At 71.5% G+C, this 115,343-nt stretch carries 94 protein-coding genes, 1 tRNA gene and 3 pseudogenes (2 of these 98 only partly in view); 49 read left to right on the top strand and 49 right to left on the bottom strand.

The annotated features are described in order from the left end of the window. Positions 1-1,944, bottom strand: the 5' portion of a protein-coding gene (locus U5640_RS22380; RefSeq protein ID WP_340377547.1) for a PhoX family protein. It extends 120 nt beyond the left edge of the window; 1,944 of the gene's 2,064 nt are visible here — the first part of the coding sequence; it begins with the start codon at positions 1,942-1,944; its stop codon lies off the left edge, out of view. Positions 1,945-2,247: 303 nt separating this feature from the next. Here U5640_RS22380 and U5640_RS22385 point away from each other — a divergent pair, with 303 nt between their 5' ends. The 4 genes from U5640_RS22385 (at position 2,248) to U5640_RS22400 (ending at position 10,780) form a co-directional block, all read left to right on the top strand. Further along, complete coding sequence (locus U5640_RS22385) at positions 2,248-4,422, top strand: VWA domain-containing protein (RefSeq protein ID WP_340377548.1); 2,175 nt, start codon at positions 2,248-2,250, stop codon at positions 4,420-4,422. A gap of 148 nt (positions 4,423-4,570) precedes the next feature. Continuing rightward, a complete protein-coding gene (gene metG / locus U5640_RS22390) occupies positions 4,571-6,289 on the top strand; it encodes a methionine--tRNA ligase (protein WP_340377549.1) in 1,719 nt (572 codons plus the stop codon). A 307-nt stretch (positions 6,290-6,596) separates the two neighbouring features. Next, positions 6,597-9,644 carry a VCBS repeat-containing protein gene (locus tag U5640_RS22395; protein WP_340377550.1) on the top strand — a complete coding sequence of 1,016 codons (3,048 nt, stop codon included), beginning with the start codon at positions 6,597-6,599 and terminating at the stop codon, positions 9,642-9,644. A gap of 71 nt (positions 9,645-9,715) precedes the next feature. Next, positions 9,716-10,780, top strand: a complete 1,065-nt coding sequence (locus U5640_RS22400) for an AI-2E family transporter (RefSeq protein ID WP_340377551.1) — start codon at positions 9,716-9,718, stop codon at positions 10,778-10,780. On the opposite strand, the gene U5640_RS22405 is transcribed toward U5640_RS22400, so the two are convergent. After that, entirely contained in the window at positions 10,732-12,879 is a 2,148-nt protein-coding gene (locus U5640_RS22405) for a SpoIIE family protein phosphatase (RefSeq protein WP_340377552.1), read from the bottom strand. The two genes, U5640_RS22400 and U5640_RS22405, sit on opposite strands and share 49 nt — an antisense overlap. Before the next feature lie 180 nt (positions 12,880-13,059). On the opposite strand from U5640_RS22405, the gene aspS reads away from it, so the two are divergent. The 4 genes from aspS to U5640_RS22425 all read left to right on the top strand — a co-directional run bounded on the left by aspS (position 13,060) and on the right by U5640_RS22425 (position 17,125). Further along, positions 13,060-14,823 (top strand): aspartate--tRNA ligase, encoded by a 1,764-nt coding sequence (gene aspS, locus U5640_RS22410; RefSeq protein ID WP_340377553.1) that lies wholly within the window; start codon positions 13,060-13,062, stop codon positions 14,821-14,823. Between the two features lie 232 nt (positions 14,824-15,055). Continuing rightward, positions 15,056-15,937: an intradiol ring-cleavage dioxygenase gene (locus U5640_RS22415; RefSeq protein WP_340385259.1), complete on the top strand. Its 882-nt coding sequence runs from the start codon at positions 15,056-15,058 to the stop codon at positions 15,935-15,937. Positions 15,938-16,376: 439 nt separating this feature from the next. Continuing rightward, positions 16,377-16,601: a hypothetical protein gene (locus tag U5640_RS22420; RefSeq protein ID WP_340377554.1), complete on the top strand. Its 225-nt coding sequence runs from the start codon at positions 16,377-16,379 to the stop codon at positions 16,599-16,601. A gap of 140 nt (positions 16,602-16,741) precedes the next feature. Beyond that, complete coding sequence (locus U5640_RS22425; protein WP_340377555.1) at positions 16,742-17,125, top strand: hypothetical protein; 384 nt, start codon at positions 16,742-16,744, stop codon at positions 17,123-17,125. Between the two features lie 36 nt (positions 17,126-17,161). Here U5640_RS22425 and U5640_RS22430 read toward each other — a convergent pair whose 3' ends face one another. The 3 genes from U5640_RS22430 to U5640_RS22440 all read right to left on the bottom strand — a co-directional run bounded on the left by U5640_RS22430 (position 17,162) and on the right by U5640_RS22440 (position 19,881). Then, on the bottom strand, positions 17,162-18,298 hold the full coding sequence (locus U5640_RS22430; protein WP_340377556.1) for a hypothetical protein: 1,137 nt from the start codon (positions 18,296-18,298) through the stop codon (positions 17,162-17,164). A 96-nt stretch (positions 18,299-18,394) separates the two neighbouring features. Continuing rightward, positions 18,395-19,306, bottom strand: a complete 912-nt coding sequence (locus tag U5640_RS22435; RefSeq protein ID WP_340377557.1) for an ADP-ribosylglycohydrolase family protein — start codon at positions 19,304-19,306, stop codon at positions 18,395-18,397. Between the two features lie 110 nt (positions 19,307-19,416). Further along, a complete protein-coding gene (locus tag U5640_RS22440) occupies positions 19,417-19,881 on the bottom strand; it encodes a MarR family transcriptional regulator (protein ID WP_340377558.1) in 465 nt (154 codons plus the stop codon). A gap of 113 nt (positions 19,882-19,994) precedes the next feature. Here U5640_RS22440 and U5640_RS22445 point away from each other — a divergent pair, with 113 nt between their 5' ends. After that, entirely contained in the window at positions 19,995-21,092 is a 1,098-nt protein-coding gene (locus U5640_RS22445) for an epoxide hydrolase family protein (RefSeq protein ID WP_340377559.1), read from the top strand. A gap of 73 nt (positions 21,093-21,165) precedes the next feature. On the opposite strand, the gene U5640_RS22450 is transcribed toward U5640_RS22445, so the two are convergent. From U5640_RS22450 to U5640_RS22460, 3 genes are all read right to left on the bottom strand, one after another. Next, positions 21,166-22,146, bottom strand: a complete 981-nt coding sequence (locus U5640_RS22450; RefSeq protein ID WP_340377560.1) for a pirin family protein — start codon at positions 22,144-22,146, stop codon at positions 21,166-21,168. 122 nt (positions 22,147-22,268) lie between these two features. Next, positions 22,269-24,227 (bottom strand): Ig-like domain repeat protein, encoded by a 1,959-nt coding sequence (locus U5640_RS22455; RefSeq protein ID WP_340377561.1) that lies wholly within the window; start codon positions 24,225-24,227, stop codon positions 22,269-22,271. 244 nt (positions 24,228-24,471) lie between these two features. After that, on the bottom strand, positions 24,472-24,936 hold the full coding sequence (locus tag U5640_RS22460; RefSeq protein ID WP_055638059.1) for an SseB family protein: 465 nt from the start codon (positions 24,934-24,936) through the stop codon (positions 24,472-24,474). 120 nt (positions 24,937-25,056) lie between these two features. Here U5640_RS22460 and U5640_RS22465 point away from each other — a divergent pair, with 120 nt between their 5' ends. The 6 genes from U5640_RS22465 to U5640_RS22490 all read left to right on the top strand — a co-directional run bounded on the left by U5640_RS22465 (position 25,057) and on the right by U5640_RS22490 (position 31,339). Beyond that, positions 25,057-25,875 (top strand): intradiol ring-cleavage dioxygenase, encoded by an 819-nt coding sequence (locus tag U5640_RS22465; RefSeq protein ID WP_340377562.1) that lies wholly within the window; start codon positions 25,057-25,059, stop codon positions 25,873-25,875. 141 nt (positions 25,876-26,016) lie between these two features. Next, a complete protein-coding gene (locus U5640_RS22470; RefSeq protein WP_340377563.1) occupies positions 26,017-27,858 on the top strand; it encodes an acyl-CoA dehydrogenase in 1,842 nt (613 codons plus the stop codon). A gap of 180 nt (positions 27,859-28,038) precedes the next feature. After that, the gene (locus tag U5640_RS22475) at positions 28,039-29,337 is read left to right on the top strand and encodes a M18 family aminopeptidase (RefSeq protein WP_340377564.1); all 1,299 of its coding nucleotides are present in this window, start codon (positions 28,039-28,041) and stop codon (positions 29,335-29,337) included. A 70-nt stretch (positions 29,338-29,407) separates the two neighbouring features. Beyond that, on the top strand, positions 29,408-29,635 hold the full coding sequence (locus U5640_RS22480; protein WP_067255294.1) for a DUF6458 family protein: 228 nt from the start codon (positions 29,408-29,410) through the stop codon (positions 29,633-29,635). A gap of 178 nt (positions 29,636-29,813) precedes the next feature. Beyond that, the gene (locus U5640_RS22485) at positions 29,814-30,311 is read left to right on the top strand and encodes an LURP-one-related family protein (protein WP_340377565.1); all 498 of its coding nucleotides are present in this window, start codon (positions 29,814-29,816) and stop codon (positions 30,309-30,311) included. Between the two features lie 239 nt (positions 30,312-30,550). Next, a complete protein-coding gene (locus tag U5640_RS22490) occupies positions 30,551-31,339 on the top strand; it encodes a hypothetical protein (RefSeq protein ID WP_340377566.1) in 789 nt (262 codons plus the stop codon). A 106-nt stretch (positions 31,340-31,445) separates the two neighbouring features. On the opposite strand, the gene U5640_RS22495 is transcribed toward U5640_RS22490, so the two are convergent. Further along, entirely contained in the window at positions 31,446-32,231 is a 786-nt protein-coding gene (locus U5640_RS22495) for a carbon-nitrogen family hydrolase (RefSeq protein WP_340377567.1), read from the bottom strand. A gap of 202 nt (positions 32,232-32,433) precedes the next feature. On the opposite strand from U5640_RS22495, the gene U5640_RS22500 reads away from it, so the two are divergent. Continuing rightward, positions 32,434-33,258: a maleylpyruvate isomerase family mycothiol-dependent enzyme gene (locus U5640_RS22500; protein WP_340377568.1), complete on the top strand. Its 825-nt coding sequence runs from the start codon at positions 32,434-32,436 to the stop codon at positions 33,256-33,258. A 74-nt stretch (positions 33,259-33,332) separates the two neighbouring features. After that, positions 33,333-33,740: a DUF3224 domain-containing protein gene (locus U5640_RS22505; protein ID WP_340377569.1), complete on the top strand. Its 408-nt coding sequence runs from the start codon at positions 33,333-33,335 to the stop codon at positions 33,738-33,740. A 60-nt stretch (positions 33,741-33,800) separates the two neighbouring features. Here U5640_RS22505 and U5640_RS22510 read toward each other — a convergent pair whose 3' ends face one another. After that, positions 33,801-34,700, bottom strand: a complete 900-nt coding sequence (locus tag U5640_RS22510) for a D-alanyl-D-alanine carboxypeptidase (protein WP_340377570.1) — start codon at positions 34,698-34,700, stop codon at positions 33,801-33,803. A gap of 224 nt (positions 34,701-34,924) precedes the next feature. Here U5640_RS22510 and U5640_RS22515 point away from each other — a divergent pair, with 224 nt between their 5' ends. From U5640_RS22515 to U5640_RS22530, 4 genes are all read left to right on the top strand, one after another. Next, the gene (locus U5640_RS22515) at positions 34,925-35,620 is read left to right on the top strand and encodes a GntR family transcriptional regulator (protein ID WP_340377571.1); all 696 of its coding nucleotides are present in this window, start codon (positions 34,925-34,927) and stop codon (positions 35,618-35,620) included. Then, entirely contained in the window at positions 35,617-36,942 is a 1,326-nt protein-coding gene (locus tag U5640_RS22520; protein ID WP_340377572.1) for an MFS transporter, read from the top strand. Before U5640_RS22515 ends, U5640_RS22520 begins: the two co-directional genes overlap by 4 nt. A gap of 56 nt (positions 36,943-36,998) precedes the next feature. After that, positions 36,999-37,070: transfer RNA gene (locus tag U5640_RS22525), tRNA-Ser, on the top strand. A 3-nt stretch (positions 37,071-37,073) separates the two neighbouring features. Continuing rightward, positions 37,074-39,404 (top strand): hypothetical protein, encoded by a 2,331-nt coding sequence (locus U5640_RS22530; RefSeq protein WP_340377573.1) that lies wholly within the window; start codon positions 37,074-37,076, stop codon positions 39,402-39,404. 66 nt (positions 39,405-39,470) lie between these two features. On the opposite strand, the gene U5640_RS22535 is transcribed toward U5640_RS22530, so the two are convergent. The 4 genes from U5640_RS22535 to U5640_RS22550 all read right to left on the bottom strand — a co-directional run bounded on the left by U5640_RS22535 (position 39,471) and on the right by U5640_RS22550 (position 45,103). Beyond that, on the bottom strand, positions 39,471-40,943 hold the full coding sequence (locus tag U5640_RS22535; RefSeq protein ID WP_340377574.1) for a dihydrolipoamide acetyltransferase family protein: 1,473 nt from the start codon (positions 40,941-40,943) through the stop codon (positions 39,471-39,473). Between the two features lie 10 nt (positions 40,944-40,953). Then, positions 40,954-41,946: an alpha-ketoacid dehydrogenase subunit beta gene (locus U5640_RS22540; RefSeq protein WP_340377575.1), complete on the bottom strand. Its 993-nt coding sequence runs from the start codon at positions 41,944-41,946 to the stop codon at positions 40,954-40,956. Position 41,947: 1 nt separating this feature from the next. Next, on the bottom strand, positions 41,948-43,126 hold the full coding sequence (gene pdhA, locus U5640_RS22545; protein ID WP_340377576.1) for a pyruvate dehydrogenase (acetyl-transferring) E1 component subunit alpha: 1,179 nt from the start codon (positions 43,124-43,126) through the stop codon (positions 41,948-41,950). Between the two features lie 378 nt (positions 43,127-43,504). Further along, positions 43,505-45,103, bottom strand: a complete 1,599-nt coding sequence (locus U5640_RS22550; RefSeq protein WP_340377577.1) for a protein kinase — start codon at positions 45,101-45,103, stop codon at positions 43,505-43,507. Positions 45,104-45,478: 375 nt separating this feature from the next. On the opposite strand from U5640_RS22550, the gene U5640_RS22555 reads away from it, so the two are divergent. Next, positions 45,479-47,113, top strand: coding sequence for a protein kinase (locus U5640_RS22555; protein ID WP_340377578.1), 1,635 nt, complete (start codon positions 45,479-45,481; stop codon positions 47,111-47,113). Positions 47,114-47,191: 78 nt separating this feature from the next. Here U5640_RS22555 and U5640_RS22560 read toward each other — a convergent pair whose 3' ends face one another. Further along, positions 47,192-47,740, bottom strand: coding sequence for a bacterial proteasome activator family protein (locus U5640_RS22560; protein WP_340377579.1), 549 nt, complete (start codon positions 47,738-47,740; stop codon positions 47,192-47,194). Positions 47,741-47,916: 176 nt separating this feature from the next. Between U5640_RS22560 and U5640_RS22565 the strand changes: the two genes are divergently transcribed. Further along, positions 47,917-48,666 carry a hypothetical protein gene (locus tag U5640_RS22565; RefSeq protein ID WP_340377580.1) on the top strand — a complete coding sequence of 250 codons (750 nt, stop codon included), beginning with the start codon at positions 47,917-47,919 and terminating at the stop codon, positions 48,664-48,666. A 16-nt stretch (positions 48,667-48,682) separates the two neighbouring features. On the opposite strand, the gene U5640_RS22570 is transcribed toward U5640_RS22565, so the two are convergent. Then, positions 48,683-49,663, bottom strand: a complete 981-nt coding sequence (locus tag U5640_RS22570; RefSeq protein ID WP_340377581.1) for an NAD(P)H-quinone oxidoreductase — start codon at positions 49,661-49,663, stop codon at positions 48,683-48,685. 32 nt (positions 49,664-49,695) lie between these two features. Further along, positions 49,696-50,328 (bottom strand): annotated as a pseudogene (locus U5640_RS22575) (NAD(P)-binding protein); the annotation flags it as partial. A 118-nt stretch (positions 50,329-50,446) separates the two neighbouring features. Between U5640_RS22575 and U5640_RS22580 the strand changes: the two are divergent. After that, a complete protein-coding gene (locus U5640_RS22580) occupies positions 50,447-51,565 on the top strand; it encodes a potassium channel family protein (RefSeq protein ID WP_340377582.1) in 1,119 nt (372 codons plus the stop codon). Positions 51,566-51,634: 69 nt separating this feature from the next. On the opposite strand, the gene U5640_RS22585 is transcribed toward U5640_RS22580, so the two are convergent. The 5 genes from U5640_RS22585 to pdhA (U5640_RS22605) form a co-directional block, all read right to left on the bottom strand. After that, complete coding sequence (locus U5640_RS22585) at positions 51,635-53,164, bottom strand: molybdopterin molybdotransferase MoeA (RefSeq protein ID WP_340377583.1); 1,530 nt, start codon at positions 53,162-53,164, stop codon at positions 51,635-51,637. Beyond that, the gene (locus U5640_RS22590; RefSeq protein WP_340385261.1) at positions 53,161-54,054 is read right to left on the bottom strand and encodes an NTP transferase domain-containing protein; all 894 of its coding nucleotides are present in this window, start codon (positions 54,052-54,054) and stop codon (positions 53,161-53,163) included. Before U5640_RS22590 ends, U5640_RS22585 begins: the two co-directional genes overlap by 4 nt. Before the next feature lie 174 nt (positions 54,055-54,228). Then, complete coding sequence (locus U5640_RS22595; protein ID WP_340377584.1) at positions 54,229-55,584, bottom strand: dihydrolipoamide acetyltransferase family protein; 1,356 nt, start codon at positions 55,582-55,584, stop codon at positions 54,229-54,231. Beyond that, positions 55,584-56,588, bottom strand: a complete 1,005-nt coding sequence (locus U5640_RS22600; RefSeq protein WP_340377585.1) for an alpha-ketoacid dehydrogenase subunit beta — start codon at positions 56,586-56,588, stop codon at positions 55,584-55,586. Before U5640_RS22600 ends, U5640_RS22595 begins: the two co-directional genes overlap by 1 nt. Beyond that, positions 56,585-57,721, bottom strand: coding sequence for a pyruvate dehydrogenase (acetyl-transferring) E1 component subunit alpha (gene pdhA / locus U5640_RS22605; RefSeq protein ID WP_340377586.1), 1,137 nt, complete (start codon positions 57,719-57,721; stop codon positions 56,585-56,587). The genes U5640_RS22600 and pdhA (U5640_RS22605) overlap by 4 nt, the downstream gene beginning before the upstream one ends. A gap of 176 nt (positions 57,722-57,897) precedes the next feature. Between pdhA (U5640_RS22605) and U5640_RS22610 the strand changes: the two genes are divergently transcribed. Further along, positions 57,898-58,407, top strand: coding sequence for an Lrp/AsnC family transcriptional regulator (locus U5640_RS22610; RefSeq protein ID WP_340377587.1), 510 nt, complete (start codon positions 57,898-57,900; stop codon positions 58,405-58,407). Positions 58,408-58,411: 4 nt separating this feature from the next. On the opposite strand, the gene U5640_RS22615 is transcribed toward U5640_RS22610, so the two are convergent. Next, on the bottom strand, positions 58,412-59,002 hold the full coding sequence (locus tag U5640_RS22615; protein ID WP_340377588.1) for a TetR/AcrR family transcriptional regulator: 591 nt from the start codon (positions 59,000-59,002) through the stop codon (positions 58,412-58,414). Then, positions 58,999-60,525, bottom strand: a complete 1,527-nt coding sequence (locus U5640_RS22620) for a 3-hydroxyacyl-CoA dehydrogenase (protein WP_340377589.1) — start codon at positions 60,523-60,525, stop codon at positions 58,999-59,001. The genes U5640_RS22615 and U5640_RS22620 overlap by 4 nt, the downstream gene beginning before the upstream one ends. Before the next feature lie 159 nt (positions 60,526-60,684). On the opposite strand from U5640_RS22620, the gene paaN reads away from it, so the two are divergent. Further along, positions 60,685-62,394 carry a phenylacetic acid degradation protein PaaN gene (gene paaN, locus U5640_RS22625; RefSeq protein ID WP_340377590.1) on the top strand — a complete coding sequence of 570 codons (1,710 nt, stop codon included), beginning with the start codon at positions 60,685-60,687 and terminating at the stop codon, positions 62,392-62,394. A gap of 19 nt (positions 62,395-62,413) precedes the next feature. Here the strand turns inward: paaN and U5640_RS22630 are convergent, their stop codons facing one another. Genes U5640_RS22630 through U5640_RS22640 form a run of 3 tightly spaced genes read right to left on the bottom strand, consistent with a single transcriptional unit; the run spans position 62,414 to position 65,165 of the window. After that, positions 62,414-63,163, bottom strand: a complete 750-nt coding sequence (locus U5640_RS22630) for a TrmH family RNA methyltransferase (RefSeq protein ID WP_340377591.1) — start codon at positions 63,161-63,163, stop codon at positions 62,414-62,416. After that, the gene (locus tag U5640_RS22635) at positions 63,160-64,371 is read right to left on the bottom strand and encodes an HTTM domain-containing protein (protein ID WP_340377592.1); all 1,212 of its coding nucleotides are present in this window, start codon (positions 64,369-64,371) and stop codon (positions 63,160-63,162) included. Before U5640_RS22635 ends, U5640_RS22630 begins: the two co-directional genes overlap by 4 nt. Next, positions 64,368-65,165 (bottom strand): DUF5819 family protein, encoded by a 798-nt coding sequence (locus tag U5640_RS22640; RefSeq protein WP_340377593.1) that lies wholly within the window; start codon positions 65,163-65,165, stop codon positions 64,368-64,370. The genes U5640_RS22635 and U5640_RS22640 overlap by 4 nt, the downstream gene beginning before the upstream one ends. Before the next feature lie 257 nt (positions 65,166-65,422). On the opposite strand from U5640_RS22640, the gene paaA reads away from it, so the two are divergent. From paaA to U5640_RS22670, 6 genes are all read left to right on the top strand, one after another. Then, on the top strand, positions 65,423-66,427 hold the full coding sequence (gene paaA / locus U5640_RS22645) for a 1,2-phenylacetyl-CoA epoxidase subunit PaaA (RefSeq protein ID WP_340377594.1): 1,005 nt from the start codon (positions 65,423-65,425) through the stop codon (positions 66,425-66,427). After that, positions 66,424-66,711: a 1,2-phenylacetyl-CoA epoxidase subunit PaaB gene (gene paaB / locus U5640_RS22650; protein ID WP_055636201.1), complete on the top strand. Its 288-nt coding sequence runs from the start codon at positions 66,424-66,426 to the stop codon at positions 66,709-66,711. The genes paaA and paaB overlap by 4 nt, the downstream gene beginning before the upstream one ends. Continuing rightward, positions 66,708-67,427 carry a 1,2-phenylacetyl-CoA epoxidase subunit PaaC gene (gene paaC / locus U5640_RS22655; RefSeq protein WP_340377595.1) on the top strand — a complete coding sequence of 240 codons (720 nt, stop codon included), beginning with the start codon at positions 66,708-66,710 and terminating at the stop codon, positions 67,425-67,427. Before paaB ends, paaC begins: the two co-directional genes overlap by 4 nt. Next, entirely contained in the window at positions 67,421-67,942 is a 522-nt protein-coding gene (gene paaD, locus U5640_RS22660) for a 1,2-phenylacetyl-CoA epoxidase subunit PaaD (protein ID WP_340377596.1), read from the top strand. Before paaC ends, paaD begins: the two co-directional genes overlap by 7 nt. After that, a complete protein-coding gene (locus U5640_RS22665; protein ID WP_340377597.1) occupies positions 67,942-69,018 on the top strand; it encodes a 2Fe-2S iron-sulfur cluster-binding protein in 1,077 nt (358 codons plus the stop codon). Before paaD ends, U5640_RS22665 begins: the two co-directional genes overlap by 1 nt. Before the next feature lie 147 nt (positions 69,019-69,165). Further along, a complete protein-coding gene (locus U5640_RS22670) occupies positions 69,166-70,350 on the top strand; it encodes an acyl-CoA dehydrogenase family protein (protein WP_340377598.1) in 1,185 nt (394 codons plus the stop codon). 21 nt (positions 70,351-70,371) lie between these two features. Here the strand turns inward: U5640_RS22670 and U5640_RS22675 are convergent, their stop codons facing one another. From U5640_RS22675 to nhaA, 11 genes are all read right to left on the bottom strand, one after another. Beyond that, positions 70,372-70,701, bottom strand: a complete 330-nt coding sequence (locus tag U5640_RS22675) for a rhodanese-like domain-containing protein (RefSeq protein WP_340385263.1) — start codon at positions 70,699-70,701, stop codon at positions 70,372-70,374. 50 nt (positions 70,702-70,751) lie between these two features. After that, on the bottom strand, positions 70,752-71,549 hold the full coding sequence (locus tag U5640_RS22680; protein ID WP_340377599.1) for a J domain-containing protein: 798 nt from the start codon (positions 71,547-71,549) through the stop codon (positions 70,752-70,754). Between the two features lie 392 nt (positions 71,550-71,941). Further along, on the bottom strand, positions 71,942-73,411 hold the full coding sequence (locus U5640_RS22685) for a DUF2252 domain-containing protein (RefSeq protein WP_340377600.1): 1,470 nt from the start codon (positions 73,409-73,411) through the stop codon (positions 71,942-71,944). 1,183 nt (positions 73,412-74,594) lie between these two features. Next, positions 74,595-74,990 carry a hypothetical protein gene (locus tag U5640_RS22690; protein WP_340377601.1) on the bottom strand — a complete coding sequence of 132 codons (396 nt, stop codon included), beginning with the start codon at positions 74,988-74,990 and terminating at the stop codon, positions 74,595-74,597. Continuing rightward, entirely contained in the window at positions 74,987-75,343 is a 357-nt protein-coding gene (locus U5640_RS22695; protein ID WP_340377602.1) for a hypothetical protein, read from the bottom strand. The genes U5640_RS22690 and U5640_RS22695 overlap by 4 nt, the downstream gene beginning before the upstream one ends. Positions 75,344-75,356: 13 nt before the next feature. After that, the gene (locus U5640_RS22700; RefSeq protein WP_340377603.1) at positions 75,357-76,241 is read right to left on the bottom strand and encodes a DNA-processing protein DprA; all 885 of its coding nucleotides are present in this window, start codon (positions 76,239-76,241) and stop codon (positions 75,357-75,359) included. 583 nt (positions 76,242-76,824) lie between these two features. After that, positions 76,825-77,205: a hypothetical protein gene (locus U5640_RS22705; RefSeq protein ID WP_340377604.1), complete on the bottom strand. Its 381-nt coding sequence runs from the start codon at positions 77,203-77,205 to the stop codon at positions 76,825-76,827. A gap of 197 nt (positions 77,206-77,402) precedes the next feature. Beyond that, positions 77,403-77,630: a hypothetical protein gene (locus U5640_RS22710; protein WP_340377605.1), complete on the bottom strand. Its 228-nt coding sequence runs from the start codon at positions 77,628-77,630 to the stop codon at positions 77,403-77,405. Between the two features lie 335 nt (positions 77,631-77,965). Then, positions 77,966-78,133: a hypothetical protein gene (locus U5640_RS22715; RefSeq protein ID WP_340377606.1), complete on the bottom strand. Its 168-nt coding sequence runs from the start codon at positions 78,131-78,133 to the stop codon at positions 77,966-77,968. Then, the gene (locus U5640_RS22720) at positions 78,126-78,431 is read right to left on the bottom strand and encodes a hypothetical protein (protein WP_340377607.1); all 306 of its coding nucleotides are present in this window, start codon (positions 78,429-78,431) and stop codon (positions 78,126-78,128) included. The genes U5640_RS22715 and U5640_RS22720 overlap by 8 nt, the downstream gene beginning before the upstream one ends. 132 nt (positions 78,432-78,563) lie before the next feature. Next, complete coding sequence (gene nhaA / locus U5640_RS22725) at positions 78,564-79,874, bottom strand: Na+/H+ antiporter NhaA (RefSeq protein WP_340377608.1); 1,311 nt, start codon at positions 79,872-79,874, stop codon at positions 78,564-78,566. A 523-nt stretch (positions 79,875-80,397) separates the two neighbouring features. Between nhaA and U5640_RS22730 the strand changes: the two genes are divergently transcribed. From U5640_RS22730 to U5640_RS22755, 6 genes are all read left to right on the top strand, one after another. Beyond that, positions 80,398-80,913: a hypothetical protein gene (locus U5640_RS22730; protein ID WP_340377609.1), complete on the top strand. Its 516-nt coding sequence runs from the start codon at positions 80,398-80,400 to the stop codon at positions 80,911-80,913. A gap of 110 nt (positions 80,914-81,023) precedes the next feature. Next, entirely contained in the window at positions 81,024-82,457 is a 1,434-nt protein-coding gene (locus U5640_RS22735; RefSeq protein ID WP_340377610.1) for an SPFH domain-containing protein, read from the top strand. A gap of 71 nt (positions 82,458-82,528) precedes the next feature. Beyond that, positions 82,529-82,882, top strand: a complete 354-nt coding sequence (locus U5640_RS22740) for a hypothetical protein (protein WP_340377611.1) — start codon at positions 82,529-82,531, stop codon at positions 82,880-82,882. 895 nt (positions 82,883-83,777) lie between these two features. Next, entirely contained in the window at positions 83,778-84,254 is a 477-nt protein-coding gene (locus tag U5640_RS22745) for a CBS domain-containing protein (protein WP_340377612.1), read from the top strand. An 80-nt stretch (positions 84,255-84,334) separates the two neighbouring features. Next, positions 84,335-84,982, top strand: a complete 648-nt coding sequence (locus tag U5640_RS22750; protein ID WP_340377613.1) for a hypothetical protein — start codon at positions 84,335-84,337, stop codon at positions 84,980-84,982. Positions 84,983-85,728: 746 nt separating this feature from the next. Further along, on the top strand, positions 85,729-86,298 hold the full coding sequence (locus U5640_RS22755) for a hypothetical protein (RefSeq protein ID WP_340377614.1): 570 nt from the start codon (positions 85,729-85,731) through the stop codon (positions 86,296-86,298). A gap of 318 nt (positions 86,299-86,616) precedes the next feature. Here the strand turns inward: U5640_RS22755 and U5640_RS22760 are convergent, their stop codons facing one another. The 3 genes from U5640_RS22760 to U5640_RS22770 all read right to left on the bottom strand — a co-directional run bounded on the left by U5640_RS22760 (position 86,617) and on the right by U5640_RS22770 (position 94,222). Beyond that, positions 86,617-91,539: a DNA repair ATPase gene (locus U5640_RS22760; RefSeq protein WP_340377615.1), complete on the bottom strand. Its 4,923-nt coding sequence runs from the start codon at positions 91,537-91,539 to the stop codon at positions 86,617-86,619. Between the two features lie 82 nt (positions 91,540-91,621). Continuing rightward, positions 91,622-93,667, bottom strand: coding sequence for a flotillin family protein (locus tag U5640_RS22765; RefSeq protein WP_340377616.1), 2,046 nt, complete (start codon positions 93,665-93,667; stop codon positions 91,622-91,624). Positions 93,668-93,787: 120 nt separating this feature from the next. Continuing rightward, positions 93,788-94,222 (bottom strand): hypothetical protein, encoded by a 435-nt coding sequence (locus tag U5640_RS22770; RefSeq protein WP_340377617.1) that lies wholly within the window; start codon positions 94,220-94,222, stop codon positions 93,788-93,790. Between the two features lie 348 nt (positions 94,223-94,570). On the opposite strand from U5640_RS22770, the gene U5640_RS22775 reads away from it, so the two are divergent. Both U5640_RS22775 and U5640_RS22780 read left to right on the top strand, forming a co-directional pair. Then, entirely contained in the window at positions 94,571-95,752 is a 1,182-nt protein-coding gene (locus tag U5640_RS22775) for a hypothetical protein (protein WP_340377618.1), read from the top strand. Continuing rightward, complete coding sequence (locus U5640_RS22780) at positions 95,695-96,273, top strand: hypothetical protein (RefSeq protein WP_340377619.1); 579 nt, start codon at positions 95,695-95,697, stop codon at positions 96,271-96,273. Before U5640_RS22775 ends, U5640_RS22780 begins: the two co-directional genes overlap by 58 nt. Before the next feature lie 28 nt (positions 96,274-96,301). Here U5640_RS22780 and U5640_RS22785 read toward each other — a convergent pair. After that, positions 96,302-96,834 (bottom strand): annotated as a pseudogene (locus tag U5640_RS22785) (cation:proton antiporter); the annotation flags it as partial. 114 nt (positions 96,835-96,948) lie between these two features. Here U5640_RS22785 and U5640_RS22790 point away from each other — a divergent pair. Beyond that, complete coding sequence (locus U5640_RS22790; protein WP_340377620.1) at positions 96,949-98,010, top strand: helix-turn-helix domain-containing protein; 1,062 nt, start codon at positions 96,949-96,951, stop codon at positions 98,008-98,010. A 102-nt stretch (positions 98,011-98,112) separates the two neighbouring features. Further along, a complete protein-coding gene (locus U5640_RS22795) occupies positions 98,113-99,381 on the top strand; it encodes a protein kinase (RefSeq protein ID WP_340377621.1) in 1,269 nt (422 codons plus the stop codon). A gap of 252 nt (positions 99,382-99,633) precedes the next feature. Here the strand turns inward: U5640_RS22795 and U5640_RS22800 are convergent, their stop codons facing one another. From U5640_RS22800 to U5640_RS22810, 3 genes are read right to left on the bottom strand one after another with little or no spacing between them, the layout of a single operon-like run. Then, positions 99,634-100,932: an ArsB/NhaD family transporter gene (locus U5640_RS22800; RefSeq protein WP_340377622.1), complete on the bottom strand. Its 1,299-nt coding sequence runs from the start codon at positions 100,930-100,932 to the stop codon at positions 99,634-99,636. Then, entirely contained in the window at positions 100,929-101,390 is a 462-nt protein-coding gene (locus U5640_RS22805) for a hypothetical protein (RefSeq protein WP_340377623.1), read from the bottom strand. The genes U5640_RS22800 and U5640_RS22805 overlap by 4 nt, the downstream gene beginning before the upstream one ends. Further along, positions 101,374-102,615 (bottom strand): cation:proton antiporter, encoded by a 1,242-nt coding sequence (locus U5640_RS22810; RefSeq protein ID WP_340377624.1) that lies wholly within the window; start codon positions 102,613-102,615, stop codon positions 101,374-101,376. Before U5640_RS22810 ends, U5640_RS22805 begins: the two co-directional genes overlap by 17 nt. A gap of 207 nt (positions 102,616-102,822) precedes the next feature. Between U5640_RS22810 and U5640_RS22815 the strand changes: the two genes are divergently transcribed. Next, a complete protein-coding gene (locus U5640_RS22815) occupies positions 102,823-104,652 on the top strand; it encodes a hypothetical protein (protein WP_340377625.1) in 1,830 nt (609 codons plus the stop codon). Between the two features lie 218 nt (positions 104,653-104,870). After that, the gene (locus U5640_RS22820; RefSeq protein WP_340377626.1) at positions 104,871-105,179 is read left to right on the top strand and encodes a hypothetical protein; all 309 of its coding nucleotides are present in this window, start codon (positions 104,871-104,873) and stop codon (positions 105,177-105,179) included. 35 nt (positions 105,180-105,214) lie between these two features. On the opposite strand, the gene U5640_RS22825 is transcribed toward U5640_RS22820, so the two are convergent. Continuing rightward, entirely contained in the window at positions 105,215-105,340 is a 126-nt protein-coding gene (locus U5640_RS22825; RefSeq protein ID WP_340377627.1) for a hypothetical protein, read from the bottom strand. A 345-nt stretch (positions 105,341-105,685) separates the two neighbouring features. Between U5640_RS22825 and U5640_RS22830 the strand changes: the two genes are divergently transcribed. Then, on the top strand, positions 105,686-106,585 hold the full coding sequence (locus tag U5640_RS22830; RefSeq protein ID WP_340377628.1) for a hypothetical protein: 900 nt from the start codon (positions 105,686-105,688) through the stop codon (positions 106,583-106,585). A 77-nt stretch (positions 106,586-106,662) separates the two neighbouring features. Here the strand turns inward: U5640_RS22830 and U5640_RS22835 are convergent, their stop codons facing one another. Further along, positions 106,663-106,992, bottom strand: a complete 330-nt coding sequence (locus U5640_RS22835) for a hypothetical protein (RefSeq protein ID WP_340377629.1) — start codon at positions 106,990-106,992, stop codon at positions 106,663-106,665. 123 nt (positions 106,993-107,115) lie between these two features. Between U5640_RS22835 and U5640_RS22840 the strand changes: the two genes are divergently transcribed. Continuing rightward, positions 107,116-107,523: a hypothetical protein gene (locus U5640_RS22840; protein WP_340377630.1), complete on the top strand. Its 408-nt coding sequence runs from the start codon at positions 107,116-107,118 to the stop codon at positions 107,521-107,523. A gap of 41 nt (positions 107,524-107,564) precedes the next feature. On the opposite strand, the gene U5640_RS22845 is transcribed toward U5640_RS22840, so the two are convergent. Next, positions 107,565-108,791 carry a peptidoglycan recognition protein gene (locus U5640_RS22845; protein WP_340377631.1) on the bottom strand — a complete coding sequence of 409 codons (1,227 nt, stop codon included), beginning with the start codon at positions 108,789-108,791 and terminating at the stop codon, positions 107,565-107,567. A 151-nt stretch (positions 108,792-108,942) separates the two neighbouring features. Beyond that, positions 108,943-109,347: pseudogene (locus tag U5640_RS22850) on the bottom strand (FtsW/RodA/SpoVE family cell cycle protein); the annotation flags it as partial. A gap of 452 nt (positions 109,348-109,799) precedes the next feature. Between U5640_RS22850 and U5640_RS22855 the strand changes: the two are divergent. The 3 genes from U5640_RS22855 to U5640_RS22865 form a co-directional block, all read left to right on the top strand. Further along, positions 109,800-110,756 (top strand): sensor histidine kinase, encoded by a 957-nt coding sequence (locus U5640_RS22855; RefSeq protein ID WP_340377632.1) that lies wholly within the window; start codon positions 109,800-109,802, stop codon positions 110,754-110,756. After that, positions 110,753-111,406 (top strand): response regulator transcription factor, encoded by a 654-nt coding sequence (locus U5640_RS22860; protein ID WP_340377633.1) that lies wholly within the window; start codon positions 110,753-110,755, stop codon positions 111,404-111,406. The genes U5640_RS22855 and U5640_RS22860 overlap by 4 nt, the downstream gene beginning before the upstream one ends. 233 nt (positions 111,407-111,639) lie before the next feature. After that, positions 111,640-115,343, top strand: the 5' portion of a protein-coding gene (locus U5640_RS22865) for a DNRLRE domain-containing protein (RefSeq protein ID WP_340377634.1). It continues 2,428 nt past the right edge of the window; only the first 3,704 of its 6,132 coding nucleotides appear in the window; the start codon lies at positions 111,640-111,642; its stop codon lies beyond the right edge, outside the window.

A 115,343-nucleotide genomic window follows, 5' to 3' on the forward strand; every position in this document is an offset into this window, starting at 1 on the left:
CCCCGGATGCTGTACGGCGACCAGGACGCGCCGGTCCTGGATGACGGGACCGCAGGTCTCCGCACCGGTCGGCACCGTCAGGAACTGCTTCAGCTCACCGCGCCGCGCGCCGCGCGTGGCCACGCCGAAGAGGCCGTCGTGGGAGCCGAGCTGGTTGCCGTCGGTGGAGATCCACAGGTTGCCGTGCGGGTCGAAGGCCACGTTGTCCGGGCAGGAGATCGGGCTGACGTCGTCCTTGGGGAACCCGGCGAAGTAGGTCGCGGGGTCGTCCGGGTCACCGGCGACGAGGAAGAGCGACCAGGCGAAGGCGGTGCTCTCGGGCCGGTTCCGGCGCTCGGTCAGCTCCAGGATGTGCCCGTGCTTGTTGGCGTTGCGCGGGTTGGCCTCGTCGGCCTTGGCGTTCGCGCCGACACCGCGGTTGGAGTTGTTGGTGAGCGCGACGTACACCTTGCCGGAGACCGGCGAGGGCTGGATGTCCTCGGGCCGGTCCATCTTGGTCGCGCCGACCTTGTCGCCCGCGAGCCGCGTGAAGACGAAGACCTCCTCGGCGCTCATCCCCTCGACGTGCGAGACGGCGCCCTTCGCGGTGGCGGTGGCCAGCGGGATCCACTCACCGCTGCCGTCGAACTCGCCGTCGGCCGGCAGCTTGCCCGTGCCGTCGATCTCCAGGGCCGGGGAGTCGCCGGTGAGCCGGGCGACGTACAGCGTGCCCTCGTCGAGCAGCGACAGGTTGTGCTCGCGCACGGCCCGGCTCGCCCCCTTCTTCATCCGCTTGCTGCCGACGAACTTGTAGAAGTAGTCGAAGCGCTCGTCGTCACCGGAGTAGACGACCGGCCGGCCGTCCTCGGTGAGCCGCACGGTCGCGGCCTCGTGCTTGAACCGGCCGAGCGCGGTGTGCTTGCGAGGCGTGGAGGTCGGGTCGTACGGATCGAACTCGACGACGTACCCGAACCGGTGCACCTCGTTCGGCTCCTGGGCGACGTCGAACCGCTTGTCGAACCGTTCCCACTTGCGCTCGGTGGCGCCGGTGCCGATGCCGTAGCGCTTGTCGGTGGGGCGGGAGGAGTGGGCGAAGTACTGGTTGAAGTTCTCCTCGCCGTGCAGGGTCGTGCCCCACGGGGTGGTGCCGCCGGAGCAGTTGTTGAGGGTGCCGAGGACCTTGGTGCCGGTGGGGTCGACGGACGTCTTCAGCAGGTCCGACCCGGCGGCGGGCCCGGTGAGCCGGAACTCGGTCGTGGCGGTCACCCGCCGGTTGAGGGGATGCCGGGGTACGGCGGTCAGCGCGCCGGTCCTGCGGTCCTCCTCCACGACGACGGCGGCGAGGCCGTGCGCGGCCCAGGCGACCTCCACCTGCTGCCGGGTGGGGTTGGCGGCGTCGTAGCCGCGGAACATGAGCACTTCGTCGGTGTACTCGTGGTTGGCGACGAGGAGCTGCCGGCGGTGCTCGCCCGGGAGGGGCAGCAGCGCCAGGAAGTCGTTGTTGTAGCCGAACTGCCCGGCCTGCGCGGCCGCCGTCTGGTTCTCCGGGTCGAAGGCGGGCGCACCGCGCAGGATGGGCTCGCCCCATCGGACGACGACGTTCTGCCGGTAGCCGTCCGGGACGGTGACGGTGTCCGCGGTGTTCGGCGGCACGGGGGTGAAGCGCAGGCCGCGGGCGCCGGTGGCCGGCTTCCTCCGCCCGGTGGCGGGCGCGGGCGCGGCGGCGGCGGCGGGCAGCGCACCGGCCGCTCCCGCGGTGGCGGCGACGGTCACGACGGCGGCGGCGCGCATCATGCCGCGGCGGCTCAGGGCCCGGGTGATGACGTCACCGACGTACTCGTTGCCGCTGGTGTTGGGCACCTCGTGGAAACAGGCGTCACCGCAGCGGAAACGGCAGGTCATGGCGGAGCGTCCGCCGGGGTGGGACTGGGACGGCGTTCCGATCAACGGCAGCAGCTTGCGCACCTTTACTCTCCCCTTGCGTTCCCTTGGTGTGAGCGTGACGGTAGGGGGGCGTCCGTGCGCAGGCGCGGCGACCGGGTGAACGGAGAGTGAATCCCCGGTAGCGACAGGGAAGTTGGGGCGGGGAGCGGGTTCGAGGGCGGGACGGGGGAGGGGACGGGGTGCGGGATGGCCGGGAGGCGGTGTTGACACGCCTCGCTTCCCCTCACTCACCCCTGCCCAAGATCGCCGCTATGGGCCGCTAACCTTACGTGTCCGTCCTGGCCAGGGATTGACGGGCTTCAACTCACGCGAAGGGTTGCGCGCATGGGCATTCTCACTCGCCTTCGGAACGCATTCGGCCGCTCACGCAAGGAGCGCACCGCCGAGGCGGAGGGTGCGGAACAGGTTCCCTCGCAGGAACCGGCTTCTTCGCGAGAGGAGCGGCAGAACGGCGAACCGGCGCCCACGACGGCCCCGACCGCCGTGATCCCCGAGCCCCGCCCGGCAACGGACCCGGAACACGACCTGGTCGCGGCGGCCTTCGACAACGTCTCGGTCCCGAAGCCGACCCGCTCCACGGAGACGGACAGCGACCAGCGGGACGAAACGCCGACCCGTGAGCCGGCGGCTGCGGCGGAGCCGGTGGGGCCGGTGGGGCCGGTGGGTGAGGCTGAAGCTGAGCCGGCGGCTGCGGCTGAGGCCGAGCCTGCGGCGGAGCCGGTGGCTGAGGCTGCCGACGAGGCTGCGGCGGAGCCGGTGACCGAGGCTGAGGTGGAAACCGAAGCCGAGCCGGTCGCCGAGACCGAGGCGGAGCCGCAGACCGAGGCGGAGCCGGTCGCCGAGACCGAGGCGGAGCCGGTTACCGAAGCCGAGCCGGTCGGTGAGGCTGCGGCTGAGCCGGTTACCGAAGCCGAGCCGGTCGGTGAGGCTGCGGCTGAGCCGGTTACCGAAGCGGAGCCGGTCGCAGAGACCGAGGCGGAGCCGGTTACCGAAGCGGAGCCGGTCGCAGAGACCACGGCGGAGCCGCAGACCGAGGCCGAACCGACCGGTGCGGCTGCGGCGGAACCGGAAGCTGAGGCTGAGCCGGTCGCAGAGACCGAGGCGGAGCCGGTGGCTGAGGCTGCCGACGAGGCTGCGGCGGAGCCGGTGACCGAGGCTGAGGTGGAAACCGAGGCTGAGGTGGAAACCGAAGCCGAGCCGGTCGCCGAGACCGCGGCGGAGCCGACCGTTGAGGCTGCGGTTGCGGCTGAGGCCCCGGAGGCGTCCGCCGAAGCGGTGGAGAAGCCGGCGGCCGAGCAGACTGCCGCGGAGGAGCCGCACGCCGAGGACGAGTCCGAGGCTGCTGAAGCGGCAGAGGTGGACCAGGAGCCGGTGGCCGAAACGGCCGTGGAGTCGGCGTCCACCGAGACCCCTGCGGCGACCGAGGAGGCCCCGGAGACGGAGTCGACGACCGAGGCCCCCACGGCTACCGCGGAGGAGCCCCAGGCCGAGGCCGACGTCGACGCCGCGCCCGAGGCGGAGCCGGAAGCCACCGCGGAGGAGCCCCAGGCCGAGGCCGACGCCCCGGCAGCGGAAACCCTCCCCACCGAACCGGACACCCAGGCCGAGGCCGCCGCCGCCCCCGAGGCGGAGCCGGAAGCCACCGCCGAGGAGCCCCAGGCCGAGGTCGCCGCCGACCCCGCGCCCGAGACGGAACCCGCCGTCACCGTGGCGGAGCCGGAAGCGACCGCCGAGGTCCGCCCCGTGCCCGAGGCGACCCCCGTCGCCGCCGCCACCACCGAGACGGAGCCCGAGGCGACCCCCGTCCTCGACGCCGAGCCCGACGGAGACGCCGGCCGCGCCGAGCCCGAGGCCGCTTCCGTCACGTCCGTCGACGCGCCCCTCGCCCACGACGCCGCCGCTCTCGCGCTGGCGAAGGCCGGGCTCACCACCGCACGTGCGCGGGTCTACCTCGTTCTCGACCGTTCCGCCAGCATGCGCCCGTACTACAAGGACGGCTCGGCCCAGGCGCTGGCCGACCAGACGCTCGCGCTCGCCGCCCACCTCACCCCCGAGGCGCCCTCGGTCCACGTCGTGTTCTTCTCCACCGAGGTCGACGGCACCACCGATCTCACCCCCGCCTCCCCCGAGAACGCGATCGACGAGGCGCACGCGGGCCTCGGCCGCATGGGCCGTACCAGCTACCACGCCGCCGTGGCGGCCGTACTCGCCCACTACGACGAGCAGGCCACCCCCGGCAGCCCCGCCCTGGTCGTCTTCCAGACCGACGGCGCCCCGGACGCGAAGACCCCGGCCACCCAGTCCCTCACCGACGCCGCGAAGAGCCACCCCGCCGTGTTCTTCTCCTTCGTCGCCTTCGGTGATCACGACAACAAGGCCTTCGACTACCTCCGCAAGCTGAAGACCGACAACACGGCCTTCTTCCACGCGGGCCCGACCCCCCTGGAGCTCACCGACGCGGAGCTCTACGACGGCGTCCTCATCGACTGGCGCCCGTAAGCACCGCACCGGGACCGCACCGGGACCGCACACCCCGTATGCCGCCCGCTTCTCACCCCGTAAAACGGGAAGCGGGCGGCATACACATGTCGGATACGATTTCAAGGTTCGCATTAGCAGCAACAGACCGACCTGGGAGCAGCCCCCGATGGCTCGACACCTCATCACCAGCGCCCTTCCGTACATCAACGGAATCAAGCACCTGGGCAACATGGTGGGGTCCATGCTCCCGGCGGACGTGTACTCCCGGTACCTCCGCCAGCGCGGCCACGACGTCCTCTACATCTGCGCCACGGACGAGCACGGCACCCCCGCCGAGCTGGCCGCGAAGGAACAGGGCATCCCGGTCGCCGAGTTCTGCGCCACCGCGCACGACGCGCAGAAGGCGGTCTACGACGGCTTCGCACTCGCGTTCGACTATTTCGGCCGCAGCTCCAGCCCGCAGAACGTCGAGATCACCCAGCACTTCGCCCGCCGCCTCAACGAGAACGGCTTCATCGAGGAGCGGGCGATCCGCCAGGTCTACAGCCCGGCCGACGGCCGTTTCCTCCCGGACCGCTATGTCGAGGGCACCTGCCCCCACTGCGGCTACGACAAGGCCCGCGGCGACCAGTGCGAGAACTGCACCCGGGTGCTCGACCCCACCGACCTGATCAACCCGCGCTCCGCGATCTCCGGCTCCACGGACCTCGAGGTCCGCGAGACCAAGCACCTCTTCCTGCTCCAGTCCAAGCTCCAGCACGAGGTCGAGGAGTGGGTCTCCCGCCACGAGGGCGACTGGCCGCAGCTGGCCTCCTCCATCGCCCGCAAGTGGCTGACCGAGGGCCTGCACGACCGCGCCATCACCCGTGACCTGGACTGGGGCGTGCCGGTGCCGGCCGACACCTGGCCGGAGCTGGCCGCCGAGGGCAAGGTCTTCTACGTCTGGTTCGACGCCCCGATCGAGTACATCGGCGCGACGAAGGAGTGGGCGGACCTCGATCCGGAGAACCGGGACTGGAAGTCCTGGTGGTACGAAGCGGACACGAGCGTCCGCTACACCGAGTTCATGGCCAAGGACAACGTCCCCTTCCACACCGTGATGTTCCCGGCGACCGAGCTGGGCGTGCGCGAGCCGTGGAAGAAGGTCGACTACGTCAAGGCCTTCAACTGGCTGACGTACTACGGCGGGAAGTTCTCCACGAGCCAGAAGCGGGGCGTCTTCACCGACCAGGCCCTGGACATCCTCCCGGCCGACTACTGGCGCTACTTCCTGATCGCCAACGCGCCCGAGTCGGACGACTCGTCGTTCACCTGGGAGCACTTCACGGCCACGGTCAACAAGGACCTCGCCGACACCCTCGGCAACTTCGTCAACCGCGTCCTGTCCTTCTCCCGGAAGCGCTTCGGCGAGGAGGTCCCGGCGGGCAGCGCGCCCGGCGCGGCGGAGACCCGGCTGGGCGAGCAGATCGCCGAACTGCTCGCCGAGTACGAGACCCAGCTGGAGGCCCTCCAGTTCCGCAAGGCGGCCGCCGCGCTGCGCGCCCTGTGGTCCGCGGGCAACGCCTACCTGGAGGAGAAGGCGCCCTGGCTGGAGATCAAGACCGACCAGGAGGGCGCGGCCCTGACCCTGCGCACGGCGATGAACCTGATCCACCTCTACGCGGTGGTCTCGGAACCCTTCATCCCGACCACGGCGAGGACCATGCGCGAGGCGTTCTCCCTCCCCCAGGACACGGCCACCTGGGTCACCGCGGACGAGGCGAAGGCCCTCGCCTCCGTCCCCGCCGGAACCCCCTTCACGGTCCCCCCGGTCCTCTTCGCCAAGCTGACGGACGACGACCTGGCGGCGTACAAGGAGCGCTTCGGCGGCGAACCGTCCGCCTGACCGCACCCCACGCACACACAGGGGCCCGGGACCGGCGCATTCCAGAGGTCCTTGCAACACCGTGGTGAGTTGATCAGGCCGCGATCAGTTTGGACAGGCGCTCGGCTGGGGTTTCCCAGCCGAGCGTCTTGCGTGCGCGGCTGTTCAGTTCTGCGGCGGCGTCCAGGTCCTCGCGGGTGTGCCGAACGGGGAACCTGTCGACAAAGTCAGGGAAAAGCCCTGCTAAAGTCCGCTCACTTGGGCGAGGGCAGGGGGCCCTCGTGGGGAGGACCAGCACGTGGGCAAGCACGCCCGGAGAACGGGGGGCGTGACCGCCGCCGTCTCCGCACTCGCGGTCGCGGTCGCGACCGTCGTCACCGCCGTCGGCGGCGGCACCGCCGGAGCGACGGGGTCCGGTGGCACCACCGGAATCACCCTCACCGACCCGGCTTCCGCCGAACCGCGCACCGAGCGGCCCCTGGTCGTCGGGGAGTCGGGCTATCTGCACCGGCAGAGCGGGGTCGCCGGACTGCTGTGGACGGACGTCACCACCGGCGCCACGGTCACCGTGTCGACCGGGGACGGCGTGTACGCGCCCGCCTCGCCCTGCGCCGACATCACCAGCACATGCCGCACGGCCTGGTACGGCTCCGACGGCGACCTCGTCGCCCTGCCGACGGCCCTGTCCTCGAAGTCGGTCACCCTGTGGGACCCAGCGACGCGGACGACGTCGACCGTGACCTCGTCGTACTCCTACCGGGCACTGGCGGGCGGGACGGTGGTGACGGGCAGGAGCCTGATCGACTTCCCCGGAGGCGAGCGGCGCGAGCGCGTGCTCACCGGCGACGGCACGACCACCCTCGCGGACAACACGGTGGCCGCCGCCGACTCCCGGGGCGTCCTGGTGAAGGGGAGCACCTCGCTCTCCTACGTCGACCTCGCGACGGCCGTCTCCACACCGGTCTTCTCGGATCTTCCCCACGGCGTGCACGCCGTGCTGGGCGAGGACCGGTTCGGCTGGTACGACCCGGACACGGGCGACCTGCACCTGAAGTCCCGCACCGATCCGGCCGGTGCGGAGCAGGTCTACGACCTGCCGGTCCCCGGCACCCTCCACGGCGCTCCCGTCCTCGTCGGGGACCGTCTGCTGCTGCCCCTGGACGCCGCCTCCCTCTCCTGGACCGGGCTGACGGCCGTGTCCCTCGCCGACGGCACCTCGCAGACACTGCTCACCGCCTCCGGCGCCTACGCGCTGCAGGCCCCCGGCGACGAGGCCCTCGTCTCCGGCGGCACCGGCGCGGACGACTGGTGGCTCCAGCGCGTCCAGGCGGGCGAGGACGGTTCGGCCGCGCTGACGAAGGTGGCGCGCGTCCCGGCCCTGGAGAACGTCAAGACGGGGATCGCCCTCAGCCGGGGCAGCCTGCGCGTGGTGGAGAGCGGCGGCACCACGTCCGTGCGCGCCCTCACCACCGACGGCGGTGCGGCCCTGGAGTCCTCCGCCGCCACCGACAGCGCCAAGATCGGCGCGGCCTGCCCGTACACCGGCGTCAGCTGCGCCCCGCTCTGGGGCAACTCGGGCCACGAGCCGAACGACGTCTACCTCACCACGTACACCGACGAGACCGACCGCAAGCTCGACCGGATCAAGGTCGTCGGCTACTCGAACCCGATCGAGTTCGACACCTCCGCCGGCCGGATCGTCGACGTCTCCGACGACTACGTCGTCTACCAGTCCGGCGGCACCTCGCCCACGCAGTACGTGTGGGAGATCGGCCAGGGCCAGAAGCTGAAGCGCACCGGCCGGGCCGCCGCCCTGAACGGCTCCACCCTCTGGAGCGCGGGCACCACCGCCGGCCAGGTCACCTCGTACGGCCTCACCGAGGACAAGACCCTCACCACGGTCACCGTCCCCGGCGCCGGCTGTGTCCCGACCGAGCTCCAGGCGGCGGGCCGCTGGCTGTACTGGGCGTGCGGCACGGCGTCGGCGGGCGTCTACGACACCCAGGCGGGCACGTCGGTCGCGGTCACCCCGGGCGATGTCCTGCTGGGCGACGGCTTCACCGTCCGCCACGACCACGCCACCGACGAACTGGTCCTCACCGAGGCGGCCACCGGCACCGCCCGCACCCTGGCCTCCGGCGTCCCGGACACCGGCCAGGACAGCGACCGCCGCTGGCGCTGGACCGTGGACGAGTACACGGGCCTGGTCGCCTGGTTCGACGGCTACGAGCGCACGCAGGTCGCCACGACCGGGATCACGCCGTCCGCCCCGACCCTGGTCTCGAAGGAGATCGACGGATTCGCGGCCATGGGCTCCACGGGCTACTGGAGTGCGACCTGGCGGCTGTCCCGCCCGATCACCTCCTGGTCCCTGACGTTCACCTCGGTGCAGAGCGGCCCCACCGGCAGGGCCACCCGCACGATCACCGGCGGCGCGGCCACCGCGTACGCCTACGCCGACTGGAACGGGCTGACGTCGGGCGGCGCCCGCTTCCCCAACGGCGTCACCCGGTGGACCCTGCGGACGACCGGCCTCGGCGGATCCTCCCTCACGACGACGGGCAGCGGCAGCCAGTTCATCAACGAGGGCTCCGCGGTCCGCCACGACCACGGCGGCATGGACGGCACCGACGGCATCGGCGACCTGCTCACCCTCAACACCTCGGGCACCCTCACCGTCCACCAGGGCACCGGCGGCGGGAAGTTCTCGGGCAAGCTCAACGGCAGCGGCTGGCCCCAGACGATCACGGCCGTGCCCGTCGGCGATCTCAGCGGCGACCGCTGCAACGACGTCCTGGTCCGGCTGAGCAGCGGCGCCCTGCGCCTCTACAAGCCGGGCTGCAACTCCGCCGTCAAACCCGCCACGAAGTACACCACCCTCGCGACCGGCGGCTGGAACCAGTACGACGTCCTCACCTCGCCCGGTGACGTCACCGGCGACGGCCGCCCCGACCTGGTCGCCCGTGTCTCCTCCACCGGCACGGTGTACCTGTACAAGGGCACGAGCGCAGGCAAGCTGTCCTCGCGGGTGAAGCTGTACGACAACCTGAAGACGTACAAGCGGATCGCGGGCGCCGGGGACCTCGACGGCGACGGCATCGGTGATCTGATCGTCCAGGACAAGGCGAACAACCTCTACCGGTACTCCGGCACCGGGAAGGGCACCTTCTCCGCCCGCGTGAAGCTGTTCGCGAACTGGGGCACCGCCTACAACGCCGTCGTCGGCGTCGGCGACCTCAACGGTGACGGCCGCCCCGACCTCGTCGCCCGCGACACCGCCGGGAAGCTGTACCGCCAGTACGGCGACGGCAAGGGCTCCTTCGGGGCGCGGGTGCTGATCGGCTCGGGCTGGGGCGGGTACCGGGCGCTGTCCTGACGCTGACGGCATGTCACCCGGCCGGGTGGTCCGCGCAGGACAACCCGGCCGGTCCGTGCTCCGCTGGACGTGTGCAGCTGCTCCCCGTGCCCGTCCGCCGGCTCGCCGCCTGGTGTGCGGTGATCCTGCTCGTCGCGGGCGTGGCGTACGTCGGCATCCGGCTGTGCGCGACGTTCCGTACGGCCGTCACGCCGGTGCTGCTGGCCCTGCTCGGGACCGCGCTGCTGCGGCCCCTGTACAAGCGGCTGGTGAAGGCACGGATGCCGCGGTCGATGGCGGCGGCACTGACCTGCGTGGCCGTCGTCGCGGTCGTCGGCGGTGCCGTGTACGTGGTGGTCGCCGCGCTGATCGACACCGGGGACCAGATCGTCGCCTCCTTGAAGCACGCGGCACGGAGCGTCGCCGAGCACTTCGGGGCGGCCGGGACCTCGCTGGACGACCTCGCCTCCAACTCCGGGGACCTGCTGACGAAGTTCGGCGGGACGGCCGCCTCCAATGTGATCAGCGGGGTCAGCGTGGTCGGCGAGACCATCGCCATGGCCGTTCTCGCCCTGCTGCTGGTGTTCTTCTTCCTGCGGGACTCCGACCGCGCCGCCGCCGCCCTGCGCTCGGTGGCGCCGGGCGGCACCGGGGACACCCTGGAGGAGATGAGCCGGCGGGCGTTCGCGGCCGTGGAGGGCTTCATGCGGGGGACCACGCTCATCGCGCTCATCGACGCCCTGTGCATCACCGTCGGTCTGCTCGTCCTCGACGTCCCGGGCGCCCCGGGCCTGGGCGCCCTCGTCTTCGTCGGCGCCTACATCCCCTACCTGGGTGCCTTCCTCTCGGGCGCGGTCGCCGTCCTCGTCGCGCTCGCCGACCGGGGGTTCGTCATCGCGCTGTGGGCGCTGGGCGTCGTCCTCGCCGTGCAGGTCCTGGAGGGCCATGTCCTGCAGCCCGCCATCCAGAGCCGCACCGTCCAGATGCACCCGGCCGCGGTCATGCTGGCCATCACCGCGGGCGCCTCGGTGGCCGGCGTCCTCGGCATGCTCCTCGCGGTGCCGCTGACCGCCGCGGGCTTCGGGGTGCTCAGCGAGCTGCGGACGCGTTACGGAGCTCCGGGGCCGTCGGAACCGCCCGCGCCGTCGGCCTCGTAGAGCTCGAACCAGATCGTCTTGCCCTCGCCGCGCGGGGACACCCCCCAGCTGTCCGCGAGGAGCTCGACGAGGACCAGGCCCCGGCCCGAGGAGGCGAGTTCGCCGGGGCGGCGCCGGTGCGGGAGGTCGTCGCTGGTGTCGGTGACCTCGACCCGGATACGGCGCTCACCGGGGACGCCGGTGACCTCGGCCACCAGGAGCGCGTCGGCGTCCGTGTGGACGAGGACGTTGGTGAGGCTCTCCGACAGCAGGAGCACGGCGGAGTCGACCTGATCGGTGCTCGGCCAGTCGTGGAGCAGCTCCCGCAGCTGCTGGCGGCCCACCGCGACCCGCTCCGGTTCGGCCTGGGCGACGGTCAGCATGGTGCGGCGGACCGGGGTGCGGACGGGGACGGCGGCGGCCGGGCCGCAGCCCGCCGCGCTGTGGCGGCACAGCAGCAGGACGGCGATGTCGTCACCGCGGCGGTCGGCGAGCGGGCCGGGCGTGTGGTGGCTGGACGGGCCGTGCACGGCCTGGACGAGTGCGTCGGCCAGCGCCTCCAGGTCGCCCTCGTGGCCCTCCAGGATCGCGCGGACGCGGCTCCAGCCGGTGTCGAGGTCGTGACCGCCCGTCTCCAGCAGCCCGTCGGTGCACAGCAACAGCGCCTCACCGGGCTCCAGGGTGAGCCGGGTGGTGGGGTAGTCGGCGGTGGGGTCGATACCGAGGGGCAGGCCACCGGCGGTGGACCGGACCATGACCGTGCCGTCGGCCATCCGCACGGCCGGGTCGAGGTGTCCGGCCCGGGCCGTCTCCAGCACCCCGGTCACCGGGTCGACCTCGATGTAGAGGCAGGTCGCGAACCGCAGGTCGGTGTCGTCGCCGGCCTGGTTGATGCCGTGCAGGAAGCCGGAGGCCCGGGAGAGCACGGCGTCGGGGCGGTGGCCCTCGGCGGCGTAGGCGCGCAAGGCGATCCGGAGCTGGCCCATGAGACCGGCGGCGCGCACGTCATGCCCCTGGACGTCTCCGATGACCAGCGCGAACCGGCCCTCCCCGGGCAGCGGGATCATGTCGTACCAGTCGCCGCCGACCTGGAGCCCGCCGCCGGTCGGTATGTAGCGGGCGGCCAGGGTCATGCCGGGTATCTCGGGGCCGAGCGTGGGCAGCATCGAGCGCTGGAGGCCGTCGGTCAGCTCCCGCTGGGTCTCGGCGGCGCCCGCGCGGGTGAGGGCCTGGGCGAGCATGCGGGCGACGGTGGTGAGCACGGACCGTTCGTCCGGGGTGAAGGCCACCGGGTGGGTGAAGGCGGCCATCCAGGCGCCCATCGTCCGCCCGGCCACCGTCAGGGGCAGGAACGCCCAGGACTCCCGGCCGAAGTGCGCGGCCATCGGCCAGGTGAGGGGGTAGCGCTCCTTGTACTGCCCGGGTGAGGAGAGGTAGACGGCCCGCCCGGTGCGGACGACCTCGGCGGCGGGGTAGTCCGTCTCCACGGGCATATGGGTGAAGGGTTCCTCGTCGCCGGGCTGCTGGCCGTGGTGGCCGATGATCGTCAGCCGGTCCCCGTCGACCCCGAAGACGGCGAGTCCGTCCGGCGAGAACCCGGGCATCGCCAGGCCCGCCGCCACCCGCAGCACCTCCTCCGTGGACCGCGCCTCCGCCAGCGCCCGGCCCGCGTCCAGCAGGAACGCCTCCCGTGAGCGCCGCCAGTCACCGGTGACGGCGGTGCGCCCGGCGGGGGTGCCGGGGCGGGGCTCGGTGACCTCCTGGAGGGTGCCGATCAGCTCGTACGCCCGCTTCTCGGGGTCGAAGGACGGTTTGGAGCGGCTGCGGACCACCCGGATGATCCGCCCCTGCTCGTCCATGATCCGGATCCGCACCTCGGCGAGGGTGCCCTCGGCGACGGCGAGCTGGATCACTCCGGTGATCTCGTTCCAGTCGACGGGGTGCAGCCGGGCCCGGGTCTGGGCCTCGCTGAGGACGGTGCCCTCGGCGGGCAGCCCGAGCAGCCGGGCGGCCTCGGCGTCGACCGTGACCTGCCCGGTGGCCGTGCTCCAGTGCCACAGGCCGGTCGCGAGGGAGGCGAGGACCTCTCCCACGGCGGGCAGGGACTCGCCAGCGCGCATTGCCCCACTCTAAGAAGACGGCGTCGAAAGGTGCCACCGATGGGTACGTCCCGCGCTCGGGCGGTCGGAGGACGATCATCAGCGGCGCAATGGAGGGGAGTCGATCCCGGACCGGCCGGTACCCTGGGGTTTGTTTCACGTGAAACGTGCCCCCTATCCACGAAGGCTGGATGAACGACGATGCATCGGTACAGGTCCCACACCTGCGGCGAGCTCCGCTCCTCTGACGTCGGCACCGACGTCCGACTGAGTGGCTGGCTGCACAATCGGCGCGACCTGGGCGGCATCCTCTTCATCGATCTGCGCGACCACTACGGCATCACGCAGCTCGTGGCGCGGCCGGGCACGCCCGCGTACGAGGCCCTGGACAAGGTCAGCAAGGAGTCGACGGTCCGCGTCGACGGCAAGGTCGTCTCGCGCGGCGCCGAGAACGTGAACCCCGACCTGCCCACGGGCGAGATCGAGGTCGAGGTCGGCGAGGTCGAGCTGCTCGGCGCCGCCCAGCCGCTGCCCTTCACGATCAACACCGAGGACGGGGTCAACGAGGAGCGGCGTCTGGAGTACCGCTTCCTGGACCTGCGCCGCGAGCGCATGCACCGCAACATCATGCTGCGTACGGCGGTCATCTCGGCGATCCGGCACAAGATGACGGCGCTGGGCTTCAACGAGATGGCGACCCCGATCCTGTCGGCGACCTCCCCCGAGGGCGCCCGTGACTTCGTGGTCCCCTCGCGGCTGAACCCGGGCAAGTTCTACGCGCTCCCGCAGGCGCCGCAGCAGTTCAAGCAGCTGCTGATGATCTCCGGCTTCGACCGTTACTTCCAGATCGCGCCCTGCTTCCGTGACGAGGACGCGCGTGCGGACCGTTCGCCGGGCGAGTTCTACCAGCTCGACGTCGAGATGAGCTTCGTCGAGCAGGAGGACGTCTTCCGGCCCATCGAGCAGCTCATGACGGAGCTGTTCGAGGAGTTCGGCGGCGGCCGGCACGTCACCTCCCCCTTCCCGCGCATCCCGTTCCGCGAGGCGATGCTCAAGTACGGCTCCGACAAGCCGGACCTGCGGGCCCAGCTGGAGCTGGTGGACATCACCGATGTCTTCGAGGGGTCGGAGTTCAAGGCCTTCGCGGGCAAGCACGTGCGCGCCCTGCCGGTGCCGGACGTCTCCGCGCAGCCCCGGAAGTTCTTCGACCAGCTCGGTGACTTCGCTGTCACGCTGGGGGCGAAGGGTCTGGCGTGGGTGCGGGTGGCCGAGGACGGCACGCTGTCCGGCCCGATCGCCAAGTTCCTCACCGAGGACAACGTCGCCGAGCTGACCAAGCGGCTGTCCCTGGCCCCCGGGCACGCGATCTTCTTCGGCGCGGGCGAGTTCGACGAGGTCTCGAAGATCATGGGCGCGGTGCGCGTCGAGGCCGCCAAGCGGGCCGGCCACTTCGAGGAGGGCGTCTTCCGCTTCTGCTGGATCGTCGACTTCCCGATGTACGAGAAGGACGAGGAGACCGGCGCGATCGACTTCTCGCACAACCCGTTCTCCATGCCGCAGGGCGGCCTGGAGGCGCTGCAGACCCAGGACCCGCTGGACATCCTGGGCTGGCAGTACGACATCGTCTGCAACGGCGTCGAGCTGTCCTCCGGCGCGATCCGGAACCACGAGCCGGAGATCATGCTGAAGGCGTTCGAGATCGCCGGCTACGACCGGGAGACGGTCGAGGAGAAGTTCGCGGGCATGCTGCGCGCGTTCCGCTTCGGCGCCCCGCCGCACGGCGGCATCGCGCCCGGCGTGGACCGCATCGTGATGCTCCTCGCGGACGAGCCGAACATCCGCGAGACGATCGCCTTCCCGCTCAACGGCAACGCCCAGGACCTGATGATGGGCGCGCCGACGGAGCTGGAGGAGGCCCGGCTGAGGGAGCTGCACCTGACGGTGCGCAAGCCGCAGCCGAAGTAGGTCACGGCGTAGGTCACGCCGTAGGGCGCGGGAAAGAGGCGGGAAACCGGGGTCGGTTTCCCGCCTCTTTCGCATGTCGGTGGCCGAGGACTTCAGGTTTCCCAGGAACCCACAGTCGTCACCGAGGGGAGGAACAGCCTTCTTACCTAGCGTCCGGGGCATGACGGAAAACACCGAAGAGAACCTGCCCCGCAACGAGAACAGGCCCGAAGGGCCCGCGCACAAGCGGAACATGACGCGCCGTAGGGTCGTCGTCGCGGGCAGCGCGGCCGTGGTCGGCGTCGGCACGGCCGGGGCGCTCGCGATGACCGCCTCCGCCGACGAGGCCTCGGGCACGACGGGCACCGCCTCCGCGTCCGCGTCGAGCACGACGGAGGTCTGTTACAAGCTGACCTCGGAGACCACCGAGGGGCCGTACTACATCGACGCGGACAAGCTCCGCCAGGACATCACCGAGGACAAGGAGGGCATACCGCTGACCCTCACGCTCAAGGTGATCGACTCCGAGACCTGCAAGCCGGTCGTCGACGCGGCCGTGGACATCTGGCACTGCGACGCGCTCGGCCTCTACTCGGGCTACGAGTCCTTCTCCCAGGGCGGCGGTACGGCCCCCACGGACGCGCCCACCGGCGAGCCCCCGACCGGTGAGCCCACCGGCGAGCCCCCGACCGGCGGCGGTGGCGGCGGTGGCGGCCACGAGGAGCCCACCAGCGACACCCGCTATCTGCGCGGCACCTGGAAGACGGACAAGAAGGGCTGTGTCACCTTCACGACGATCTTCCCCGGCTGGTACCAGGGCCGCTGTGTCCACATCCACACCAAGGTGCACGTGGACGGCGAGTGGACCGACGCCGGCTACGAGGGCGGGCACACCTGCCACACCGGCCAGTTCTTCTTCGAGGAGGAGGCCGTGCTCCTCACGGAGGAGGTCGACCCGTACGCGACGAGCACCACGACCCGCACGCTGCTCACCGAGGACACCATCTACGACCAGAGCGGCACCACGGGCGGCCTGCTCAAGCTGAAGTACAACAAGAACAACATCGCGAGGGGCGTGACCGCGTCCCTCACGATGGGCGTCACCCCCGACGAGACGAACGACGGCACGAGCTGACACTTTCACGAACGCTTCCTTCCCTCTTCTGTCCACATCGGACAGAAGAGTTCGTTCTCCGCACCCTGTGCCTCACCGTCGCCACAATGGGCCTTCCGTCGAGCGTTCGGAGGGGGACGGTAGGCCGAGGAAGCGCACCACGTGCCGGCCGGGACGCCTCCCGAGACCAGGCCCGAGAGCGGCCTGCGGGTCGACGGCGGCGTCGTCGGATCCCAGGTGGCCGTCGGCACCAAGGCCGTCCAGATCCGGGCCGACGGCCTCTCCACCGTCCTGTTCGTGGACGGCACCGAGGGGCCGGTCTCCCGCCGACCGCATCGAGCGCCTACGACGGCCGCAGCGGTACGGGAGGGGGCTCCTCCTCGACAGGGCAGGGCGGCGAGGTCTCGGGGGACCCGGCCGGGGGACTCCTCGGAGACCGGCGGGCACCCTGCGCGAGCGCTTGGACGCACTCGACGGTCAGGGGGCCGTACGGCGGGCCGAGGCGGCACGGCTGGTGGACGAGCTCGACGCCGAGGCCCCGTCGGGCCGCCCCGACGCGAGCCGGCTGCTGGTGGCCCGCCGCTGGTTCACCGACCACCTTCCCTCACTCGCCCCCGCCGTGACGGCGATCCTCCAGCCCGTGCTCACCCAGCTGGCCGGCCAACTCCCGCCACAACTGGGCTGACTTGCTCCCCTTGTGTCCACCCCCCTTGGAAACCTCACCGCTGTCGCACAGGAAGCCCGGGGGACGATCACAGCCGGGTGCCTTCTCATGGGGGTGGAGGGAGCCGAGCAGGGATCGGCGGACAAAGGGGAGGAACGGCCATGGTTTTCGCGACAGTGCTCTCGGTGCTGCTGATCACCGGCGCGACGGCGGGAGTCCTGGCCCGGCGCCGCCGCCACCGTCCCCCGTCCGGCCTGGAGGCGGAGGCGGAGGCCAACCACGCCCTGGTCCGCCTGACGGGCGGCCTGGTCCCCCCGAACGCCCGAGCCTGGTCCACCGCCGACGCCGCCACGGACCGCGCCCTGACCAGGGCGGCGGAATGCCGGCAGGCGGCGCGGGCCCTCCTGTCGGAGGCACGCACGCCGGCGGACTACGCGGAGGTGACCCGCCTGGCGACCGAGGGCCTCGACCACCTCACGGCGGCCCGCGCGGGCCTGGGCCTCGAGACGACAGAGGCCCCTCCCCTCGCGATCACCTCTCGCTGACGCCGGAGACCGTGCGCACCGGCTCACGTCCGGAGCTCACCTCTCGAGGAACAGGTCTTCGGCCGTCCGCACACTGCCGGCCCGCTCGAGCCAGTCGTCGACGCGGGCGAGGTCGGTGCAGGTCGTGATGCGTGCGCGGACCTGCTCGGAGACGGCCAGACCTCGTACTTCCAGCACCCGAAGCACCCCCGCGGCCGCGCCTCGGGCCTCGCCCCGGTCCATGGCCGCGCGGTAGGCCCCCGCCTCGGCCGGACCGTCCGAGCCGTCGGTGAACAGATCCTCCGCGCTGCCCGCCGACAGGGAGCGGTCGAACCAGACGGTGAGAGTGTCGAGATCGGCACACGAGGTGATGCGTTCGCGGACGCTGTCGGACACCTCGATGCCGTGCTTGTCCAGTACGCGCAGGATCAGCGAGGCCCGGTCCCTGGCCTCTCCTTCAGCCTCTCCTTCAGCCTTTCCTTCAGCCTTTCCTCTGAGGTACTTCTCCTCGAACATCGTCCCGTGTCCCGGGAAGTGGGTGATGAGGGTGTCCATCATGGTCTTCCATGTCTCCCTGATCGGAGTGTTCTCCAGGCCGACTTCGACGAGTTCGGCCCAGTAGGCCGTGCTGAGCGGGTCGAGGGACAGAAAGCCGCGGGCCAGCATGTCGAGTATGGCGGGCGCACGCCGGTTCTCGCTATGAACGATGGCCGAGAGTGCGGCGACCGCCGGGTTTCGGGCAACCGTCGCCTCGTCCGTGATCTCTGGCACGGTGTTCGGGCCCAGGACGAACGGCCGCGTGATCTGCGTCGTCCACGGGCCCACCGTGCACTCGAGGGGACCGGCGGCCCAGTTGGCGGTGGCCCGGTCCTTGCAGACCGCCACCAGCAGCACCGGCATGTCGTACTTCGCCCTCAAGTGGGCAACGTAGTAGGCCCAGCTCTTCCCCTTCTCGGGGTGCGGCTTCGTCTGGGCCTCGATGGCGAGCAGGAAGCTCTCACCCATCTCCGGTTCGAATTTGAGCACCGTGTCGACACGGCGTTCCAGTGGCTGGATCTCCGTGGTGTCCGGGGAGAGGGTGCCGAAGTCCGCTTTGGACGGCGGTGGAATTCCCAGCGCCTCGAAGACATGGGTGAGGGCCTCCGGGTGGTCCTGAAAGAGCCGGTGGGACGCCTCGTGCGTGGAAGTCACCATGGCCGCAAATTAGGCCGATCAAGGAATTGTTCGTCGGGCGAATTCCGTGCGTTCACTCTTTCGAGGAGCGACGGAACGTTCCCGCCGCGATCCCGGTCAGGTGACCGCCCCCCGCCGCGGAATCTCCTCGCACGCCTCCCGCCAAGCCGGCGGCAAGCCCTTCGTCCCGGTGCGGGCCGCGACCACGCCTGCCGCCATCGCGCAGGTCGTGTCCCGGTCCCCCCACCCCCCGACCGTCTGCCAGAGCGCCTCCGTCAGGTCGTCGAGGTGCCCGGCCGCCGACCACAGGGCGAACGGGACCGTGTCCTGCGCCGACAGCAGGGTCCCCGTGCCCAGGACCGACGCCGCGTGGCGCACCGACGTCCGGTCGGGGAAGGCCGCCGCCACCTGCAGTCCCGAGCGGACGTCGCTCTGCGGGACGTAACGGACGACCTCGCGCAGGAAGTCGCCCCGTGGCGGCGCCTCAGCCCCGGCGCCGCCCGCGGCCAGTGACGCGGCGACCGCCACCGCGACCGCCCCGGCCACCGCCTCCCGGTGGGCGTGCGTCGTCAGCGCCGACAGCCACGCCTGCGCCGCGGCCGTCCCCGGCCGGTCGTGGAACCACGCCCCCAGCGGAGCCACCCGCATCGCCGCGCCGTTCCCGTGCGAGCCCAGCCCGCCGAACGCGCTCGTCGTCACCTCACGCCAGTGTTCGCCCGCCCCGATACGGCGCAGCACCCCGTGCATCGAGGGACCGTAGCCGCGGTCCGGGTCGCGGGCGTAGGCGGCGGCGAACTCCCGGGCCAGGTCGTCCTCCAGGACCTCCCCGTGCTCCTCCAGGTGCGCGCAGAGGACCAGCGCCATCGCGGAGTCGTCCGTCCACGGCCACGGCGCCGGGCGCGGCTCCCGCGCCGCCCACAGCCCTTCCGCGTCCTCCTCCGCACGCAGGAACCAGCCGTCCCCGAACGCGTCCCCGAGGACCAGCCCTTCCAGGCTCCTGGCCATGAACTCCGCCCGTACGCCCGCCATGACGCCCCCTTCGCTCCGCACACCGTGCACAGGAGCAGCGGAGCATCTTCGGGCGGCGGCCCGCCACCGACTTTCCCCCTCCTCTGCCCGGTACGGCGTACGGCGTACGGCTACCGCGCCTCGTGCGGGGGGCGGTGCCCCTCCGTCAGGAGGGTGAGCAGACGGACGAGTTCGTCCTGCTCGGCGGGGGCGAGCGGGGCGAGGAGTTCGCGCTGGGCCTCGGCGATGAGCCGGTCGAGGCGCTCCAGGCGACGGCGGCCGGCCGCGGTGAGGGTGATGACGTTGCGGCGGCGGTCGGCGGGGTCGGGCTCACGGCTCACGCACGCGGCGTCGGCGAGCGCGTTGAGCACGGCGACCATGTCGCTGCGGTAGATGCCGGTGCGGCGGCTGAGTTCCGCCTGGCTGGCCGCACCGCCCTCGGCGAGCGCGACCAGCACGGCGAAGTGCCACTTGTGGGCGCCCTCGGCGGCGAGCCGCTCCCCGACGAGCCGGTCGCCGACGGCCGCGGCCCCGGCGAGCAGCCGGCTGGGGATGGCGCGCAGCCGGGCCGGGGTGTGTTCGGGGGTCGCGCTCATCGGGAATCCTCCGCCTCTTGTGTTAGTGCCACTAACAGTCTACCTTCGCTAGTGACACTAACGTTTATGTCACTAACGTTTAGTGCGTCACAGCGTCCAGGAAAGGGCAGACCATGATCGAGCCGTTCCGCATCGACATCCCCCAGGCCGACCTCGACGACCTGGCCGACCGCCTCGCCCGCACCCGCTGGCCCAACGAGGTCGCCGACGCCGGATGGGACTACGGCTTCCCGCTGGCGCGGCTGAAGGAGCTGGCCGAGCACTGGCGCACGCGCTACGACTGGCGGGCGCACGAGGCCGAACTCAACGAGCTGCCGCACTTCACCACCGAGATCGACGGCCAGAACATCCACTTCGTCCACGTCCGGTCCCCGAAGCCGGACGCGCTCGCGCTGATCCTCACGCACGGCTGGCCCGGGTCGTTCCTGGAGTTCCTCGACGTGATCGAGCCGCTGTCGCGCGACTTCCACCTGGTGATCCCGTCGATCCCCGGGTACGGCTTCTCGGGGCCGACCCACGAGCGCGGCTGGGACGTCGTGCGCACCGCGCGGGCCTGGGCCGAGCTGATGCGCCGCCTCGGCCACGACCGCTACGGCGCCCAGGGCGGCGACTTCGGCGCCGGCATCTCCCTGGCGCTCGGCGCGCTGGCACCCGAGCAGGTCGTCGGCGTGCACGTCAACTACCTGCCGACCCGCCCGGACCCGGACGCCGGCCTCACGCTGTCGGCGTCGGACGAGGCCCGGCTGGACACGGTCCGGCGGCTGATGGCCCAGCGTCCGCCGTATCAGGCGCTCCAGGCCACCACCCCGCAGACGATCGGCTACGCGCTCACCGACTCGCCCGTCGGTCAGCTGGCCTGGATCGCCGAGCGCTTCGCCCAGTGGACCGACCCGGGCTCGACGATCAGCGACGAGCGGATGCTCACCGACATCTCGCTGTACTGGCTGACCGCCACCGCCGCCTCCTCGGCCCGGCTGCACCGCGAGACGGCGCGCCAGGTCCCGCCGTGCCCGGTGCCGGTCGGCGTCGCGGTGTTCGCGCACGACATCACCCGGTCCGTACGGCCGCTGGCCGAGCGGCTGTACGACATCCGGCACTGGTCGGAGTTCGAGCGCGGCGGCCACTTCGCCGCGATGGAGGTGCCGGAACTGCTCGCCGGGGACGTCCGGGACTTCTTCCTCTCCGGTCCCGCCGGTGCCGGGAAGCGGTGAGCGCCACCGGATGCGGCGAAACGGCGGAGCGGCCCCGCTTCCGCGAGACCGCTCCGCCGTACCTCCGTATGCGTCAGGCCTCGTCCGGCCCCGCCTCCGTCATCCCGTGCACGGCCGGGATCGTCCCCAGGCGCCCCTTCTGGAAGTCCTCGAACGCCTGCTGAAGCTCGGCCTTGGTGTTCATGACGAACGGACCGTAGTGGGCCATCGGTTCCCGGATCGGCTGTCCGCCGAGGAGGACGACCTCCATGTCGGGGGTGCGGGAGTCCTGCTTCTCGTCCGCCCGGACGGTCAGCGAGGAGCCCGCGCCGAAGACGGCGGTCTGGCCCAGGTGGATCGGGCGGCGTTCGGCGCCGACCGCGCCCTTGCCCGCCAGGACGTACGCGAGGCCGTTGAAGTCCTCCCGCCAGGGGAGGGTCAGCTCCGCGCCGGGCGCGAGCGTCGCGTGGATCATCGTGATGGGGGTGTGGGTGATGCCGGGGCCCGCGTGACCGTCCAGCTCACCGGCGATGACCCGCAGCAGCGCGCCGCCGTCGGGAGTGGTCAGGAGCTGGACGTTGCCGCCGCGGATGTCCTGGTAGCGCGGGGCCATCATCTTGTCCTTGGCCGGCAGGTTCACCCACAGCTGGAGGCCGTGGAAGAGACCGCCGGACATGACCAGGTGCTCCGGCGGCGCCTCGATGTGGAGGAGGCCCGAGCCGGCCGTCATCCACTGGGTGTCGCCGTTGGTGATGGTGCCGCCGCCGCCCTGGCTGTCCTGGTGGTCGAAGATGCCGTCGATGATGTAGGTGACGGTCTCGAAGCCGCGGTGCGGGTGCCAGGGGGTGCCCTTCGGCTCGCCCGGCGCGTACTCCACCTCGCCCATCTGGTCCATCATGATGAACGGGTCGAGGTGGCGGTAGTGGATCCCCGCGAACGCCCGGCGCACCGGGAAGCCCTCGCCCTCGAAGCCGCTCGGCGCCGTCGTGACGCCCAGCACGGGACGCGCCACGGCCTCGGCCGACGCGGTGACACGCGGCAGCGTCAGAGGGTTCTCGACGGTCACTGCAGGCATGGTCCCTACCTCCTTGGGCGATGTGCGGCCCAGTTTAGTTGAGCATTGAACTTTCTGCCAGCCCCAACGACGGAAGCCCGGAGGACATTCCCTCCGGGCCGTGTCGTCCCTCGGACGAGGGATCAGTTGCTGAAGTACAGGTACTTCCAGGTGCCGTACGTCGTGGAGTTCACGTCGTCGCCGGACGAGCCGTTGACGTACACCGAGCGCATCCGGGCCCGGATGCCCGACTCACCGGGCGCCCCGAGGCTGACGGCCGACTTCCCGTTCGTGCCGACGGGGAACCACTCCGAATCCGCCGAGTACCACGAACCCTGGTAGTAGACCTGGAGGTCGAAGCGCTGCTGACGGCCCGGGTAGTAGGTCATCGTCGTGGTGAGCAGCGGGTCGGTGTTCTTGTGGAACCAGTAGTACGACGTCGAGCCGATCCTCGCCGTCCGGTAGTGCCGGGAGACGGCCGTGGAGACCTTGACCCGCGCGTAGGCCGTGACCTTCACCGTCTTCGGCTGGTAGCGGGCGTCGCCGGTGAAGACCGCGGTGACGGCGGTGTCCCGGGTCATGTCCACCCAGGCGGCGATGTCGCCGCGGGAGTTGACCTTCCCCTTCTTGACCAGCTTCTTGGGCTTGTCGCCGCCGAAGGGGTCGGCCCAGATCTCGACCGTGCGGTTCTTGTACGTCGAGCCGAGGTGCGCGGTGAACTTCACGTCGGTGCCGTAGTTGTACAGCTTGCCGTTGTTGTTCAGGCCGAGGCTGGTCCCGGCGCGGGACACCGCGACCTTGTCGGAGGCGGAGACCGCGGCGTGCTCGGTGTCGCCCGCGTAGGTGACCTTGTAGGTGACCGTGCCGCCGGCCGGCGGGGTGTCCGTGAAGGAGTACGTGCCGTCCGCCTTGACCGTGACGGCGGCGAGCGCCTTGCCGCTCGGGCTGTCGAGGTCGGTGCGGGTCACCGAGAGCCTGACGCCCGCGGGCAGCGGGACCGTCGCCGAGATCCGGCCGGTGACGGTGAGCTTCCTGGCGCGGGGCGCCGAGCTCGGGGCGTTGACGGTGAGCGCCGGCACGTTCAGCGTCGGCTGGGTGAGGGCCTTGAGCGTGTAGGTGCCGCCACCCGGGACCAGCGCGAAGACCCGCGAGAGGTCCGGCGCCCAGCGCACGTCCGCGGCGGCGGTGTAGGCCGCGGCCGAGCCGACGGGATAGGTGCGCAGCGGCTGGGTGGCGTCCGGCCGGTAGACCGCGACCGTGCCCGGGGTGAACTGGGCGACGAGCCCGTTCGACGCGACGTCGGCGCCCCACGCGGCGGGGTAGGCGCCGGCCTTGGTGAGGGTGCCGTTCGCGTAGGCGTGCCGGTCGGAGCCGTTGACGAGCACCTGGTCGGCGCCCGCGACGAGGTCGATGTCCCGGACGCCGTCGTTCAGCTCGTACGAGGTGTCGTGCCAGGCGACCACCCGGGCCGTGCCGCTCGACACGTCGAGGACGGCCTCGGTGCCCGTGGAGTCCCCGGTCTCGCCGACGGCCAGCAGGCCCGGCCGCTGCGGGTCGGCGTCCAGCAGGGCCTGCCCCCACATCCCGGAGCCCGTTCCCTCGGTCGGGATCTGGGCCAGCGCCACCGGGTCGGCGCCGCTCGCCGGGTCCACCGCCGGGTCGACGGAACCGAGGTCGCCGTCCCACTGGTCGCCGTACGAGAACCACAGCTTGCCGCCGGCGAAGGCCAGGTGGCGCGGGCCGGTGCCGGTCGCGATCGGGTACGTCGTCCGGACCTCCAGCGTGGCCGGGTCGAGCGCGAGGATGCGGTGCGTCTCGGGCAGGGCGGCGTACAGGGTGCCGCCGTCGTCCGAGAGGGCCAGGTCGCTGACGCTGCCGAAGCCGACGTTCAGGTCGACGAGGGTGCCGTTGTAGTCGGAGGCGAGGATCCGGCCGTTGGCCGCGTCGCCGACGAACACCCGCTGGTGGGCGCCGTCCACGACGAGACCGCCGGCGCTGGTGACGGTGGTGGTGGCGGCCGAGGCGGTCCCCGCCGCCACGACGCTCAGCGCCGCCGAGCTGAAGAGGACCGCGAGTGCCGTCGCGACCGAAGTGCTGCGCATGCGCACAGTGATGAACCCCCAGTGAAAACCCGGGTTGGCCGGGTAGACGAGAGCGCCGCGCGGCACCCGGACGCGACCGCCGGAGAGCGGTGGCGCGCGGGGCGCGGCTGCCTGAGGGCATGCTATGGCATGGCTGTGACAAACAGGGAGCGGGTTTTCCCGCGCGGGCCCCGCCGGACGGGGTCCGCAGCCCTACGGCCAGGACGGCCCCACGGCGGGGGGACGGCCCCCTGGCGGGAACGGCTCAGCCGTACATCCTGCGCATCGCGAACTCCACCATCTGCTCGACCGCCTTCGCGTCGAACACCATCCGGTGCTCGCCCTCCATGTCGACGACGAAGCCGTAGCCGGTGGGGAGGAGGTCGATGACCTCGGCGCCGGTGATGACGAAGTACTTGGACTCCTTGCCCGCGTACCGGCGCAGCTCCTTGAGCGAGGTGAACATCGGGATCACCGGCTGCTGGGTGTTGTGCAGGGCGAGGAAGCCGGGGTTGTCGCCGCGCGGGCAGTAGACCTTGGAGGTCGCGAAGACCTGCTGGAAGTCCTCTGCCGCCATCTGCCCGGTGGTGAAGGCGCGGACGGCGTCCGCGAGGGAGGGCGGGGACGGCTCGGGGTACAGGGGCGGCTGCTGCCCGTAGCCGCCGGCCATCGGCTGCTGCGGCGGTGCGTACTGCTGCTGGGCGCCCATGTTCTGCTCGTAGCCGTACATGGGCGCAAGCGTACCGAGACCGCCGGGCCGGTGGGGCGGTACGGGTGCCCGGAGAACCGACAGCGACTCGACAGCGGCCGTCCGGGTCTCCGGCGGCCGTCCGCTCGTAGCCTCTGGGGCATGCAGGAGCACGAGCACCACGAGCACGAGCGGCACGGGCACGAGCACGAGCACGAGCACGACCGGGGCCTGTCCCACAACCTTCCCGTCCTCGCCCGCCGCCGCATGATCCGGCTGATGGCGGGCGCGGGCCTGATCCCGCTGGTGGGGTGCGGCACGGGGACGGACGACGAGAGCGCCGACGACGGGTGCGCGACCGTCCCGGAGGAGACGGCCGGCCCCTACCCCGGCGACGGCTCGAACGGGGTGAACGTCCTCAAGGAGAGCGGAGTCGTGCGCGGCGACATCACCTCCAGCTTCGGCGCCTCGGCGGGCGGCACCGCCGAGGGCGTGCCGCTGACCGTCACCCTCACGGTCGTGGACGCGGCCTCCGGCTGCGGCACCCCCAAGAAGGGGGCCGCCGTCTACGTGTGGCACTGCGACCGGGCGGGCGGCTACTCCCTGTACACGGAAGGGCTGACGGAGGAGAACTACCTGCGGGGCGTCCAGGAGACCGACGAGCGGGGGCGCGTCACCTTCCGGAGCATCTTCCCGGGCTGCTACACCGGCCGCTGGCCGCACATCCACTTCGAGGTGTACGGCGGCCTGGCGGACGCCACCGCGGCCACGGCGATCACCAGCACGTCCCAGCTCGCCTTCCCGAAGGAGGTGTGCGAGACGGTGTACGCCACCGAGGGCTACGAGCGGAGCGTGACCAACCTGGGCCCGCTCTCCCTGGAGACCGACGGCGTCTTCCGCGACGGCCACGAGCACCAGCTGGCGGCCGTCGAGGGGAGCGTGGAGCGGGGGTACACCGCGACACTCACGATCGCGGTGTGAGACGTCGGTGTGAACCGTCACAGATGGCCGGATCGGGGTTGCGACTTATTACCGGCGGGTAGCATCATCGGTGCTACTAGTTGGTAAGTGAACTGGCGCGAGGATCAAGTGCCTCGCCGATCTCTCTACGGAGCCGTCGCCATGGGGCACTACAAGTCGAATCTCCGCGACATCGAGTTCAACCTCTTCGAAGTACTGGGACGCGACAAGCTGTACGGCACCGGCCCGTTCGAGGAGATGGACACCGAGACCGCGAAGAGCATCCTCGAGGAGCTCACCCGCCTCGCCGAGAACGAGCTGGCCGAGTCCTTCGCCGACGCCGACCGCAACCCCCCGGTCTTCGACCCGGAGACCAACACCGCGCCGGTCACGCCGTCCTTCAAGAAGTCGTACAAGGCCTTCATGGAGTCGGAGTACTGGCGCCTGGGCCTGCCCGAGGCGATCGGCGGCACCACCGCCCCGCCCTCGCTGATCTGGTCGTACGCGGAGCTGATCCTCGGCTCGAACCCGGCCGTGTGGATGTACTCCTCCGGCCCGGCGTTCGCCGGCATCCTCTACGACGAGGGCAACGAGGAGCAGAAGAACATCGCCAGGATCGCCGTGGAGCGGACCTGGGGCTCCACCATGGTGCTCACCGAGCCCGACGCGGGGTCGGACGTGGGCGCCGGGCGCACCAAGGCCGTGCAGCAGGAGGACGGCTCCTGGCACATCGAGGGCGTGAAGCGGTTCATCACCTCCGGTGAGCACGACATGGAGGAGAACATCCTCCACTACGTGCTGGCGCGCCCCGAGGGCGCCGGAGCGGGCACCAAGGGGCTCTCCCTCTTCCTCGTCCCGAAGTACCTCTTCGACTTCGAGACCGGCGAGCTGGGCGAGCGCAACGGCGTCTACGCCACCAACGTCGAGCACAAGATGGGCCTGAAGGCCTCCAACACCTGCGAGATGACCTTCGGCGACCGGCACCCCGCCAAGGGCTGGCTGATCGGCGACAAGCACGACGGCATCCGGCAGATGTTCCGGATCATCGAGTTCGCCCGGATGATGGTCGGCACGAAGGCCATCTCGACCCTGTCGACCGGCTACCTCAACGCGCTGGAGTACGCCAAGGAGCGCGTCCAGGGTCCCGACCTGGCGAACTTCATGGACAAGACCGCGCCCAAGGTCACCATCACCCACCACCCCGACGTGCGCCGCTCGCTGATCACGCAGAAGGCGTACGCCGAGGGCATGCGCGCCCTCGTGCTGTACACGGCGTCGGTGCAGGACGCGATCGCCGTCAAGGAGGCCGCCGGCGAGGACGCCAAGGCCGAGCACGCGCTGAACGACCTGCTCCTGCCCATCGTCAAGGGCTACGGCTCCGAGAAGGGCTACGAGCAGCTCGCCCAGTCCCTCCAGACGTTCGGCGGCTCCGGGTTCCTCCAGGAGTACCCGATCGAGCAGTACATCCGCGACGCCAAGATCGACACCCTGTACGAGGGCACCACCGCGATCCAGGGCCAGGACTACTTCTTCCGGAAGATCGTCCGCAACCAGGGCGCCGCGCTGAACTCGCTCGCCGAGGACATCAAGAAGTTCCTGGCGCTCGGCACCGGCGGCGAGGAACTGGCGGGCGCCCGTGAGCACCTCGCCAAGGCCGCCGTCGAGCTGGAGGCCATCGTCGGCCTGATGCTGACCGACCTCGCGGCCACCGAGCAGGACGTCAAGAACATCTACAAGGTGGGCCTGAACACCACCCGTCTGCTGCTCGCCTCCGGTGACGTGGTCGTCGGCTACCTGCTGCTCAAGGGCGCCGCGGTCGCCGCCGAGAAGCTGGAGACGGCCTCCACCAAGGCGGTGTCGGCCAAGGACGTGGCGTTCTACACCGGCAAGATCGCCGCGGCGAAGTTCTTCGCGGCCAACGTCCTGCCGGGCGTCACCCTGGCCCGCAAGATCGCCGAGGGCGTCGAGCTGGACCTGATGGAGCTGGACGAGACCGCTTTCTGACGTTCCGGACCATCGCGGCCCGGGGACCGGCGCGGCATGCTAGAAATGCGGCCCCGGTCCCCCACCCGGCCCGGCTCCCCCCACGGGAGCCGCCGGGCAGGGCCGCCCTCCACACCGTCCTCACGAGGGCCCGTTCCCGCGACCGGGAACGGGCCCTCGTACGTCGTTAAGGTGAACAGCATGAGCGAACCCCCCCACTTCGACCGCGGCCACACCGACGACCTGATGTCCTTCCTCACGGTGAGCCCGTCGCCGTACCACTCCGCCGCGAACGCGGCGGCGCGGCTGGAGAAGGCCGGCTTCCGGCAGGTCGTCGAGACGGACGCCTGGGACGGGACGAGCGGCGGCAAGTACGTGCTGCGCGGCGGCGCGATCGTGGCCTGGTACGTCCCCGAGGGCGCCGCGCCGCACACCCCGTTCCGGATCGTCGGCGCCCACACCGACTCACCGAACCTGCGCGTCAAGCCGCTGCCCGACACGGGCGCGCACGGCTGGCGGCAGGTCGCCGTGGAGATCTACGGCGGGCCGCTGCTCAACTCCTGGCTCGACCGCGACCTCGGCATCGCGGGCCGGCTCACCCTGCGGGACGGCTCGACCCGCCTGGTGAACGTGGGCCGTCCGCTGCTGCGCGTCCCCCAGCTCGCCATCCACCTCGACCGCGCGGTCAGCAGCGACGGGCTCAAGCTCGACAAGCAGCGCCACCTCCAGCCGGTCTGGGGCCTCGGGCACGAGGTCCGCGACGGCGACCTCATCGCCTTCCTGGAGGAGGAGGCCGGGATCCCCGCGGGCGAGGTCACCGGCTGGGACCTGATGACCCACTCCGTGGAGCCGCCCGCCTACCTGGGCCGCGACCAGGAGCTGGTGGCCGGCCCGCGCATGGACAACCTGCTGTCCGTGCACGCCGGTACGGCGGCCCTGGCGGCCGTCGCGACGAGCGGCACCGATCTGCCGTACGTCCCGGTGCTCGCCGCCTTCGACCACGAGGAGAACGGCTCGCAGTCCGACACCGGCGCCGACGGACCGCTGCTCGGCACCGTGCTGGAACGTTCCGTTCTGGCGCGCGGCGGATCGTTCGAGGACCGGGCGAGAGCCTTCGCGGGCACGGTGTGCCTGTCCTCCGACACGGGCCACGCGGTCCACCCCAACTACGCGGAGCGGCACGACCCGACGCACCACCCGCGCGTCAACGGCGGCCCCCTCCTCAAGGTCAACGTCAACAACCGCTACGCCACCGACGGCACCGGCCGCGCCGTGTTCGCCGCCGCCTGCGAGAAGGCGGGCGTGCCGTTCCAGTCGTTCGTCTCCAACAACTCCATGCCCTGCGGCACGACCATCGGCCCCATCACCGCGGCCCGGCACGGGATCCGGACCGTCGACATCGGTGTGGCGATCCTGTCCATGCACAGCGCCCGCGAACTCTGCGGCGACGCCGACCCGTATCTCCTGGCGAACGCCCTGGTGGCTTTCCTGGAGGGCTAGTTCACCCACGAGGGGGTACCCGCAGGCGGTGGCCGGAAGGGCCGGCCGCGCTGCAGGGGAGGCGACACTCATGGGTCTCGGCGGGTGCATCATCCTCATCGCCGTGGGAGCGATACTGACCTTCGCGACCGACTGGGACATGCAGGGGGTCAACCTCGACCTGGTCGGCGTCATCCTGATGATCGTGGGGCTGATCGGCGTGACCACGTTCAGCAGCATCGCCCGGCGCCGACGGGTGGTGGTCCCGCCGCCCACCACCGTCGTCGAGGACGACCGGCGCAGGGAGCCTCCTTTCTGACGGCGAACAGAACCGGTGGCGAGGGTGCTGACCTCGCCGGTCACGGACGCTGACACCGCCCCCCGGCAGACCCGTGTGCGCGCCGCCGCACCGGACGGGGTCCACGGTGGTTCGTCCGTCCGATCAGTTCCCGGCCTCTCCGGGAGAGATCCTCGCGGCGGCGGGAAGCAGTACCGGCATGAGATTCCTCGTGCGCGACCGGCTCCTGGCCCTCGGTGACGACTACTGGATCGAGGACGACCGGGGCGAGAAGGTCTACCTCGTCGACGGCAAGGCCATGCGGCTGCGGGACACCTTCGAGCTGAAGGACACCCAGGGGCGGGTCCTGATCGACATCCACCAGAAGATGTTCGCCCTGCGCGACACGATGGTGATCGAGCGGGACGGCGAGCCGCTCGCCACCGTACGGCGCAAACGGCTCTCGCTGCTGCGCAACCACTACCGGGTGTCGCTGGCCGACGGGCGGACCGAGCTGGACGTCAGCGGGAAGATCCTCGACCGGGAGTTCGCGGTCGAGTACGACGGTGAGCTGCTCGCCGTCATCTCCCGGCGGTGGCTGCACGTGCGGGAGACGTACGGCGTGGACGTCGTACGGGAGGACGCGGACCCGGCGCTGCTGATCGCGGTGACGGTGTGCGTCATCCACCTGGCGGAGAAGGAGCGGGACGGGGACTGAGGGGGAGCGGGCGGCTCCGCCCGGGCCTCGGTCACGGCCTCGGTCACAGCCTCCGCCACGGCCCGCTCCGGCCACCGCCCCGGCACCGCCATGAGGATCAAATGATGATCGGACGCAGGTGCGTCACGGCTGTCCCCTCTCCCGGTTCCCCTACCGTGCGTGATCAAGGGAGCGCGGTGAGCAGCCCCGCAAGCACGGGTTCCGCCGCCTCGTCCGACCAGCAACAGGAGTACGTACCCGTGAACGATCGCTTCAGGAACCGGCGAAGACTGATGCTCGGGATCACGGCACTGACCGTGATCGCCGCGACGGCCGCCCCGGTATCGGCATCCGCCGAGCCCTACGGAACCGCCCCGGTCCAGGACCACTGGGGTGTCATCGCCCGCAACACCATCGGCTCCCCGGTCGCCGCGCTGCGCAAGGGTCCGTTCGGCTCGTTCGGTGTGACCGGCCCCTCGGCGCGACCGCCCTTCGGACAGGGCAGCCTCGGGATCGAGGTGGCCGACCGCTCCACCAGCCTCACGCCGCCCAGCGAGAAGGCCAGTTTCGGCAACGAGGTCGACTTCTACGGCGATCCCGTGCTGGGTATCAACAACGTCGGCTTCCACGTCTTCCAGACCGGCGAGAACATCACCTACGGCGGCCCCGGGAACATGCCGAACATCACGTTCGAGATCAATCCGAACCTGACCGCGGCCCCCACCACCACCTACTCCTCGATGGTGTGGGTCCCGGACCCGTCCCCCACCGTCAACAGTTGGAGCCCCTACCTGGACGCCACAACGACCGGCAAGTGGTTTCTCACGGGCAACGCGGGAACCACGACCGGCTGCAACCTGACCACGACCTGCACCTTCCAGCAGCTCAGGACAGCCCTCGCCGACGGCGGTGCGGAACCGACCGTCTACACCGCCGCCGTGGGCAAGGGCCGCGACTTCATGTGGATCGGTGCCGTCGACGGCCTGCGCATCAACGGAACGGTGTACGACTTCGAACCGGACAAGGTCCGCCCCCGCCCCGTCGGCTGAGCCGAGGAGAGGCACCGGCGCCGAGGATGACGTCGCTCGTCCGGACTCCCCGGACGGGCGGCGCGCCGAGCTGCCCGGGACGGCGCGGGGTCCCGGACACCGTCCGTCATCGCCGGCCGAGCACCCGGTCCTTCAGCGCCGGGAACTGTTCGCGGGTCTCGGTGACCTTCGCCGGGTCGAGGTCGACGGTGAGGACCTCCTCGCCGGAACCGGCCTCGCCGAGCACCTCGCCCCAGGGATCCACCACGATCGAGTGACCCGCCTGGAGAACTCCGGCGTGGGTCCCGGCCGTTGCGCACGCGAGCACGAACGCCTGGTTCTCGACCGCCCGCGCCCGGGCCAGCAGCGTCCAGTGCGCCCGGCGGCGCTCCGGCCAGCCCGCCGAGAGGACGAGGGTCTCGGCGCCGGCGTCGACGAGACCGCGGAAGAGTTCGGGGAAGCGGAGGTCGTAGCAGGTGGCCAGACCGATCGTCGTCTCCGGCAGACGGACCGTCACCAGCTCCCGGCCCGCGCCCATCAGCACGGCCTCGCCCTTGTCGAAGCCGAAGCGGTGGATCTTGCGGTAGGCCGCCACCCGCTCACCGGAGGGGGAGAACACGAGGGACGTGTTGTAGAGGGAGCCGTCGGGGTCCCGCTCCGGGATCGAGCCCGCGTGCAGCCAGACGCCCGCGTCGCTCGCCGCCTTGGCCATCGCCTCGTGGGTCGGCCCCTCCAGCGGCTCGGCCTCGTCGGCGAAGACCTCGTAGGCGAAGGCGCCGGTCGTCCACAGCTCCGGCAGCACCACGAGGTCCGCTGCGCCGGCCTGCTCCCGCACGAGCGAGGCGGCCCGACCCCGCCGCGATTCGACCGATTCGCCCTCGTCTACGGCAATCTGGATCAGAGAGGCGCGCACAGTACCACCGTCCTGGCATTCGAGTAGTCCACACGGGCCTACGATCGTCACACGAAAGCACTGCCGGGGTGCCTCACAGCAGCGTAACTTAGCGTTTCACGACACCCGCCGACAGCCGCCGACCGTCTCCGCCTCCCGCTGGCAACGCCGCCACCCGCCGCCACCATCTGCCCGTGCACCGACCGCCGAGGGGTCCCGTTCCGTGAGTCTGCATCCCACCCTCCAGCCCTACGCCGACGCCTGGACCCACTCCATCGAAGCGATATCCGAGTTGGTGCAGCCGCTCGTCGAGGGCGAGTGGAACTGGCGGACCCCGTGCCCCGGCTGGTCGGTCCGCGATGTCGTCTCGCACGTGATCGGCCTGGACAGTGAGATGTACGGCGATCCCCGCCCGATCCACTCACTGCCCCGGGACCTTTTCCACGTCACCACCGATCTGCAGCGGTACATGGAGATGCAGGTCGACGTCCGGCGGCACCACACCGCGCCCGAGATGACCTCCGAGCTGGAGCTGATGATCATCCGGCGCAACCGCCAACTGCGCGGCGAGTCGCGTCAGCCGGGCACGATCGTGCGCGGCCCCCTCGGCACGGAGCTGACGCTGGAGGAGTCCATGCGCAACCACGCGTTCAACGTGTGGGTGCACGAGCAGGACCTGCGCACCGCTCTCGGCCGCCCCGGCAACCTGGACTCCCCCGGCGCCCACATCGCCCGGGACGTGCTGCTCGACGCGTTGCCGGCCGTCGTCGCCGACCGCTCGGACGCCCCGCGCAGCTCGGCGGTCGTCTTCGACGTGCACGGGCCGATCGAGTTCCTGCGCACGATCCGGGTCGACATCCAGGGCCGCGGCTCCCTGGAGACCGCCCCGGCGCTGGGCCCCGCCGCCTCCTTCGCCCTCGACTGGGAGACGTACGTCCGGCTGGCCTGCGGCAGGGTGACGGCGGAGGCGGTCGCGGACCGGGTGAAGGCGGAGGGCGAGCCCCGGCTGACGGAGGCGATCCTGCGGAACTTCGCGGTGACGCGGTGACGCCGTAGCACCCACCGCCGCCTCCCCGCCCCCGCCTCCCCGCCGCTGTCAGTGGCGCTCGGTACGGTCGGCGCATGAGAGCCAGCGGAACCTTCAGCGTGCACGCGTTCACCCCGACCGGACTGAAGCCCGAGCCGGAGGTGGCCACCGCCCTCCCGGTCGGCGTCGCGACCATGGAGAAGCGGTACGAGGGGGAGATCACCGGGCGTTCGGCGACCCTGTTCACGGCCGCGTACGACCAGGCCACCGGGGTCGGCACCTACGTGGCCATGGAGTCCTTCGAGGGCGCCCTGCACGGCCGGGAGGGCGCGTTCAACTTCGTGCACTCGGCGACCACCACCGGCGGTGACCGCAGCGCCGAGTTCTTCACCGTCGTCCCGTCCAGCGGCACCGGCGCGCTGACCGGGATCACGGGCGGCGGCGGCCTGACGGCGGAGGCCGACGGGACGCACCGGGTGTGGTTCGAGTACGAGCTCGGCTGAACGACGGACGGGCCCGCCGTGTGGATCACGGCGGGCCCGTTCCGTAAGTGCCGGTGGGCGTCAGCTGATCCTGGCGTAGCCGTAGTTGATCAGCTTCTTCACGTCGGTCGTGCGGCTCGCCGCGTCGGGAGCGGTGAGCACCGTGCCCATGACCGACTTGCCGTTGAGCGTGGCGGCGAAGATCAGGCAGTACTTGGCCTCGGTGCCGGAACCGGTCTTCACACCGAGCGTGCCGTTCCAGCCGAGCAGCGTGTTGGTGTTGGTCCAGGCCGCCATGGTGCGGATGGCGCCGGTCTTGGTGACGGTCTTCGCCGTGTAGGACTTGGCCTTCACGACCGTCTTGAACGTGGAGTTCTTCATCACGCTGCGCGCGAGCAGCGTGAGGTCGCGCGGCGTCGAGGCGTTGGTGCCGTTGCTCAGGCCGTCGAACGAGTCGAACTTCGTGTTCGTCATGCCCAGGCTGCGGGCCATGGTGTTCATCTTGCCGATGAAGTTCTTGGTCCGGGCGGCGACCGTGGAGCCGGTGCCGAACTTGTCGGCGAGGGCCATGGCCGCGTCGCAGCCGGACGGCAGCATCATCCCGTACAGCAGCTGGCGGACGGTGACCTTGTCGCCGACGATCAGCCGCGCCGACGACGGGTAGCCCTGGGCGACCATGTAGTCGCTGACGGCCTGCTTGATGGTGATCTTGGTGTCCAGGTTCAGGTTCGCCTGGGAGAGCACGACCTTCGCGGTCATGACCTTCGTGGTGGAGGCGGTGAGCCGCTTGGTGTCAGCGGCCTTGGTGAACAGCGTCTTGCCCGTCGCGGCGTTCATCAGGTAGGCGCCCTTGGCCGTGACGGTGGGTGCCGTGACGGCCTGCGCGGGTGCCGCGGTGAGGACTCCTCCGGCGAGCACTGCACTGGCCGTGGCGGCGACGGCGGCGGCTCGAACGCGGGTGCCCTTGGTGGCGGTTATCAACTGGAATACCCCGATTATGTTGAATGCCCCTGAAGTGCGGCCGGATTGGCATGGGGAAAGTCGGTGGGGCCGCACGTGTGTGACACGTAACTAGCACAGAAGGTTGTGCGTCCGCTGGGGCGAATTTCTCATTACCCCGAGCGCGAACACCCCAGCGGACGAACCGGGTTTCGGATGCTGGACGTCCCCACCCTTTGCGCCCATGTTGTATCTATCCTGTGGGCATGCAGTCGTCCGCTCCGCCCCGCCCTGCCGCCGCCCCCGACTCCCCGTCCCTCTCCCTCAAGCAGCCGCCCGCCGCCGACCGGGTCTACGTCCACGTCAAGCAGGGTGTGCTGGACCGCCGTTACGAGGGCGGCACCCTCCTCACCGAGGGCGAACTGGCCGAAGCCGTCGGGGTCTCCCGGACCCCCGTGCGCGAGGCGCTGCTCCGCCTGGAGGTCGAGGGCCTGATCAGGCTGTACCCGAAGAAGGGCGCCCTGGTGCTGCCGGTCTCCGCACAGGAGATCGCGGACGTCGTGGAGACCCGGCTGCTGGTCGAGGAACACGCGGCGCGCAAGGCGGTCCCCGCGCCCCCCGGCCTCCTGGAGCGCCTGGAGGAGCTGCTGGCGCAGCAGAAGGCGCAGGCCGCGGCGGGCGACCTCGCGGCGGCCGCCGTCACGGACCGCTGCTTCCACGCGGAGATCGTCCGCAGCGGGGGCAACGAGATCCTCTCCCGCCTCTACGACCAGCTCCGCGACCGCCAGCTGCGGATGGGCGTCGCCGTCCTGCACTCCCACCCCGACCGCATCGCGAAGACGCTGACGGAGCACGAGGAGATCCTCCGGGCGCTGCGCGCGGGCGACGCCGAGGCAGCCGTGGACATCGTCCACCGGCACATCGGCTGGTTCTCCCACCTGGCCCGGGGCGAGATCCGATGAGCGTCAACCGCGGTGGATCCCACTCCACCCTTCCGGGTGATCCTCCCGGCGGACGGCGCGCGATGGCCGTCTGGGGGATCGGCGTCTCGGTCTACTTCGTCGCCGTCATCTTCCGTACGTCACTGGGGGTCGCCGGCCTCGACGCGGCCGACCGCTTCCAGGTGAACGCCTCTGCCCTGTCGACCTTCTCGATCCTCCAGCTGCTGGTCTACGCGGGCATGCAGATACCCGTCGGACTGCTGGTGGACCGGCTCGGCACCAAGCGGGTGCTGACGATCGGCACCGTGCTGTTCACCGCGGGACAGCTCGGCTTCGCCTTCTCCCCGTCGTACGGCACGGCACTCGCCTCGCGCGCGCTGCTCGGCTGCGGGGACGCGATGACCTTCATCAGTGTGCTGCGGCTCGGCACCCGATGGTTCCCGGCCCGGCGCGGCCCCCTGGTGGCCCAGTTCGCCGGTCTCGCCGGCATGGCGGGCAACCTGGTCTCCACCCTGCTGCTGGCCCGGCTGCTGCACGGGATCGGCTGGACCGCCGCCTTCGCGGGCAGCGCCGTCGCGGGCGTGGTCGTGCTGGTCCTGCTCGTCCTCTTCCTGAAGGACCACCCCGAGGGCCATGAGCCGGAGCCCTTCCCGCACCACGGCGCCGCGTACGTCCGCCGCCAGATCGCCGCGTCCTGGCGGGAGCCGGGGACCCGGCTCGGCCTGTGGGTGCACTTCACGACCCAGTTCCCGGCGATGGTGTTCCTGCTGCTGTGGGGCCTGCCGTTCCTCGTCCGGGCCCAGGGCCTGTCGCGGGCGGCGGCGGGCGAACTCCTCACGCTGGTCGTCCTGTCCAACATGGCCGTGGGGCTGGTCTACGGCCAGATCGTCGCCCGGCACCACGGCGCCCGGCTCCCGCTGGCGCTGGGCACGGTGGGCGCGACCACCCTGGTCTGGGCGGTGACCCTCGGCTATCCCGCCGAGCACGCGCCGACGTGGCTCCTCGTCGTCCTCTGCGCGGTCCTCGGCGCCTGCGGGCCCGCCTCGATGCTGGGCTTCGACTTCGCCCGCCCCGCGAACCCGCCCGAACGTCAGGGCACCGCCTCCGGTATCACCAACATGGGTGGTTTCACGGCGTCCATGACGACCCTGTTCGCGGTCGGCGTGCTGCTGGACGCGACCGGCGACGACTACACGATCGCCTTCTCCTCGGTGTTCGTCCTCCAGGCCCTCGGCGTCAGCCAGATCCTGCGGCTGCGCAAACGGGCGGCCCGCCGCGAACGCGAGCGGCTGGTGGCGAGCCGGGTGGAGACGGTGCACGTCCCGGCGCAGGGCGTCGGATGACAGCGGAAAAAACGCGGTTGTCCGTACGTCCGTTCGGCCCTTAGCGTCGGTGTCATCGACGTGTAGCTCAACAGCAGAGCGCCGGGCTTGAGACCCGGAGGGAGCGGGGGCAGCACCCGCCACGTCGGCTTATGAACAGCGACGCTGACCAGCAGCACCTCGCACAGGCCGACCCGGCTTACGCCTCCGGGCAGTTGGCCAGGGAGCTCAGGACCGCGCTCACCCATGACGACCCCGACACCCGCCGCCGCGCGGGCGAACGGGGCCGTTCCTGGCGGTCCGTCCTCACCGGCATGGCGGAAGGCGTCCTCACGATCGGTTCCCGCACGCCCGTCGTGGGACTCCCCGCCTGGGTGACCCCTGAGGTGCTGCGCGGCGGCTTCGCCACCGGCGAGGCCGGCGCCGCCGGGCCCCTGACGGAGTACGAGAGGGAGGCGGCCCGCGCGGGCGGAGTGCCGTGCGAGCGGCAGGCGCTGTTCACCTACTGGCTCTCCGCCGCCGGCCTGGGCCGGCTCTACGACTTCCTGGACAGCGGGCGTTACGAGGTGACCCTGCCGGAGGAGGCCGCCCTGCTCACCGTGGCATGGCTGGCCCGCACCGGACGGACCGAGGCGGCTGCCGCTCTCGTCGCCGAACTCGCCCCGTTCGCCGGGCGGCTGCGGTTCACCCCGCGACCGGCCGGCCGGCCCGTGCCCGGGGCCGACGCCGTGCACCGGCAGACCGTCGCCGACGCCGGGGAGACCCTGGCGCGGCGCCGGCCCAGCAAGGCCGTGGAGACCCAGCGGGAGGCGCTGACCGTGTGGGGGCCGTTCGGCGACGAACTCCTCACCCACTGGCTGGAGACCGCCGACGACGAGGGCGTCGTCCGGGTCCCGGAGCGGGCCGCCCACCTGGACTGGTACGTGCGCGGCGGCGATCTGCTCTGGCACTACCGCGAGCTGGCCCGCCGCCACACGCACTGCACCAAGCACCTGGACGGCAAGCAGAACCTGGCGATCCTGCGGGACGTGCTGGACGAGACCGTCACCCGGCGGGGGCCGGGCCCGCGCCGGCTCGGGCTGCTGCGGCACGCCGTCACCTCGATGGTGCGGCGACGCGGAGTTCCCGGCTCCGCGCCGCACGAGGCGCTGCGCCGGGAGCAGGCCGCGCAGGCGGCGCTGCCCTCCCACCACGCACTGGCCCAGCTGGTGCTGCGCCGGCTGGCCGGGCTGGAGCAGTCGGTGGGCCTGACCGACCCCGGGCCGCTGCTCGTCCCGGTGACCGAGGCCGAGGCGCGGGAGACCGGGCTGCCGGAGGGCGCGGCGATCCCGGCCGCGGTCCGCCGGCCCGTCGAGGGTGCGCTGAGCGCTTCCCTGGAGACGCTGGTGGAACGCGGTCTGGTGCCCTCGGCGGAGGTGCTCGCGGAGATCGTCCCGCAGCTGGTCGCCGTCACCGCCGCGCAGGCCTACCCGGAGGGCGCCCTGCGCACGCTGGCCGTCGCGAACCACCGCGCGTTCGCCGGCCGGCGCTCGCTGCTGCTGCTGAACCTCCAGCAGCAGGTGCGGATCGAGGAGCTGCCGTGGGTGCGGGCCGTGGCCGGACAGAAGACCGAGGACGGGGCCGACCGGGTGGCGTCGGTTGCGCTGCGGCGGCTGGGCGAACTGGCCGTGCAGGCGTTCCCCGCGACGATCCTGCCGAATCCGCTGGTCCGGGAACTGTCCGTGCTGGCCCGCCAGGCCGACCTCGGCACGCCCTTCGTCGAGGAGCTGGCCTGCGACATCTTCACGGGCGCGTTCGGCCCGAAGTTCCTCGCCTCGGCACGGGTCGCGGCGGAGCTGCTCGGCGGCGGTTCGCTCTACGAGCGCTACTACCGGATCGACTACGCGGCCGTCCGCAACCTGGCGATCGCGGAGGCTGGCGAGGCCCTGACCCGCCCGGGCCGGCCGCGGACCTCGCCGGGGTTCGGGACGCTGTGCCGGGAGCGGGCGGCGGCCTTCTCGCCGGGGAGCCGGTCCCGGTCCTCCGGCTGGTCGGTGGCCGACAACGGCACGGTGATCGAGCAGGCGCAGATCCTCACCACGCACAACCTGGCCACCCTGGTCCACCGGGTGGGCATCACCCCGGCCCCGGGCTGGGCGGACCTGGCCCGCCGCAGCTTCGTCGCCGTGTGCCGGCTGACCGGGCGGGTGCACGGCCAGGTGTTCCCGCTGGCCACGATCAAGGACGCGGCCTACGCCTGGCGGCAGATGGTCTTCCAGCTCTCCCTGTGCACCGCGCGGGAGCGGGCCGCGACCCTGGCCTGGCTGTCCGAGGAGACCGCCCGCCACCCCTGGCCCGTCGGCGCCCGGCTCGCCCCGGCCCTGACCGGACTGCGCCAGGTCACCGAGGGCGGCCACGCCGACGACGGCACCGGCCGACTGTTCCTCGGCTGGACGACCGGCGGCCACTGGCTCCGGCGGGAGCCCGAGCGGCACCGCGGCTAGGCAGCACCCCTCTCTGAGGCCCCGCCGACCACGGCCCCCGCCACTGAACGGGGGCCGTACCCGGGCTCAGCCCCAGGTGATCAGCCGCTTCGGCTCCTCCAGGATCGCCGCCGTGTCGGCCAGTACCTTGGAGCCCAGCTCCCCGTCGACCAGACGGTGGTCGAAGGAGAGGGCCAGGGTGGTCACCTGGCGGGGCTTCACCTTGCCCTTGTGGACCCACGGCTGGAGTCGGATCGCGCCGACCGCGAGGATCGCCGACTCACCGGGGTTGAGGATCGGGGTGCCGGTGTCGACGCCGAAGACGCCGACATTGGTGATCGTCACGGTGCCGCCCTGCATGGCGGCCGGGGACGTCCGGCCCTCGCGCGCGGTGGAGACCAGCTCGCTCAGGGACGCCGCGAGCTGCGGCAGCGTCTGGGCGTGCGCGTCCTTGATGTTCGGGACGAGGAGCCCCCGCGGGGTGGCCGCCGCGATGCCCAGGTTGACGTAGTGCTTGACCACGATCTCCTGCGCCGCCTCGTCCCAGGAGGCGTTGATCTCCGGGTGGCGCCGGATCGCCACCAGCAGGGCCTTGGCGATCAGCAGCAGCGGGTTGACCCGCAGCCCCTGCATCTCCTTGTCCTGCTTGAGCTCCTCGACGAGCTTCAGCGTGCGCGTGACGTCGACGGTGATGAACTCGGTGACGTGCGGCGCGGTGAACGCCGAGCCGACCATCGCCGCCGCGGTCGCCTTGCGGACACCCTTGACCGGGATACGGGTCTCACGGACCGAGTCGTACGACACGACGGGCGCCGGCGCGGGCGGGGTGACCGGCGCCGGGGCCTGGCCGGCCGGCGCGGGTGCCTGGGCCGGGGCTGCCGGAGCCGTGGCCGGCGGGGCCGCCGCCGCGTACACGTCCTCCCGCGTGATGATGCCGTCCGGGCCGGTCGGGACCACGGAGGTGAGGTCCACGCCCAGGTCCTTGGCGAGCTTGCGCACCGGCGGCTTGGCCAGCGGGCGCTCCTGCACCACCGGGGCCCCGCCGTGGCCGTTCAGCTCGGACTGCACGGCCGCCGCGGCGGGCTCCTGGGCAGGGGCCGGGATCGCGGGGGTCTTGCGGGGGCGGCGCCTGGTGGAGGAGGCGGCCACGCCGTACCCGACGAGCACCGGCTGGCGGCCGGAGCCCGCCGGCTTCTTCTCCTCGGGCGCCGGGGCGGCGGGTGCGGGCGGTGCCGCGGGGGCCGCGGCCGTCCGGGCCGGTTCCGCTGCCGGTGCGGGTGGTTCGGCGGGGGCGGCGCCGCCCGCCACGTCCACCGCGATGATCGACATGCCCACGTCCACGGTGGTGCCCTCGGGGAAGTGGAGCGCGCGGACCACGCCGTCGTAGGGGATGGGCAGTTCGACGGCGGCCTTGGCCGTCTCGACCTCGCACACCACCTGGCCGTCGGTGACCGTGTCACCGGGCTGGACGTACCACTTGAGGATCTCGGCCTCGGTGAGGCCCTCGCCCACGTCCGGCATCTTGAACTCGCGTACGGACGCTTCCGTCATCGTCGTCACGACCCTCTCCTCAGTACGCCAGGGCACGGTCGACGGCGTCGAGCACCCGGTCCAGGCCCGGCAGGTACTCCTCCTCCAGGCGGGCCGGCGGGTACGGGGCGTGGTAGCCGCCGACCCTGAGCACCGGGGCCTCCAGGTGGTAGAAGCAGCGCTCCGTGATCCGGGCGGCGATCTCCGCTCCGGAGCCGAAGAACACCGGGGCCTCGTGCACCACGACCAGGCGGCGGGTCTTCTCGACGGAGGCCTGGAGGGAGTCGAAGTCGAGCGGGGAGACCGAGCGCAGGTCGAGGACCTCGAGGCTCTTGCCCTCCTCGGCTGCGGCGTTCGCCGCCTCCAGGCAGAGCTTCACCATCGGGCCGTAGGCGGCCAGGGTCAGATCGGTGCCCGCACGGGCCACCTGAGCCCTGTGCAGCGGGCCGGGGATGGCCTCGGTGTTGACCTCGCCCTTGTCCCAGTAGCGCCGCTTGGGCTCGAAGAAGATCACCGGGTCGTCGCTCTGGATGGCCTGCTGCATCATCCAGTAGGCGTCGGAGGCGTTGGAGGGGGAGACCACCTTCAATCCGGCGACGTGCGCGAACAGCGACTCCGGGGACTCCGAGTGGTGCTCGACCGCGCCGATGCCGCCGCCGTAGGGGATGCGGACGACGACCGGCATCTTGACCTTGCCCAGCGAGCGGGCGTGCATCTTGGCGAGCTGGGTGACGATCTGGTCGTAGGCGGGGAAGACGAAGCCGTCGAACTGGATCTCGACCACGGGGCGGTAGCCGCGCAGGGCGAGGCCGATGGCGGTGCCGACGATGCCGGACTCGGCGAGCGGGGTGTCGATGACCCGGCTCTCGCCGAAGTCCTTCTGCAGGCCGTCCGTCACCCGGAAGACACCGCCGAGCTTGCCGACGTCCTCGCCCATCACGAGGACCTTCGGGTTGGTCTCCAGGGCGCGGCGCAGCGATTCGTTGATCGCCTTGGCCAGGGCCATGTTCTTGGATGTCGCAGTCTCAGCCATCTCAGTTACCCCCCTCGTCCGCGAACGACGCCTGGTAGGCGGCGAACTGGGCCCGCTCCTCGTCGACGAGCGCGTGCCCGTCCGCGTACACGTTCTCGAAGATGGCGAAGTGGTCCGGGTCCGGCATGGCACGGACCGCTTCGCGCACTCGCCTGCCCAACGCCTCGCTCTCGGCCTCGAGTTCCGCGAAGAATCCCTCGTCCGTGTGGTTTGAGGTCTCCAGGTGGCGGCGCAGGCGCAGGATCGGGTCCTTCGCCTCCCAGGCCAGACGCTCCTCGTCGCCGCGGTAGCGGGTCGGGTCGTCGGAGGTGGTGTGGGCGCCCATGCGGTAGGTGTACGCCTCGACGAGGGTGGGGCCCTCGCCGTTGCGGGCCCGCTCCAGCGCCCAGCGGGTGACCGCGAGGCAGGCCAGCACGTCGTTGCCGTCGACGCGGACGCCGGGGAAGCCGAAGCCCTGGGCACGCTGGTAGAGCGGGACGCGGGTCTGCTTCTCGGTCGGCTCGGAGATCGCCCACTGGTTGTTCTGGCAGAAGAACACCACCGGCGCGTTGTAGACGGCGGAGAAGGTGAAGGACTCGGCCACGTCGCCCTGGCTGGAGGCGCCGTCGCCGAAGTAGGCGATCACCGCGCTGTCCGCGCCGTCCTTGGCGACGCCCATCGCGTACCCGGTCGCGTGCAGCGTCTGGGAGCCGATGACGATCGTGTAGAGGTGGAAGTTGTTGCCGTTGGGGTCCCAGCCGCCGTTGTTCACCCCGCGGAACATGCCGAGCAGGTTGGTCGGGTCGACCCCGCGGCACCAGGCGACGCCGTGCTCGCGGTAGGTCGGGAAGACGTAGTCGTCGTCGCGGAGCGCCCGGCCGGAGCCGATCTGGGCGGCCTCCTGGCCGAGCAGCGAGGCCCACAGGCCCAGCTCGCCCTGGCGCTGCAGGGAGGTGGCCTCGGCGTCGAAGCGGCGGGTGAGCACCATGTCGCGGTACAGGCCGCGGAGCTCTTCGGGGGTGACGCCGGCGACGTACTTGTCGTACGCGGCGCTCTTGACGCGCTTGCCCTCGGGCGTCAGCAGTTGTACGAGCTCGGGGTCGGTGCCTGGCGCGTTCCTTGCGGTCGTGCGCTTGCCGGCCGTGCTCTTGGTTCCGGCGCTGCGTCGCGGTTTGCGCGCGGCAGTGCTCTCCACGGTCACGTGTGCTCCTCCGTCGGTCCGGCTACCCGGGTTCGCCGGGTGCCAGTGCGGCTCATCCGCGCCTTCGCGTCCGCACAGGGTGGGTGCGGCAAAACGGGCACAGATGTGACAGGTGCCCCGGCGAGCGCCCTGCACAAGGCACGTTACCCAGTAGTCCACATCTCTGTGAAACCCCTCCTGACCTGCGTTTTTGCTTGGATTTCCAAGTAAATTCGCAAAATCGGGAACTCTTCCTGGTCACAGCCTTGCAGGGGGCCGGAACAAGGGCACGTTATCCCGGTGACCCAGGTCACGGGAAGAGTCCCCCGAATGCAGCACGCGCGCGTGCCGCCCGGGAAAGGGCGTCACGCGCGCGTGGCTGAAAAAAGGCCGGACCGGTCAGTTGCCTCCGAGGCCGGAGCCGAGGGTGGTGCCGCCCTGGTCGGTGCCGCCGTTGCCGGAGCCGTCGGTCGTGCCGTCGGTGCCGCCGTCCGTCCCCGGGTCGCTCGTCGCCGGGCCGCTCGGCTCCTCGGACGTCCCCGGGTCCGTCTCCGTGCCGGTCGGCTCACTGGTGGCCGACGCGGAGGGCGAGTACGACGGGGTCTTCGAGGGCGTGTACTGCGGGGTGTCGTTGTAGGAACCGGAGCCCGAGTCGCCGCTGTCGTCGTCGGAGTCGTCCGAGGGCTCCTCGGACTCCTCGTCGCTCGGCGACTCGCTGGGCTTGGAGGTCTGCGACTGGGTGGCGCTCGGTGACGGGCTGGTGTCGGCGTCGCCACTGCCGTTGCCCTTGGTGTTCAGCGCCAGCGCCACACCGGCCGCGATGGCGATCACCGCGAGGACGGCCAGGATCCACAGCTTGCCGCGGCCGCTGCCCCTGTTCCCGTGCCCCTCGAAGCCGCCGTCGTCGCCGTTGCCGTAGCCCGTGGGCAGGATCGGCTGCGGGATCTGCGAGGTCATGCCGCCGTCGTGCTGCGGCATCATCGTGGTGCTCGCGTAGGGGCCCGCGGCGGCGCCCCGGCCGTCGTGCAGGGCGACCGGGCCGGTGTTCCAGGTGCCGGTGTGGCCGCCCTGGTCGTAGAGCATCTGGAGCGCGTACTGGACGAGTCCGCGCATCTCCTCGGCCGTCTGGAACCGGTCGTCGGGCTCCTTGGCGAGGGACCGCATGACCAGTCCGTCGAGCTCCGGCGGGCACTCGCCCTCGGAGGTCTGCGACGGCGGCAGCGGGATGTCCTGCACGTGCTGGTAGACCACCGACAGCGGGGTCTCGCCGATGAACGGCGGGCGCAGCGCGAGCAGTTCGTAGAGGAGGCAGCCCGTCGCGTACAGGTCGGAGCGGTAGTCGACGGCCTTGCCGAGCGCCTGCTCCGGGGAGAGGTACTGCGGGGTGCCCATGACCATGCCGGTCTGCGTCATCGTCGTGGACGCGCCGTGCAGGGCGCGCGCGATGCCGAAGTCCATCACCTTGACGGCGCCGTTGTGCGTGATGATCACGTTCGCCGGCTTGATGTCGCGGTGCACGATGCCGTGCTGGTGCGAGTAGGCGAGTGCCTCCAGCACACCGGAGACGATGATCAGGGCCTGCTCCGGCCCGGGCGCCTCGGCGTTGAGGAGGAGGTCGCGGATGGTGCGCCCCTCGACGATCTCCATGACGATGTACGGCACGCTCTGGCCGCCCACGAAGTCCTCGCCGGAGTCGTACACGGCGACGATCGCATGGTGGTTGAGGCCGGCCACCGACTGGGCCTCACGCGTGAAGCGGGCCTTGGAGGTGGGGTCCTCGGCGAGGTCGGCGCGCAGGAGTTTGACCGCGACGGTACGGCCGAGTCGTACGTCCTCGGCCGCGAACACCTCGGCCATGCCGCCCCGACCGAGTCTGCGGGTCAGCCGGTACCGGCCGTCGCCGACCAGCCCGCCGTTGCCCCAGTTCTCCGGCGCGTCTGACATTCCGCCGCCAGTCGCCTCGGGGTCGGACGGGCCCTGGGGCTGCTGCTGTGCCATCAGTCCTCGCCGTCGTTTCTGCCCGCGGTGCGCGCGGTGTTGTCACGGGTCTCCGTCGGCCACGCTACAGCCTTCGCGCAAGCCTCCGGTCCTGGATGAGTCCCTGCCGGGCTCCGCCGCCGGTCCGAGACGGACCGGTCATCAAACCCGTACCACCGGCCGGCGTGCAAATCCTGTGTACCGGCCGCAAGGCACCTGTAACGCTTCCGCGACGCTTCTTTCTCGTAGGGTCACGGAACGGGCACCGAGCTTGACGTGTCAGTGCCCTGCGGCAGACTTGGCCGGGAATAGCACTTTCGATCAACGGCAGTCAACGGCAGAGAGACGCCCGGCGGCGGCCGACGGCGCCTCGAGGGCCTACGGGGGACGCGGAACATGAGCCAGGACGGCGCCCAGGGCGCGCACGCGGGGCGGGCGCTGGCCAATGGCCGGTATCAGCTGCGCGATCTGCTCGGCCAGGGCGGCATGGCCTCGGTGCACCTCGCCTACGACTCGGTCCTCGACCGCCAGGTCGCGGTCAAGACGCTGCACACCGAACTCGGCCGTGAACAGGCCTTCCGCGAGCGCTTCCGGCGCGAGGCGCAGGCAGTGGCCAAGCTCACGCACACCAACATCGTCTCGGTGTTCGACACCGGCGAGGACGAGATGGGCGGCCTGACGACGCCGTACATCGTCATGGAGTACGTCGAGGGCCGCCCGCTCGGCTCCGTGCTCGACGAGGACGTACGGCAGCAGGGCGCGATGCCCGCCGACAAGGCGCTGAAGATCACCGCGGACGTGCTCGCGGCGCTGGAGATCAGCCACGAGATGGGCCTGGTCCACCGCGACATCAAGCCGGGCAACGTGATGATGACCAAGCGCGGCGTCGTCAAGGTGATGGACTTCGGCATCGCGCGCGCGATGCAGTCCGGTGTCACGTCGATGACGCAGACCGGCATGGTCGTCGGCACCCCGCAGTACCTCTCGCCCGAACAGGCCCTGGGCCGGGGCGTGGACGCCCGCTCGGACCTGTACTCGGTCGGCATCATGCTGTTCCAACTGGTCACCGGGCGGCTGCCGTTCGACGCGGACTCGCCGCTGGCGATCGCCTACGCGCATGTGCAGGAGGAGCCGGTGGCGCCCTCCTCGATCAACCGTGCGCTGCCCCCGGCCGTGGACGCGCTGGTCGCCCGCGCGCTGAAGAAGAACCCGAACGACCGCTTCCCGAGCGCGGTCGCCATGCGCGACGAGTGCCTGCGGGTCGCCGCCTCCCTCCAGCCGGCCCCGCCGCGCATCGTGCCGGGCACCCCGGCGCAGAGCGGCTCGGGCGTGGGCTCCGCGGTGTTCCCGCCGGTCGGCCAGAACACGCCGCAGCCGCCGCCGGGCGGCGTCCAGACGCCGTACCAGCCCCCGCCGAACCCGAATCCGTACGGCGCCCCGAACCCGCCGAACGCCTCCTACGGCTACCCGCAGCAGCCCGGCTACCAGACGCCCGCCCCGGCCTACGGCCACCGGCAGGGGCCGCCCACGCCCCCGGCGTACCACCTCTCGCCGCAGCCGCCGGGCCCGCTGCCCGCGGGCGGCGGCAAGGGCAACAAGCCGGTCGTGATCGGTTCGGTGCTGGTCGCGGTGGTCGTGGTGGGCGCGTTCCTGATGAGCCTCGCCGTCAGCGGCGGCGACGACGAGCGCGGCGGCGGAGGCTCCAGCGCCTCCCCCTCGGCGACGAAGGCGGCGGGCTACCGCGGCCCCGACACCGCCAAGACGATCGAGTCGACCGAGTGCTCCGAGCCGGAGGAGTCGTACAACGACCCCGACAAGGTCCGGGTGCCGAACTTCAAGTTCAAGTACATCCAGTCGGTCAAGGCCTGCTTCCAGGCGGCCGGATGGAAGATGAAGATCAAGTACGTGGACGAGAACACCTACGGCGACGGCGCGGTGATGGACCAGTTCCCGTCCGCCGGGACGGACGTCGACCCCTCGGACGTGCCGGAGATCGAGCTGAGCGTGTCGACGGGCAATCCGGCGTCCTGACCGGCCCGGAGAAGATGAGAGGGCCCGGCGGTCGACGCCGGGCCCTGTGATCGTCTACGACTCCGAAAGAGGCTGTGCCTAGAGGTACGGCCCGCCCGTGCGGCCGCCCGCGCGGGGGTCGTCCATCCCCTCGGGGCCGCCCACTCCCGGCGGCAGCGCCCGGCGCATCTGCTCCAGCTGCGCCCGCGCGGCCATCTGCTGGGCGAACAGCGTGGTCTGGATGCCGTGGAAGAGCCCCTCCAGCCAGCCCACCAGCTGGGCCTGCGCGATCCGCAGTTCCGCGTCGCTGGGGGTGGAGTCCTCGTTGAACGGCAGGGACAGCCGCTCCAGCTCCTCGACGAGCTCCGGCGCCAGGCCGTCCTCCAGTTCCTTCACCGAACTGGAGTGGATCTCCTTCAGCCGGGCCCGGCTCGCCTCGTCCAGGGGAGCCGCGCGCACCTCCTCCAGCAACTGCTTGATCATGCTGCCGATCCGCATGACCTTCGCCGGCTGCTCGACCTGCTCCGTCACCGGGATCTCACGGGAGTCCTCGTCGGCGTCGACGCCACCGAGTGCCATTCCGTCCTGGCCCACGACCAGGATCTTCTGGGCGGTCTCCGGCGACCTATCGTTCCTCGGCATCTCCATGCCGCCATTCTCTCGCACCCCTGTACCTCATCACCGTGGTGCCCCCCTTGAAGGAAGATCCACCGTTTCCGCACGACACGCGTTCGGTGGAGTCCGATATGCGGCGCTTTGGCGGGGGTGTGAGTCTGGGGGGCGTGACTCGATTGCGGCGGGGGTTGTGCGCGGTGGGGGTACTGGTGCTGCCTTACGGAGCCGTCTCGTCGTACGGGGCCGTCTCGTCGTACGGGGCCGTCTCGTCGTACGGAGCCGTCTCGTCGTACGGGGCCGTATCGTCGTACGGGGCCGTATCGACGTACGGGAGCGTCTCGTCGTACGGGGCCGTATCGACGTACGAGAGCGTCTCGACGTACGACGGTGACGGCGCGACGCGTGGTCGGCGCGGGGGCGAGTACGGCGAGGGTGCTACGGACGACAGAGGCCCGGCGCACCACCGGGGCCCGGTGGCGGCCGCCTCCCCCTCCACCACCTCCTCACCCGAACCCGACCGGGCCGGGAGCCGGGCCGGTGAGGGGCGGGCGCGCCCCGGGCGGCCGGACGAGGAGAAGGGCGCGGGGCGGGACGAGGACGACCCGGGCCAGGAGGCCGGTGACGGCGGGGACGGGACGGACGGCACCGGGGCCACCGAGCATTCCGGCGACACCGGCGCGGCCGACGGCGACGTCGGCTCGGGTGACGCCGAGGGCGCCGGCGACCCGCAGGACCGGGGCGAAGGCGACCCGGACGCCGACGCCGGAGCCGGGTCGCCCCCGGAGGCCGCCGTCGCGCCCGAGGCCTCCGCGCCGCAGGACGGGGCCGGTCCGGCCGCCGCGGCGGGGGAGCGGGCCGGCGGACCCATGCTGCGGATCCTGCCGCTGGGCAGCGGACTGGTCCTCATCGGGCTCGGGCTGGGCCTCGGCCTCGCCGCGTTCCGCCTGCGGCGGTCCTGAGCACGCCCTGCACGCCCTATGGCACGACCAGCAGCACCTTGCCCACGTGACCGCTCTCCTCGACGACCCGATGGGCCGTCGCCGCGTCGCTCATCGGGATCTCCCGGTCGACGACGGGACGGACATGGCCTTCCGCGAGGAGGGGCCACACGTGTTCGCGCACGGCGGCCACGATGGCCGCCTTCTCCGCGAGCGGGCGGGCCCGCAGCGAGGTCGCGCTGATCGCGGCGCGCTTGCTCAGCAGCGCCGCGATGTTCAGCTCGGCCTTGATGCCGCCCTGCATGCCGATGATCGCGAGCCGGCCGTTGACGGCGAGGCTCTGGACATTGCGGTCCAGGTACTTCGCCCCCATGTTGTCGAGGATCACGTCGGCGCCCGCGCCGCCGGTGGCCGCCTTCAGCTCGGCGACGAAGTCCTGCTCGCGGTAGTCGATGAGGATGTCCGCGCCCAGCTCCGCGCAGCGCTCCAGCTTCTCCTTGGTGCCGGCCGTCACTGCGACCTTGGCGCCGACGGCCTTGGCCAGCTGGATCGCCATGGTGCCGATGCCGCTGGAGCCGCCGTGCACGAGCAGCGTCTCACCGGGGCGCAGCTGGGCGACCATGAACACGTTCGACCAGACCGTGCAGGTCACCTCCGGGAGCGCGGCGGCCTGCCGGAGGTCGAGGCCCTCGGGTACGGGCAGCAGCTGCCCGGCCGGGACGGCGACCTTCTCGGCGTATCCGCCGCCCGAGAGCAGCGCGCACACCTCGTCGCCGACGGACCAGCCGGAGACTTCGGGGCCGAGTGCGGTGATCCGGCCGGAGCACTCCAGGCCGGGGTAACGGGAGGCGCCGGGCGGCGGGTCGTAGAAGCCCTGCCGTTGCAGGATGTCGGCGCGGTTGACGGCGCCGGCCACCACCTCGACCAGGACCTCGCCCTCGGCGGGCACGGGATCGGGGACCTCGTCCCACACCAGCGCCTCGGGACCACCAGGTTCGGGAATCGTGATCGCATGCATGAGGGGGACGCTACCCGGCGCCGCGCGCCCGCTCAGTCGACGCGCACGATCGTGATCAGCCGGTCCGTCAGCTCCAGGACGCCGACGGCGGGATCGTCGTAGGCGAGGACCCGGTGGCCCCGGACGACGCTGACCACGAGGTCGTCCGTCTCCCGCGGACCGCGGCCCGCCTCCGCCTTGGTCACGGTCCGCTCGACGAGGTCCAGCCCGCTGCCCTGCTGTATCAGGTCCTCCATCACCAGACCGGCCGACGGGCTGAGCACGCTGAGCCCCAGCAGCCGTCCGGCCGCCCCCGCGCTGGTGATGACCTCGTCGGCGCCGGACTGCTTCAACAACGGAGCGTTCTCCTCCTCGCGCGCCGCGGCCACGATCGTCGCGGCCGGGTTCAGCTGGCGGGCCGTCAGCGCCACCAGGACGGCGGTGTCGTCGCGCTGGGTCGCGATGACGATCCGTCCGGCCCTCTGCACCTCCGCCCGCCGCAGCACATCACTGCGGGTGGCGTCCCCGACCACCCCCTCGTAGCCCTCGGCGGTCGCCGCCTCGATCGCCTTCGAGCTGGGGTCGATCACCACGACCTGGTCCTTGCGCAGCCCCGAGGCGCAGGCCGTCCGGATCGCGGACCGCCCCTTCGTGCCGAAGCCGACGACGACAATGTGGTCGCGCAAGGGGACCTCCGGTGCGGTGACGGACACGGGCCCTGGGACCGTGTTGCTTCATGACGGGTGGGGACCCGCCGGGAACCATGGTGCCCATCGATCGGATCACGGCCACAGGGGGCGCGCGATGAAGGACCAGGAACGACAGCCCACCGGGCCGGTGCGGCTCTCTCTCGTCCGGTCCCTCTGGTACCGCTCCCGCCGCGAGGCCCGCGACGACGCCGAGGCGGGGCGGTCCATCACCATGCCGGTGAGTGTCGGCGCGCCCCCGCTCCAGCAGGTGCTGCGCCGCCTCGCCATGGGCCTGCTGGTGCTGGCCCTGACCACGCTGATCGTCTACGCCGACCACGAGGGCTACAACGACAACTCCGACGGTTCCGTGGACTTCCTGGACTCCGCGTACTACGCCACGGTCACCCTCTCCACCACCGGCTACGGCGACATCACCCCTGTGAGCGACACCGCCCGGCTGGTCAACATCCTCGTCATCACCCCGCTGCGCGTGCTGTTCCTGATCATCCTGGTCGGCACCACCCTGGAGGTGCTCACCGAACGCACCCGGCAGCAGGTCCGCATCCACCGCTGGCGGATGCGGACCCGGGACCATGTCGTGGTCGTCGGATACGGCACGAAGGGCCGGCACGCGGTGCAGACGCTCGTGGGGCAGGGCATCGCCAAGGAGCGGATCGTGGTCGTGGACGCCCAGCGCAAGGCCACCGAGGCGGCCGGCGACGACGGGCTGGTGACGGTCACCGGGGACGCCACCCACAGCGAGGTGCTACGGCGGGCGGAGGTGCCGCACGCCTCCCGGGTGATCGTCGCCCCCCAGCGGGACGACACGGCGGCCCTGGTCACGCTGACGGCCCGGCAGCTCAACCGGCGCGCCACGATCGTGGTGGCGGCCCGGGAGGACGAGAACGTGCCCCTGCTCCGGCAGTCCGGCGCGAACACCGTGGTCACCAGCTCCTCGTCCGCGGGGCGGCTGCTCGGCGTCTCGATGATCAGCCCGACCGTGGCGAAGACCCTGGAGGATCTGATGACCCTCGGCAGCGGGCTGACCCTCGTCGAACGCCCGGTCACCGAAGGCGAGGCAGGGCAGTCGCCGCGCAGTTCCGCGGACCTGGTCGTGGCCGTCGTACGGGGCCGGCAGCTGCTCGACTACGCCGACCCCCGGCTCACCCGGCTCCAGGAGGGGGACCGGGTGATCACGGTCCGGCGGGCGGTTCCAGCGGCCGAACAGGTGTGACGCCGTCCACCATGCGGGTGTTTCACGTGAAACAAGCGGTTTGTTTCACGTGAAACGGGCGGCGCTGTTTCACGTGAAACAGGCCGCGATCCCGGCTGTCGCCCACGGCAGGTCGAGGAGTTCCGTCCGCTGACCCGCCCGCGCTCCCCCGGGCGGTACGACGGCCAGCGCGTCGGCCGCCGCGACGCCCCGGAGCATCGCCGGGCCGTTGTAGTGCAGCGGAACGACATGATCACCGCGCAGCACCACCGGGACGAGCCGGGTGTCCTGGGGATGCCCCTGCACCTCGTCCCGCAGGGGCAGCGCGTACCGCTCCGGTGCGGGCCGGGCGGACAGGGTGCGCAGCAGGGGCTCGGCGAGCGTGAGGAGCCCGGAGACAGCCGCGAGGGGGTTGCCGGGCAGACCGACGAGATGCTGCTCGTCCTTGGTGCGGGCCAGCAGCATCGGGTGCCCGGGGCGCACCTGGACGCCGTCCACGAGGAGTTCGGCGCCGATGCGGCGCAGGACGGGGTGGACATGGTCGACGGGGCCGGAGGCGGTACCGCCGGTGGTGAGGATCAGGTCGGCGGAGGACCTGCTGACGGCTCGGTGCAGGGCCTTCTCGTCGTCGCCGATCCGCCGCACGGCGACGACCTCGGCCCCCAGCGCCCGCAGCCACGGCGGCAGCATCGGGCCGAGCGCGTCCCGGATGAGTCCGTCGTGCGGGCGGCCCTCGGTGAGCAGTTCGTCGCCCAGCACCAGCACCTCGGCCCGGGGCCGGGGTACGACGGACAGGGTGTCGTATCCGGCGGCCGCGGCGAGCCCGAGGACGGCGGGGGTCACCACCGCGCCGACGGCCAGCAGCTGATCGCCGCTCCGGCACTCCTGGCCTCGGGGGCGGATGTCCTGGCCGTGGCTCATGTCCCGGGTCGGGTGCAGCCGGCCCTGGGCGTCGGTGCGGCCGTGCTCGCTACGCAGGACCGCCGTGGTGTCCGGGGGGATCCGGGCACCGGTGGCGATCCGGACGGCCTCGCCGTCGGCGAGGGGTTCGGGCGCGGCGCTGCCCGCCAGCACGCCTTCGTCCCGGACCTGCCAGGGTCCGGGGCCCGCCACGGCCCAGCCGTCCATCGCGGAGGTGTCGAAGGAGGGCAGGTCGGTGAGGGCGGTCAACGGGCCGGCCAGGACCAGCCCGAGGGCGTCGCCCAGGGTCACGGAGACGGGGGCGCGGCGCGCGGCGCGGGACCGGGCGGCACGGGCGGCGATCGCGCGGGCCTCGGGCCAGGCGGTGGCGTGGTGCCGATGGCCGTGACGATCGGCCGTGGGGTCTGTGGCGGTGGCCTCGCCGGTGCGGGGACCGTGGGTGGGGGAGGCGCCTTCGGTCCGTGTGCCGTGACGCCCGGACGCGGGGCCCCCGGCCGGGCGGGCGGAGCCCTTGCCGTCGTTCACCAGGGCGAGCACCTCCTCGACGTCGAAGCCCGCGTTGCCGAAGTCCTCGGTGTCGCGGGCCCCGGTGTCGCGGGCCCCGGTGTCGCGGCTCTCGGTACCGGGGGCCTGGGCATCGGAGGCCTGGGCATCGGGGGCCCGGGTGCCCCGGCCCGCGCGCATGCCGTGGCGGGTCATCCGGCGTCCGGTCCCGTGTCGCCGGGCCGGGCGGCGGTGGAGCCCTCGGGGCCTGCTGCGTCCGTCTCCTGCGCCTCCTTCGCCCAGCGCAGCGCCAGGGCGGCGGCCTTGCGGGCGGCCTCGGCGACGGCCTCGGGGCCGCCCTGGGCCTGGGCGGCCGCGTAGCCGACCAGGAAGGTGGTCAGCGGCGCGGCGGGCCGGGCGACGCCGTGGGCGGCGTCCCGGGCGAGATCGAGGAGCGCACCGGTGTCGACCTCCAGGTCGATGCCCAGCTCGTCCTTGACTGCGGAAATCCATTCGTCCAACACGTGGTCATGCTCCCTGATGCGGGCCCGGGCGGTGGCGATGTCGTCCCAGGTGTCGCAGTCGAAGGACGCGACGGGGTCGGGGACGCGGGTGAGGTCGAGTCCGGCGGTCAGCCGGCGCAGGGGCAGCCCCGTGAGGCCGCCGGGGGCGGCGCCGAGCGGTGCCAGTGCGCTTCGCAGGGCGACGGTCCGGTACACGGCGACGAGCGGCTGGTCGCGGCCGTCGGCGTCGGTGAGCAGCGCGCCCGCCGCGGTGCCGGCGCGCAGGGCGGCCAGCAGCCGCCGCACGGTGCCGGCCGCGAGGAAGGGCAGATCGGCGGAGAGGACGAGGACCTCGTCGGCCGTGGTCCGGCGCAGTCCGGCGTCGAGCGCGGCCAGGGGACCCCCGCCGGGCGGGTCCTCGCGCGCCCAGCGCACGGGCCGGGCGGTGGGCCGGGGATCGGCGACCACGACGGTGGTGCGGGCGCCGGCGCAGGCGGCGAGCACCCGGTCCAGCAGCGCCCGGCCGCCCACGCGCACCCCCGGCTTGTCGGCGCCGCCGAGACGCCGGGCGCCGCCGCCCGCGAGCACGACCGCGTCGTACACGGCGTCATGGGCGGCGCCATGGGCGGCGTCGTACGCGGCGGCGGCCGGCCCCGGTGGACGGCCGGCGGGGGTGCCGGGGTGTTCGAACGAGGTCACCCCCCGAGTATGCGGGCCCCCTCGATCACAGGGAACGCGGTGCGCCTCGGGAACGCGCTTCTCGCGGTGAGCCTGTGATCACAGGGTACGCAGCAGAACCGCCGGCTGTTCCACGCAGTCCGCCACGTACCGCAGGAAACCTCCGGCGGTGCCGCCGTCGCAGACCCGGTGGTCGAAGGTGAGGGAGAGCTGCACCACCTTGCGTACGGCCAGCTCGCCCTCGTGCACCCATGGCTTGGGCACGATCCGGCCCACGCCCAGCATGGCCGCCTCGGGGTGGTTGATGATCGGCGTGGAGCCGTCGACGCCGAACACCCCGTAGTTGTTCAGGGTGAAGGTCCCGCCGGTCAGTTCGGCGGGGGTGAGCCTGCCGTCCCGGGCCACGTCGGTGAGCCGGGCGAACTCCGCGGTGAGCCCCTCGGCGTCCCGGGCGTGGGCGTCACGGACGACGGGGACGACCAGCCCCCGCTCGGTCTGCGCGGCGAAGCCCAGGTGCACGTGGTCGAACCGGACGATCTCCCGCGCCTCGACGTCGACGGTGGAGTTCAGCTCCGGGAAGCGGGCCAGGGCGGCGGTGCAGATACGGGCCAGCAGCGCGAGGAGGGAGATCTTCGGGCCGCCCGCGGCGTTCATCGCGGCGCGGGCCCGCATCAGCTCGGTCGCGTCGGCGTCCACCCAGCAGGTCGCGTCGGGGATCTCGCGGCGGCTGCGGGAGAGCTTGTCGGCGACGGCGCCCCGGACGCCCTTGAGGGGGACGCGTTGACCGCCGGTCAGGGCGGCGGACGCGGGGGCCGGCGTGGAGGCGGGGGCGGCCGAGGCCTCGGGCGCGGCCGCCGCCGTCCGCAGGGCGTTCTCCACGTCCACGCGCAGGATGAGCCCGTCGGGTCCGGAACCGGTCAGCTCCCGCAGGTCCAGGCCTCCCTCCCGGGCCAGGCGCCGCACCAGGGGGGAGATCACGGGGACCGGGCCCCCGGCGACGACCGGACGCCCGGCGCCCGACCCCTCGGGAGCCGTGACCGCGGCGGCGGGGGCTGCGGTGGGCGCGGCCGGGGCGGGGGCCGCGGCCGTCACCGGCGCGGCGGGCGGGGACTGCACCGGCCGTACCCGCCTGCGCCGCGCCGGCGCCTGCGAGGTGCCGTATCCCACCAGCACGTTCCCCGAGCCCTCGGCCGGTCCGCCGGAGGCCGGGGCGCCGACCGCGACCGTGATCAGCGGGGCGCCGACGGGCAGTTCGGTGCCCTCCTCGCCGAACCGGGCGGTGACCACCCCGCCGTAGGGGCAGGGCACCTCGACCATCGCCTTGGCCGTCTCGACCTCGACGACGGGCTGGTCCACGGCGACGACGTCGCCGACCTGGACCAGCCAGCGCACGATCTCCGCCTCGGTGAGTCCCTCACCGAGGTCGGGCAGCTTGAACTCCAGCACCTGTGCCATCAGTTCCCGGCCTCCCACTGCAGCCGCGCCACGGCGTCGAGGATGCGGTCGACACCGGGCAGGTGGTGGCGCTCCAGCATCGGCGGCGGATACGGGATGTCGAAGCCGGCGACCCGGAGCACCGGGGCCTCCAGGTGGTGGAAGCAGCGCTCCGTCACGCGGGCCGCGATCTCCCCGCCCGGGCCGCCGAAGGAGCCCGACTCATGGACGACGACCGCGCGCCCGGTGCGGCGCACCGAGGCGGCGACCGTCTCGTCGTCGAAGGGCACCAGCGAACGCAGATCGACCACCTCGAGGTCCCAGCCCTCGGCGCGGGCCGCCTCGGCGGCTTCGAGGCAGACGGGGACCGAGGGGCCGTAGGTGATCAGGGTCGCGCTGCTGCCCGCGCGGCGCACGACGGCGCGGCCGATCGGGTCGACCGGCTGCGGGTCCTCGGGGTTCCAGGTGTCCTTGGACCAGTAGAGCCGCTTGGGTTCGAGCACGACGACCGGGTCGTCGGAGGCGATGGCGGCGCGCAGCAGGCCGTAGGCGTCGGCGACCGTGGCGGGGGTGACGACGTGGAGCCCCGGGGTCGCCATGTAGTAGGCCTCGGAGGAGTCGCTGTGGTGTTCGACGCCGCCGATGCCGCCGCCGTAGGGGACGCGGATCGTGACCGGCAGCGGCATACGGCCGCGGGTGCGGTTGCGCATCCGCGCGACATGGCTGATGAGCTGCTCGAACGCCGGGTAGGCGAAGGCGTCGAACTGCATCTCGACGACCGGCCGCAGTCCGTACATGGCCATGCCGACGGCGGTGCCGAGGATGCCGGCCTCGGCGAGCGGGGTGTCGGTGCAGCGGTCCTCGCCGAACTCCTTCGCGAGTCCGTCGGTGACCCGGAAGACACCGCCGAGGGTGCCCACGTCCTCGCCCAGGACGTGCACGGCCGGGTCGGCGGCCATCGCGTCGCGCAGGGCGCGCGTGAGGGCCTGCGCCATGGTGGCGGGCTTGAGGGCGACGGTGGTCATCGGTGGGTGCCTTCCTGCTCCGCCGCGAGTTCGGCCTCCAGCAGGGCGCGCTGTTCGCGCAGCTGGGGGGTGTCCTCGGCGTACACGTGGGCGAAGAGGTCCCTCGGGTCCAGGGCCGGGTCCTGGTTCATCCGGGCGCGCAGGTCGGCGGCCATCGTCTCGGCGGCGTCCCGCGCGTGCTGCCGGGCGTCGTCGTCGAGCAGCCCGCGCGCGGTGAGCTCCTCCTCCAGCAGCCGGATCGGGTCGTGTTCGCGCCAGGTCTCGACCTCGGCGTCGCCCCGGTAGCGGGTGGCGTCGTCGGCGTTGGTGTGGGCGTCGATGCGGTACGTGACGGCCTCGACGAGGGTGGGGCCGCCGCCCTCGCGGGCCCGGCGCACCGCGTCGGTGAGGACCTCGTGCACGGCGGCGGCGTCGTTGCCGTCGACCAGGCGGCCCGGCATGCCGTAGCCGACGGCCTTGTGGGCGAGGGAGGGGGCGGCGGTCTGCTTGGCGAGCGGTACGGAGATCGCGAAGCCGTTGTTCTGGACGAGGAAGACGACCGGGGCCTGCCAGACGGCGGCGAAGTTCAACGCCTCGTGGAAGTCGCCCTCGCTGGTGCCGCCGTCGCCGACCATGGCGAGCGCCACCACGTCGTCGCCCTTGAGGCGGGCGGCGTGCGCGAGGCCCACGGCGTGCGGGAGCTGGGTGGCGAGCGGCGTGCTCAGGGGGGCCACGCGGTGCTCGTACGGGTCGTAGCCGGTGTGCCAGTCGCCGCGCAGCAGGGTGAGCGCCTCGACCGGGTCGACACCGCGGGCGACGACCGCGAGGGTGTCGCGGTAGCTGGGGAACAGCCAGTCGCGGTCCGCCAGGGCGAGCGCGGCGGCCACCTCGCAGGCCTCCTGGCCGGTGGTGGAGGGGTAGACCGCGAGCCGTCCCTGCTTGGTCAGGGCGGTGGCCTGCGTATTGTAGCGGCGGCCGAGCACCAGTTGGGCGTACAGCCGCCGCAGCAGCTCCGGATCGGCCTTCGCGGCCCGCTCGGTGCCGAGGACGCGGTAGGGCTCCGCGTCGGGCAGCAGCGGCGCGGGGTCGGTGCGGGGCTGCCAGGCGGGCGGCGGGGTCGGCCGGTACGCGCCCCGCTGCTCCATGACCGTCATGACGGCACCTCCTCGTGGGAGCGGCTCAGGGAGGCGGGTCGGCTTGTGACCCGCCTCACCTACCGATTGTTCGGTCGTCGGCGCATTTTGGCTACAGGCACCCCCAGGCTGTGGACAAACGGTTCTGCACAACCTGAGATGGATGCAGGACGTCCATGGCGGAGAGGCGGGGGGACATGGCACCTGAACAAATGGCCGAGTACCCGGAGAGCGGGGAGAGCGCGCAGGAGCTGCCGCCGGCGCGGCCGCTCGACGCCATCGACCGGGACATCCTGCAGATGCTCCAGGCGGACGGCCGGGCGTCGATACGGTCGGTGGCCGAACGGGTGCACGTCTCGCGGGCCAACGCCTACGCGCGCATCAACCGGCTCGTCGAGGACGGCGTCATCCGGGGGTTCGGCGCCCGGGTCGACCACGAGCGCGCGGGCCAGGGGACGAGCGCGTACATCACCCTGAAGATCGTGCAGAACACCTGGCGGACCGTGCGCGAGCAGCTCCGCCAACTGCCCGGCGCCTCCCACATCGCCCTCGTCGGGGGCGATTTCGACGTCCTGCTGCTGGTGCACACGCCCGACAACAGGGCCCTGCGCGAGGTGGTGCTGACCCGGCTCCAGGCCATCCCCGAGGTGCTCAGCACCCGCACGCTGCTGGTGTTCGAGGAGGAGGACCTGGAGCCGCAGGGGTAGGGCGTCAGTGCTCGGTGCGCAGACCGGCGAAGACCAGGCGCACCACCGCGTCGGCCACGTCGCCCTCGGCCATCCCCCGGCCGCCGGGCCGGTACCACTCGACGATCGAGTTGATCATCCCGAAGACCAGCCGGGTGGCGAGCCGCACCTCCACGTCCCCGCGCACGTCCCCGTCGGCGGCGGCCGCCTTCAGCAGGTCGGCGACCCGGTGGTCGAAGTCGCGCCGCCGCTCCAGGGCCCACCGCTCGGTGTCGGTGTTGCCGCGCACGCGCAGCAGCAGGGTGACGTACGGCAGTTCGCCGATGAGGACCTCGACCATGCGCCGCACGACGTACTCCAGGCGCTCCACCGAGCGCCCCACGCACGCGTGCTCCTCGTCGAGGATCTGGAACAGACCGTCCAGGGCACGGCTGACGGCCCGGCGCAGCAGTTCCTCCTTGCCGGACACATGGTGGTAGATCGACGACTTGGAGATGCCGGCCGCCCGGGAGAGGTGCTCCATGGACGTGCCGTCGTAGCCGCGCTCGTTGAAGACCTGGACGGCGACGGAGAGCAGGGTCTCCGGGGTGTACGTGTCGCGCTTGGCGGTGGTCATGAGGCGCCGCCCTCCCGCTTCTCGGTGGCGAAGGAGTGCCGGTACAGGGCGAGGGAGGGCGCGTAGCGGCCCGAGGGGTCGCGGTCGTGCAGGTCGTCCAGGAGGGAGAAGGCCCACATGCGGCCGAGGCGCCGGCTCCACTCGAAGGGGCCGAGGGGGTAGTTCACACCGAGCCGCATCGCGGTGTCGATGTCCTCCTCGGTGGCCACGCCCTTGGCGACGGCGTCGTGCGCGAGGTCGACGATCCGGGCGACCGTGCGCGCGACGATCATCCCGGGGACGTCGCCGATGACGCTGACGTCCTTGCCGAGCGCCTGGAACAGGCCGATCGCCTCGGACAGGGTCTGCTGCGAGGTGTCCTGGGAGGCGGACAGGGCGATCCGGGTGGCCTTGCGGTAGTCGAGGGCGAGGTCGAAGTAGACGACGTCGCGGAACTCCACGGAGGTCTGGCCGTCGGCGAGGGCGAGCTGGCCGCCGGAGGGAAGCACCAGCCGGGTGCCGTGGTCCTCCTCGTCCTCACGGACCTGGATGCCCGCCTCGCGGATCAGCGCGAGGACCTCGGAGGCGGGGCCCAGGTCGCCCTCGGCGAGGACGTGGGCGGGCGCCTGCTGCTTCTCCGCGGTGTGCGGCTCGGCGCCCTGCGGCCCGGCGCCGTCGTCGCGGTAGTCGAACCAGCCGTGGCCGGTCTTGCGGCCGAGGCGGCCGGACTCGACGAGGCGGCGCTGGGCGAGCGAGGGCGTGAAGCGCACGTCCTGGAAGAAGGACTGCCACACCGAGTGCGTGACGGACTCGTTGACGTCCTGCCCGATCAGGTCGGTCAGCTCGAAGGCGCCCATCCGGAACCCGCCGGACTCCCGCAGCACCGCGTCGATGGTGGCCGGGTCGGCGCCCTGCGCCTCGTAGACCGCGAACGCCTCGGCGTAGAACGGCCGCGCGATGCGGTTGACGATGAAGCCGGGCGTGTCGGCGCAGGCGACCGGGGTCTTGCCCCAGGAGCGCGCGGTCTCGTACGCGCGCGTGGCCGACGTGACGTCGGTGGCGTACCCGGAGACGACCTCGACCAGCGGCAGCAGCGGCGCCGGGTTGAAGAAGTGCAGGCCCACGAACCGGCCCGGGTTGCGCAGGGCACCGCCGATGGCCGTCACCGACAGGGACGACGTGTTGGTGGCGAGCAGGCAGTCCTCGCCGACCACGTCCTCCAAGCCGCGCAGGAGCTCCTGCTTGACCTCCAGGCGCTCCAGGACGGCCTCGACGACCAGCCCGCAGTCGGCGAGGTCGGCGAGGCTCTCCGCGGCCGTCAGACGGGCCCGGGCGGCGTCCCGGTCGGAGGCGGCCAGCCGGTTCTTCGACACTAGCCGGTCGAGGCGGGCGCCGATCGCGGCGGCCGCCTCGCGGGCCCGGCCGGGGACCGCGTCGAACAGTCGTACGGGATGGCCCGCGACCAACGCGACCTGGGCGATGCCCTGGCCCATGGTGCCGGTGCCGACGACGGCCACGGGGCTGCTGAGGTCGAGTGCTGTCATGTGCGCGATCCTCCCGCACGGGGTTTTCCACAGATGCGGCAGGCCCCCTTGTCCCGACCGATCGTTCGGTTACTCTAGCCCTGACTGGCTGTTCCCGCCCAGGTTTCCGCCAGCTCACGAGCTCGACGGAGAGTTCTCAAGACGAGGAGTTGGTCCCGCATGGCCGCCGCCGAACCGACCGCGCACGATCTGATCGCCCAGCACCGGCCCACCCTCGACCAGGCCCTGGAAGCGATCCGCACCCGCGCGTACTGGTCCCCCCACCCGGAGCACCCGAAGGCCTACGGCGAGCACGGCAGCCTGGACGCGGCGGCCGGCAAGGCCGCCTTCGACGCCGTCCTGAACACCCGGCTCGACCTCGGCCAGCCCGGCACCGACGACTGGGTGGGCGAGGAGACGTCCCCCTACGGCATCGCCCTGGGCGTGACCTACCCGCACGCCGACCCGGACGTGCTGCTGCCCGCCATGACGGCAGGTCAGCGCGCCTGGCGCGAGGCGGGCGCGGAGGTCCGCGCGGTGGTCTGCCTGGAGATCCTCAAGCGGATCGCCGACCGGACGCACGAGTTCGCCCACGCCGTCATGCACACCTCCGGCCAGGCGTTCATGATGGCCTTCCAGGCGGGCGGCCCGCACGCGCAGGACCGCGGCCTGGAGGCCGTCGCGTACGCGTACGCCGAACAGGTCCGCACGCCCGGCACGGCGGAGTGGAGCAAGCCGCAGGGCAAGCGCGACCCGCTCGCGATGACCAAGACCTTCACCCCCGTCCCGCGCGGCATCGCCCTGCTGATCGGCTGCAACACCTTCCCCACGTGGAACGGCTACCCGGGCCTGTTCGCCTCCCTGGCCACCGGCAACGCGGTCCTGGTCAAGCCCCACCCGCGCGCGGTGCTGCCGCTCGCGCTGACCGTGGCCGTGGCCCGCGAGGTGCTCGCCGCGGCCGGCTTCGACGCGAACCTCGTCGCGCTGGCCGCCGAGCGGCCGGGCGAGGGCATCGCCAAGACCCTGGCGACCCGTCCCGAGATCAAGATCATCGACTACACGGGCTCGACCTCCTTCGGCGACTGGCTGGAGACCAACGCCCGGCAGGCACAGGTCTACACCGAGAAGGCCGGCGTCAACACGGTCGTCGTGGAGTCCACCGCCGACTACAAGGGCATGCTCGCCAACCTGGCGTTCTCGCTGTCCCTGTACAGCGGCCAGATGTGCACCACCCCGCAGAACCTGCTGATCCCGCGGGACGGCATCCGCACCGACCAGGGCCAGAAGACCTACGACGAGGTGGTCGCCGACCTCGCCCGTTCCGTCGACGGTCTGCTGGGCGACGACGTGCGCGCGAACGCGCTGCTCGGCGCCATCGTCAACCCGGATGTCAAGGCCCGCCTGGAGGCCGCCGCCGACCTCGGCGAGGTCGCCCTCGCCTCCCGCGAGGTGAGCAACCCGGAGTTCCCGGACGCGATCGTGCGCACCCCGGTGATCGTGAAGCTGGACGGGGCGCGCAAGTACTGGGACGGGGCGGACGACGAGGCCGCCTACATGGGCGAGTGCTTCGGGCCGGTCTCCTTCGCCGTCGCCGTCGACTCCACGGCGGACGCGCTGGCGCTGCTGCGGCGGACGGTGCGGGAGAAGGGGGCGATGACGGTCGGGGCCTACACGACCGACCCGCAGTTCGAGCGGGACGTCGAGGAGGTCTGCCTGGCGGAGGCCGCGCAGCTGTCGCTCAACCTCACCGGCGGGGTGTACGTCAACCAGACGGCGGCGTTCTCCGACTTCCACGGCTCGGGGGGCAACCCGGCGGCCAACTCCGCCCTGTGCGACGGGGCGTTCGTGGCGAACCGGTTCCGGGTCGTCGAAGTGCGCCGGGACGCCTGAGGGTCCGGGGCGGCGCCCCTCACGGGGCGCCGGTCGCGCCGCTGCTCCAGTGGTACAGGGTCATCGCCACGCTCGTCGCCAGGTTGTAGCTGGAGACCTGGGGGCGCATGGGCAGGGACAGCAGATGGTCGGCACGGGCGCGCAGCGCGCCGGACAGGCCGCTGCGTTCCGAGCCGAAGGCCAGCAGGGCGTCGTCGGGGAGCACGACGCCCCGCAGGTCCTCGCCCTCGGGATCCAGGGCGAACAGCGGGCCGGCGGGCAGTTCGGGCACGGACAGCCGCTCCACGGCGGTCGCGAAGTGCAGTCCCGCCCCGCCGCGCACCACGGTCGGGTGCCAGGGGTCGAGCGTGCCGGTGGTGACCACCCCGGTCGCCCCGAAACCGGCGGCCAGCCGGATCACCGCCCCCGCGTTGCCCAGGTTGCGCGGGTTGTCGAGGACCACGACGGGCGCGGTGCGCGGCAGCCGCGCGAGCCTCGCCAGCTGCGCCTCGCGGGCGGGCCGTACGGCCAGGGCGGCCACGGCCGTGGGATGCGGGCGCGGCACCAGCGCGGCGTACGTCGTCGCCGGGACCTCCGTCAGCAGGGCGTCCAGCGTGTCCCGTACGTCCGGGGCGAGCTCGTCGGCCAGGGCGAGCGCCGCCGGCCGGTCCGCGGTGACCGCGACCGGCACCCGCGCCTCGAAGCGCACGGCGTGCTTGAGGGCGTGGAATCCGTCCAGCAGGACGTGCGAGTCGGCGAGGCGGTGCCAGGTGCTGACGGGGTCGGTCATGTGGGGGAGCCTACGTGGGGGGCCTCGGACGTCTCCGGGGTGCGCTGGTGCGGCACCGGGGCGCGGCCGTCGCGCGAGAACACCAGCTCCCGCCCGCGCAGCGCCCAGGCCCCGAGCCGGTGCAGGAAGGGCGTCGGCAGGAAGACCGCGTCCGCCGCGATCATCGCCAGCGAGAAGAACGGCAGGCCCAGGATCACGGCGATCGCGGCGTGCTCGGTCATCATCACCGCGAGCAGCACGTTTTTCACCCGGCGGTTGAACAGGGTGAACGGGAAGGCGACCTGGGCGGCGACCGTGCCGTACGTCACCAGCATCACCATCGTGCCGCTGCTCGACAGCAGGCCGCCGAGCGCGGGCCAGGGCGAGAAGTAGTCCAGGTGCAGGGGGTAGTAGACGGCGGTGCCGTCCTGCCAGCGCGAGCCCTGGATCTTGTACCAGCCAGCCGTCGCGTAGATCAGACAGGCCTCGGCCATGATCACGACCAGGGCGCCGTTGTGCAGGATGTTGCCGATCACGTCGAGCAGGATCCGGGGCTCAGCCGACCCGGTGCGGCGCCCGACGAGCCACCACAGCGCCTGCCCGGCCCAGGCCGCCCACAGGAGCGCGGGAATCGTCCACTGGCTGTGGAGGCCGCCCGTCGCCGTCAGGGTGCTCAGCACGGCTCCGAGCACGAGCCACAGGGCGGGCCCGACCCGGTCGGTGACCCGCTCGCCCCGCGCGCGTGCCGCCTCGGTGCGGCGCGCCCGGCGGGAGTCCAGGGACCACACCCGGCCGCAGCGGGTGAACACCAGATAGATCGACATCAGGTGCAGCACGTTGTCGCCGCCGTCGCCCATGAAGACGCTGCGGTTCTGCAGCGAGAGCACGCCGACCATGAACAGCACCGACATCGTGCGGGTGCGCCAGCCCACCAGGAGCAGGGCGCTCGCGAGGACGGCGACCGCGTACACGAGCTCGAACCAGACCCGTCCGTCCGACCACATCAGCACCGTGAACGCGCCGTTGCTGTCGATCAGCTGCCGGGCGAGGATCCAGCTCCAGGGGCCGTCGGGGCCGTAGAGCTCCGCGCGGTGGGGCAGCTCGCGCAGCAGGAACAGCAGCCAGGTCGCGCTGAAGCCGATCCGGATCACGGCGCTCTGGTACGGGCCGTGCGCGGACCCGGTCACGCGCGCGATGGCGGAGGACACCGTCAGGGTGAGGCGGTTCACGAGACACCCTCCCGGTCCTCGGCGGCCGGCACCGTCCACCAGGGCAGCACCCGGTACGCCGGCGTCGTCGACACCTTCTCCGTGCTCCACTTCGGCGGGGCCACGTTGACGGTCCGGGAGCGGACCTGGATGCGCTCCAGCGCCCCGTCCGCGCCGAGGGCTCCGCCGCGCTCCAGGCGCAGCTCGACGATCCGGCGCAGATAGGTCTCGGAGAGGTCGCCGCGCAGTCCGACGGGGCGGTCGTCGGAGCCGTGGGTGGCGGTGAAGAAGTCCCAGGCGCGGCGCAGCTCGTTCTGCTGGGTGTGGCTCGGCACGATGTTGCGGTCGATGTCGCGGCCGTCCTGCGCGGACAGGTCGTACCAGCCGGTGGTGCGCGAGCGGCCTTCGGCGGTGCGGATCTCGGCGCGGACCTGGACCGCGATGTTCTGCTGGAGCGGGTTCGGTGCGAACAGTTTCCAGTTCTGCTCGAACTCCGGGTACACCCAGTTGTCTATCGCCTCGCCGTGCGCCTTCGTCACCGTGTTCGACGGCGCGACGTGCAGGAACACCATGCCCAGGTGCACGCAGACGGCGACGGCGACGACGGCGAGCGCGACCGCGGCGCCTATCTGGTAGCGGGGCGAGAGCGCCGCCACACCGGTGCGGGGCTCGGGGGGCGCAGCGTCGTCCTGGAGCGGGTCCGCCGGGGCCGGGGCACCGAGGGGCGGAGCGGCCGCCGGCGGGGAACCGGCCTCCGGTTCGTCCGCCGCGCCCGGGCCCCGTGCGGCGTCGGGCCCTTTGTCGTACGCGTCCATTCCGCCCCGTTCCCCGATCCCGGTCGACTTGCCGTGCCTGCTGCGTCGCGCAATCGCGAACGGTACTCAGCCCCACCCGCTCGGCGCAGCCCCTCCCCGCCCGCAGGTTATCCACAGCGGTTGACACCTTACGACGGCCGCCCCACCATGGAATGGCACAGACCGAACGATCGGTCGGGAGCGACCCGGGCAGACGACCCGGAGCACAGCCGGACGACAGCCGGGAAAAGACAGACGGGAAGACAGAGGGGGAACCCATGGCGACAGCTACCGCGCCCCGCACGGCCGACGACGAGGCGTACCAGCGCACCTTCGACGCCGCCGTCGCCGCCGACGAGCGCATCGAGCCCCGCGACTGGATGCCCGACGCCTACCGCGCGACGCTCGTGCGGCAGATCGCCCAGCACGCCCACTCCGAGATCATCGGAATGCAGCCCGAGGCCAACTGGATCACGCGCGCGCCGTCCCTGCGCCGCAAGGCCATCCTGATGGCCAAGGTCCAGGACGAGGCCGGTCACGGGCTCTACCTCTACAGCGCCGCCGAAACGCTCGGCGTCGGCCGCGACGAACTCCTCGACAAGCTGCACTCCGGCCGGCAGAAGTACTCCTCGATCTTCAACTACCCCACGCTGACCTGGGCGGACGTCGGCGCGATCGGCTGGCTGGTGGACGGCGCCGCGATCACCAACCAGGTCCCCCTGTGCCGCTGCTCCTACGGGCCGTACGCCCGCGCGATGGTCCGCATCTGCAAGGAGGAGTCCTTCCACCAGCGCCAGGGGTACGAACTGCTGCTGGCCCTCAGCCGCGGCACCCCCGAGCAGCACGCGATGGCGCAGGACGCGGTGGACCGCTGGTGGTGGCCCTCGCTGATGATGTTCGGCCCGCCCGACGACGAGTCCGCGCACTCCGCGCAGTCCACCGCCTGGAAGATCAAGCGGCACTCCAACGACGAGCTGCGCCAGCGCTTCGTCGACATCTGCGTCCCGCAGGCGGAGTCCCTCGGCCTCACCCTGCCCGACCCGGACCTCCGGTGGAACGAACAGCGCGGGCACCACGACTTCGGCCCGATCGACTGGACGGAGTTCAAGGAGGTCATCAAGGGCAACGGCCCCTGCAACGAACAGCGGATCACCCAGCGCAGGCAGGCCCATGACGAGGGCGCCTGGGTCAGGGAGGCCGCCGCCGCCCACGCCGCCCGGCACAGCGGCACGGCATCCGCGCACACCGGCGGAAGGACAGAAAAGGAAGAGGGACGGGCATGACGAACACCGACTGGCCGCTGTGGGAGGTCTTCGTGCGCTCCCGGCGCGGCCTCTCCCACACCCACGCCGGCAGCCTGCACGCGCCGGACGCGGAGTTCGCCCTGCGCAACGCCCGCGATCTGTACACCCGCCGCGGCGAGGGCGTCTCCATCTGGGTCGTGCCGTCCTCGGCCGTCACCGCCTCCTCGCCGGACGAGAAGGACCCTTTCTTCGAACCGTCCGCCGACAAGCCCTACCGGCACCCCACCTTCTACGAGATCCCGGAAGGGGTGCAGCACCTGTGACCACGACCGTCCCGGTGACCGCCGCCCTCGCCCTCGGCGACGACGCCCTGGTGCTCTCCCACCGCCTCGGCGAGTGGATGGGCCACGCGCCCGTGCTGGAGGAGGAGGTCGCCCTCGCCAACATCGCCCTCGATCTGCTCGGCCAGGCCCGCATCCTGCTGTCGATGGCCGGTGACGAGGACGAACTCGCCTACCTGCGGGAGGAGCGCGCCTTCCGCAACCTCCAGCTCGTCGAGCAGCCGAACGGCGACTTCGCCCACACCATCGCCCGCCAGCTGTACTTCTCGACGTACCAGCACCTGCTGTACGCCGAACTGGCCGCCGGTGACGGCCCGTTCGCCGCACTCGCCGCCAAGGCCGTCAAGGAGACCGCCTACCACCGCGACCACGCCGAGCAGTGGACCCTGCGGCTCGGTGACGGCACCGACCTCAGCCATGAGCGCATGCGCGCGGCGTGCACCGCGCTGTGGCGGTTCACCGGCGAGATGTTCCAGCCCGTGGAGGGCCTCGGTACCGACCCCGCGGCGCTGCGCGGGCACTGGCTGGAGGCGGTCGGCGCGGTCCTGCGGCGGGCCGGTCTCACCGTCCCCGAGGGAGCGCAGTCCGGCGCCTGGACGGCCGGCGCGGGCCGGCAGGGGCTGCACACCGAGCCGTTCGGCCGGATGCTCGCCGAGATGCAGCACCTGCACCGCAGCCACCCGGGGGCGTCATGGTGACGGCCACCGCGCTGGAGGCGGAGCTGCTCGCACTGGCCGGTTCGGTGCCGGACCCGGAGCTGCCGGTGCTGACGCTGAGCGAGCTCGGCGTGGTGCGCGGTGTACGCGTCCAGGACGCCGGCGCGGTCGAGGTCGAGCTGACCCCGACGTACACCGGCTGCCCGGCGATCGAGGCGATGGCCGCGGACATCCGCCGGGCGCTGCAGGAGCGCGGTGTCCAGGACGTCACCGTGCGCACCGTGCTGGCCCCGGCCTGGTCGACCGACGACATCAGCGACGAAGGCCGCCGCAAGCTGCGGGAGTTCGGCATAGCGCCGCCCCGGACCACCCGGGAGAGCGGGCCGGTCGCGCTCGCCCTGGGCCCCACCAGGACACGCGACGAGGACCCGGTGCGCTGCCCGCACTGCGGCTCAGCCGACACCGAGCTGCTCAGCCGGTTCTCCTCCACCGCCTGCAAGGCGCTGCGCCGCTGTCTGGCCTGCCGTGAACCCTTCGACCACTTCAAGGAGCTGTGATGGCCCGAGCCGTGACGGCCCGTTTCCACCCGCTCCCGGTGGCGGCGGTGGACCGGCTCACCGACGACTCCGTCGCCCTCACCCTCGCCGTCCCCGAAGCCCTGCGCGAGGAGTACCGGCACGCGGCCGGCCAGCATCTCGCGCTGCGGCGCACGGCCGACGGCACCGAGATCCGGCGGACCTACTCGATCTGCTCGGCCGCACCCGACCCGGCCGGCGAGGGACCGCGCACCCTGCGGGTGGGCGTGCGCCTCGTGGAGGGCGGCGCCTTCTCGACGTACGCGCTGAAGGAGATCGCCGTCGGTGACGAGCTGGAGGTGATGACCCCGGCGGGCCGGTTCACGCTCGACCCGGCACCCGGGCTGTACGCGGCGATCGTCGGCGGCAGCGGTATCACCCCCGTGCTGTCGATCGTCTCGACCCTGCTGGCGCGTGAACCCGAGGCCCGCTTCTGTCTGATCCGCGGCGACCGTACGGCCGCCTCGACGATGTTCCTGGAGGAGGTCGCCGACCTCAAGGACCGCTTTCCCGACCGGCTCCAGCTGGTCACCGTGCTCTCGCAGGAGGAACAGCAGGCGGGGCTGCCGTCGGGCCGGCTGGACCGGGAGCGGCTGACCGGCCTGCTGCCGGCGCTGCTGCCGGTGCCGGAGGTGGCGGGCTGGTTCCTGTGCGGGCCGTTCGGCCTGGTGCAGGGGGCCGAGCAGACCCTGCGCGAGCTGGGGGTGGCCCGCTCCCGGATCCACGAGGAGATCTTCCACGTGGACGAGGCGGCGCCCCCCGCCCGCGCGTCGGCGCCCGCGCACGCCACGGTCACGGCCCGGCTCGACGGCCGGGGCGGCAGCTGGCCCGTGCGGGACGGGGAGTCGGTGCTGGACACCGTGCTGCGCAACCGGCCCGACGCGCCCTATGCCTGCAAGGGCGGGGTGTGCGGGACCTGCCGGGCCTTCCTGGTCTCCGGAGAGGTGCGCATGGACCGCAACTTCGCGCTGGAGCCGGAGGAGACGGAGGCCGGGTATGTGCTGGCCTGCCAGTCGCATCCCGTGACGGAGGCGGTGGAGGTGGACTTCGACCGGTGAGGCGAGGGGCCCCGGGCGTGCCGTCGTCGCGCCCTCGCCGCAGGCGTTCCCTTCTCCTAGAACCTGTTCTATCTTGACGGACCGTCAGATCCAGGCGCAGCCATTGGAGTTCCGCCGGATCAGCCGACCCCTCGGAGAGGACAGGCCGTGGACTTCACCTTCAGCGAGGAGCAGCAGGCGGCGGCCGAGGCGGCCCGCGGGGTCTTCGCCGGGGTCGCGCCCGACGCCGTACCGAGCCCCGCGCTCACCCAGGGCCGCCCGGTGGCCGACGGCTTCGACCGGGCCCTGTGGGACAGGCTCGCCTCGGCGGACCTGCTGAGCCTGCTGCTCGACGAGGAGTACGGCGGGGCCGGACTGGACGCCGTGGCGCTGTGTCTGGTGCTGCGGGAGGCCGGGAAGGTGCTGGCGCGGGTACCGCTGCTGGAGAGCACCGCGGCAGCCGCGGCCGTACAGGCTTACGGCGGGCCTGAGTTGCGGGACGAACTGCTCGCGTCGGCCGGGCGGGGCCGGACCGTCCTGACGGCCGCCTCCCACGGCCGTACCGGCCACGACGCGGCCGAACTCGCGGTGACCGCCCGGCGGGCCGGCGACGGCGGCACCGACGGCCGGGACGGCGACGCGTGGATCCTCGACGGGGTGCAGACGGCGGTGCCCTGGGCGTATGACGCCGACTACGTCCTCGTGCCGGCGCGCACCGGGGACGACCACGAAGGCCACGACGTCCGTGACGTCCTCGCCGTGGTCGCCCGGGAGCAGGAGGGGGTCGTCCTCGCCGAGCAGATCTCCACCACCGGCGAGCGGCTCGGCGAACTCCGCCTGGAGTCGGCGCGGGTCCCGGCCCGGTACGTCCTCACCGCCGAGGGCGCCGGGGAGTGGCTGCGGCAGCTGCTCGCCACCGGAACCTGTGCGCTGGCGCTCGGTCTGGGCGACCGGGTCCTGCGGATGACCGGTGACTACGCGAGCAAGCGCGAGCAGTTCGGGCACCCGATCGCCACGTTCCAGGCGGTCGCCGTGCAGGCCGCCGACCGCTACATCGATCTGCGCGCCATGGAGGTCACCCTGTGGCAGGCCGCCTGGCGGATCGCCTCCGGGGCGCCGGGCGCGCTGCCCGCCTCCGGCGATGTCGCCGTGGCCAAGATCTGGGCCTCGGAAGGGGTACGGCGGATCGTGCAGACGGCACAGCACCTGCACGGCGGGTTCGGTGCCGACGTGGACTACCCCCTGCACCGCTACCACGCCTGGGCGAAGCATCTGGAGCTGTCGCTCGGACCGGCGGCGGCACACGAGGAGGCCCTGGGCGACCTGCTGGCCGCCCACCCGCTCGTCGGCTGAAGGCTCCGGCCGACCGTCAGGTCAGAGAACGGCTCCCGGCTGTCCCCCGTCCGTCACCACGGGCCGCCCCACGGCCTGCCAGAACTGCATGCCGCCGTCGACGTTCACCGCGTCGACGCCCTGCTGGACGAGGTACATCGTGACCTGGGCCGAGCGGCCGCCGGACCGGCAGATCACATGGACGCGCCCGTCCTGCGGGGCCGCCTCGGTCAGCTCGCCGTAGCGGGCGACGAACTCACTGAGGGGAATGTGCAGCGCCCCTTCGGCATGACCCGCCTGCCACTCGTCGTCCTCACGGACGTCCAGCAGGAAGTCACCGTCCCCGACCTCGCCGACCTCGACCGTGGGCACCCCAGTTCCAAAACTCATGCCCCCGACGCTACCGGACGTGACCGCCCCGGCTACCCCACGAGCCCGGCGAGCTCGGCCTCCTTCTTGGCGACGTCCGCGAGCAGTTGCTCGGCGATCTCGTCCAGCAGCCGGTCGGGGTCGTCCGGGGCCATCTTCAGCATGGAGCCGATGGCGCTCTCCTCCAGGTTGCGGGCGACCAGGGCGAGCAGCTCCTTGCGCTCGGCGAGCCACTCCAGCCGGGCATAGAGCTCCTCGCTGGGGGTCGGCCGGCGCTCGGCGGGCGGCGGGCCCGCGGCCCACTCCTCGGCCAGCTCACGCAGCGCGGCCTCGTCCCCGCGGGCGTAGGCGGCGTTGACGCGCGTGATGAACTCCTCGCGCCGGGCCCGCTCCTCGTCCTGCTGGGCGAGGTCGGGGTGAGCCTTGCGGGCCAGCTCGCGGTAGAGCTTGCGGACCTCCTCGCTGGGCCGCACCCGCTCCGGGGGCTGCACCGGCTGCTCCGTGAGCATCGCCACGGCCTCGGGGAAGAGCCCCTCGCCGTCCATCCAGCCGTGGAACAGCTCCTCGACCCCCGGCATCGGCTGCACCCGGGCCCGCGCCTCGCGGGCCTGGCGCAGGTCCTCGGGGTCGCCGGAGCGGGCCGCCCTCGCCTCGGCGATCTGTGCGTCCAGTTCGTCGAGCCGGGTGTACATGGGGCCGAGTTTCTGGTGGTGGAGCCGCGAGAAGTTCTCGACCTCGACGCGGAAGGTCTCCACCGCGATCTCGAACTCGATCAACGCCTGCTCGGCGGCCCGCACGGCCTGCTCCAGCCGCTCCTCGGGCCGCGACTGCTCAGCTTCGGGGGTCGTCACCCGACCAGCCTAGGCCAAGCCCGCACGACCCGAGGCGGCTCACCGCCCCCGACCGGCTGGGACAGGCTCAGCAGACGGGCCGTCCTCGCCCGGACTGAAGGCGACCGCCGACTCCGCTCACCGCCGCACGGGTACTCGGCGACACCGGCCACGTCCTCCTCCCAGCAGTCCTCGCACCAGGACTCCTCGCTGCCCGGAGGAACGCACGACTCCGGCGACCGCGGCACTCCCGGCGGGCCGCGGACGTGTTGACCTCCCGGGAGAAGACCCGGCCACCGCATCCGCCGCACACCGAGGCCACGACGAGCACCGCCCGGTCGTCCACGGCTCACGGACAGGCCGTTCGACTCGGCCGGGACCCCCGCCCCGACCTCGTCGTCGGTGTCCCGGTCCTAGACCCCCGTCTCCGCCGCGATCCGCCCCGCCCGAACCGCCGCCACCAGGTCGGTGTGGTCGGCCTCGGTGCGGTCGGCGTAGGCGACGGCGAAGTCGGCGATCGCCTCGTCGAGTTCCTCGTTCTTGCCGCAGTAGCCGGCGATCAGCCGCGGGTCGGCGCTGTGCGAGTGGGCGCGGGCCAGCAGGGCGCCCGTCATCCGGCCGTAGTCGTCGACCTGGTCCGCGGCGAGCGCGGCCGGGTCGACACTGCCCTTGCGGTTGCGGAACTGCCGCACCTGGAAGGGCCGGCCCTCGACGGTCGTCCAGCCCAGCAGGATGTCGCTGACGACCTGCATCCGCTTCTGGCCCAGCACCACCCGACGCCCCTCGTGATCGACGGCGGGCGTCTCGAAGCCGGCGGTCAGCAGATGCGGCACGAGCGCCGAGGGGCGGGCCTCCTTCACCTGGAGGATGAGCGGCTCGCCCCGGTGGTCCAGGAGCAGCACGACGTACGACCGCGTGCCGACACTGCCCGTGCCGACGACCCGGAAGGCGACGTCGTGGACCGCGTGCCGGGACAGCAGCGGGTGGCGGTCCTCGGAGAGGGTGGCCAGGTACGGCTCCAGGGAGAGGGCCACGGCGGCGGCCTCCTCGTCCGGGATTCGGCGCAGCACCGGCGGGGCGTCGACGAAGCGGTGACCGCCGTCCTCGGTGCGGGTGGTGGACTTCGCCGCGAACCGCCCGCTGGTGTTGGCCCGCGCCTTCTCCGAGACCCGCTCCAGCGTGCCGACCAGGTCGTGGGCGTCGGTGTGGGAGACGAGTTCCTCGTCGGCGATCGCGTTCCAGGCGTCCAGCACGGGCAGCCGGGCCAGCAGCCGCATGGTGCGGCGGTAGGAGCCGGCCGCGCCGTGGGCGGCCTGGCGGCAGGTGTCCTCGTCGGCGCCGGCCTCCCGGCCCGCGAGCACCAGGGAGGCGGCGAGCCGCTTGAGGTCCCACTCCCAGGGGCCGTGGACCGTCTCGTCGAAGTCGTTGAGGTCGATGACGAGCCCGCCGCGGGCGTCCCCGTACAGACCGAAGTTGGCCGCGTGGGCGTCACCGCAGATCTGAGCGCCGATGCGTGTCATCGGGGTGCGGGCGAGGTCATGGGCCATGAGCCCCGCCGAGCCGCGCAGGAACGCGAACGGGGTGGCCGTCATCCGTCCGACCCGTATCGGCGTGAGCTCCGGGATACGCCCCTGGTTGGACTCCTCGACCGCCGTCACCGCGTCCGGGCGGGAGGCGTCCAGGTCGAGCAAGGCGTGCGAGGACCGCGCGACCACGTCCCGGAGCGCCTTGCCCCGCTCCTTCGGCGTACCGGCGCCGGCTCCCCCGACGGCCGCCGCCGCGGCCTCGTCCGCCGCCCCCGCCGTGAATCGCCCGGCGAATCCCCGCACGTGAGGCAGCCGACGCGCCTCGCCCACGACTACCCCCGCCTCGGCCTCGGTCACGGTGACCGCCTCCCCCGCATCTCCGTCAACGCGTCACATCCGTACGCGCCATATCCGTACACGTCGATCAATTCGAGCCGACCGTACCGCCCGTGGCCTGCGTCACGGCAGTCCTGTTTCACGTGAAACCACGGAGGTCGACAGCCTGAGACGTTCCTCACACACCGTGAGCGCATCCATACACGCGGAAGCCCCCAGGTCCGAGACCTGGGGGCTTCCGTCTGGTGGGGCACCGACGGAACCCTCTGGTCAGCCATTGAATAGAGTCGCACAAGATCTTTTCCCGCACTGATCAAGATCGTTTCCCGCCGCCCCGGCCAGGGGCACGCGCACCCCTCCCGGGGCACTCAGCACGGTCTGTGCGCGTCCGCGCCGCTACGGAGCGGATCTCCAGGACGAAGGCAACGAAGGCGCTGGCGTAGATGAGGCACCCACATGAATGTAGCCAGGACGCCAATGGGGAGAAATGAACGGACGGGTCGGGTGCGGGCGGGCCACACGCCGCCCCGACGGAAGCGGCTTGCGGAAGTCGCGCGTTGCATTGCCGCGGCGCACCACAGATGGGGTTTTCCACTAGAATCAGGCAGTTCGCATCAGACCGCGCGAAGTGGGCTCGAGAAATCCCCTGGCACGAGCTCCCTGCGCCGCTTCTAAATCTTTATCAGCGAATACATACGGCGAACCCACGACCATCACCACGACACTCACGGTTCATCCGCATAGGTGCCCGGGTAACACAACCGCCAGCAGAGACTTCTCACGCATGAACAGCTGTTCCTCGAGCCCAGCAGTATTGACATCCTGTGCTTGGGCACCTTGTCCAGCCCGCGGATGGCTTCCTCCGGCGCCCTGATCATCCGCTCAACTTCCCTGGCGGAGTGACCGTCAGCCACCACAACCCCAGTATTGAAATGGATCTTACATTTCTTGCGCAGATTTCAACGAGATAGCACATCCATCTCGGACCTTCCTGCCAACCAAATGCCCGGTGTCGATGTGAAGGAAAGAGCCCACTCGAACACCTCCTCTTCATCGTCGCCGCCAAGCCCACATTCGTAGATTTCGGTTTGAATTCTGTGGTCCTGAACGGTCCCCGGAATCTCCGCGAGTGGCTCTCTCTCCTCACCACAAGAAATCCCGCACACCGTCTACTGATCAATGGGCGGCTGGACAGCCAGGAGGGTCATCCGTGGCTCCAGGGGCGGAGGCCGCAGGCATCCCAGGAGAAGCGACGCAGCTTTGCCTGCTCTACGAGGGTGGCCGTGCCACCGAAGGAAATGTTCAGGTGTCGGCCCAGAACGACAATGGCCACGCTGCCCGCGCCAGCGGCCTTCAGAGCTGCGGATGCGGATTGGGCGTGGTTGCCGCTGGTCCAGGTGTCATCGATGAGCAGGACGTTCTCGCCCCAGAGTGCTGTTGATCGGTAGCGATCGAGTGAGGGGGTACGACCGAGGGCGGCCGCGTTCGGTTCCGGCTTGAGCAGGTCACGGTAGCGGTCTCGGGTGGCACCGACCATCTCGGCGGTCATCGTGCGCAGGGGGTGGGCGTCGCGTCCGCTGGTGCTGGGAACCGTCGTCACGACGCCGAATCCAGGGACGGCGCAGTGGTTCGCGATGCAACTCTCGTGCACGGCGAGGAAACGCCACAGGACAGCCGCCAGGCCCATGCGGAATACTGCAGCTGCGGGCCGGTGGCGTTCTTGTAGCGCCACAGCTCGTTGGCGTACTGCTCGCCCTTGAGCGCCAGGCTCACCGGGACGACGGCATCGGCGACGCCTTCGCCCAGGATGCTGCTGGCCTGCTGGCACTGCAGGCACGTGGGGTAGCCGGCGGTCGCCGTTCCGCGGCAGACTCGGCAGACGCCCGTGTCAGGCAGTAACGGGTGGACGAGGAAGTTGGCGTAGCGATCGGACAGCTCGCCGACGGTGGCCACGCGGGTCCGCCCGCTAAGCCCAGGTGAGCTCGCCCGTGGACGGGACGAGGGAGTCGAGCCTGCTGAAGACGTCGTCGGAGCCGTCGACGACCGTTGTGTTCGGCCTGCTCGCGTACTCTCGCGCCCACTCGTGGGTCATGAGGGAGCGCATGAGAAAGACCCGGCGGCCGTGCTCCAGGGCGAGGCGGGCCTGCATGCGCGCACCGCTACGGTACGCGGCCTCGACCACCACAGTGGCGAGGCTGTAGCCGCTCATCACCGCGTTGCGCATCGGGAAGGAAGCCTTGGAGGGCGCCGCGTCCGGCCAGAACTGGGAGATCACCAGGCCTCGCTCGGCAATCTCCTGCTGCAGGCGAGCGTTCTGTGCCGGGTAGGCACGGCGCAGACCTGTGCCGACGACGGCGACAGTGCGGCCACCGACGGCGAGAGCGGTGCCGTGGGCGGCGGTGTCGATCCCCGCTGCCAGACCGCTCACCACCGTCACTCCCCGCTCGGCCAGCCCGCCCGCGACGGCACGGGCATGCGCGATGCCTTCCGGGGTGGGGTTGCGTGTGCCGACGACGGCGACCCGCAGATCGTTCTCCACAGCAGTGCCACGCAGGAACAGAAGCGGTGGGCGTTGATGGACCAGCCGCAGGTAGAGCGGATAGTCCTCGTCCAGGATCGTCACCAACCGCATGCCCTCGCGCTCCCAGGCAGCGATCTCGGCGGCGACGGCGTCCAGGTCCGCTGCGGGCTCGGTGTCGAACAGGGCACCCTGCCCGGAGGCGTCGAGCGCGCTGTCCAGCACGTCACGTGCGCTGCCCACCGTCTCGACCTGGTCGGTGATCTCGGACCAGGGGCGATCTCCTCGGCGCAGGAGTGCGACGAGGGCGGCGCGCTCCAGTTCCTGGTCCATGCCGCAATTATAGGAAGGCTCTCCGCATCAGGCGGTTGAACAAGCGGCAAAGCCGCGGCACACGGTCTCGCCGTGTCGCCGGCCCCGTAAGGATCACCGCCGTCGGGTTCCCTCATCCGTGGCGGCTCATGGATGGCGGAGCCACGCAACGACTTCGGCTGGCAGGTGCTGCCCCCTGGCCGTCGTCCTGCCCGCGGGGGCCGTCGTCCTGCCCGCGGGATCCATTCTTCTGACCGGGATCCTGGCCCGACGCCGTGCTGCAGCACTGCGCCGCGCGCCAGTGCCTGCCCTGCAGATACTGGAACGTACGGAGGCCGACGGGCGAATCTGCATCCACGGGTGATGACGCTATCGGCGCCACGCCGGTCCTCGCCGCCCGGTTCGCGGCGGATCGGCACGGCATCGACGAGCCCGAGGGAGCGGACGGCCATGGAGAAGAGGCCGACGACGGAACAGCCGCTGCGCTGGGGACCGAGTGCTGTGGCGTGCGCGGGTGGCCTGGCCTTGGCCTGCGCATGACGGTCCGAGGAGTACTGCGTCACGCCGTCCTTGCCGACGGCGATCGCGTAGTCGCGCCACACCGTCACGGTGACCTTCTCCCCGGCACGCAGGTCCTTGAGCAGCGGGCCGGATCCGCCATGTCCAGCTCACAAGGTACGGGCCGGGGACCGTCGAGCCTGAGGGTGTACTCGGAGTTCTTGGGCTGTTCCCGTATCACCGTGCCCCGCACCGTGGCCTGGACGGAGTGCAGGCAGTCGTCGGCGACCGTCGCCGTGCAGGGACGGGCCGCAAGGAAGGCCCGCTCGTCGGCCATCAGGTCGGGCACGATCAGCAGGCTGACCCCGGCAATCGTCAGGAGGGCGGTGCCGAGCAGCGCGGCGCACGTCCCCCAGCAGCGGTGCCAGAGGACGCCTGACCGCAGTCCAGAACTTCGGGAGGCAGGAGGCTTGGGCCCCTGGACCATGTCAGGTCCTCCTCAGGAGGCTGCAGTTGCCCCGGCCCCACGACACCGGTCCCGCCCTGTTCACCGCGTCACCCTCTCCTCGACGTCGTCATTGACCCATAGGCGGCCGCCCGGTCGCCATGAAGGTTCCCGGCATGCTCTGCGTGTACCGGACTGCCGTGGGGCGCAAGGTCCGGGAGGAACTTCCCATCCCGTGGTCACTGCCCGGCCGGGTTCGAGCGGCGTCGGCGGGCGGACCGGCGGGTGCTGCGTCGTCGGCGCAGCCAGTCGCCGGCCTCCCCGAGCGTGACCAGCATCGCTGCGGAGGCTGCGCATGCCGCGAAGGAGGCGGGCTGGTCCAGAGCCTGGCCCAGTAGCCACAGAACCAGCGCCAGCAGCACCCACCAGACTGCGACCGACCAGGCGAAGCGCCACTGGCGCGGCATGACTCTCACGGTGCGGCCTCAGTGGCACCGCGCGCCCGAAGTGTCGCGGTGGCTGCCCACGCGCATACGGCAACGGCCACCGCGCCGGCGGCCGCCGTTGCCGTCAGAGTGACCCACGGCGGAGCGCCGGCGAGGCGCGGGACAGTGTTCAGCGGCGCCGCGGCCCACAGGGCGAGCAGCGCCCGGCCTCGCGGGCGGGCCGGCGCCAAGCGGTCCGGCACCCGACCGGTGAGCAGGGCGATCCCTGCCGGAAGCAGGGTGAGGGAGAAGACAGCGAGGCCGGTCCAGTGCCAGATCATGGGAAGAACGGGCTCTTTCGTAGAAGTGAGGTGGCGTCAGCGAGAGCGGCCGACGGCGGCGGCGACCAGTCCGGCCGCCAGTGCGGCAAGACCGATGGCGAGGACGGGCGAGCCGGGGCCGGGCAGGACGTACATCGCTGCCCCGGCGAGCGTGAACAGGGCGCCGAGGGTTGTGAGAACGGTGGCTGTGCGGCGCTCAGGCATGGTGCTCCTCATCGGGTGGGCTCGGTGTGTCAGAGCGGTGGGCGGCGTGATGGACCAGTTGAGCGGTGAGCGCGCCGACCAGAAGCGCCCAGGCCACTGCGCCGACTCCGGTCTCGGCCCAGCCGAGCAGGACGGTGGCTGCGGCCGTCGCGACTCCGCCCGCCCATGCCCGGCGGTCTTTGGCGAACGCCCACTGGCGCCGTGCGGTGCCGGGCCTGCGGATCTCGCCGACAGCGGTCTTGATCACCAGCGCTGCAGTGATGACGGCGACCGGCAGGATCGCGGTGGCGCCGCTCATATCGCTGTCTTGGCGGGCTGACGCATGGGGCAGGCTGCGGTGGCGCTTCCGGTCAGTGCTGCGGTATCAGAGGGTCCGGGTTCGTGGGCCGGCGTTCCTGGAGGGATGGCGGATAAGCGCATGACCCATCCTTCAGTTGTCGCCGCGGGCGCCGGGGCGGGCGGCCGTCGACTGGTAGATGTCGGGGACGCCGTCGGCGTCCTCGTCCCGGGTCTCCGCCTCCCACAGGCGGCGGTAGATCACGTTGCGCCGCTTGATCAGCACGCCGGCGGCGGTCGCCGCCAGCAGCGAGCCGAGCAGGACGGCGGCCTTGATGTGCCCGGCGTCGGCCGGGTCGGGGAAGGCCAGCTCGCCGATCAGCAGGGCGACGGTGAATCCGATCCCGGACAGCACCGCCAGGGCGAACACGTCCGCCCAGGCCAGATCCGGGTTCAGCCGGGCCCGGGTGAACCGTGCCGCCAGATAGGCTCCGGCGAAGATCCCCACCGTCTTGCCGACGACAAGCCCCAGCACCACGCCCAGCGGCTCCGCGCGGGTGAACACCCCGCCCAGCGCCGAAGCGGACACGCTCACTCCGGAGGCGAACAGGGCGAACAGCGGTACCGCCACTCCGGCCGAGACCGGCCTCAGGAGATGCTCCGTGCGCTCTCCCGGAGAGGCCTCCTCACCCTTGTCGCGGGTGGTGCGCAGGATCAGCCCCATCGCCACACCGGCCACGGTGGCATGCACCCCGCCGTTGTACGTCAACGCCCAGATCACCACCGCCAGCGGCACGTACCACCACCAGCCGCGTACTCGATACCGCTGAAGCAGGTGGAAGACGACCAGCCCCAGGAAGGCTCCGGCCAGGGCGTACGGATTGAGTTCGCTGCTGAAGAAGACGGCGATCACCAGGATCGCGCCCAAGTCGTCGACGACGGCCAGAGTCAGCAGGAAGGCCCGCAAGGCGGACGGAAGATGGCTGGAGAGCACCGCGAGGACCGCGAGTGCGAAGGCGATGTCGGTCGCCATGGGCACGGCCCACCCGGACCCGCTGCCTCCGGCCATGCCGGCTGTGGCCAGATAGACGGCGGCCGGCACAGCCATGCCGCATATCGCGGCGACCACCGGAAGGGCCGCGGTGGCCGGGGTCCGCAGCTCGCCGACGACCAGTTCGCGTTTCAGCTCGATCCCGGCGACCAGGAAGAAGAGAGCCAGCAGCCCGTCAGCGGTCCAGTGCTCCACCGACAGGTCCAGGCCGAGCGAGGGAATCCCGAGGTGAAAATCCCGAATGCTCTCGTAGGCGCCGCTGAACGGGCTGTTCGCCCACACCAGCGCCACGACGGCCGCCATCAGAAGGACCAGTCCGCCCACCGTCTCCGTGCGCAGGGCCCGGGCCACCTGCACCCGCTCCGGCAACGGCAGCAGGCCCAGGAAGGCCGGATGCTCACGGGCAGCACACATAGGCGACCTCCGGGGCATCGACGTCTGGGCCCATGGGCCCTTTCCACGCCGACCAGACTTCCCGGCACACCCCGCATCTCTTGACGCGTTCTTTACACATTACCCCGTCGCACCCCCGCAAGAAACAGGGCACGCCGGGGAGCACGAGCATCTGACAGGCTCCCCCGACGTCCGGCAGGCGCAGCCCATGGTCCAGAACGCCGGCACCTCGCCACCCTGAAGGAGGGTGGCGGGGCGGGGGACGGCTCCGCCTGGGGAGGGGCCCAACAGGCAGGGAGCCGGATCGGCCCCGTCGACGGGGGCGATAGGGCCAGGCGGAGCGTAGCGCACGCAACCCGATCTTGTGCGGATCCAGTGAAACTTAATTGATCATTGAACTAAGTCTTCCAGCGGAGAGGCCGGGACAGAGTCCGGCATCAAAAACAGGTAAAGACTGCCGGGCCCTGGCAATGCGGGGGCCGCCTCGCACATGTGAGCATGCAGCCGCCGACAGCTTGAGACGGGGGAGAGGCGGTGTGGGCGGATGAACTGGTTTCTCGGTCTCGGCATCGCGGGAGTCGTGCTTCTCGCGCTGTCTCTCGTCTTCGACGGCGTACTCGAAGGCCTCTTCGGCGGCGTCGGCGTGCTGGACGGTCTCTTCGACGGGCTGCTCTCACTGCCGGTCATCGCCGGGTTCGTGTCCATGCTCGGTTTCTCCGGTGCGATCGCCATGGGCACCACGGGAGTGGACGCGGTCGGCGCCACCGTCATCGGGACACCGGCCGGGATCGCCACGGGCTGGCTCGCTTACCGCCTCAGCCGCTTGCTGTTGCGCGACCGGTCCGGTGCGGCTCCACGCGACGACGACCTGATCGGCGCCCCCGGATCCGTGATCACGGCGATTCCGGCCGACGGCTACGGCGAGGTGCTGGTCCACCTGGCCGGGCAGCCGGTGAAACTCTCCGCGAAGAGTCCGACGCCGGTGGCCCGAGGGGCCGAGGTCTGGGTGGAGGCGACGCTGTCTCAGACGGCGGTGTCCGTACGTCCCGTGCAGCGCTGAGCAAGCCGACCGCATCACTTCCGCCACTGTCGCACCGCCCGCCGGTGCCTCTTCTTCACGTGAACCCGTGTCTATCCGCCGTCCCCTGGGAGGGCTGAGGGGAATGCGCCATGAGTCCTGTCGTCTTCGCCGTGGTGGGAGTCGTCGTACTCCTCGTCCTGCTCGGCCTGGTCGTCATCACGCGCTACAAGGTGGCCGGTCCGAGTGAGGCGTTCATCGTCACCGGGCGGCGTGGCAAGAAGGCCACCGATCCCGAGACCGGCCGGGTGTTCACCGACAACAGCGGCCAGAAGGTCGTGGTCGGCGGCGGCGTGTTCGTCGTGCCGTTCGTGCAGCAGAAGTTCACCCTCGACCTGTCCTCCCGGCACATCCCGGTCGCGGTCCGCGGCGCGGTCACCCTGCGAGGCGTCAAGGCGCACCTGGAGGGTGTCGCGATCGTCAAGGTGGGCGGCACCGAGGACTCCATCCGGGCCGCCGCCCAGCGGTTCCTGATGCAGCAGGACGGCATCGTCGGCTTCACCCAGGAGGTGCTCTCCGGCGCCCTGCGCGCCATCGTCGGGCGGATGTCGGTGGAGGACATCATCCGCGACCGCGCCGCCTTCGCCGGGCAGGTCGCCGAGGAAGCCGAAGCCAGCCTGTCCGGGCAGGGCCTGGTCCTGGACGCCTTCCAGATCCAGGACATCACCACCGAGGGCTCCTATCTGGAGGACCTCGGCCGTCCCGAGGCCGCCCGCGCCAAGCAGGAGGCCGACATCGCCGAGGCCGTAGCCCGCCGCGCCGCCGAACAGGCGCGGCTGAAGGCGGAGGAGGAGATCGCCGTCGCCCAGCGGACCTTCGCCCTCAAGCAGGCCGAGATCAAGGCCGAGACGGACGAGGCCGCCGCACGAGCAGCCGCCGCGGGCCCGCTCGCCGAGGCGGCCCGACGCCAGGAGGTGCTCGCCGAGCAGGAGAAGGTCGCCGAGCGCCAGGCCGCGCTGACCGACCGCGAGCTGGACACCAAGGTGCGCAAGCCCGCCGACGCGGCCCGCTACCAGGCCGAGCAGGAGGCGGAGGCCCGACGCATAGCGCTGGTCAAGGAGGCCGAGGCCGCCGCCGAGCGGGCCCGGCTGACCGGTGAGGGCGAGAAGGCGCAGCGTGCGGCGCTCGCCGCGGCCGTCCGCATCGAGGGTGAGGCGGAGGCCGCCGCCATCGCCGCCAGGGGCGCCGCCGAGGCCGAGGCCATGCAGAAGAAGGCCGACGCGTTCGACCGGTACGGCGACGCGGCCGTGCTGCAGATGCTTGTCGAGGTGCTGCCGCAGGTCGTCGCCAAGGCCTCCGAGCCGCTCAGCGCCGTGGACAAGATGACGGTCATCTCCACCGACGGCGCCTCGCAGCTCTCCCGCACAGTCGCCGACAACGTCGCCCAGGGCGTCGAACTCCTCAGCGCCACCACGGGCGTCGACCTGGCCGAGCTGTTGAAGGGCCTCACCTCGCGCACCGCCGCTCCGCAGGCCGATCCGTCGGCCTCCGCCGAGGCCAACGGCAAGATCGAGATCACTGGCTGACCCCGCTTACGGGCGGTGCTGTGAGCCGGGCGGAGGTGGACCGCCCGGCTCACCAGGGCAGATGAGAGGGGGTGTCGAGCGTGTTCCTGTGGGCCTGGCTGATCGGCTGGTCGGCCTTCGTGCTGCCCTTGTCGATCGCTTCGTTGCGGGGCTGGGCGCCCAGGCGGGTGCGCAGGCGTACGACTCCCTGGAGCATCCGGGTCCGGGGCGTCGCCCTGCTGGTGATGTGGCTCGGCGGGCTGGTCCCGCTGGCCCGGTGGGGCGGGCTGGTCGACGGGGACGCGGTGTTCCTCGTCTCACTCGCGCAGGTCGGTCTGCTGCTGTTCGCGGCGGGGCTCATCAGTGGCTCGCAGCTCGGTGACCGTTTCCGCCGGACCGCCGCTCCTCCACAGGCTGTGGACCAGGAAGTCGGCAAGGGGCAGTGATGGCCTCGGGCCGACAGGGCGGTGGCGTCTTCTCGCCTGCGCGATGGTTCTACTGGTGTCGCCGCGTGTGTTTCGCCTCAATGACGTGGCTCGCCCGCCGATGACGTGAGAGGGCGCCACCCCAACTCGATGCCGGCTCGTGCTCTTTCTCTTCGCCGCGCGTATGCCTCTGCTCACGTGCCAAACCGTCGAAGGCCCCCGAAGGCCGCCGGAACCAGGCAGTGACGTCCCTCGGCGGATCATGGGATCGTCCTCGCCTTGTGGTGGTCGGCGGCCACCGTAAGGGCAGGCCCGTCCGCCACCGAGTGGAAGGCCGTCGCCGGCGGGAGACAAGGAGTACGTGCCATGTTCCACCTGCTCTATGTGTGCGGTCTCTCCGCGCTCGCCCTGCCTCTCGCGATCGCCCGGCCCCGGGGGTGGCTCCCGGTGGGTCCGGCGACGCGTGAGCCCCTGAGGCATCCGGGTCCGGGGTGGGGCCCTCCTGGTGCTCTGGGCCAGCGCCATGATCCCGCCCCAGGCCAACCGGAGCGGCTTGGATCCCGAGGACGACACGTTTCTCGCCTTCCCCGCCCAGTTCGGGATGATGATGTTCGCGGCGGGGCTCATGTGCGGCTCGCGACTCGGCAAGCGGTTCCGCCGGCAGGCCATGCGGTCCGGGGGCCTTCATGGAGACCAGGGCGAAGGGCTGCAACCCCCGAATCCGAATCCGGAATCCACGGGGCTGACGCGGCCTGTCGTGCCGTTCCCACCACCGCGTTTCTCCATCGGCCACCAGCCGCCCTTCGTGCTCTCCTTCCGAACCCGCCGCGTATGTTTCACGTCTATGCCCTGGTCCGTGCCCCGAAGGTGTACGACGCTGAGGGCAGAGACGTTTCGAGCAGACGAGGAGCCCGCCGTGCGCGCCCGTGACCTGGCGGTCGAATACCGGACAGTGAGAGTCGACAGCGACGCCATGGAGGCGGCCCGGCTCATGGCCGAGCACAGGCTGCCGGGTCTGCTGGTGCTCGACGAGCACGGTGAACCGAAGGCGATTCTGCCCGCCTCCCAGATGGTCAAGGCCCTGGTCCCCGCGTACGTGATCGACGATCCGACGCTCGCCGCCGTCGTCGACGAGAAGCACGCCGACCGGCTGTGCGAGGCCCTTACGGGCCGCCGCGTCGGGGATTGTCTGCCCCATGAGGCGACTCCGCCTCCGATCGCCGACCCTGACGACACCGCCCTGGAGGTGGCCGCGCTGATGGCTCGAGTGCGCAGCCCGCTGGTGGCGGTGGCCCATAGGGACAAGGCCGGGACACACCTGCTGGGAGTGATCACCGCCTCACACCTGCTGCACCAGCTGCTCGGGGTCACGGGAGCATCGGGCACCTCCTGAGGGGTCTTCTTCCACGGCCGCGGCATCGTGGCTGTCGGTGAGCACGAGATGGCGAAGCGGGATTTCCTGACGGGCTCGGGATGTGCATCGTCGGACCCGGCAGTGTCTTCGTCCTCTGCGAGCGCCCGGTACAGCGAGGCGACCGAGGGGCGTTTGCCCGCGTTCTTGCCAGTCTTGATGGTGAGCCTGCCCGCGATCTCGGGGACGGGGACGCCACGGTCCCGCAGTGCGCGGGCGAACAGCAGCGAGTCGTCGTCGATGACCTTGGGCCGTCCGCCGTGGTTGCCCTTGGCGGCCGCAGCCTGCTGTCCCTCCAGGATCTTCTCGCGGATGTAGTTGCGGTCGGCTGGGCGGCGACGGCGAGTACGGCGAAGAACATCGCACCATGCCGTTGGGTCGCAGATGCCGGTGAGCGGGCCGGTGAGGAGTTCGAGCTGCACGTCGGCGGCCTGGAGCTGGCCGGAGAGAGTCATCAGCTCGGCGGCGTTGCGGGCAAGATGCTTGAGTTCGTGGACGGTGAGGATGAACTCCTGGTCGGGGGAGCCTCCTTGATGTCGTACGCCAGCTTGAGGGCCTTCTCCAGCTCGGGCCGGGTCTTGATGCGGGTGGAGATCTTCTCGGAGAAGATCCGCTTGCAGTCCGGTTCAAGCGCGGCGAGCTGCGGGCGAGTTCCTGCTTGTCCTACGCCTTCATCCGCGATACCCGCTTCGGGCTGCAGCGGCTGCTGATCGCCGACGATCCGTGGGCCGCCGACCAGTTCCCGCGTGACATCTGGGATCTGCGGCTGCTCGACTGGCGAACGAGGACTGCTGCCGCCTGCACTTCGGCGGCATCCGCCAGCCCTGACTGCGGGATCTGACCAAGCACTGGGCCCGCTGGCGGCTTACCCGTGGCAGCAACCCGGCCTGCCCTACCTTGAGCGTCCAGGCCGTCACTCCCCTGGCCTGCCGCTTCGCTGATGTCGACGGCGTCGAAGCCGGGCCCGCATCGAGACCTGGCTGGCCGCCCTGCAGGCTGACGGGCACAGCGAGGCATTTCGCTTGCGCACCGTCAGCTGCGTCGGCGCCTTCCTGCGCGACGTCTACCGCTACGAGTGGCAGCCCGGCCTGGCCCGCAGCGCATTCATCTACGACGACGCGCCCAAGCCGCGCGGGCTGAAGCCGCAGTTCATCCCCGAGTACCTGATGCGGCAGCTGGAGGCGTCCGTCGCGCGGTTCCCGTCCGACGACGGGTGGGTGCTGTTGAAGAGGTTTTGCCTGCTGGAGCGGTACACCAAGACCCCACAGCCAGGCTTCAGGGAAATGAAACAGAGCTGTCACAGCAAGTGCAAGGCTGGGTACTTTCAGTGGCGTCCGTGCCACGCTCGGCCGGTAGCAGTGATCCAGGGGAATGCATGGGCACACCTTCACCACCACCGGTTCCCGAGCCACCAGAGCCGCGCTCGGCCCGGATGCAGGGTTGGGCAGCGGTGGTCATGGCAGTCGTCGCCGTACTCGGCATCATTGCCGGCTTCTTCGGTCTCCCAGCCACGGGCTTGAAGTCACCGACCAGTGCGGCACAACCCACGGTGACCGTCACAGCGACGGTCACGGCTGCCAGCAGGAAGCCTCATCAGGACGAGGGGACGGATCAGGAGGATCCGGCAGCGACGACCTCCCCAGACGCCACTGCAGCCGTTTCTTACCACGGGAGCGTACGTCTGAGGGGATACTCCGACTTGGACACGGACCCACCCAGCGAAGGCCAGGCGGTCGGCGGGGACATCCTGTTGTCTGAAACGCTCTCGGACGGCACCGCCCGGTTCGCCGATTTCAGGATGGCGTTGGTCGAGGCTGATCAGAGGCCGCTGACGCAGAGCGAATGCACGAATCTGGTGCACGCTCAGGGCCAGGACGTGGTCGAGGCCACCGCCGGAGATTCATTGTGCGTCATCACTGATCGTGATCGAACAGCTCTCGTGAAGCTGAAGAAGGTGCTCTTCGGCGGCACTGATGATCCGGACCAGGACAGCGCACAGGCGGAAATCACGGTCTGGGACAAGTAGCAGCACGACACGCAACGTTCATGCATGGCCGGTCGATCTTCGGGAGCATCGCCGCGGTGGTCTGGCGCAGCCAGTGCACCGACTTCGGCTCGCCGAGGGTGCCGAGTCGGTAAGCGTTCATCTTCAGCCGACCATTGGACTGCACCTCGAAAGCTGAGTTCGGCGTCCTGCCCGGCCTCCTCCAACCGTTCGGCCATCAGATGCCACGCGGCGTCCAGCGCCCGCACCCGCCCTGCGAGGTGTTCCTCAACCGCCGGGTCCAGGCTCAGGCCGTGGGTTTTTCACAGGTACGGAAGAAGTCGAACCATGGCCCCCGGGTCAGGTGTCACGCCGACAACCGTCGCTTGCCGGGCGGGCCGCATGCCGGGCCCCGCCGTTCGCCGTGAGGGTCCGCGGGTCGGTCGCCCGGTTGACCGCCGACTCGACGGCGCCGATGCGGTCGGCGAGCAGGCCGAGGGCGGCGACGACTCGGGTGAGCTGGTCGTCCTCCGGGCCGCCGAGGGCCTGGGCGCGGACGTACGCGGCCTTCACTTCGGCCCAGCGTGCCTCCTGCGCGGTGGAGAGCGTGCCGCGCAGTTCGGCCAGTTTCAGGAGGTTGGCCTCGGCGCCGGTGGTGAGGGTGTGAGCCTCGGCCCGGTAGTGGTCCTCGATCAGGGCCGCCAGCTCGGCGTCGTTCATGACCGGCTGGATCCGCTGGGCGATCTTGTTCATGTTGCGGTACGAGCCCTGGAGCTGGAAGGGCGGTTCGGTGCGGGCGGCGTCGGACTGTGCCGCGGAGGCGATGTAGGCGCGGTTCACCGCCAGGACGGTGTCGCGGGCGGTGAGAAAGTGGCGCAGGACGGCCAGGATCCGCTCCAGCTCGGCGGGGGCGTACGGGTGGCTGAGCCGGTCGGCGCGGGCCGTGGAGTCGCCCTCGGCCAGCCTGATCAGCAGCTCCAGGTCGGTGCGGTCCCGGCCGGCGAGCGGGGCCAGCGCCGGGTTCGACGTCAGGGCGTTCTCGACGAAGCTCAGCGCGAAGGCGTCCTCCTTGCCGGTCAGGACGTCGCCCAGGTTCCATACATCGGCGCGGTTGGCCAGCATGTCGGGCACCCGGAAGCGGGTGCCCGACCCGGTGTAGGGGTTGCCGGCCATGCAGACGGCGAACCGCTTGCCGCGCAGGTCGTGGGTGCGTGGCTGCCCGTCCTGGACGCCTTCGACGCGGCGGGTGGCGTCGCACAGCGGGATGAACTTCTGCAGCAGCTCGGGTGAGGTGTGCTGGATGTCGTCCAGGTACAGGAGGGTGTTGTTGCCCGCCGCCAGCGCGAAGTTGATCTTCTCTATCTCCTTGCGGGCGGTGGCGCTCGGGGCCTCGGCCGGGTCGAGGGAGGTGACGGTGTGTCCGAGGGCGGGGCCGTCGACCTTCACGAGCATCAGGCCGAGGCGGTCGGCGACGTACTCCATGAGCGTCGTCTTGCCGTAGCCCGGCGGGGAGATGAGCAGGAGCAGGCCGCCGGTGTCCGTGCGCCTGGACTCGCCGTTGGTGCCGATCTGCTTGGCGAGGCTGTCGCCGATCAGCGGGAGGTACACCTCGTCGATGAGCCGGCTGCGTACGAAGGTGGACATCACGCGCGGCCGGAACTCCTCCAGGCGGAGCCGGGCGTGTTCGGCGGCCACCAGCTCCGTACGGCGGCGCTGGTAGGCGCGGTGTCCGGGGGCGTCGTGCGTGCGGAACGCGCGGGTGCGGGCGAGGAACTCGTCGACGCGGAGCGGCAGGGACCGGTCGGTGATGCGCGGGTGAACGCCCAGCAGCCCCTCGACCGTCCCGGTCAGCGGTGCGTCGGAGTCGTACCGGGCCAGGTCGGGGCAGAGCTCGGCGGCCACCGCCTCGGCCAGGTCGCCGGGGGTCACGTCCGTGCCGGTCGAGGCGGCGTACGCGGCGAGCCACGCCTCCACGAGTTGCCTGCGGGCGGCCAGTCCGTCGAGCGCGGCGAGGTCCTCGTCGTACGCCGACACGTCCACCGCGCGGCGGAACTTGTCGAGCAGAATGCGCGCGCGGCCGCTGATGACGAAGCCGTCGGGGCCGCTGGTCAGTTCGTCGAAGAGGTACCCGGCCGCCGCCTCCGCGGCCTGCCCGGTGATCGCCTCCGCCAGCTCCCGTCGCAGGTCCTCGATCGCGGGGGCGAGGCCGAACGTGTCGCGGGCGCGGGCGAGTGAGACGGCGCGGCGCTGCCAGTCCCGCCGCGCCTCGACGGTCGTGCGGTGGGCCCAGAAGAGCTGCGCGGCGGCGCGTGCCGCGGGCTCGTGGAGCAGTGGGCCGGCATCCTCGTACAGCCCCAGGAGGGCGGTGAGGATCAGAGCCGCGTCGTGGTCGTGGACGCCTCGCTCGTATCCCTCGTCGTAGGCGGTCTCCGCGGCCTGCCGGACGAGGGCGGGCAGGTCGGCGGCCTTCAGTGTCGCCGGGCCGTGCTCGTCCAGCAGCCGGGCGGCCAGGTACTCCGCGCGGTAGACCTGCGGCGACTCCGATGGCAGGGGCCGGTCCCAGTACGCGCGTGTCGCGGCGAAGCCGGGGTCCGTCACCGGCCTGCGGTGATCGGTGCCGTTGAGCGCGAAGGCGAGGCCGTCGCCGTGCGGGACCAGGGTGAGGTCGAGGGGCTGGGTGTTGACGGCGAAGCGGTGGGCGCCAAGGCGGAGGGTGCGGCCGTCGTCGGTGTAGAGGTCGGTGCGGTCGCGCAGGGACCGGAGAGCTTCCTGGCGGGCGGACTTCAGGCGGCCGTCGAGTTCCTCCGCCCTGACCCGGTCGCCGAGTTCACGCAGTTCGTCGGCAGTGCGGCGGACCTTGGCGGGCATCGGGTCGGACGTGAAGTAGGTGGCTACGGCATCCGCATCGGCGAGGGCCGAGGCGCGGTGCGCAATGGCCCGCAGGACCCGGGACGCCGAGTCGGCGAGCCGTTCGGCACGACGGGCGCGGGCGTCGGCGAGGGTCTGCCTGCGCGCGGAGAACGCGTCGTGGAGCTCGTCGCGCTTGTCCGCGAGCTCGCCGAGGAAGTCGTCGAACTCCGCGAACCGGGACTCCAGGTTCTCCACCTGCACGAGCACGCGGGCAAGCTGCTCGTCGCACGCCTCGGGGCTGTCCGCGGCGGCGAGCGCGCCGGTGACGGCCTGGACAAGCAGGGTGAACTCGGCGGAGAACCCGGCTCGTCCCTCACGGTCGAGGAGCGCGCGCCGACGGCCGTCGAGGGTGGCGCGGGCCCTGTTGACGCCGCCGAGGACCTCGGCGATCCGCTCCAGGATGCCCGTACGGACGGTCGCGTCGCCGATGTCGAGCCCGGCGACGACCTCGGTCACCGTGCGCAGTCCGTCCGCGAGTGCGTCGATGCGGACCCCGACGGGCGCAGCCTGCGCGACGGTGGCGATCGCCCCCGCGTCGGCGACGATCCGCTCGACCTCGGTCCGGTGGTCGGCGAAGGCGTCCTCGCGGGCGAGGTGGGCGACGGCCCGCTGCCCGAAGGCGCCGAGGTCGGCCTCGGTCTCGGCAGCGAGTGCGTCGATGCGGGCAGTGTCGGCGTACCGCATGTCCTTCAGCGTGAGGAGATGCCCCTGGGCGTGCCGGAGCTCGGTGAGCCGGGTGACCCAGGCGGCGGCGCTTCGCGGAGCCTCGCCCCGCAGGCGTCGTACGACGGCGGCGACCCGCGCCGTGGCCTCGGCGAGCGCATCAGCGGCCTCCCGGGTGAGGTCCTGGACGGTCTCGAACTCCGACAGGACCTGCTCGGCGGTGGTACGCACCTGGTCCAACGGCTCGCGCAGTCCGCCCAGTTCCGGCTCGCCCAGCCAGTAGTAGGAGTCGGTGGCGCGGACGCACGCCGTGGCGAGAGCCTCGTACACCTCGCTCGTTGGGGTGGTCTCGGTGACCGCGCGCGCGATGGACAGGGAGTCGGAGATGCCGCGTACGAGGTCGGCGTTGCCGACCCGGCCCAGCGGGCCCGAGCCGACGGGCCGGGCGGCGGCGTGGGTGTCGGAGACGTACGGGGAGTTCCACAGCTGGACGGGGTGGACGCGCTGCGGCTCGTCGCTGTCGGCACGCAGGACGACGAGGGCTCCGTCGCCGAACAGCGCCCAGCCGTGGCAGGACAGCGGGGTGGCGACCTCCTTGCAGATCATGTTGTACGGCAGCAGCAGGCTGCGCCCCTCCACGCGCGCGTGGAACGCGAACAGCACGTCCTCGCCGTTGGGCGAGCGGACCAGGCGCTCGAACTCGAGGCCTTCGGTGTCGACGCCGTCGAACGTCTTGTACGACCCCGTCGCCAGGCAGTAGCCGCCCGGGAACACGATGCCTTGGTCCGCCGGCAGCAGGCGGCACGCCTGCCCGATGCCGTCCAGACGGACCACCGACCTGGTGAGGGTGTTGAACACCAGGTAGCGGTCGGTGTCCTCCTTGTAGGGGCGGATCTGCAGCAGGATCAGAGCGCCCACACGCGCGTACGCGATGTCCGCGTCGGCGAGGGCCTGCAGGGGCTCGTCGACGGGCTCGGAGTGGACGCCCTCGCCGGTCTCCGTGTTGTTCTCGATCTTGACGGTGAGGGTGCCGCCGACGGTCTCGACGAAGACCTCGCCCTCGATGGACACGTGCGGGTGGCGGCCCAGGACGTGGTCGTCGCGGGACGTCGGCGTCCAGTCGAAGTCGTGGGAGGGCGGGAAGACGTGGTCGCGCTCGCCGCGCGCGTCCAGGAACGACACCTGCCCGTCGGCGGACACCGCCCAGCGCAGGACGCGGATGTCCCCGGTCTTCTCGCCGGTCTGGAAGACGGCCAGCAGCCTGCCGTCGGTCCGGCGGAGCTGGAGGAGATGGGCCTGCCGGTAGTAGCGGTAGAGGGCGGCGAACTCGCGGACGAACGCGGGGTCGTCCAGCAGACCGGGCACGGCGTCGTCGGGCAGCCGGTTCAGGTCGCGGTCGTGCAGCGCGAAGACGTCACCGACGGTCGTCTCGGGCTTCAGGCCGAGGAAGACGTTGTGACCGAAGAGCAGGACGTCACCGACGGAGACGATGTCCCGGGGCACGCAGTTGTGCTCGGTGCGCAGCCGCTCGGTGCCGGCAAGTTCGAGCCGCGTGGAGCCGAACTCCTCTATCCGGCGGGCGTTGAGCGCCTCGGCCCGGCGGGCGAGTTCGGCGGCCTGCGCGGTGAGGCGGTCGCGCAGCACCTCGTACGTGCCGGTGTCGACGGCGTCGTACGTGCCGGTGTCCAGGCCCGTGGTCCCGGTGGTCATGGAATCCCTCTCAGGAAGTCGCGTGGAAGAGCGCGGTCCGCAGCCGCCGTCCCCTGTGCGGCGGCTGCGGACCGCGGGTCCGTCAGGCCTTCGCGCTGCCGTTGAGCGCGGCCAGGGAGGTGTCCGCCAGGCCCAGCTCGCCGGCCTTGTCCAGCAGTTGCCGCAGCTGCCCGGCGTCGGCGCCACCGGTGTGCATCAGCTTCATCAGCAGCGCGGAGACGGTCAGGTTCTGCACGTCCGCCGAGGAGACCGAACCGAGGGCGCGGCCGAGGTCGTCGGTGAAACTCGACGACCCGTCCAGCCACGGCCGCGCGAGAGCCTGCGCCGTCTCGGAGTGCTGCACGAACCCGTCGACGCCCTTGCCGAGCGCGATCGAGGAGACGAGGCGGTCGAGGAAGACCGACTCGCCGCCGACGATGTTGATGTCGGCGTTCTCCAGGCCGGTGGCCAGCACCGTGGCCTGCGCCTCGGCGACCTGCTTCTGCATGTCGAGCCCGGCGAGCCGGATCTCCTTCTCGGCCTGCAGCCGCAGCCGGTACTCCTCGTGGCCGCGGGACGCCTCGTCCAGCGCGGCCATGGCGACGGCCTTCTGGTTGATGCCCTCCGCCTCGGCCTTGAGCTTCTCGGCGATCCCCGTCGCCTCGGCGAGTGCCTTGGCCCTGGCGCCCTCCGCCTCGGCCCGCATCCGCGCCTCGGCCGCCTCGGCCTCCGCACGGCCGGCCTTCTCGATGACCTCGGCCTCCTTGTCCCGGACCTGGACGGCGGCCAGACCCTCGGCGGCGAACTCCGCCTGCACGCCCTCGGCGAGGCGCAGCTTGGCCCGCGCGTCGAGGTCGGCCGACTTCATCCGCGCCTCGGCCAGGGTGAGCTCCTCGGCGGCGCGGTGGACGGCGGCCTGCTCGGCGGCCTCCGCTGCCTTGATGTCCTTGACCAGCTTCTCCTGCGCCTCGGCCTCGGCCGCGATGACCACCGCCTGCCGGCCGCGCTCGGCCTCCTCCACGGCGCGCAGCTTCTTGATTGCCTCCTCCTGCTCGGCGACCGTACGGTCCACCGCGACCCGCTCCCGGATGACCTCGGCGATCTCCCGCTTCTCCGCCTCGACCTCCTTGGAGGCGGCGATCTGCGTCAGCTGGGTCTCCCGCTCCCGGGCGATGACCTCGAGGAGGCGGTCCTTCTCGATGCGCTCGTTCTCCACGGCGATGACCCGCTCGCGGTTCTTCTGCGCGACGGCGACCTCACGGGCCTGGTTCTCGCGCTGGATGCCGAGCTGTTCCTCGGTCTTCAGGAACGCGGACTGCGCCCGCAGCCGCTCCTCCTCCGCCACCCGCGCGGTCTCGGCCTCCTCACGGGCGCGTACGGTCTCGATCTCCCGCCGCTGCTTGATCTCCGCGTCGGCCTGGCGCCGCTCCAGCTCCAGGATCGCCTCGCGGGCGTCCACGTTCTGCCGGGTGATCTCCTTCTCCTCCGTGCGCTGGGCCTCGTTGGTGCGCACGTGCTCCACGGCCGTCAGCTCGGTGATCTTCCGGATGCCCTGGGCGTCGAGGACGTTCGCCGGATCCAGCTGGGTCAGCGGAGTCTGCTCCAGATAGTCGATCGCCGCATCCTCCAGGTGGTAGCCGTTGAGGTCGACGCCGATCAACTCGATTATCTGGTAACGGAGTTCCTCGCGCTTGGTGTAGAGATCGGTGAAGTCCATCTGCTTGCCGACGGTCTTGAGCGCCTCGGAGAACTTCGCGTGGAACAGCTCCTGCAGCGTCCGCTGATCACTCGCCCGCGCGGTGCCGACGGCCTGGGCGACCTTGATGACGTCCTCGACGGTCTTGTTGACCTTCACGAAGAACGAGATCCGGATGTCCGCACGGATGTTGTCCCGGCAGATCAGCCCCTCCTTGCCGGCCCGGGTGATCTCGATCGTCTTCACCGAGATGTCCATCACCTCGGCCTTGTGCAGCACCGGCAGCACCACCTGCCCGGTGAAGGTCACATCGACCTTGCGCAGCTTGGAGACGATCAGCGCCTTGCCCTGCTCCACCTTGCGGAACAGTCGTGAGAGGGCGAACAGTAGGGCGATCGCGACGAGCAGGCAGGCGGCGACGAGCACGCCGAGGCCCGCGGTGATGACATCCATACGAAATCCTTCGGGTCTGCGCAGAGTTGACGCCTCGGCAGCGAGGCGGGACGGCCCGCGCGGCTGCGGGCGGGTGCGTCGGACGCGAGAGTGCGGGCGGCGCAGTGGGTCTCGGGCGGCTCAGCCGCGCGCGTGCGGACTACCGGGGTCGTACGGGGCGCTGCTCGCCGCAGCCCGTCGGCGCCGCCGGGCGTGGCCGACAGACTGCCTGACGCGTGGCGCCACACACCTTCGGGTCACGGTCCAGGCGACGAGCGCGGACGCTGCGAGCAGCGCCACACGGGCCACGGCATCACCAGGCCCGGTCAGTCCCACCAGGTCGACGAGCACCATTCCGGTGAGGCTGACCAGCCAGGCACCCAGGATCATCGCGGAGGCTGCGACGGCGACCGGCACACCCCCGAGAGAGTCGGCCAACCACGGGGCGTCTACGTCGAAGTCGCGCACACCAGCCCGGCCCAGCAGGACCAACAGCCAGAAAGCGAGCACGACCCCCAGAGCCGAGGTGAGGGTGACGGTGGGGAACCGCACTGCGGCGCCGACGACGTGTCCCATGCCCTCACCCCCGAACCGAGTTCTCGCAACCTCTGTTTCTGCCACCGCCATCTTGAACTGGGCATGCTCGCCCGCGCATTGCCGTGCTCCGGCAGTCTTGATGCCTTCTTGATGCCGGGCGGCGACAGACCGCTGCGGGTCGGGCAGTCGCGAAGGAGCGCAGCGCTTCGGTGGGGTAGGCAGAACCCGCCCGGGTGCGACACGATCGTTCGCCTGCCGATGGACGGGGGGTGCATGGACACGGAGTCCATAAGAGCCGCGGACGGCGCTGAGGCGTTGCTGAAAGTGCCGGCGGTGCCGCGGCAAGGAGCCGGCGGCGATGGACGGGTAGGCAACGGCACCGGCGGGATGACCGAACCCACCCGATTACTCTGCGCGGCCGCTCACCTGCGGCCGGACGGAGCGGAGGAGTTCGCCGAGAACATCAGGAAGTGGCGGCGGAAGCAGGCCAAGCAGATCCGGCACAAGCTCACCCCCGAGAAGGTGCGCCTGCGGCGCCTGGAGAAGGCGGCCAGGGAAGCCCTGGCCGGCGAGAAGGCCACGCTGGAGAAGCTGGTCGCCGACGACACAGCGACCGCACCGAAGCAGCCGCGGGTGGTGGTCGGCCACGAATACGTGCGTTGGATACGCCACCGTGTCCTGTCCGACGGGCGCCCGACGCCGTCGTACGGATTCGATCTGGAGGCGGTACTGACCGCTTGCGAGCAGGCCCAGCGGCTGCTGTGGCTGCGCCGCACCCTCACCGCCCTCGCCTGCGTGGCCGGAGGGCTGTGCGCGTTGACGCCGCTCGGCTACCTCGCGCCGGTGGTAGCTCTGACCGGGATGTGGGCGGCCTTCTGGACCGACCGGATACTCGCCCAGCGGCGACTTCGCACAGTGATCCGCGCAAACAAGGGCGAGGCGTGGGGGGCCGAGGTGCCGCGCCGGTTCCAGGGCGCGGTGGAGCGGATACGGGACGCTTCGTACGGGGAGGTCGTGCCGTACCGGAACCAGATGCGCGGGTCGGGGACGCGCTACCACTTCGTCGGCGCCGGCAAGGTCTGGTTCGAGACCCAGATCGGCATCGACGTGATGCCTGCCAGGTCGCGGAACGACGGCGCGGGCGACATCGCCGACAGCGGCTCGCTCCAGATCCCACCGAGTGTGGTGGATCTACTGACCGGAGCCCATGCGGGCGACGGGGTGGTCGAGTTCACCCCGGACGACCTGCACGCGCATGTGGCCCGTGAGCTGCAGCGTCCCATCGCGCCGTTGCGCGACTTCCACCCCGACAGCGCGCAGGAGGTGTTCGGGGTCGCGGCGATCTCCGCCGAACGCTGGGCCCGGCCGTGGCCACCCTCGTCACCGGTCGGGCTGCCCGATCGGGCGGGCAGCCGCGTCGACGGCGGTGGCCACGGGCCCGCTCCCCCGACGCCCGAGCAGGCACACTGGAAGAGGAAGCCGTCGGTTTCGGCGCGAGGGGGTGCGGGGCGATGGCGAGAACACCTCCCACGAGGGTGCGGTGGTGGCGGTGGCGACGCAACCCGCTGAAGCGGCCCGCCGACATCGTCGAAGCCTGGCTCGTGCTCCTCCTGTGGCTGTCCGCCGTGGCTGCCGCCGCCCTGGCGGGGGTGCTGGCGGGGGTCATGTCCGCAGAGCACCTGGAGCGGCAGCGGACTGAACGGCAGAGGGTCTCCGCCGTCCTCCTGGAGGACGCCGAGCCCCGGTCGAGCAGCCGGGTGGGCACGGCTCCCGTGTGGGTCGGCGTGCGGTGGACTGGCCCCGAAGGTGCGCCCCGCACGGACCGGACCCGGGTCGAGCCCGGCACCCGGGCCGGTACCAGGATCATGGTCTGGACGGACCCGCAGGGCCGGCTCACGGCCCGGCCGCTGTCGCCTTCGACCGGAATGCTGCAGGCGACGGCGACGGGCGTCCTCGCCGCGACGGTCGCAGTTGCGGTCGTCCTGGGCGCCGCACCGGCCGGCCGCTGCCTCCTCGACCGTCGGCGTATGCGCCAATGGGAAGAGGAATGGCGGCAGGCGGACCTACGGTGGGGCGGAAAGACCTTCTGAGCGTGCCTCGGATCAGGATTCGTCGGCGTCACGTGTATCCGACGGTGTCTGCGTCGTCGATCGACTCGTACGTGTCCCGCGTCCCGTCGGGTGGGGTGTCCGGGGGAACCGGGGTCACCTGCGGGCGGAGCCGGCGCAGCAGGCGGGTGGCCAGTGGTTCCGTGTAGCGGGCGGTCAGTGGGCCGACGATGACGAGGATCAGGACGTACGCCGTTGCCAGGGGCCGAGCGAGGGTTCGATACCGGCCGTGAAGGCGAGCCCGGCGATCACGATGGAGAACTCGCCACGGGCGACCAGGGTCCCGCCGGCCCGCCAGCGCCCCTTGGGGGCGATACCGGCCCGCCTCGCGGCCCAGTAACCGGTGGCGATCTTCGTGGCAGCCGTGACGGCGGCCAGGGCGAGGGCGGGCAGCAGGACCGGCGGAATGCCGGCGGGGTCGGTGTGCAGGCCGAAGACGACGAAGAACACCGCCGCGAACAGGTCCCGCAGCGGTGCGAGCAGCCTGCGGGCACCGTCGTCGGCCTCACCGGACACGGCGATGCCGACGAGGAAGGCCCCCATACCCGGGTACTGCGCTCGTCCACTCCCGGTCCCGTGGCACGCCGGGCATCTGCCAGTCTTGTTCAGCCTGCGTCGGAGCCGCGCCGGCACAGAGCCGAGAACACGGGAGGACGCGTGACAGGGCGGGAGGTCCCCGACGAGTACCTGGAGGGGTACGCCGGGATACTGACCGAGGTGTGCGCGACAGGTCGCCGACTCACCCGGGACGAGCTGGAGTCCCTGCGGACGCAGGGGGAGCACGCTGCCGAGGCCGGTTTCGGACTCCGGGCCGTCGTCCGTCGGCACCTGGCCGTGGCCCGCGGCATCTGGCCGGTCCTCGCCGCCACGGCGGGCGATGGCGCGCTCGCCGCCGTCGAGCAGGCGATCGACGCCTTCGCCGAAGGCCACGAACGGGCGCAGCAGCTCGCCGTACGGCAGGAGGAGGCGATGCGGCGGGAGTTCATCGACGACCTGCTCTACGGACGCAGCGACCTGGGCCGCCTGTCCGAACGGGCCGAACGCTTCGGCCTGCTCCTCTCCCGCGCCCATGCCGTCGCCGTAGCCCAGGGCCGCAAGCCGGTCGAGGAGACCGACCCGGCCACCCGGCAGGTGGAGAGCGCGGTGGTCGGCCGGTTCGGGGAGCGGCGCATCCTGCTGACCACGAAGGACGGCAGGCTGGTCTGCATCGCCCCCGGGGACCAGGAGGACGTCCTGGCGTTCTTCGCCAAGCAGGCGTACGCGGCCACCGAGGGCGGCCAGGTCGCCATCAGCCGCCCCCATCCGGGCGCCGGCGGAGTCGTCCACTCCTACGAGGAGGCCCTCAACGCCCTCGACCTGGCGGACCGGCTGCAGATCCGCGAGCCGGTTCTGCATGCCGCCGACCTCCTCGTCTACCCGGTCCTGACGCGCGACCGGCAGGCCATGGCCGACCTCGTCGGCAACACCCTCGGTCCGCTGCTGACCGCACGGGGAGGCGCCCAGCCTCTCGTGGAGACGCTGACGGCGTACTTCGACTGCGGCTGCGTCGCCGCCGAGGCGGCCCGACGACTGAACCTGAGCGTGCGGGCCTTCACCTACCGTCTGGAGCGCATCCACAAGCTCACCGGCTCCGACCCCGGCGACCCCGTCCACCGCTACACCCTGCAGACCGCGGTGATCGGCGCCAGGCTGCTCGGGTGGCCCGACGACGAGGTGTGACGGCCACCGGCCCGTCATGACGCCCCGGACGGCATAGTCTGATCATGCGACGGGCGGTTGGGCCGGGGCGATGTATGGACAGGGGTGGGTGAGCGCGTGCTGGTGGCTGATCGGTACCGGCTGCAATCGGTCGTCGGCCGGGGCGGGATGGGGGAGGTGTGGCGGGCGGCCGACGAGCTCCTCGGCCGTACGGTGGCGGTGAAGCTGCTGCTGGCCCAGCAGGGCGACCCCTCGGCCACCGCGCGGTTCCGGATGGAGGCGCAGACATCCGCCTCCCTGAGCCACGCGCACGTCGTGGGCGTCCTCGACTTCGGCTCCTGGCAGGGGCGGCTCTACCTCGTCATGGAGTTCGTCGACGGCGGCAGCCTGGCCGACGAGACGTCCGGCGGCCGCCGCCTCGCGCCGGAGCGGGTGGCCGTGATCGCCGCCCAGGCCGCCGCGGCGCTGGCCGCCGCACACCGGGAGGGCGTCGTGCACCGTGACATCAAGCCGGGCAACCTGTTGTGCGACGCCGACGGCACCCTGAAGCTCGCCGACTTCGGCATCGCCCGCTTCCTCGACGATCCGAACGCCGGACTGACCACCACCGGCCAGATCGTCGGCACCGGCCTCTACCTGGCCCCCGAGCGGGCCCTGGGCCAGACGGCGGGGCCGGCCTCAGACGTCTACTCGCTCGGCTGCGTGCTGTACCAACTCCTCACCGGACAGGCACCGTTCACCGCCGACAACGCCACCACCCTGCTCTACCTGCACGTCGACGCCCCGCCCGCGCCGCCCGGGCGGCTCATCACCGACCTGCCGCCCGCCTTCGAGAACTACCTGCTCGGCATGCTGGCCAAGCGGCCGGAGAACCGCCCCACCGCCCAGGAGATCGCCGACTGGTTCCAGGCGGAAGCCTGGCGGGGCAACTCACAGCCCTTGCCGGCCCTCGACGCCTTCGAGTCCTTCACCGCTCCCACCGCTCCGGGCACGGTGACGACAGAGGCGCCGGTCGAGAGTACGACGTACCGGCTGCCGACAGCCGACCACCCCACCCACACCGGACATCGGCGACGTGTGAGCACTCCGGTCGGAAGGCGGCGCCCCAAAGCCCTCGGCGTCCTCGCGGCGGCCGCCCTGTTCCTTGTATCCATCCTGATCGGCGCCGCCTGGTTCGCCCCCGGTGACGGTTCCGCTACGTCTCCGAGCGCCGACTCGGGCGCGGACCCCAACGCGAGTGCGGAGCCCTCCGCGAGGCCGCCGGCGCCCGGCCCGACAGGGGCGGCACCGGCCGCCGTACCCATCGACGAGACGGACACGCGCGGAGCCGCAGACTCAGCGGGTAAGACAGACCCGCATCGTAAGAAGGACGCGAAGGGAAGGAAGCGCTGACATCGGCAGTCACGGCCCGCGTTGTCCAGGCGGGCCGTCAGATCGATGATGTGAGCGACGAGCGCCCCGGCGAGCACGGCCCACGCCACACCGGCAAAGCCGACAGAACGCCACCCGACGACAGAGACCAGCACGGCTGCGTCCTGATCACCGGCATCGCGATGACGGCCAGCGGCGCCCTGAGGGAGGAATCCACGTCTGCTGCTCTCCGATCCGGCGTGGTGGACAAGGACCCGGCCCGCTCCACTCGCGTCAGCCGAGGGCGAAGTAGCGCAGCCACACGTAGCCCAGCGCAAGGGCCACGGTCACGGCCGTGACGATCAGGCCGTACTTGGTGAACTGCCAGAAGGAGATGGGCTGGCGATTGCGTTCGGCGATGCCGAGGACGACGACGTTGGCGGAGGCGCCGATGGCGGTGGCGTTGCCTCCCAGGTCGGCGCCGAGGGCCAGGGCCCACCACATGACGTGGTCCGAGTCGCTGCCCATGTTCTGGACGAGGTCGCTGGTGATGGGTGCCATCGTGGCCACGTAGGGGATGTTGTCGACGACGCCGGAGAGGACGGCGGAGGCGCCGAGCAGGGTCGTGGAGCCGCCGAGTTCGTTGTCACCGATCGTGTTGGCCAGGGCCTTGGAGATCTCACCGATCACGCCGGTCTCGATCAGGCCACCGATCATGATGAACAGGCCGGCGAAGAAGGCCAGGGTCGGCCACTCCACCTCCTTGAGGATGTCGCCGGTCTCCGCCGTGGAGACGGCGATGAGCAGGCCGGCGCCGAGCAGGGCGACGATGCTGGGTTCGTAGTGCAGTACGGGGTGCAGGACGAAGCCCGCGACCACGAGCGCCAGGACCACCAGGCCCTGCACGAGCATCCGGGGGTCCTCGATGGCCTCGCGCTCCTCCAGCGCCATGATCTCGGCGGCCCGGTTCCCGTCGTAGACGAAGGACTTGCGGAACATCACCCGGCACAGCACGAGCAGGGCGATCAGCAGGACGGCCACGACGGGCGTCAGGTGCACCAGGAAGTCGTTGAAGGTCAGTCCGGCCCTGCTGGCGATGATGATGTTGGGCGGGTCACCGACCAGGGTCGCGGTCCCGCCGATGTTCGACGCCATGACCTCGGCGATCAGGAACGGGGCGGCCGGCAGCGCAAGGCGTTCGCAGACGAGCAGTGTGACCGGCGCGACGAGCAGCACCGTGGTGACGTTGTCCAGGAGAGCCGAGGCCAGCGCGGTGATCACGACCAGCATGGCCATCACCCGGAAGGGCTTCGCCCTGGCCCGCTTCACCGACCAGATCGCCAGGTACTCGAAGACGCCGGTCTTCTTCAGCACGCCGACGATCATCATCATGCCCATGAGCAGGAAGATGACGTTCCAGTCGATGCCGCTGTGCTCGGAGTAGAAGGCCGACTGGTCGTCGGTCGCCCTGATCGCCAGCATCAGGCCTGCCCCGCCGAGGGCGACGGCGACCCGGTGGATCTTCTCGCTGATGATCAGGGCGTACGCGCCGACGAACACGACGACCGCGGCCCAGCTCTGCCAGTCGCTCACGATCCTCCGATGAAATGCTCCAGCAGGATGTCAGCGGTGATCGCACCGAGCAGCGAGACCACACGGCCCTCACGCTCGATCACCGCGACGACGGGGCAGTCCTTGCGCGTCATGAGGGCCGCGACCTCCAGCGGCGAGCTCTCCGGGCCCACCAGGCCGGGCGTGGCGCGGCGCCGGGGAAGCCAGTCGGCCACCGCCCGACCGGAGAGGGGCCCCGGGGTAGCGTCGTCGAAGCGGTCAACGGTCGTCATGGCCGGTGGAAGCCCGGGCTCGTCGGGCTCGGGCATCAGCTCGGTCAGCAGTTGGGTGGCGGGGACGATCGCGTACGGGAATTCCACCTGGTCCAGGACCAGCAGGGCGGGCAGCCGTTCGCGCACCAGGAGACGCGCCGCCTCCTGGGCGTCGTCGTCGACCCGCACCATCGTGTAGGGGCGCACCAGGTCACGCGCGAGTGTCAAGGGGGCTCTCCTTCGGCGGTACGGTGGCGGGCTGGTCTCTGTCCGGGATGCCGACGAGTTCGTCGACGTCGAAGGCGCGTGCGATCGGCACGTCCGTGGAGCTGTGGGCGATGATCGAGAAGGCGATGCAGACCGCGATGAGCGTGAACGCCTCCTCGGCCTGTGGAATGCCGGACTGCAGGACCAGCAGGCCGTAGACGACCGAGGCGAAGCCCTTGGGACCGAACCAGGCCGCCACCAGCTTCTCCTTGCGCGAGATGCTCGTGCCGAGCAGCGAGATCAGCAGTGAGGCCGGGCGGATGAGGACGATGGCGAGAACGACTGCCACGTAGCCGCCGAAGGACAGGTCACCGAAGAGCTGCGGGGTAAGCAGCGCCCCGAAGACCAGCAGCGCCGCGAACTTCGCCAGCTCCGCGAGCGCCTCGCCCAGCGGTTCGAAGGACGTCTTCGCCTCCGGGGAGACGTGTGCGAGGGCGGCGCCCGCCGAGAACGCGGCGAGGTAGGGGTTGGCGTGCGTGAGGTGGCAGGCCCCGTACAGGATGATCCCGGTGGCCAGCGGCAGCAGCGGCTGCAGCTTCGGCTCCGCGCCCAGCAACCGGAACCGTACGAGCCTGTTGACCAGCAGGGGCAGCAGGACGCCGAAGGACAGCCCCAGCACGAGCTCGATGGCGATCTTCCCCGGTGATGCCTCGGCGCTCTTCGCGGTCGGGCCGGCGCCGGCGATCAGTATCAGCACCACGGGGAGGGCGAGCCCGTCGTTGACGCCGCTCTCCACGTTCAGCAGCTGCCGCAGCTTGGCGGGGACTTCGGCGCGCCCGACGATCGCCGACGCGAACACCGGGTCGGTCGGCGCCAGCACGGCTCCGACCAGGAACGAGGTCGTCCAGTCCAGGCCCACCAGGTAGTGGGTGACCAGGGCCATGAAGACGAACGCGAGCGGCATGCCCAGGCCCAGGGCGCGCGCCGGGTTCCTCCAGTTGGCGCGCAGCTTCGGCAGGGACACGTGCATGCCGTCGGTGAACAGGACCGCGAACAGCGCCAGGTCGGCGGTGGCCGACACGATCTCGCTGTCCGGGGTGATGTGGATCAGGCCGAGGAACCCGTCACTGACGAGCGCCCCGCCGACCAGGAAGAGGAAGGAGGTGGAGAGCACAGTCCGGGCCGCCAGACCCGACAGCAGCACCGCCACCAGCAACGCGGCACCGAAGACCAACACGAGCACCATGACGGCCGCCCCCGATCGGAAGAGAGAGTGATCCCCTGCTCGCCGACCAGGCTTCCCGGCACACCGTGGGGAACCTTACATGTCCTTGACGCCTCTTTGACAGAACGCCTGCGGGCACCCCGGAGGCGGACAGACTGCCGGGGTCCGGCAATGCGCCGAGCGAGCTTGACGCGAGGACAACAGAGTGGTCCCGCATAATCCTCTCCCGTGTTCAAGCCTCCAGTCCCCATACCGCCCGGCCTGATGCCGACCGGCATCGCGTCCTGGCTGTCAGCCGATGCCGGAGGATGGAGCCGCAGCCGTCCCGGGGGCTGGGCGAGACCGCTGTGGTCCGTGCTCGGGCTGCTGGTCGGTGTGGGTGTGGCGGCCGCCGTGGAGCCGGAGCCGGTGTGCGACGCAACCGCTCTGTGCGGTCCCGACTGGCACGACATGATCAGGGTCGGTCTGGTCCTCGGGCTGCTGTACTGGTACCCGTTGCTGCCGGAGATCGCCCTGACGGCGGTACCCGTCCTTGCGGTTCTCGTCGTCTGGCAGGCGGATCCCGTGTCGGATCCGGCCGTGGCCCAGGCCGCCCACCTGGGCGTGCTCGCGGCTCTCGGCTTCGGGTGGGCCGCCGCCCTGGCGCGGCTGGCGGCCCGGCGTCGGCAGCGGCGGCTGGCCGCCCGAGCCTCGGTCGCAGCGCACCGGCCGCCGGACGGGGCGGGGCGGGGGCGGAGGGGAGCGCTCCGTATCGTCGTCGGGGTGCTCCTGTGCCTGGTGGCTGCCGGCTCGACTGCGGTGGGCCTCGTCGGAGTGGTCGAGGACGAACGTCACGCGGCCCGCGCGGTGCGCACGCCGGCCGAGGTCACCGGCAGGGAGGCCGCGACGGTGCGGGTGCGTACCGGTGACGGCAGGCACCTGGTCCTCACCGTGCCCCGCCCCGGCGGATACCGGACCGGCAGCCCGCTCACCGTGCTGGAGGACGGAGCATGGCGGCGCCTCGCCAGCCGACCGTACGACCCGTTCGTCCCGGAGATGGTGGCCACGGCTCTCGGCCTGCCCGGCCTCGTCCTGCTGGCCACCGGAGCGATCATGCACCGTCGCACGGCCCGCCTGCGCCGACCGGTACCCGCACTGCGGGTGCTGCTCCGCTTCGACCACCGCGGCCGGAGCTGGTTCTACGCTGTTGATGACCTCAACGGCCACGCACCTCTGTTCTCCTGCTACCTCGACCCCGTCCGCTCCCTGGAGCCACGCGCGAGGACCGATGGCCGGCACACGACCGACAGGGCGGCTCTCGACCAGCACATGGCAGCCACCGGCTCCGGCCTGCGCCAGGCGGTCGTCTTCGGTGAGCCGTACGAACGCGGCGAGTTGCTCGTCGTCACCACGATCGGCGACGGAACTCCCGCGATGCTGAGGACGGTGGAACCGGTGCGGTCGGCAGCGGTGGGCGAGGGCCCCGGGACCGACGATCCTGACGTCACCGGATCGGCCGGTATCGGGCACTTCGCGCGGGTGACGGGCCACCCGCTGCACTGGGGGCCCGACACCCGGGCCAGGGTGCTCGGAGGGGCGATGGCCATGTGTGTCGTGCTTGGGGCCAAGACGGTCAGCGGCAGGCTGATCCCCCACGGCCCCGATGAGAACATCGTCGCTCTCCTCGCCCTGCTGACGCTGGTCCACCCGGCGGCCACCCTGCTGAACTGGCGGGTCACCATGGACGCCGCCGGCCTGTCGCTGACCGGTGCCTGGACAGCACGGCATGTGCCCTGGGAGGAAGTCCGGTCCGCCGTGCGCGGCCGGGACAGCGGCGTCAGCGTCCGCCTCGCGGACGGCAGTTCCTGGCATCTGCCCGGAATGGCCCGGCCGGTGGGCGGCGCCCGGTCCGGCTCGCCTCCGGCGCACGTCCGCATGGCCGAGGAGATCAACGCTCTGTGCGCCCACCCCGAGCTGCGCCCCACCGAGGAGAGCGGGCCCCGTGACCACGCCCTTCCTGCTGGTCCTCTCCTTCTCGTGGCGACCGGGCTGGCCATGATCGCGTCGTTCCTCGGCTGACCGCGGCAGCCCGGGCGGGGACGACGGCCGGGAGACATCAGCCGATCGGTCGATGCTCACCAGCGTGACGGCTGATGGCGGTGCCCCTGGGCGAAGCGACGCCGAGGCCCTGTCCATCGTCGAAGTCATCGGGCTGCGCACGTCCCGCGGTGCTCTCCTTCAGCCACTCGCGACCACTGCCTGACGCAGAGTCAGGGTCCTTGCACGGCGTGACGAGCGTGACCGAGCGAGGCGAGCGGCTGGTCGTCCAGGGCACGGATGTGACGGCCGACGCCGTCGTCGGCCTGCTCGGCCGCCACCGCGTCACCGCGGCTGAACTGCGCTTGGCGGACGTCACCGGATCCGGTGCGTCACCGCCGGTCGGGGCTCTCCTGCTCGTGCTGGGCCCGGTACCTCGCGTTGCGGATCCTGAGCAGGACGGTGGCGAGGAGGGAGGCTGCGAGGGAGCCGAGGAGGACGGCCGCCTTGACGGATTCCGCCTGGGCGGGGTCGGGGAGGACAAGTCCGCCGAGCAGGAGGGGCGGTGAAGCCGATGCCGGCCAGAACGGACAGGGCGAAGACGTCAGCCCAGGCGAGGGCGGGCGCGGGTGAAGCGGACAGGGGTGTTGCCCAGGAGCAGGCCCGGGGCGACGTCGAGGGGCTCGGGACCGTCGACGACGATGCGCAGGCTGTCTGACGAGATGCTCACTCCGGCTGCGCACAGCGCGAAGAGGGGACGGCTGCAGGCCGCCGCACTCGGTGCGCGTCTGCTGAACCGGCCGTCCCGCCCTTTGCAGCCACCCGACTGAGCGGGGGCAGGCTGCCACGCTCCCGGCGGCGGCACGCCATGTGAGGAACCCGTGGAGAATTGACGGGTGTTGTGAAACGTGGCAAGAATGCGACTCGCTTCGCGGTGCCTGGAGCGGGCGAAGTGACGCACGTCGCGGTCGCGGAGAACTCTTTTGCCATGCGTGTACGGGTCCGGCGCGCTCCCCATCATTCCCACCGACTCGATACCCAAGGGGTAGCTTTGTCGCGTTCACAACCATTCAGAATGCTGGCCGCGCTGGGTGCGGCGTCCTTCACCGCTGTCGCCCTGCCCGTGCTCGGGGCGACAGCAGCGAGCGCCACGACCGCCGGCTGCCAGTCCGCCACCGTCCAGTACCGCGTCGTCGACACCGACGGCAACCCCGTGGGAGCCGACTGGACCTCGCAGGGCGGTTTCCACCTCTGGGACACGCCGCCCGCCGCCGTCGAAGTGCGCCTCGCCCCTGGCCAGTCGGTCGGCGACGGCTGCCGCTATCCGGTCTCGCTCGCCGAGTACACCACCGAGGGCTCCAACTGGTACACCTCCGGCCACCAGACGTTCGTGGACAAGGCAACGGTCTACCTCACGGCCGCCGACGTCGCCGATCACGGTGACGGCAAACGGAGCTGGCAGAAGCTGAAGGTGGAGACCCCTGACTGCTACGGGCAGATAGATCTCTACGGCGACGACGTCATCTACGACGGCAAGTCGGAGGAGGGGCACGGGCCCGCCCCCTACCAGCCCGACAACATCGTCACGCCCTATCACCTGATCGCCGCGTGGAACGGCGGTGACCAGCCCTGCGCCCCGGACGAGCCGGAGGCGCCCCGACCGACTCCGTCCGAGTCCACGCCGAGCACGCCCAGCACCCCCACCAGCCCGGCGGACAGCACACCTCCCGCCGAGGAGACAACTCCGCCCACCACCCCCGAACCGTCCGCCACGACCCCGTCGACGACCTCGGACGTACCCCCGCTCGAGACCACTCCGCCGACGACCCCGACGCCCTCGCCGAGTCGCAGCACGCCGCCGCTGGCTGAGACGGGTTCGAGCGCGCCGGTCGGCCTCATCGCCGGTGGTGCCGCCCTCGCCGTGGTGATCGGAGCCGGGGCGGTCTACGCGACGACCCGCACCCGCCGCTCCTGACGAAACGGCGGCGGCTCGCCGCCTCTGCCTGCGCACCGGCTGCCGCGCAGGCAGAGGCGCCGGACCGAGGGGCCCCGTCACGGCCGACGGACCGCCGGCTCTCCCCCACGTCGGCCTCGCGGGGACGCGCGGTCGTAGGCGATGCCGAGCACGAGGGCGACGACCGAGAGCATCACGGCGGCGGACGACGCCACGGTGATCACCTTCCCGTTCACACCGGCCAGGTGCGGGACGGCTTCGACGACCACGGCCGTATGCCCCGCGGCCACCACTGACGCGAGGAGCCTCGGCGATCCGGCATCTCGCTGAGGCAGGGGTGGCACCCAGCCGAGGAAGACCGCCAGGACGAGCGGCAGGACGATCACGGTGGAAGCGCCGAGCAGGACACAGCCTGTTGCGATATTCATCGGGAGCCCTCGGGTACGACGGAAACAGCGCCGACCAGGCTTCCCGGCTCACCCGTGCGGGATCCTAACGGCCGTGGGGCCGACCGCGCGGGAACAGGCAACCTTGGCAAGGAGGGCAGGGCGGTGACGGATGCCCCTGTGGACGCTGAACACGCGTCCTACCTGGAGGAACTGGCCGTGTACGGCCGCGCGGTCGAGCACGGTGTCGTCCCGCATGCGTACGCGGTCGACGTCTTGACGAGAAGTCCGTTCCACGCCCGGAGGGCGCGGTGTTCCCCACACGACGGAGCCGACCGGGTCAGGCATGACCTGAGCCGTTGGGAAGACCTGATCGTCGAGTGGGGGCTTCCGCTGGAGCGCGTGGACCAGGAGTCCTGGGAACGAGCCTCGGACGCCTGGCTGGAGGAGCATCTGCGCCGGGCCTGCCGGGAACGGGCCGTCCCGGCCGAAGGGGAATCCGGCGTCGGTGGCCTGCTACGGGCCTACGTCCTCCATCTGATGCAGGAAGACCGGCCGGAGCCGACACCTTGATCCGTTACCGGGTGTCCGGGGCGTGCCGGCGGAGGCGCCGGTCAGTCACGGGCCTTCCCCGCGGTCTCCGGGGTCGGCCCGTCGTCCGTCGTTTTCGCGATGTCGGCGGGGACCGCCGAGGCCAGGGCGCGGATGGTGGGAAGTTCGGCGTAGAGCAGGTCGCCCGGGCACATGGTGTTGTAGCCGTCTCGGTGACCGTGGACGGCGGGAAGACTCAACCGGTCGCCCATTTTCCAGGACTTGCGGAAGTAGTTGGTGCCGTCGGCTCCGGCGGTGAGTGTGATGGTTCCGGCCGGATCGACGCCGTACTGGCCGAGTTTCCAGGCAGCGAGCCGGGCCACCGCGCCCAGGGCCGCCCCGCCCGGAGCGGCGTCGGTGTACGTACCGAGCACGGCGACACCCGCGGTCTGCGAGTTGAACCCGTACGCATGGGCGCCGAGCACCGGGCGGTCCACGCCGCCCTTGCGGCCCTCGTAGATCGTGCCGCAGGGGTCGACCAGGAAGTTGTAGCCGATGTCCTTCCAGCCCAGCTGTCGGACGTGGTAGGCGTAGATCCCCCGTACGACGGCCGGGGCCTCGGCGCAGGTGAAGCCGTTGGAGTCGGCGGTGTGGTGCACGACGACCGCTTTGATCTTCCCTCCCGGCAGATACGCGGGCGCCGCCGGGCTGATCGACTCGTCCGCACCCCATCCGGTCCGCGGGACGATCGCCGGCCGCGGCGCCGACGCGGTGGCCGTTCCGCCGTGGCCGGCCGAGCCGGGCAGCCGCTCGGCCTGGGGAGCAGTGAGTGGGCCGTGCCCGGGATCGACGAGGTCCAACTGCAGCCCGGTGGGCAGAACGGACGCGCCGTTCTCCGCTGCCGCGGCCGCGACCCGCACTTCCGCACCGTTCGAGGGCCCTACCCAGAGAGGATCGGTGCCGCCCCGCCGCGCCGTCTCCTCGCCCCGTCCGTCCTCACTGTCCAAGCGCTGCCAGTCCGACCAGACGCCCGTCTCGGTGTCGCGGGTGCGGACCTCCACCGTGCCGGTGAGGACCGCGTCCGGATCGTCCCAGGTCACTCCGAGCATGCTGAACGGTCCGGTGGAGGCGGCCCGCAGCACGGCGCCACGCCTGTCGGGAGTGACCCACACGTCACGCTCCTGGCTGCGCGGTCCGGCCGGTACCGGCACCCGTGAGCGGCCCTGCCCCCGGGCCGGGGCAAGGACCGCCTGGAAGGACACGACCGCGACGGCCACCGCCGCGACGGCCGACACTGCTTTGATCCCCACGTGTGAACTCCCCTGCTGCCCGTGACCTGGTGCGGACGAGCGGCGAGTGTGGCAGCCACAGCATGATCATCAGTTAGTCGACACGGAGAATCGGTGAGACTGCCGCGCACGTTCCACCGGCCGGGGGCTGGGCCCTGGGCCGGATGGCGCAGCCGGCGACGACGAATACCTGGAGCACCATGGCAACGGCCAGTCCGGCAGCCAGCAGCTTGCCGAACGGATCGGTGACGGTGATCGCGGTGCGCAGTCCGCGTTCGGCCAGCAGGGCGTAGAGCAGCAGGACGGCGGTGACACCGGCCACGCCGAGTTCCTCGCCGACAGTGGTGAGGATGAAGTCGCTGCGCCCGGCGAAACCGATGAGTTCGGGGTAGCCCTGGCCAAGGCCGGAGCCGAGCAGGCCGCCGGAGCCGAAGCTGAACAGGGCCTGGGCCGCCTGGTCCGAGACCAGACCCGCCGGGCGCTGGTCGGGCGGAAGGAAGATGTCCATGGGGTGCAGCCAGGCGACCACCCGGCCGTGCACATGCGGCTCGAAGGACCCGACGACGAACGCCCCGACGGCGAACAGCAGGCTCTCGCCGGTGGTGATCGGGGTGGTGGGGGTCCTGGGGCCTGTGGGCTCTTCTGCCCTGCGCTTTCTCCGGCCGACGCCGCCTGAGGGTGCCCGGCACGCGGCGCGGACAGGGTGCCCATCACGCTCGACCTGGACCAGGCATCCCCCTCCACGACCGTCGCGGCCGTCACCCACGCGCACAAACGGTCAGGGAGGGCGAACTGCCCAGGTGCTCCGGTTCGTCGTCGTCCTCCACCACGTGGTCCGCCGTCCCCTTCAGCCGCTTCTGCTGTTCTGCCGACCTGGTGACGCCGCGTGACACCCCGACGCTTCAAAGATGGGTGACAGCATGTATGGAATCGCAGGTCCCGCTCGGCAAGGCTTGCTCCGGAAACGGCCTCTGGGGCAGGGGAGGCTGATACGGCGGAGGCGCCGACGGGGGCAGGGGGAGTAGGGGCATGTCGCTGTTCTGGCGGATGTTCATGCTGAACGCCGTGGTGCTCGCCATCGCGACCGTGCTGCTCATCGGTCCCTGGGTCACGGTCTCCAGCCCCGTTCGCCTGCACGAGGCGCTGGTGATCGGTGGCGGTCTGATCGCCATGCTGGCGGTCAACGCGTTGTTGTTCCGCATCGGACTCGCGCCCTTGAAGCGTCTGACCAAAGCCATGGCGGACGCCAATCTGCTGGAGCCAGGACAGCGCGCCCAGGTCACGGGGCACGGTGAAATCGCCCAGTTGACGGAGACGTTCAACGTCATGCTCAGCCGTCTGGAGGCGGAACGGGCCGCGAGCAGTGGCCGGGTCCTGTCCGCGCAGGAGTCCGAGCGTCTGAGGGTGGCGCGGGAACTGCACGACGAGGTCGGCCAGACCCTGACGGCCGTCGTCCTGCAGTTCAAGGGCCTCGCCGCCCGTGCGCCCAAGGAGTTGCGCGAGGATGTCGTGACCGCGCAGGAGACCGTGCGTGACAGCCTCGAGGAAGTACGTCGCATCGCCCGCAGGCTGCGGCCGGGCGTGCTGGAGGACCTCGGCCTCGTCAGCGCTCTCCGAGCCCTCACGCTGGAGTTCGCCGGACCCGGCGTCACCGTCGCCCATGAGGTCGACGGCTCCCTGCCGGCTCTGGGTCGACAGGCCGAGCTCGTGCTCTACCGCGTGGCCCAGGAGGCGATGACGAACGCGGCCCGCCACTCGAAGGCGACGACGATCGGTCTCGAGCTGCGGTCGGCCGAAGATCCCGCCGTGGAATTGATCGTCCGCGACGACGGCCGAGGCCTGCAGGGGGCGAAGGAAGGGGCCGGGCTGCAGGGCATGCGCGAACGCGCTCTCCTGCTCGGCGCGACGCTGACCCTCACCTCGGGCGATGCGCGCGGCACCACCGTACGGCTGCGGGTCCCGCTAGCGAAGGACGGAGCCGTATGAACGCCCCGGTGCGCATCCTGCTGGCCGACGACCACGCTCTCCTGAGACGCGGCGTGCGCCTGGTCCTGGAGTCGGAGCCGGACCTGACCGTGGTCGGCGAGGCCCCGGACGGCGCCCGGCTGATCGAGCTCGCCCGCGAGGTGGACGCGGAGCTTGCCGTCCTCGACATCGCCATGCCGCGCATGACGGGTCTGCAGGCCGCACGCGCTCTGGCAAAGGTGCGGCCTGGACTGAAGATCCTGTTCCTCACCATGCACGACAGCGAGCAGTACTTCTTCGAGGCCCTGAAGATCGGCGCCTGCGGATATGTCCTGAAGTCGGTGGCCGACCGGGACCTCGCGGACGCCTGCCGGGCGGCGATGCGCGACGAGCCGTTCCTCTACCCGGGAACCGAGACCGCCCTGATCAGCCACTACCTCGGTCTCGTCCGCCGAGGAAAGGCACTGCCCCGCAAACCGATCACCGAGCGCGAGGAGGAGATCCTCAAACTCGTCGCCGAGGGCCGCTCCTCGAAGGAGATCGCCGAGCTGCTGGTCATCAGCGTCAAGACCGTCGACCGGCACCGCGCCAACCTGCTGCAGAAACTCGGTATGCGCGACCGGGTCGAGCTCACGCGGTACGCCATCAGGACCGGGCTGATGGAGCCCTAGCCGACCGCCCGCGCCGTCCATCCAAGGACTTGCCGGTCCGGCCGCTTTCAGGCCGGTCCGGCACCGGTCCGGTGCCTCATGCATCGGATCCCGTACCACCACGCACTGGTACTTATGAGCAAGGGGGAAGCATGAAGAGCCATATACCGGCGCGCCCATCAGGGCGTCGCACACGGTACAGACTCGACCGGTCCAGAGGGTTGCGCACCACAGCGGTAGGCCTCGGCCTGCTCATGTCCGTCTCCACGATCTACGGCTCGGAAGTGGCTCTCGCCGCGCCGGCCGTCGAGGCACAGCAGGAGCCGTCTGCGCGGCCGGTGACCACCGCGGCCGACATCGCCTCGGCGCGTGTGGCGGCCCGTCTGTCCGGACAGCGGGTGGAAGCGCTGTCGGAGCGGACCGAGACCTCGACCACCTGGGCCAACAAGGACGGCTCGCTCACCACCGAATTGTCCTCCGGGCCGGTCCGCTTCAAGGACCCTGCCACGGGTGACTGGCGCGACATCGACGTCGAGCTGGCTGCGCAGCCGGACGGCTCGGTCGCCGCAAGGGCCCACCCGGAGGGGCTGCGGCTGGCCGGGCGGACCGGCACTCCGCCGAAGTCGCTTGAGGCGGCGCGCGGAGCCGCGGCCACCGATCTGGTCACGCTCGGCCAGGGCGATGAGCAGATCACCCTGCAGTGGAAGGGTGGACTGCCGCAGCCGAAGCTGGACGGGACGCGCGCGGAATACGTCAACGCCGTGCCGGGCGCGGATGTGGTGGTGGAGGCCACGCGTACCGGTTTCGAGCAGTACGTCGAGTTGAGACAACGCCCCGCGACGGGCACCGAGGGCGGCTACTCCTACACGCTGCCGCTGAAGGCCAAGGGGCTGAAGGCCAAGCAACTCGACGACGGCAGTGTGCTGTTCACTGACGGCAGGAACAAGAAACGGGCTGTCATGCCCGCGCCAGTAATGTGGGATTCCACCGTCGATGAGCGCTCCGGTGAGCACACGCGGCGGGCCGAGGTGGGCCTGAAGGTGGTGCAGAAGGGCAGCTCCATCGACCTGGTGGTGACCCCGGACGCCGAGTTCCTCGCCGACCCCGCCACGAAGTACCCGGTCACCGTGGACCCGTCCACGTCCTCCCTGTCGAACGTCTTCGACACCTACGTGCAGCAGGGCGAGACGGTCGACTGGTCGGCCGACACCGAGCTGGACTTCGGTAACCCGGGCACGAAGAACGCGGACGGTACCCCGCGCACCGCGCAGAGCTTCATCTCCTGGAACACCACGCCGGTCCAGGACGCTCTGGTCCTGGACGCGAAGCTGTCGCTGTGGAACTTCCACTCGGGCAACACCGACTGCAAGCTCTATCCGTGGGAGGTGTGGTCCTCCGGCGCTGCCTCGACGTCGAGCCGGTGGACGAACCGTCCGACGATGACGGCGAAGAAGGCCACCTCCACCGAGACCCGCGGCAACGCCGGCTGTTCCACACAGCCCGACGGTTGGATCAACGCGGACGTGACCACGCTGGTGCAGGAGTGGGCCTCCGCGAAGGCGACCCGTGGCCACCTGGGCCTCCGGGCCTCGGACGAGTCGGTCACCGCCCAGTGGAAGCGGGTCAACTCCGCGAACGCGGCGTCCAACCCGCCGAAGCTGGTGGTGAACTACAACTACCGGCCTCGCACCGGAACCAAGCAGGAGGCGGGTCCGCCGTACTTCTCCTACGGTGGCGCGTACGTGGTGAACACCACCACGCCGACGCTGCGGGACACCTTCGTCGACGCCGACGGGGACAAGGTCGACGGCACCTTCCAGATCTTTGACAACGCCACCAACACCCAGGTCGGCGACGTCATCGTGTCGAAGTACGTGCCCTCCGGGCAGGTCGCCTCGGTGACCGTGCCGGCCGGCGTGCTGGCCAACGGCAAGACGTACAAGTTCCGTACGTCGCCGTTCGACGGCACGCACTACAACACCGGCTGGTCGGCGTGGAACACGTTCACCGTCGACACCACCGCCCCCTCCGCCCCGGCGAAGATCGTCTCCACGGACTATCCCTCGGCCTCCTGGGTCAAGGGCGCGGGCCAGGCGGGCACGTTCACCGTCACCCCGCCCTCCGGAAGCGACCACAGCTGGCTGGAGTGGTCGCTGGACGGCGTGACCTGGACCAAGGTCGCCACCGCCGGCGCCAGCACAGACAAGGCGATCTCCATCGCCCCGCCGAAGAACGGCACGCACACACTGCAGGTCCGGGCAGTGGACAAGGCGGACAACAAGTCCGACGCCATCACCTACACCTTCCACGCCGGCCCGGGCGGCTTCGTCCAGCCGGGTGAGGGCGAGCGCACCGCACGGCGCCTGCCGCTGGTCGCCGAGGCCGACGCCGGCAAGTACACCAGCGTGTCCTTCTCCTGGCGCCGCTCCGAGGCCGACGGCTGGGTGCAGATCCCGCCCGGTCACGTCACCTCCGGCGGCACCGCGCTGACGGCCTGGCCGGTGCCGCTGACGAACGGCAAGAACGCACAGGTGGTGTGGAACGCCACCGACACCGTCGACCCGGACGGATCGATCCAGATCAAGGCCGACTTCACCGGCCCCGCCAGTGCCTTTGGCAGCACCGAACCGCTGACGGTCGTCGTCGACCGCAACGCGGACGGCGCCGCCGCCCAGGCGGTCGGACCGGGCAGCGTGAACCTGCTCACCGGTGACCTCACCCTGTCGGCCACCGACGCGTCGGCATTCGGCCTGTCCGTCTCCCGTACGGCCTCTTCCCGCGTCCCGGACAAGGGTGCCAGGCAGGAGGGCCAGGCCCCGATCTTCGGCAAGGAATGGGTGGCGGGCACCGCCGCCGAACTGACCGACTCCGACTACAGCCACCTGCGCCGGATCTCCGACACCGCGGTCGCCGTCGTCGGCGCGGACGGCGAGGAGACCCACTTCACCGCGAACGCGGCCAAGACCGCGTGGATCCCGGAGCCGGGCGCGGAGGACCTGACCCTCAAGGGCAGCGTGAGCGCCACCTTCACGCTCACGGACACCGAGGGCACGGTCACCGAGTTCACCAAGCCCGATACGGTCGCCACCACCTGGCAGGTCTCCAGCACCCTGCTGGACGGCCTGACCAACTCCACCACCACCGTGGTCTCCGAGACCGTGACCGTGGACGGCAAGAAGCTCGCCCGCCCGAAGCGGATCATCGCCCCGACCTCGGCGGTGACGGCTTCCGCCTGCACGGCAGACCCGTCCACCAGGGGCTGCCGTGTCACGGAGTTCGTCTACGCGACGTCCACCACCGCCACCGACAGTGCCTTCGGCAATGTCACCGGGCAGGTCGAGCAGATCCTGCTGTGGTCGACGGAGCCCGGCGCCGCGTCAGCCACCTCCAAGGCGGTGCAGACCTACCGGTATGACGGCAGCGGCCGTCTGCGCCAGGCGTGGAACCCGCAGATCACTCCACTGTTGAAGACCGAGTACGCCTACGACAGCGCGGGCCGCGTCACCAAGCTCACCCCGCCCGGCGAACTGCCCTGGACCCTCACCTACGGCAAGGCGGGCAACGCCGCCACCGCCGGCGAGGGCATGCTGCTCAGGGCGTCCCGCCCGGGGCTCAAGCAGGGCACGGCCGACGTCGAGGAGGGCACCACCGCGACCAGCGTCGTCTACGACGTACCGCTGACCGGCACCACCGCCCCCTACCCGATGGGCGCGGCGGACGTGAAGACGTGGGGGCAGCTCGACGCCCCGACCGACGCCACCGCCGTCTTCCCGGCAGACGCCGTGCCCGCGTCGAACACGGGCGCCTCGCTGACGTCCGCCGACTACAAGCGGGCCGAGGTCCACTACCTCGGCGCCTCGGGCCGTGAGGTCAACACCGCCACCCCTGGCGGGCACATCACCACCACCGAGTACGACCGCTTCGGCAACACGGTCCGCGAACTGACCGCCGCCAACCG

It is taken from the genome of Streptomyces sp. SS7 (genome assembly GCF_037993025.1).
Lineage (GTDB): Bacteria > Actinomycetota > Actinomycetes > Streptomycetales > Streptomycetaceae > Streptomyces.

Excerpts from the sequence above, each read along its gene's own strand:
- U5640_RS22385 (WP_340377548.1), top strand. The coding sequence starts at position 2,248 with ATGGGCATTCTCACTCGCCTTCGGAACGCATTCGGCCGCTCACGCAAG.
- metG (WP_340377549.1), top strand. The coding sequence starts at position 4,571 with ATGGCTCGACACCTCATCACCAGCGCCCTTCCGTACATCAACGGAATC.
- U5640_RS22405 (WP_340377552.1), bottom strand. The coding sequence starts at position 12,879 with ATGCGCGCTGGCGAGTCCCTGCCCGCCGTGGGAGAGGTCCTCGCCTCC.
- aspS (WP_340377553.1), top strand. The coding sequence starts at position 13,060 with ATGCATCGGTACAGGTCCCACACCTGCGGCGAGCTCCGCTCCTCTGAC.
- U5640_RS22415 (WP_340385259.1), top strand. The coding sequence starts at position 15,056 with ATGACGCGCCGTAGGGTCGTCGTCGCGGGCAGCGCGGCCGTGGTCGGC.
- U5640_RS22425 (WP_340377555.1), top strand. The coding sequence starts at position 16,742 with ATGGTTTTCGCGACAGTGCTCTCGGTGCTGCTGATCACCGGCGCGACG.
- U5640_RS22430 (WP_340377556.1), bottom strand. The coding sequence starts at position 18,298 with ATGGTGACTTCCACGCACGAGGCGTCCCACCGGCTCTTTCAGGACCAC.
- U5640_RS22435 (WP_340377557.1), bottom strand. The coding sequence starts at position 19,306 with ATGGCGGGCGTACGGGCGGAGTTCATGGCCAGGAGCCTGGAAGGGCTG.
- U5640_RS22440 (WP_340377558.1), bottom strand. The coding sequence starts at position 19,881 with ATGAGCGCGACCCCCGAACACACCCCGGCCCGGCTGCGCGCCATCCCC.
- U5640_RS22445 (WP_340377559.1), top strand. The coding sequence starts at position 19,995 with ATGATCGAGCCGTTCCGCATCGACATCCCCCAGGCCGACCTCGACGAC.
- U5640_RS22450 (WP_340377560.1), bottom strand. The coding sequence starts at position 22,146 with ATGCCTGCAGTGACCGTCGAGAACCCTCTGACGCTGCCGCGTGTCACC.
- U5640_RS22455 (WP_340377561.1), bottom strand. The coding sequence starts at position 24,227 with ATGCGCAGCACTTCGGTCGCGACGGCACTCGCGGTCCTCTTCAGCTCG.
- U5640_RS22460 (WP_055638059.1), bottom strand. The coding sequence starts at position 24,936 with ATGTACGGCTACGAGCAGAACATGGGCGCCCAGCAGCAGTACGCACCG.
- U5640_RS22465 (WP_340377562.1), top strand. The coding sequence starts at position 25,057 with ATGCAGGAGCACGAGCACCACGAGCACGAGCGGCACGGGCACGAGCAC.
- U5640_RS22470 (WP_340377563.1), top strand. The coding sequence starts at position 26,017 with ATGGGGCACTACAAGTCGAATCTCCGCGACATCGAGTTCAACCTCTTC.
- U5640_RS22475 (WP_340377564.1), top strand. The coding sequence starts at position 28,039 with ATGAGCGAACCCCCCCACTTCGACCGCGGCCACACCGACGACCTGATG.
- U5640_RS22480 (WP_067255294.1), top strand. The coding sequence starts at position 29,408 with ATGGGTCTCGGCGGGTGCATCATCCTCATCGCCGTGGGAGCGATACTG.
- U5640_RS22485 (WP_340377565.1), top strand. The coding sequence starts at position 29,814 with ATGAGATTCCTCGTGCGCGACCGGCTCCTGGCCCTCGGTGACGACTAC.
- U5640_RS22505 (WP_340377569.1), top strand. The coding sequence starts at position 33,333 with ATGAGAGCCAGCGGAACCTTCAGCGTGCACGCGTTCACCCCGACCGGA.
- U5640_RS22515 (WP_340377571.1), top strand. The coding sequence starts at position 34,925 with ATGCAGTCGTCCGCTCCGCCCCGCCCTGCCGCCGCCCCCGACTCCCCG.
- U5640_RS22520 (WP_340377572.1), top strand. The coding sequence starts at position 35,617 with ATGAGCGTCAACCGCGGTGGATCCCACTCCACCCTTCCGGGTGATCCT.
- U5640_RS22530 (WP_340377573.1), top strand. The coding sequence starts at position 37,074 with ATGAACAGCGACGCTGACCAGCAGCACCTCGCACAGGCCGACCCGGCT.
- U5640_RS22540 (WP_340377575.1), bottom strand. The coding sequence starts at position 41,946 with ATGGCTGAGACTGCGACATCCAAGAACATGGCCCTGGCCAAGGCGATC.
- U5640_RS22550 (WP_340377577.1), bottom strand. The coding sequence starts at position 45,103 with ATGGCACAGCAGCAGCCCCAGGGCCCGTCCGACCCCGAGGCGACTGGC.
- U5640_RS22555 (WP_340377578.1), top strand. The coding sequence starts at position 45,479 with ATGAGCCAGGACGGCGCCCAGGGCGCGCACGCGGGGCGGGCGCTGGCC.
- U5640_RS22560 (WP_340377579.1), bottom strand. The coding sequence starts at position 47,740 with ATGGAGATGCCGAGGAACGATAGGTCGCCGGAGACCGCCCAGAAGATC.
- U5640_RS22570 (WP_340377581.1), bottom strand. The coding sequence starts at position 49,663 with ATGCATGCGATCACGATTCCCGAACCTGGTGGTCCCGAGGCGCTGGTG.
- U5640_RS22580 (WP_340377582.1), top strand. The coding sequence starts at position 50,447 with ATGAAGGACCAGGAACGACAGCCCACCGGGCCGGTGCGGCTCTCTCTC.
- U5640_RS22585 (WP_340377583.1), bottom strand. The coding sequence starts at position 53,164 with ATGACCCGCCACGGCATGCGCGCGGGCCGGGGCACCCGGGCCCCCGAT.
- U5640_RS22595 (WP_340377584.1), bottom strand. The coding sequence starts at position 55,584 with ATGGCACAGGTGCTGGAGTTCAAGCTGCCCGACCTCGGTGAGGGACTC.
- U5640_RS22600 (WP_340377585.1), bottom strand. The coding sequence starts at position 56,588 with ATGACCACCGTCGCCCTCAAGCCCGCCACCATGGCGCAGGCCCTCACG.
- pdhA (WP_340377586.1), bottom strand. The coding sequence starts at position 57,721 with ATGACGGTCATGGAGCAGCGGGGCGCGTACCGGCCGACCCCGCCGCCC.
- U5640_RS22610 (WP_340377587.1), top strand. The coding sequence starts at position 57,898 with ATGGCACCTGAACAAATGGCCGAGTACCCGGAGAGCGGGGAGAGCGCG.
- U5640_RS22615 (WP_340377588.1), bottom strand. The coding sequence starts at position 59,002 with ATGACCACCGCCAAGCGCGACACGTACACCCCGGAGACCCTGCTCTCC.
- U5640_RS22620 (WP_340377589.1), bottom strand. The coding sequence starts at position 60,525 with ATGACAGCACTCGACCTCAGCAGCCCCGTGGCCGTCGTCGGCACCGGC.
- paaN (WP_340377590.1), top strand. The coding sequence starts at position 60,685 with ATGGCCGCCGCCGAACCGACCGCGCACGATCTGATCGCCCAGCACCGG.
- U5640_RS22630 (WP_340377591.1), bottom strand. The coding sequence starts at position 63,163 with ATGACCGACCCCGTCAGCACCTGGCACCGCCTCGCCGACTCGCACGTC.
- U5640_RS22640 (WP_340377593.1), bottom strand. The coding sequence starts at position 65,165 with ATGGACGCGTACGACAAAGGGCCCGACGCCGCACGGGGCCCGGGCGCG.
- paaA (WP_340377594.1), top strand. The coding sequence starts at position 65,423 with ATGGCGACAGCTACCGCGCCCCGCACGGCCGACGACGAGGCGTACCAG.
- paaB (WP_055636201.1), top strand. The coding sequence starts at position 66,424 with ATGACGAACACCGACTGGCCGCTGTGGGAGGTCTTCGTGCGCTCCCGG.
- paaD (WP_340377596.1), top strand. The coding sequence starts at position 67,421 with ATGGTGACGGCCACCGCGCTGGAGGCGGAGCTGCTCGCACTGGCCGGT.
- U5640_RS22665 (WP_340377597.1), top strand. The coding sequence starts at position 67,942 with ATGGCCCGAGCCGTGACGGCCCGTTTCCACCCGCTCCCGGTGGCGGCG.
- U5640_RS22700 (WP_340377603.1), bottom strand. The coding sequence starts at position 76,241 with ATGGACCAGGAACTGGAGCGCGCCGCCCTCGTCGCACTCCTGCGCCGA.
- U5640_RS22705 (WP_340377604.1), bottom strand. The coding sequence starts at position 77,205 with ATGGTCCAGGGGCCCAAGCCTCCTGCCTCCCGAAGTTCTGGACTGCGG.
- U5640_RS22710 (WP_340377605.1), bottom strand. The coding sequence starts at position 77,630 with ATGCCGCGCCAGTGGCGCTTCGCCTGGTCGGTCGCAGTCTGGTGGGTG.
- U5640_RS22715 (WP_340377606.1), bottom strand. The coding sequence starts at position 78,133 with ATGCCTGAGCGCCGCACAGCCACCGTTCTCACAACCCTCGGCGCCCTG.
- U5640_RS22720 (WP_340377607.1), bottom strand. The coding sequence starts at position 78,431 with ATGAGCGGCGCCACCGCGATCCTGCCGGTCGCCGTCATCACTGCAGCG.
- nhaA (WP_340377608.1), bottom strand. The coding sequence starts at position 79,874 with ATGTGTGCTGCCCGTGAGCATCCGGCCTTCCTGGGCCTGCTGCCGTTG.
- U5640_RS22730 (WP_340377609.1), top strand. The coding sequence starts at position 80,398 with ATGAACTGGTTTCTCGGTCTCGGCATCGCGGGAGTCGTGCTTCTCGCG.
- U5640_RS22735 (WP_340377610.1), top strand. The coding sequence starts at position 81,024 with ATGAGTCCTGTCGTCTTCGCCGTGGTGGGAGTCGTCGTACTCCTCGTC.
- U5640_RS22750 (WP_340377613.1), top strand. The coding sequence starts at position 84,335 with ATGTGCATCGTCGGACCCGGCAGTGTCTTCGTCCTCTGCGAGCGCCCG.
- U5640_RS22755 (WP_340377614.1), top strand. The coding sequence starts at position 85,729 with ATGGCAGTCGTCGCCGTACTCGGCATCATTGCCGGCTTCTTCGGTCTC.
- U5640_RS22760 (WP_340377615.1), bottom strand. The coding sequence starts at position 91,539 with ATGACCACCGGGACCACGGGCCTGGACACCGGCACGTACGACGCCGTC.
- U5640_RS22765 (WP_340377616.1), bottom strand. The coding sequence starts at position 93,667 with ATGGATGTCATCACCGCGGGCCTCGGCGTGCTCGTCGCCGCCTGCCTG.
- U5640_RS22770 (WP_340377617.1), bottom strand. The coding sequence starts at position 94,222 with ATGGGACACGTCGTCGGCGCCGCAGTGCGGTTCCCCACCGTCACCCTC.
- U5640_RS22775 (WP_340377618.1), top strand. The coding sequence starts at position 94,571 with ATGACCGAACCCACCCGATTACTCTGCGCGGCCGCTCACCTGCGGCCG.
- U5640_RS22780 (WP_340377619.1), top strand. The coding sequence starts at position 95,695 with ATGGCGAGAACACCTCCCACGAGGGTGCGGTGGTGGCGGTGGCGACGC.
- U5640_RS22810 (WP_340377624.1), bottom strand. The coding sequence starts at position 102,615 with ATGGTGCTCGTGTTGGTCTTCGGTGCCGCGTTGCTGGTGGCGGTGCTG.
- U5640_RS22830 (WP_340377628.1), top strand. The coding sequence starts at position 105,686 with ATGCTGGCCGCGCTGGGTGCGGCGTCCTTCACCGCTGTCGCCCTGCCC.
- U5640_RS22835 (WP_340377629.1), bottom strand. The coding sequence starts at position 106,992 with ATGAATATCGCAACAGGCTGTGTCCTGCTCGGCGCTTCCACCGTGATC.
- U5640_RS22855 (WP_340377632.1), top strand. The coding sequence starts at position 109,800 with ATGTCGCTGTTCTGGCGGATGTTCATGCTGAACGCCGTGGTGCTCGCC.
- U5640_RS22860 (WP_340377633.1), top strand. The coding sequence starts at position 110,753 with ATGAACGCCCCGGTGCGCATCCTGCTGGCCGACGACCACGCTCTCCTG.